110 protein-coding genes and 3 pseudogenes (1 of these 113 only partly in view) are annotated in these 110,844 nt (G+C 63.5%); 58 read left to right on the plus strand and 55 right to left on the minus strand.

Features of this window, described 5'->3' with window-relative positions; all coding sequences use genetic code 11:
* The coding region (locus tag X744_RS1000000174810) for a hypothetical protein (protein WP_210164167.1) at positions 1 to 238 on the plus strand (238 nt) is incomplete at its 5' end.
* Here X744_RS1000000174810 and X744_RS153565 read toward each other — a convergent pair.
* Positions 232 to 675 carry an SRPBCC family protein gene (locus tag X744_RS153565; protein WP_023760001.1) on the minus strand — a complete coding sequence of 148 codons (444 nt, stop codon included), beginning with the start codon at positions 673 to 675 and terminating at the stop codon, positions 232 to 234. The genes X744_RS1000000174810 and X744_RS153565 overlap by 7 nt on opposite strands.
* Positions 676 to 928: 253 nt before the next feature.
* Here X744_RS153565 and X744_RS1000000172205 point away from each other — a divergent pair, with 253 nt between their 5' ends.
* Positions 929 to 1,072, plus strand: a complete 144-nt coding sequence (locus tag X744_RS1000000172205; RefSeq protein ID WP_023760002.1) for a hypothetical protein — start codon at positions 929 to 931, stop codon at positions 1,070 to 1,072.
* A 106-nt stretch (positions 1,073 to 1,178) separates the two neighbouring features.
* On the opposite strand, the gene X744_RS153560 is transcribed toward X744_RS1000000172205, so the two are convergent.
* On the minus strand, positions 1,179 to 3,506 hold the full coding sequence (locus X744_RS153560) for a cation:proton antiporter (RefSeq protein WP_031260412.1): 2,328 nt from the start codon (positions 3,504 to 3,506) through the stop codon (positions 1,179 to 1,181).
* Between the two features lie 88 nt (positions 3,507 to 3,594).
* On the minus strand, positions 3,595 to 4,287 hold the full coding sequence (locus X744_RS153555; RefSeq protein WP_023760004.1) for a DUF2270 domain-containing protein: 693 nt from the start codon (positions 4,285 to 4,287) through the stop codon (positions 3,595 to 3,597).
* A 437-nt stretch (positions 4,288 to 4,724) separates the two neighbouring features.
* Between X744_RS153555 and X744_RS153545 the strand changes: the two genes are divergently transcribed.
* Together X744_RS153545 and X744_RS153540 are read left to right on the plus strand one after the other, a co-directional pair.
* Entirely contained in the window at positions 4,725 to 5,240 is a 516-nt protein-coding gene (locus X744_RS153545) for an Hsp20/alpha crystallin family protein (protein WP_031260414.1), read from the plus strand.
* Between the two features lie 130 nt (positions 5,241 to 5,370).
* On the plus strand, positions 5,371 to 6,087 hold the full coding sequence (locus X744_RS153540; protein ID WP_023760007.1) for a gamma-glutamylcyclotransferase: 717 nt from the start codon (positions 5,371 to 5,373) through the stop codon (positions 6,085 to 6,087).
* On the opposite strand, the gene X744_RS153535 is transcribed toward X744_RS153540, so the two are convergent.
* The 5 genes from X744_RS153535 to X744_RS153515 all read right to left on the minus strand — a co-directional run bounded on the left by X744_RS153535 (position 6,074) and on the right by X744_RS153515 (position 12,543).
* A complete protein-coding gene (locus X744_RS153535; protein ID WP_023760008.1) occupies positions 6,074 to 8,053 on the minus strand; it encodes a glycoside hydrolase family 127 protein in 1,980 nt (659 codons plus the stop codon). The two genes, X744_RS153540 and X744_RS153535, sit on opposite strands and share 14 nt — an antisense overlap.
* A 22-nt stretch (positions 8,054 to 8,075) precedes the next feature.
* Positions 8,076 to 8,933, minus strand: coding sequence for a carbohydrate ABC transporter permease (locus X744_RS153530; protein WP_023760009.1), 858 nt, complete (start codon positions 8,931 to 8,933; stop codon positions 8,076 to 8,078).
* Positions 8,933 to 9,856, minus strand: a complete 924-nt coding sequence (locus tag X744_RS153525; protein ID WP_023760010.1) for a sugar ABC transporter permease — start codon at positions 9,854 to 9,856, stop codon at positions 8,933 to 8,935. The genes X744_RS153530 and X744_RS153525 overlap by 1 nt, the downstream gene beginning before the upstream one ends.
* 332 nt (positions 9,857 to 10,188) lie before the next feature.
* Positions 10,189 to 11,436: a sugar ABC transporter substrate-binding protein gene (locus tag X744_RS153520; protein WP_023760011.1), complete on the minus strand. Its 1,248-nt coding sequence runs from the start codon at positions 11,434 to 11,436 to the stop codon at positions 10,189 to 10,191.
* Positions 11,437 to 11,499: 63 nt separating this feature from the next.
* Entirely contained in the window at positions 11,500 to 12,543 is a 1,044-nt protein-coding gene (locus tag X744_RS153515; protein ID WP_023760012.1) for a LacI family DNA-binding transcriptional regulator, read from the minus strand.
* A gap of 433 nt (positions 12,544 to 12,976) precedes the next feature.
* Here X744_RS153515 and X744_RS1000000172210 point away from each other — a divergent pair, with 433 nt between their 5' ends.
* Both X744_RS1000000172210 and X744_RS153510 read left to right on the plus strand, forming a co-directional pair.
* The gene (locus X744_RS1000000172210; RefSeq protein WP_084025473.1) at positions 12,977 to 13,165 is read left to right on the plus strand and encodes a type II toxin-antitoxin system HicA family toxin; all 189 of its coding nucleotides are present in this window, start codon (positions 12,977 to 12,979) and stop codon (positions 13,163 to 13,165) included.
* A 5-nt stretch (positions 13,166 to 13,170) separates the two neighbouring features.
* Positions 13,171 to 13,572, plus strand: coding sequence for a type II toxin-antitoxin system HicB family antitoxin (locus X744_RS153510; RefSeq protein ID WP_023760013.1), 402 nt, complete (start codon positions 13,171 to 13,173; stop codon positions 13,570 to 13,572).
* Between the two features lie 205 nt (positions 13,573 to 13,777).
* Here the strand turns inward: X744_RS153510 and X744_RS153505 are convergent, their stop codons facing one another.
* Both X744_RS153505 and X744_RS153500 read right to left on the minus strand, forming a co-directional pair.
* Positions 13,778 to 14,044 carry a DUF1488 domain-containing protein gene (locus tag X744_RS153505; RefSeq protein ID WP_023760014.1) on the minus strand — a complete coding sequence of 89 codons (267 nt, stop codon included), beginning with the start codon at positions 14,042 to 14,044 and terminating at the stop codon, positions 13,778 to 13,780.
* Positions 14,041 to 14,289 carry a hypothetical protein gene (locus tag X744_RS153500; RefSeq protein WP_023760015.1) on the minus strand — a complete coding sequence of 83 codons (249 nt, stop codon included), beginning with the start codon at positions 14,287 to 14,289 and terminating at the stop codon, positions 14,041 to 14,043. The genes X744_RS153505 and X744_RS153500 overlap by 4 nt, the downstream gene beginning before the upstream one ends.
* 249 nt (positions 14,290 to 14,538) lie before the next feature.
* On the opposite strand from X744_RS153500, the gene X744_RS0137225 reads away from it, so the two are divergent.
* The 5 genes from X744_RS0137225 to X744_RS153485 all read left to right on the plus strand — a co-directional run bounded on the left by X744_RS0137225 (position 14,539) and on the right by X744_RS153485 (position 18,134).
* On the plus strand, positions 14,539 to 14,901 hold the full coding sequence (locus tag X744_RS0137225; protein ID WP_023760016.1) for a co-chaperone GroES: 363 nt from the start codon (positions 14,539 to 14,541) through the stop codon (positions 14,899 to 14,901).
* A gap of 33 nt (positions 14,902 to 14,934) precedes the next feature.
* Positions 14,935 to 16,566, plus strand: a complete 1,632-nt coding sequence (gene groL, locus X744_RS153495) for a chaperonin GroEL (RefSeq protein WP_023760017.1) — start codon at positions 14,935 to 14,937, stop codon at positions 16,564 to 16,566.
* Between the two features lie 152 nt (positions 16,567 to 16,718).
* Entirely contained in the window at positions 16,719 to 16,877 is a 159-nt protein-coding gene (locus X744_RS1000000174500) for a hypothetical protein (protein WP_023760018.1), read from the plus strand.
* Between the two features lie 263 nt (positions 16,878 to 17,140).
* Positions 17,141 to 17,455 carry a GYD domain-containing protein gene (locus X744_RS153490; RefSeq protein WP_023760019.1) on the plus strand — a complete coding sequence of 105 codons (315 nt, stop codon included), beginning with the start codon at positions 17,141 to 17,143 and terminating at the stop codon, positions 17,453 to 17,455.
* Positions 17,456 to 17,636: 181 nt separating this feature from the next.
* Positions 17,637 to 18,134 (plus strand): GAF domain-containing protein, encoded by a 498-nt coding sequence (locus tag X744_RS153485; RefSeq protein WP_023760020.1) that lies wholly within the window; start codon positions 17,637 to 17,639, stop codon positions 18,132 to 18,134.
* 154 nt (positions 18,135 to 18,288) lie between these two features.
* On the opposite strand, the gene X744_RS153480 is transcribed toward X744_RS153485, so the two are convergent.
* The 3 genes from X744_RS153480 to X744_RS153470 form a co-directional block, all read right to left on the minus strand.
* Complete coding sequence (locus X744_RS153480; protein WP_023760021.1) at positions 18,289 to 19,344, minus strand: YeiH family protein; 1,056 nt, start codon at positions 19,342 to 19,344, stop codon at positions 18,289 to 18,291.
* A 102-nt stretch (positions 19,345 to 19,446) separates the two neighbouring features.
* On the minus strand, positions 19,447 to 19,833 hold the full coding sequence (locus X744_RS153475) for an ester cyclase (protein ID WP_023760022.1): 387 nt from the start codon (positions 19,831 to 19,833) through the stop codon (positions 19,447 to 19,449).
* A gap of 160 nt (positions 19,834 to 19,993) precedes the next feature.
* Positions 19,994 to 20,986, minus strand: a complete 993-nt coding sequence (locus tag X744_RS153470) for a carbon-nitrogen hydrolase family protein (protein ID WP_031260418.1) — start codon at positions 20,984 to 20,986, stop codon at positions 19,994 to 19,996.
* Positions 20,987 to 21,627: 641 nt separating this feature from the next.
* Here X744_RS153470 and X744_RS153465 point away from each other — a divergent pair.
* The 10 genes from X744_RS153465 to X744_RS153420 all read left to right on the plus strand — a co-directional run bounded on the left by X744_RS153465 (position 21,628) and on the right by X744_RS153420 (position 28,721).
* Positions 21,628 to 22,095, plus strand: coding sequence for a GNAT family N-acetyltransferase (locus X744_RS153465; protein ID WP_023760025.1), 468 nt, complete (start codon positions 21,628 to 21,630; stop codon positions 22,093 to 22,095).
* 133 nt (positions 22,096 to 22,228) lie between these two features.
* Entirely contained in the window at positions 22,229 to 22,639 is a 411-nt protein-coding gene (locus tag X744_RS153460; RefSeq protein ID WP_023760026.1) for an MbcA/ParS/Xre antitoxin family protein, read from the plus strand.
* Positions 22,633 to 23,331, plus strand: coding sequence for an RES family NAD+ phosphorylase (locus X744_RS153455; RefSeq protein ID WP_023760027.1), 699 nt, complete (start codon positions 22,633 to 22,635; stop codon positions 23,329 to 23,331). Before X744_RS153460 ends, X744_RS153455 begins: the two co-directional genes overlap by 7 nt.
* Positions 23,332 to 23,405: 74 nt before the next feature.
* Positions 23,406 to 23,738, plus strand: coding sequence for a helix-turn-helix domain-containing protein (locus X744_RS153450; protein ID WP_023760028.1), 333 nt, complete (start codon positions 23,406 to 23,408; stop codon positions 23,736 to 23,738).
* 13 nt (positions 23,739 to 23,751) lie between these two features.
* Entirely contained in the window at positions 23,752 to 24,483 is a 732-nt protein-coding gene (locus X744_RS153445; RefSeq protein WP_050589544.1) for an MIP/aquaporin family protein, read from the plus strand.
* Positions 24,480 to 24,902 carry an arsenate reductase (glutaredoxin) gene (gene arsC / locus X744_RS153440; protein ID WP_023760030.1) on the plus strand — a complete coding sequence of 141 codons (423 nt, stop codon included), beginning with the start codon at positions 24,480 to 24,482 and terminating at the stop codon, positions 24,900 to 24,902. Before X744_RS153445 ends, arsC begins: the two co-directional genes overlap by 4 nt.
* 63 nt (positions 24,903 to 24,965) lie before the next feature.
* Entirely contained in the window at positions 24,966 to 25,286 is a 321-nt protein-coding gene (locus X744_RS153435) for a metalloregulator ArsR/SmtB family transcription factor (RefSeq protein ID WP_023760031.1), read from the plus strand.
* A gap of 1,546 nt (positions 25,287 to 26,832) precedes the next feature.
* A complete protein-coding gene (gene arsK, locus X744_RS153430; RefSeq protein ID WP_023760034.1) occupies positions 26,833 to 28,074 on the plus strand; it encodes an arsenite efflux MFS transporter ArsK in 1,242 nt (413 codons plus the stop codon).
* Between the two features lie 112 nt (positions 28,075 to 28,186).
* Positions 28,187 to 28,432, plus strand: a complete 246-nt coding sequence (locus X744_RS153425; RefSeq protein ID WP_031260421.1) for a type II toxin-antitoxin system ParD family antitoxin — start codon at positions 28,187 to 28,189, stop codon at positions 28,430 to 28,432.
* On the plus strand, positions 28,422 to 28,721 hold the full coding sequence (locus X744_RS153420) for a type II toxin-antitoxin system RelE/ParE family toxin (protein ID WP_023760036.1): 300 nt from the start codon (positions 28,422 to 28,424) through the stop codon (positions 28,719 to 28,721). Before X744_RS153425 ends, X744_RS153420 begins: the two co-directional genes overlap by 11 nt.
* A gap of 59 nt (positions 28,722 to 28,780) precedes the next feature.
* Here X744_RS153420 and X744_RS153415 read toward each other — a convergent pair whose 3' ends face one another.
* The 6 genes from X744_RS153415 to X744_RS153390 all read right to left on the minus strand — a co-directional run bounded on the left by X744_RS153415 (position 28,781) and on the right by X744_RS153390 (position 34,758).
* Positions 28,781 to 29,524: an amino acid ABC transporter ATP-binding protein gene (locus X744_RS153415; RefSeq protein WP_023760037.1), complete on the minus strand. Its 744-nt coding sequence runs from the start codon at positions 29,522 to 29,524 to the stop codon at positions 28,781 to 28,783.
* A gap of 798 nt (positions 29,525 to 30,322) precedes the next feature.
* Positions 30,323 to 30,994, minus strand: a complete 672-nt coding sequence (locus tag X744_RS153410; protein ID WP_023760040.1) for an amino acid ABC transporter permease — start codon at positions 30,992 to 30,994, stop codon at positions 30,323 to 30,325.
* A gap of 174 nt (positions 30,995 to 31,168) precedes the next feature.
* Entirely contained in the window at positions 31,169 to 31,957 is a 789-nt protein-coding gene (locus tag X744_RS153405; RefSeq protein WP_023760041.1) for an ABC transporter substrate-binding protein, read from the minus strand.
* 104 nt (positions 31,958 to 32,061) lie between these two features.
* Complete coding sequence (locus X744_RS153400; RefSeq protein ID WP_023760042.1) at positions 32,062 to 33,225, minus strand: saccharopine dehydrogenase family protein; 1,164 nt, start codon at positions 33,223 to 33,225, stop codon at positions 32,062 to 32,064.
* A complete protein-coding gene (locus X744_RS153395; RefSeq protein ID WP_023760043.1) occupies positions 33,222 to 33,722 on the minus strand; it encodes an Lrp/AsnC family transcriptional regulator in 501 nt (166 codons plus the stop codon). The genes X744_RS153400 and X744_RS153395 overlap by 4 nt, the downstream gene beginning before the upstream one ends.
* Before the next feature lie 160 nt (positions 33,723 to 33,882).
* On the minus strand, positions 33,883 to 34,758 hold the full coding sequence (locus tag X744_RS153390) for a LysR substrate-binding domain-containing protein (RefSeq protein ID WP_023760044.1): 876 nt from the start codon (positions 34,756 to 34,758) through the stop codon (positions 33,883 to 33,885).
* Positions 34,759 to 35,003: 245 nt separating this feature from the next.
* On the opposite strand from X744_RS153390, the gene X744_RS153385 reads away from it, so the two are divergent.
* Positions 35,004 to 35,753, plus strand: coding sequence for a sulfite exporter TauE/SafE family protein (locus tag X744_RS153385; protein WP_023760046.1), 750 nt, complete (start codon positions 35,004 to 35,006; stop codon positions 35,751 to 35,753).
* Between the two features lie 24 nt (positions 35,754 to 35,777).
* Here the strand turns inward: X744_RS153385 and X744_RS153380 are convergent, their stop codons facing one another.
* The 3 genes from X744_RS153380 to X744_RS153370 form a co-directional block, all read right to left on the minus strand.
* Complete coding sequence (locus X744_RS153380) at positions 35,778 to 36,272, minus strand: GNAT family N-acetyltransferase (RefSeq protein WP_031260423.1); 495 nt, start codon at positions 36,270 to 36,272, stop codon at positions 35,778 to 35,780.
* Positions 36,269 to 36,559 carry a DUF1778 domain-containing protein gene (locus X744_RS153375; RefSeq protein WP_023760048.1) on the minus strand — a complete coding sequence of 97 codons (291 nt, stop codon included), beginning with the start codon at positions 36,557 to 36,559 and terminating at the stop codon, positions 36,269 to 36,271. Before X744_RS153375 ends, X744_RS153380 begins: the two co-directional genes overlap by 4 nt.
* A gap of 80 nt (positions 36,560 to 36,639) precedes the next feature.
* Positions 36,640 to 37,089, minus strand: a complete 450-nt coding sequence (locus tag X744_RS153370) for a universal stress protein (RefSeq protein ID WP_023760049.1) — start codon at positions 37,087 to 37,089, stop codon at positions 36,640 to 36,642.
* A gap of 205 nt (positions 37,090 to 37,294) precedes the next feature.
* Between X744_RS153370 and X744_RS153365 the strand changes: the two genes are divergently transcribed.
* Positions 37,295 to 37,876, plus strand: a complete 582-nt coding sequence (locus X744_RS153365) for a histidine phosphatase family protein (RefSeq protein ID WP_023760050.1) — start codon at positions 37,295 to 37,297, stop codon at positions 37,874 to 37,876.
* Between the two features lie 12 nt (positions 37,877 to 37,888).
* On the opposite strand, the gene X744_RS153360 is transcribed toward X744_RS153365, so the two are convergent.
* From X744_RS153360 to X744_RS153350, 3 genes are all read right to left on the minus strand, one after another.
* Positions 37,889 to 38,290, minus strand: a complete 402-nt coding sequence (locus tag X744_RS153360) for a VOC family protein (RefSeq protein WP_023760051.1) — start codon at positions 38,288 to 38,290, stop codon at positions 37,889 to 37,891.
* A gap of 122 nt (positions 38,291 to 38,412) precedes the next feature.
* Entirely contained in the window at positions 38,413 to 39,165 is a 753-nt protein-coding gene (locus X744_RS153355; protein WP_031260426.1) for a pseudouridine synthase, read from the minus strand.
* Positions 39,166 to 39,293: 128 nt separating this feature from the next.
* Positions 39,294 to 40,139: a helix-turn-helix transcriptional regulator gene (locus tag X744_RS153350; protein ID WP_023760053.1), complete on the minus strand. Its 846-nt coding sequence runs from the start codon at positions 40,137 to 40,139 to the stop codon at positions 39,294 to 39,296.
* A 90-nt stretch (positions 40,140 to 40,229) separates the two neighbouring features.
* Here X744_RS153350 and X744_RS153345 point away from each other — a divergent pair, with 90 nt between their 5' ends.
* A complete protein-coding gene (locus tag X744_RS153345) occupies positions 40,230 to 41,120 on the plus strand; it encodes an SDR family oxidoreductase (RefSeq protein ID WP_023760054.1) in 891 nt (296 codons plus the stop codon).
* Positions 41,121 to 41,207: 87 nt separating this feature from the next.
* Here the strand turns inward: X744_RS153345 and X744_RS153340 are convergent, their stop codons facing one another.
* On the minus strand, positions 41,208 to 41,903 hold the full coding sequence (locus X744_RS153340; RefSeq protein WP_023760055.1) for a RibD family protein: 696 nt from the start codon (positions 41,901 to 41,903) through the stop codon (positions 41,208 to 41,210).
* A gap of 506 nt (positions 41,904 to 42,409) precedes the next feature.
* Between X744_RS153340 and X744_RS153335 the strand changes: the two genes are divergently transcribed.
* From X744_RS153335 to X744_RS01000000169845, 3 genes and pseudogenes are all read left to right on the plus strand, one after another.
* Positions 42,410 to 43,357 carry a substrate-binding domain-containing protein gene (locus X744_RS153335; protein WP_023760056.1) on the plus strand — a complete coding sequence of 316 codons (948 nt, stop codon included), beginning with the start codon at positions 42,410 to 42,412 and terminating at the stop codon, positions 43,355 to 43,357.
* A 118-nt stretch (positions 43,358 to 43,475) separates the two neighbouring features.
* Positions 43,476 to 45,041: a sugar ABC transporter ATP-binding protein gene (locus tag X744_RS153330; protein ID WP_023760057.1), complete on the plus strand. Its 1,566-nt coding sequence runs from the start codon at positions 43,476 to 43,478 to the stop codon at positions 45,039 to 45,041.
* Positions 45,038 to 45,956, plus strand: a pseudogene (locus X744_RS01000000169845) (ABC transporter permease). Before X744_RS153330 ends, X744_RS01000000169845 begins: the two are co-directional and overlap by 4 nt.
* A 61-nt stretch (positions 45,957 to 46,017) precedes the next feature.
* Here X744_RS01000000169845 and X744_RS153325 read toward each other — a convergent pair.
* A complete protein-coding gene (locus tag X744_RS153325; protein ID WP_023760059.1) occupies positions 46,018 to 46,392 on the minus strand; it encodes a hypothetical protein in 375 nt (124 codons plus the stop codon).
* Between the two features lie 187 nt (positions 46,393 to 46,579).
* Between X744_RS153325 and X744_RS153320 the strand changes: the two genes are divergently transcribed.
* Complete coding sequence (locus X744_RS153320) at positions 46,580 to 46,882, plus strand: hypothetical protein (RefSeq protein WP_031260430.1); 303 nt, start codon at positions 46,580 to 46,582, stop codon at positions 46,880 to 46,882.
* 11 nt (positions 46,883 to 46,893) lie between these two features.
* Here X744_RS153320 and X744_RS153315 read toward each other — a convergent pair whose 3' ends face one another.
* The 3 genes from X744_RS153315 to X744_RS153305 all read right to left on the minus strand — a co-directional run bounded on the left by X744_RS153315 (position 46,894) and on the right by X744_RS153305 (position 48,295).
* Positions 46,894 to 47,154, minus strand: a complete 261-nt coding sequence (locus X744_RS153315; RefSeq protein ID WP_245266679.1) for a type II toxin-antitoxin system RelE/ParE family toxin — start codon at positions 47,152 to 47,154, stop codon at positions 46,894 to 46,896.
* A gap of 47 nt (positions 47,155 to 47,201) precedes the next feature.
* Positions 47,202 to 47,492, minus strand: a complete 291-nt coding sequence (locus X744_RS153310) for a type II toxin-antitoxin system ParD family antitoxin (RefSeq protein ID WP_023760062.1) — start codon at positions 47,490 to 47,492, stop codon at positions 47,202 to 47,204.
* A 98-nt stretch (positions 47,493 to 47,590) separates the two neighbouring features.
* On the minus strand, positions 47,591 to 48,295 hold the full coding sequence (locus X744_RS153305; RefSeq protein WP_023760063.1) for a helix-turn-helix transcriptional regulator: 705 nt from the start codon (positions 48,293 to 48,295) through the stop codon (positions 47,591 to 47,593).
* A 604-nt stretch (positions 48,296 to 48,899) separates the two neighbouring features.
* Here X744_RS153305 and X744_RS153295 point away from each other — a divergent pair.
* Positions 48,900 to 49,607: a GcrA cell cycle regulator gene (locus X744_RS153295; RefSeq protein ID WP_023760065.1), complete on the plus strand. Its 708-nt coding sequence runs from the start codon at positions 48,900 to 48,902 to the stop codon at positions 49,605 to 49,607.
* Between the two features lie 171 nt (positions 49,608 to 49,778).
* Here the strand turns inward: X744_RS153295 and X744_RS153290 are convergent, their stop codons facing one another.
* On the minus strand, positions 49,779 to 50,087 hold the full coding sequence (locus X744_RS153290; protein WP_023760066.1) for a DUF982 domain-containing protein: 309 nt from the start codon (positions 50,085 to 50,087) through the stop codon (positions 49,779 to 49,781).
* Between the two features lie 108 nt (positions 50,088 to 50,195).
* A complete protein-coding gene (locus X744_RS153285; RefSeq protein WP_031260436.1) occupies positions 50,196 to 50,477 on the minus strand; it encodes a DUF982 domain-containing protein in 282 nt (93 codons plus the stop codon).
* Positions 50,478 to 50,741: 264 nt separating this feature from the next.
* Between X744_RS153285 and X744_RS153280 the strand changes: the two genes are divergently transcribed.
* Positions 50,742 to 51,344, plus strand: a complete 603-nt coding sequence (locus X744_RS153280) for a DUF6456 domain-containing protein (protein WP_023760068.1) — start codon at positions 50,742 to 50,744, stop codon at positions 51,342 to 51,344.
* 54 nt (positions 51,345 to 51,398) lie between these two features.
* Here the strand turns inward: X744_RS153280 and X744_RS153275 are convergent, their stop codons facing one another.
* The 3 genes from X744_RS153275 to X744_RS153265 all read right to left on the minus strand — a co-directional run bounded on the left by X744_RS153275 (position 51,399) and on the right by X744_RS153265 (position 54,890).
* A complete protein-coding gene (locus X744_RS153275) occupies positions 51,399 to 51,731 on the minus strand; it encodes a hypothetical protein (RefSeq protein ID WP_023760069.1) in 333 nt (110 codons plus the stop codon).
* A gap of 74 nt (positions 51,732 to 51,805) precedes the next feature.
* On the minus strand, positions 51,806 to 53,788 hold the full coding sequence (locus X744_RS153270; protein ID WP_031260438.1) for an acyltransferase family protein: 1,983 nt from the start codon (positions 53,786 to 53,788) through the stop codon (positions 51,806 to 51,808).
* Between the two features lie 361 nt (positions 53,789 to 54,149).
* On the minus strand, positions 54,150 to 54,890 hold the full coding sequence (locus X744_RS153265; RefSeq protein ID WP_023760072.1) for a Crp/Fnr family transcriptional regulator: 741 nt from the start codon (positions 54,888 to 54,890) through the stop codon (positions 54,150 to 54,152).
* A gap of 320 nt (positions 54,891 to 55,210) precedes the next feature.
* Between X744_RS153265 and X744_RS153260 the strand changes: the two genes are divergently transcribed.
* Positions 55,211 to 55,534 (plus strand): hypothetical protein, encoded by a 324-nt coding sequence (locus X744_RS153260; RefSeq protein WP_198032235.1) that lies wholly within the window; start codon positions 55,211 to 55,213, stop codon positions 55,532 to 55,534.
* Between the two features lie 111 nt (positions 55,535 to 55,645).
* Here the strand turns inward: X744_RS153260 and X744_RS13960 are convergent, their stop codons facing one another.
* The 3 genes from X744_RS13960 to X744_RS153250 all read right to left on the minus strand — a co-directional run bounded on the left by X744_RS13960 (position 55,646) and on the right by X744_RS153250 (position 58,130).
* Positions 55,646 to 55,849 (minus strand): hypothetical protein, encoded by a 204-nt coding sequence (locus tag X744_RS13960; RefSeq protein ID WP_023760074.1) that lies wholly within the window; start codon positions 55,847 to 55,849, stop codon positions 55,646 to 55,648.
* A gap of 123 nt (positions 55,850 to 55,972) precedes the next feature.
* Positions 55,973 to 56,644 (minus strand): Crp/Fnr family transcriptional regulator, encoded by a 672-nt coding sequence (locus X744_RS153255; RefSeq protein WP_023760075.1) that lies wholly within the window; start codon positions 56,642 to 56,644, stop codon positions 55,973 to 55,975.
* A 454-nt stretch (positions 56,645 to 57,098) separates the two neighbouring features.
* Positions 57,099 to 58,130 (minus strand): hydroxyacid dehydrogenase, encoded by a 1,032-nt coding sequence (locus X744_RS153250; RefSeq protein WP_023760076.1) that lies wholly within the window; start codon positions 58,128 to 58,130, stop codon positions 57,099 to 57,101.
* A 147-nt stretch (positions 58,131 to 58,277) separates the two neighbouring features.
* Between X744_RS153250 and X744_RS153245 the strand changes: the two genes are divergently transcribed.
* Complete coding sequence (locus X744_RS153245; protein WP_023760077.1) at positions 58,278 to 59,327, plus strand: LacI family DNA-binding transcriptional regulator; 1,050 nt, start codon at positions 58,278 to 58,280, stop codon at positions 59,325 to 59,327.
* A gap of 94 nt (positions 59,328 to 59,421) precedes the next feature.
* Positions 59,422 to 59,631: a hypothetical protein gene (locus tag X744_RS153240; protein ID WP_023760078.1), complete on the plus strand. Its 210-nt coding sequence runs from the start codon at positions 59,422 to 59,424 to the stop codon at positions 59,629 to 59,631.
* Positions 59,632 to 59,681: 50 nt separating this feature from the next.
* Here X744_RS153240 and X744_RS153235 read toward each other — a convergent pair whose 3' ends face one another.
* Positions 59,682 to 60,908: an NAD(P)/FAD-dependent oxidoreductase gene (locus X744_RS153235; protein ID WP_023760079.1), complete on the minus strand. Its 1,227-nt coding sequence runs from the start codon at positions 60,906 to 60,908 to the stop codon at positions 59,682 to 59,684.
* 116 nt (positions 60,909 to 61,024) lie between these two features.
* Positions 61,025 to 62,521, minus strand: coding sequence for a hypothetical protein (locus tag X744_RS153230; protein ID WP_023760080.1), 1,497 nt, complete (start codon positions 62,519 to 62,521; stop codon positions 61,025 to 61,027).
* Positions 62,522 to 62,748: 227 nt separating this feature from the next.
* Between X744_RS153230 and X744_RS153225 the strand changes: the two genes are divergently transcribed.
* Both X744_RS153225 and X744_RS153220 read left to right on the plus strand, forming a co-directional pair.
* Positions 62,749 to 64,842, plus strand: a complete 2,094-nt coding sequence (locus tag X744_RS153225) for an exopolysaccharide transport family protein (protein WP_031260448.1) — start codon at positions 62,749 to 62,751, stop codon at positions 64,840 to 64,842.
* A 1-nt stretch (position 64,843) separates the two neighbouring features.
* Positions 64,844 to 66,199 carry a VpsF family polysaccharide biosynthesis protein gene (locus tag X744_RS153220; protein ID WP_023760082.1) on the plus strand — a complete coding sequence of 452 codons (1,356 nt, stop codon included), beginning with the start codon at positions 64,844 to 64,846 and terminating at the stop codon, positions 66,197 to 66,199.
* Here the strand turns inward: X744_RS153220 and X744_RS153215 are convergent.
* Together X744_RS153215 and X744_RS153210 are read right to left on the minus strand one after the other, a co-directional pair.
* Positions 66,162 to 67,424, minus strand: coding sequence for a cellulase family glycosylhydrolase (locus X744_RS153215; RefSeq protein WP_023760083.1), 1,263 nt, complete (start codon positions 67,422 to 67,424; stop codon positions 66,162 to 66,164). The genes X744_RS153220 and X744_RS153215 overlap by 38 nt on opposite strands.
* Entirely contained in the window at positions 67,421 to 68,590 is a 1,170-nt protein-coding gene (locus tag X744_RS153210) for a DUF1972 domain-containing protein (protein ID WP_031260451.1), read from the minus strand. The genes X744_RS153215 and X744_RS153210 overlap by 4 nt, the downstream gene beginning before the upstream one ends.
* 315 nt (positions 68,591 to 68,905) lie before the next feature.
* On the opposite strand from X744_RS153210, the gene X744_RS153205 reads away from it, so the two are divergent.
* From X744_RS153205 to X744_RS153160, 11 genes are all read left to right on the plus strand, one after another.
* Positions 68,906 to 70,075, plus strand: coding sequence for a glycosyltransferase (locus X744_RS153205; RefSeq protein WP_023760085.1), 1,170 nt, complete (start codon positions 68,906 to 68,908; stop codon positions 70,073 to 70,075).
* The gene (locus tag X744_RS153200; RefSeq protein ID WP_031260453.1) at positions 70,072 to 71,379 is read left to right on the plus strand and encodes a hypothetical protein; all 1,308 of its coding nucleotides are present in this window, start codon (positions 70,072 to 70,074) and stop codon (positions 71,377 to 71,379) included. The genes X744_RS153205 and X744_RS153200 overlap by 4 nt, the downstream gene beginning before the upstream one ends.
* 8 nt (positions 71,380 to 71,387) lie before the next feature.
* Positions 71,388 to 72,605, plus strand: coding sequence for a GNAT family N-acetyltransferase (locus tag X744_RS153195; protein ID WP_023760087.1), 1,218 nt, complete (start codon positions 71,388 to 71,390; stop codon positions 72,603 to 72,605).
* 104 nt (positions 72,606 to 72,709) lie between these two features.
* Entirely contained in the window at positions 72,710 to 73,024 is a 315-nt protein-coding gene (locus tag X744_RS153190) for a hypothetical protein (RefSeq protein WP_023760088.1), read from the plus strand.
* 117 nt (positions 73,025 to 73,141) lie between these two features.
* Entirely contained in the window at positions 73,142 to 73,366 is a 225-nt protein-coding gene (locus tag X744_RS0137260; protein ID WP_031260456.1) for a hypothetical protein, read from the plus strand.
* Positions 73,367 to 73,478: 112 nt separating this feature from the next.
* Entirely contained in the window at positions 73,479 to 75,959 is a 2,481-nt protein-coding gene (gene ligD, locus X744_RS153185) for a DNA ligase D (RefSeq protein ID WP_023760090.1), read from the plus strand.
* Between the two features lie 439 nt (positions 75,960 to 76,398).
* Positions 76,399 to 77,304: a Ku protein gene (locus tag X744_RS153180; protein ID WP_031260458.1), complete on the plus strand. Its 906-nt coding sequence runs from the start codon at positions 76,399 to 76,401 to the stop codon at positions 77,302 to 77,304.
* A complete protein-coding gene (locus X744_RS153175) occupies positions 77,301 to 78,422 on the plus strand; it encodes a tetratricopeptide repeat protein (RefSeq protein ID WP_023760092.1) in 1,122 nt (373 codons plus the stop codon). The genes X744_RS153180 and X744_RS153175 overlap by 4 nt, the downstream gene beginning before the upstream one ends.
* A 182-nt stretch (positions 78,423 to 78,604) precedes the next feature.
* Entirely contained in the window at positions 78,605 to 79,249 is a 645-nt protein-coding gene (locus tag X744_RS153170; protein ID WP_023760093.1) for an alpha/beta fold hydrolase, read from the plus strand.
* Positions 79,250 to 79,255: 6 nt separating this feature from the next.
* Positions 79,256 to 80,026 (plus strand): exodeoxyribonuclease III, encoded by a 771-nt coding sequence (locus tag X744_RS153165; protein ID WP_023760094.1) that lies wholly within the window; start codon positions 79,256 to 79,258, stop codon positions 80,024 to 80,026.
* A gap of 1,372 nt (positions 80,027 to 81,398) precedes the next feature.
* Positions 81,399 to 81,701, plus strand: a complete 303-nt coding sequence (locus X744_RS153160) for a DUF1236 domain-containing protein (RefSeq protein ID WP_031260460.1) — start codon at positions 81,399 to 81,401, stop codon at positions 81,699 to 81,701.
* A gap of 195 nt (positions 81,702 to 81,896) precedes the next feature.
* Here X744_RS153160 and yghU read toward each other — a convergent pair whose 3' ends face one another.
* A complete protein-coding gene (gene yghU / locus X744_RS153155) occupies positions 81,897 to 82,763 on the minus strand; it encodes a glutathione-dependent disulfide-bond oxidoreductase (protein WP_023760097.1) in 867 nt (288 codons plus the stop codon).
* Between the two features lie 227 nt (positions 82,764 to 82,990).
* Between yghU and X744_RS153150 the strand changes: the two genes are divergently transcribed.
* Together X744_RS153150 and X744_RS153145 are read left to right on the plus strand one after the other, a co-directional pair.
* Positions 82,991 to 83,896 carry a S1C family serine protease gene (locus X744_RS153150; RefSeq protein ID WP_023760098.1) on the plus strand — a complete coding sequence of 302 codons (906 nt, stop codon included), beginning with the start codon at positions 82,991 to 82,993 and terminating at the stop codon, positions 83,894 to 83,896.
* Positions 83,897 to 84,085: 189 nt separating this feature from the next.
* A complete protein-coding gene (locus tag X744_RS153145; RefSeq protein ID WP_023760099.1) occupies positions 84,086 to 84,682 on the plus strand; it encodes a YdeI/OmpD-associated family protein in 597 nt (198 codons plus the stop codon).
* 5 nt (positions 84,683 to 84,687) lie between these two features.
* Here X744_RS153145 and X744_RS1000000176265 read toward each other — a convergent pair.
* A pseudogene (locus tag X744_RS1000000176265) lies at positions 84,688 to 84,786 on the minus strand (glutathione S-transferase family protein); the annotation flags it as partial.
* Positions 84,787 to 85,008: 222 nt separating this feature from the next.
* On the opposite strand from X744_RS1000000176265, the gene X744_RS153140 reads away from it, so the two are divergent.
* Together X744_RS153140 and X744_RS153135 are read left to right on the plus strand one after the other, a co-directional pair.
* Entirely contained in the window at positions 85,009 to 86,631 is a 1,623-nt protein-coding gene (locus X744_RS153140) for an ABC-F family ATP-binding cassette domain-containing protein (protein ID WP_023760100.1), read from the plus strand.
* A 69-nt stretch (positions 86,632 to 86,700) separates the two neighbouring features.
* On the plus strand, positions 86,701 to 87,057 hold the full coding sequence (locus X744_RS153135) for a hypothetical protein (protein ID WP_031260462.1): 357 nt from the start codon (positions 86,701 to 86,703) through the stop codon (positions 87,055 to 87,057).
* A gap of 54 nt (positions 87,058 to 87,111) precedes the next feature.
* Here the strand turns inward: X744_RS153135 and X744_RS0137265 are convergent, their stop codons facing one another.
* From X744_RS0137265 to X744_RS153115, 7 genes and pseudogenes are all read right to left on the minus strand, one after another.
* A complete protein-coding gene (locus X744_RS0137265; protein WP_031260464.1) occupies positions 87,112 to 87,357 on the minus strand; it encodes a MoaD/ThiS family protein in 246 nt (81 codons plus the stop codon).
* Positions 87,357 to 89,628: pseudogene (locus X744_RS13830) on the minus strand (xanthine dehydrogenase family protein molybdopterin-binding subunit). Before X744_RS13830 ends, X744_RS0137265 begins: the two are co-directional and overlap by 1 nt.
* A 2-nt stretch (positions 89,629 to 89,630) precedes the next feature.
* Positions 89,631 to 90,107 carry a (2Fe-2S)-binding protein gene (locus X744_RS153130; RefSeq protein ID WP_031260466.1) on the minus strand — a complete coding sequence of 159 codons (477 nt, stop codon included), beginning with the start codon at positions 90,105 to 90,107 and terminating at the stop codon, positions 89,631 to 89,633.
* Positions 90,107 to 90,967, minus strand: a complete 861-nt coding sequence (locus tag X744_RS153125) for a xanthine dehydrogenase family protein subunit M (protein WP_023760104.1) — start codon at positions 90,965 to 90,967, stop codon at positions 90,107 to 90,109. Before X744_RS153125 ends, X744_RS153130 begins: the two co-directional genes overlap by 1 nt.
* A 386-nt stretch (positions 90,968 to 91,353) precedes the next feature.
* Positions 91,354 to 92,025 carry a hypothetical protein gene (locus X744_RS0137270; RefSeq protein ID WP_245266681.1) on the minus strand — a complete coding sequence of 224 codons (672 nt, stop codon included), beginning with the start codon at positions 92,023 to 92,025 and terminating at the stop codon, positions 91,354 to 91,356.
* A 253-nt stretch (positions 92,026 to 92,278) separates the two neighbouring features.
* Complete coding sequence (locus X744_RS153120; RefSeq protein WP_245266683.1) at positions 92,279 to 94,828, minus strand: EAL domain-containing protein; 2,550 nt, start codon at positions 94,826 to 94,828, stop codon at positions 92,279 to 92,281.
* A 237-nt stretch (positions 94,829 to 95,065) separates the two neighbouring features.
* Positions 95,066 to 95,764 carry a response regulator transcription factor gene (locus X744_RS153115; protein ID WP_023760107.1) on the minus strand — a complete coding sequence of 233 codons (699 nt, stop codon included), beginning with the start codon at positions 95,762 to 95,764 and terminating at the stop codon, positions 95,066 to 95,068.
* A gap of 3,658 nt (positions 95,765 to 99,422) precedes the next feature.
* On the opposite strand from X744_RS153115, the gene X744_RS153105 reads away from it, so the two are divergent.
* Both X744_RS153105 and X744_RS153100 read left to right on the plus strand, forming a co-directional pair.
* Positions 99,423 to 101,228: a type I secretion system permease/ATPase gene (locus X744_RS153105; protein ID WP_050589546.1), complete on the plus strand. Its 1,806-nt coding sequence runs from the start codon at positions 99,423 to 99,425 to the stop codon at positions 101,226 to 101,228.
* A gap of 11 nt (positions 101,229 to 101,239) precedes the next feature.
* Positions 101,240 to 102,535, plus strand: coding sequence for an HlyD family type I secretion periplasmic adaptor subunit (locus X744_RS153100; RefSeq protein WP_050589545.1), 1,296 nt, complete (start codon positions 101,240 to 101,242; stop codon positions 102,533 to 102,535).
* Between the two features lie 37 nt (positions 102,536 to 102,572).
* Here X744_RS153100 and X744_RS153095 read toward each other — a convergent pair whose 3' ends face one another.
* Entirely contained in the window at positions 102,573 to 103,466 is an 894-nt protein-coding gene (locus X744_RS153095) for a LysR family transcriptional regulator (RefSeq protein ID WP_023760111.1), read from the minus strand.
* A 103-nt stretch (positions 103,467 to 103,569) separates the two neighbouring features.
* Between X744_RS153095 and X744_RS153090 the strand changes: the two genes are divergently transcribed.
* Together X744_RS153090 and X744_RS153085 are read left to right on the plus strand one after the other, a co-directional pair.
* On the plus strand, positions 103,570 to 104,310 hold the full coding sequence (locus tag X744_RS153090) for an SDR family oxidoreductase (protein ID WP_023760112.1): 741 nt from the start codon (positions 103,570 to 103,572) through the stop codon (positions 104,308 to 104,310).
* Between the two features lie 69 nt (positions 104,311 to 104,379).
* Positions 104,380 to 104,592 carry a 4-oxalocrotonate tautomerase family protein gene (locus X744_RS153085; RefSeq protein ID WP_023760113.1) on the plus strand — a complete coding sequence of 71 codons (213 nt, stop codon included), beginning with the start codon at positions 104,380 to 104,382 and terminating at the stop codon, positions 104,590 to 104,592.
* Between the two features lie 273 nt (positions 104,593 to 104,865).
* Here the strand turns inward: X744_RS153085 and X744_RS153080 are convergent, their stop codons facing one another.
* Positions 104,866 to 105,777 (minus strand): transcriptional regulator GcvA, encoded by a 912-nt coding sequence (locus X744_RS153080; RefSeq protein WP_023760114.1) that lies wholly within the window; start codon positions 105,775 to 105,777, stop codon positions 104,866 to 104,868.
* A 216-nt stretch (positions 105,778 to 105,993) separates the two neighbouring features.
* Here X744_RS153080 and X744_RS153075 point away from each other — a divergent pair, with 216 nt between their 5' ends.
* Both X744_RS153075 and X744_RS153070 read left to right on the plus strand, forming a co-directional pair.
* The gene (locus X744_RS153075; RefSeq protein ID WP_023760116.1) at positions 105,994 to 106,176 is read left to right on the plus strand and encodes a DUF1127 domain-containing protein; all 183 of its coding nucleotides are present in this window, start codon (positions 105,994 to 105,996) and stop codon (positions 106,174 to 106,176) included.
* Positions 106,173 to 107,075, plus strand: a complete 903-nt coding sequence (locus X744_RS153070) for an NmrA family NAD(P)-binding protein (RefSeq protein WP_023760117.1) — start codon at positions 106,173 to 106,175, stop codon at positions 107,073 to 107,075. The genes X744_RS153075 and X744_RS153070 overlap by 4 nt, the downstream gene beginning before the upstream one ends.
* 32 nt (positions 107,076 to 107,107) lie before the next feature.
* Here X744_RS153070 and X744_RS153065 read toward each other — a convergent pair whose 3' ends face one another.
* Positions 107,108 to 108,016, minus strand: a complete 909-nt coding sequence (locus X744_RS153065; RefSeq protein ID WP_245266685.1) for a hypothetical protein — start codon at positions 108,014 to 108,016, stop codon at positions 107,108 to 107,110.
* A gap of 316 nt (positions 108,017 to 108,332) precedes the next feature.
* Between X744_RS153065 and X744_RS153060 the strand changes: the two genes are divergently transcribed.
* Positions 108,333 to 108,614, plus strand: a complete 282-nt coding sequence (locus X744_RS153060) for a hypothetical protein (protein WP_023760119.1) — start codon at positions 108,333 to 108,335, stop codon at positions 108,612 to 108,614.
* A 616-nt stretch (positions 108,615 to 109,230) separates the two neighbouring features.
* Positions 109,231 to 110,340, plus strand: a complete 1,110-nt coding sequence (locus X744_RS153055; protein WP_023760120.1) for a KamA family radical SAM protein — start codon at positions 109,231 to 109,233, stop codon at positions 110,338 to 110,340.
* Between the two features lie 2 nt (positions 110,341 to 110,342).
* Here X744_RS153055 and X744_RS153050 read toward each other — a convergent pair whose 3' ends face one another.
* Positions 110,343 to 110,844, minus strand: the 3' portion of a protein-coding gene (locus tag X744_RS153050) for a 4'-phosphopantetheinyl transferase superfamily protein (protein WP_050589547.1). 104 nt of this gene lie beyond the right edge of the window; the window shows 502 of its 606 coding nt (coding positions 105-606); its start codon lies off the right edge, out of view; the stop codon is at positions 110,343 to 110,345.

Raw genomic sequence — 110,844 nt, forward strand, 5'->3', positions numbered from 1 at the left:
TGGCCGCTTTCGCCTCAGCGCGACGACCGTTCTCTCTCCAAAACTTTTTGCAGAACCTTCAGGACACTATCGTTTTGGCCTCAGCCGAAGAGGCAAGGATTACAGCGCAAAGCACGGCCAGGAAACGTCGCATGCAAACCTCCCTTTGGGTGGAAAAGGTCCACATGCGCCGTCTCTGGTCAAGCTCTCCGTGCCGCTTTTTGTGCGACACCCAAAGCTGGCGGCCGCAGCCTACTGATTGATCTCGGGTTCGACGAGCTTTGCCAGGTTCCTGAGCGATTCCTGCCAGCCGAGATAGCAGGCCTCGACCGGAATCGCATCCGGAATGCCGGCCTGGGTGATGTCGATCTCGGTGCCGACCGACACTTTTTTCAAGATTACGGTCACCTGGATCTCGCCGGGCAGGTTGGGGTCGTCGAATCGGTCGGTATAGCGCAGGCGTTCTCCTGGAACGAGTTCGAGATACTCGCCGCCGAAGGAATGGCTGCCGCCGGTCGTGAAGTTGCGGAAGGCCATCTTGAACGTCCCGCCGACCTTCGCCTCAAGGTGATCGACCGTGCAGGTGAAGCCGTTCGGCGGAAGCCATTTCGCCAGCGCATCCGCCTCGGTGAAGGCGCGATAGACCTTCTGCGGGCTGGTCGTCAGAACGCGGTGCAGACGTACGGTGCCGGGCATATTCCAGATCCTTTCGTGATTGTTTGTTCAATGGCCAAAGGACGAACGAGAGGCGGCCAGTCCGACATAGCTCCCGGATTTCTTTTTTAAAGGCCTCGCTGCCTGTTCGACTGCGCACGCATGGCGTGCGCTTGTTCAACCCTGCGCCCCCCCGGCCAATGGTCGGCTATTCGATCTAATTTCTTTGCAAACCGTTAATGCGGCCATGCTGTTAATAAGCATTTGCTAATCAAGCGATCCGCCTGGAGTAGCCATGACCAAGAATCTCGGCAACGCGCGTTATATGCCGCCAAAGGACGCCAGGATCTCCGTGTTCAGCAAGGCCGCACCGGCACTGTTCCCGCTGGTCGTGGCGGCGCTGGGCTACATGATCGGCAAGCACTTCTTCGGCTTCTAGGCTCGAATGCCGTCTTCCGGCGGAGTGTAGNCGGCGCTGGGCTACATGATCGGCAAGCACTTCTTCGGCTTCTAGGCTCGAATGCCGTCTTCCGGCGGAGTGTAGATCAAGCGCCAACCTCGGTAACCTCCTTTCTGGCCTCCGCGGAGCGGATGCGTTCGCTGGCCAGAAGCACCACCGGGCAGGTGACGGCGGCAAGCACCGCCGTCGCGGTATCGCCGAAGAACAGCTCTTCGCCCGGCCTTTGCGTTACACCCATCACCACCAGGGCAGCCCCCTTGGCGACCTCCCTGGCGATCGCCTTGTCAGGGGCGCGGGTGCGGATTGCGGTGTCGACCTGTACGCCATACCGAACGGCCAGATCGGCAATATCCTTCAGCATGGCTTCTTCGCGCCGGTGCGAGACGGACGTGATCCTCCCGCCTTGCCGCGCCGCCTTCGAGACGTAGAGAACCTTCACGCGCGCCCGATTCGGGCGTGCCAGCGCCAGGGCCAGATCGGCGGCGCGGCGCGACACTTCGGTGCCGTTGACGGGAACCAGTATGGTGGTTCCGGTCCGCAATACCGGCATCTTGCCGGTGGATCCGGCGCCTTTCAGCACCAGGCATAGCGGGCCGTCGAACCCTTCGGTGATGTCGTTCAGCGCCGGTGTGAACGACCCCTTCACCGTGAAAGCGTCTTCCAGGCCGAGCAGCAGCAGGCCGTAGCCTTTGCGGGCCTCCTCGGCGATCGTCGCGGCTGTCGCCCCGGATTCAGTGCGGGTGGTCAGATGGACTTTCGCGACCAAGGTGTCCTCGGCCTTGCTGACGGCCTTTGCGCTCTTCCGCGCACCCTTCTTCACTTCCTTGACTGACTGTTCCGGGCCCTTGTCGCGGGTCGGGCCGGCGAGCTTGCCATCCTTGAGATGGAGCAAAGTGGTCGGCATGCCGCTGCCGCCGCCAACCAGTCCGGCGAGGTAGGCGGTGAACTTGCCGATCGGGCTGTCGTCGACCAGCAGCAGCAACCGCTCAAGCTTCGAGATGAAGCCGCGCTCGTCGAGCAATTCGCGGTCGACGCGCTGCTTCTCGACATCGTCGACAGGCAAGCGGCCGAGCGCCCAGCGCAACATTGGTGGCATGGCGAGCGTGGTGAGGGCGGCCATGGTGACGATCATGGTGAAGAGGTTGTGGGAGAGGATGTTCATCGACAGGCCGATGCTGGCGACGATAACCTCGGTCGAGCCGCGTGCGTTCATGGCGCTGCCGACGGCGATTGCCTCCTTCAGCGACATGCCGGCAATCCTGCCGCCGAGGAAGGCGCCGCCGAACTTGCCGATACTGGCAATGACCAGCAGCGCCAGCGTCAGCAGCGCCAGCGTCGGGTCGGCAAGCACGGTGAGGTCGGCTGACAGGCCGGCCATGCCGAAGAAGATTGGCATGAACAGCGCTGTGATGACGCCGCGCAATTGGCCCTCGATGTGGGCGGACAGGATCGGCGATTCGCCAACAAGGATGCCCGCGACGAAGGCACCGAGGACGGTGTGCACACCGATCAGATTGGTGATCAGCGCCATCACGCCCATGATGAGGAGGATGACGGTGATGACGGCGTATTCGCTGCGGAAAGAGTCGTTGCTCCAGCGGATCAGCATGAACACCAGCCGGCGGCCTATGGTGAAGGAGAACACCATGAACAGCGCCACCTCGGCGACCGTGGTGAGCAGCGGCAGCAGCTGCAGGCTGCCGTTGGTGGCGATGCCGAAGGTGACGGCGATGATGAGCCAGCCGATCGTATCCTCGATGATCGCCGATGAGATGATGACCTGGCCGAGATTGCGGCGCATGAAGTTCATTTCGCGCACCACCATGGCGACGATCTTGACTGAGGAGATCGATAGCGCCGTGCCCAGGAACAGCCCGGCGACGACGCGCTGCGTCGGGTTGGGCAGCAATGTGTCGGGCAGGAACTGCGCCAGTGCGAAACCGCAGACGAAGGGCACGATGACGCCGGTGATCGAGATCGAAAAGCAGGCCGCGCCCACCCGACGCACGAGGCGCAGGTCTGTCTCCATGCCGGTCAAGAGCAGAAGCAGCAGAATGCCGAGCTGCGAGACCGCGTCGATCATGCTTTTCTGCGCCGGATCGGTCGAGAAGATCAGGTGCTGCGCGTCGGGCCACAGCCAGCCGAACAATGAGGGCCCGAGCAGGATGCCGCCGATGAGCTGGCCCATGACCGCCGGCTGACCGTGGCGCTGGAAGATCTCTCCGACACCCCGGCCGACCAGAAGCAGCAAGACGATCTCGGCGACGAACACCCCCTCCGCCGAGCCACCCATGCCCGAAGCGTGGCCTGCCGGCTGCGCGGCGAAGGTCGTGCCTGCCGACGCCAAACCGAATACGGCCAGCAAAAGGGCCGGCGCAATGCTGCGTGACGTCGTTGCCGATCGACAGGTCATGAATTCCCTCAAAACGCCTCGGCAGACTGACCATCACAACGCGCAGGCCATCATTTGCGTTGCAGCCGCGTGTCGCCAGACATCGACGTCAAACATGGACGTCGCCGAAGGAAAGTTCGCCGTCGTCGCCGGCCACGAAAAAGACGATGGCGAACAGCCCGGCATAGAATGCCGCCACAACGACCACGATCGCCACACCGGGAATGGGGCCAAGGGCGGCGCTGTCGACGGCCTCGCGAAGCGAACCGACAAACCCGGTCCTGAGGCCCACGGCCTGAAGACTGGGGGTCGATATCTTGACCATCCAGGCCAGCAGTAGGATCAGGAACAGGTAGATGTAGTTTCGCCGCAGGCGGCGCGCCAGCGCAGCGCGCTGCGACAGCAGAAACTTCGGCGCGCGCAGGCCTTCGCCGACGATGAGCAGCCAATCAGAGGCAAAGTCGGGTTGCGGGGAGAAGATCTGCGCGAAATAGTGACGCTCGAACTGGCGCACGCGAGCCCGATAGAAATCGAAGAAGCGATAGCGGCGCGCCTCGATCCACAGCAGCAGGAGGATCAGCAGCATGGCGAACAGCAGCACGCCGTGATGCGCACTGGCCGTGGACAGCGACACCGAAAGCAGCGCCGCCACCACCGTGATCGCCCAGTTCGTCGTCCGGTCGAGCCGATCTCGCCACCCCGCCATGCGCGCGATCTCAGCGCGATGAAAATGCGATAGCGTGTTGACCCGTTCGGCCGATGTAAGCACCGGCCCGATGGGCTTCGCCGACGCATCGTTCATAACGCCCTCCAACTGAGTAAAACGCCTCAGACTTGGTCTCGTTCCGCGGTGTCCGGATTTCGCACCGGCCGGCGGCCTCCGCCGTGACCGCCACGCGCGCCGGCGCCACCGCAGTTCTACGATCACATTGCATTATCGGATCTTGACCCCACCGCGGCAAACCCCAAATCAATCATACCGGTGCCGACGCGGGCGCCGGCTTCATGGCGGCGCCGCGGAGAGTGGTGGTTTTGTGGCCGTCAAACTCGGGCACCAGGTAGCCGGAGGCGATGAAGGCCCGCGAGACCTGGTCCAGGGTGTTTCCCAGGTGGAGCGGATCGGAACAGAAGGGAGCGAAAAACAGAAAGCGCAAATGGGGTGTGGGTCGGACGGCACATTGTCCCCCGGAGCATGGCATGTAAACGAACAAAAACCAGGATCAAGAAAGGAGCAATGCAATGACCATTCGTGATCTAATGCCATGGAGCCGCGACGCCAACCAGGCTTCTACCCTGTTTCGCGACCGCGACCAGGACCCGTTCATGAGCCTGCATCGCGAGATGAGCCGCCTTGTCGACGACATGTTTCGCGGCTTCGGCTCACGGCTTCCGTCCATGTTGTCTTCGGCCGGCGGTAGCTGGCCCAGCGTGGAAATCTCCGAAACGGACAAGGAGATCCGTGTGACGGCCGAGATACCCGGCATGGAGGATAAGGACATCGAGGTGTTGCTCGATGACGGCGTCCTGACGTTGCGCGGTGAAAAACAGGCCGAAACCGACGACAAGGAACGTCAGTTCTCCGAGCGGTTCTACGGCCGCTTCGAACGTCGCATTCCGATCGGTTTCGAAGTCGAAGAGGACAAGGTAGCGGCCGATTTCCGCAATGGCGTGCTGTTCGTCACTTTGCCGAAGTCCGAGAAGGCGCAGAGCAGGACAAAGCGCATTCCCATCGGCGGCAAGAGCACCAAACACTAGAATAGACCAGCAGCCGGGCGAGCAAATCGCGCACGCCCGGCATCAGTCACCGGATTTCGCGCCGGTCACATGGACCTTGAGTATCCCTCTGCCTTGGGCAAACATGGCGGAGAGGGCCGGGGGCGCGAAAATGAACAAGCCGATTTCTGCCGTATCGCCGCGCAAGGCGCCGATGGCGCTGACCGAGGAGCTCGTCGCCCGCACCATGCGCGCGGTCGAGGATGCCGGGCCGACGCCGGGCATGGTCTACATGACCGACGCCGACTATGCGCGCGTCCGCGACGAGGTGCTGGCTTCGGCCCCGGTGGGGCCCACAAGGCTGTTCGCCTATGGTTCACTGTTGTGGAATCCGGTTGGCGAATTGCGTGGCGGCGAAAGGGCGGTGGCAACGGGCTGGCATCGGTCCTTCTGTTTCACCGTCAAGCGTTTTCGCGGCACGGTCGAGCGGCCCGGCCTGATGATGGCGCTCGATCGTGGCGGCCAGTGCCAGGGCATGGTGTTCGAGATCGCCGAACCGGTGGCGGCCAATCTCGAAGCGCTGCTGCGCCGCGAGATGACCGTTCTGCCCGCCGTCAACGTGCCGCGCTGGCTGCGGGTCAGGACAGGTGACGGCCTATGCCGCGCGCTTGGCTTCGTCGTCGATCCCGCCAATCCGCGTTATGCCGGCAAGCTCGACAAGCAGGTGATCGCGGCAACGCTGGCCACGGCCGTCGGTCATTGGGGCTCGGGCGCTGAATATCTGTTCGCGACCATCCGTCACCTCGAAACCTGCGGTATCCGCGACCGTAATCTTTGGCGATTGCAGGAACTGGTGGCCGAGGAGATAGGCCGCTTCACCCATCTCTGAGCCAAACCAGCATTTCGCCAGGCTCGCGGTTGTCCCAGGCGAAGTAGGGAATGGCGGTCAGGCGCGTCTCTGTCGTGGCCGGCGGTTCGGGCCTGTAGAGCCCGCTTTGCCATCCGTCTGCGGCATCGGCAAGTGCTGTAGCCGACAGCGTCACCACGCCGCCGAGAAGCTCGGGCCGGTGCTGCGCTTCGAGGCTGGCCGTCCTTGGCAGCGTCAGCCGATGCAGCTGGCTGTCATTGTCGGTCGCCTCGACGCAGTAGATCAGCGGCCCGCGCGACAGCGCGACGCGGCCGGCATCCTGGCGCACCTGCGGGTTGGCGTAAAGCCGCTCGATCGGCATTTCGAGATCGAGCCGCACCTGGTCGCCCTTCTTCCATGTCCGCCGGATCGCCGCGTAGCCGTCGCTGGTGACATCCGCCAACTTGACCGCCTCACCATTGACCTTGAGCGCAGCGTCGGTGCTCCACGCCGGGATGCGCAGGTGCAATGTGAACGCAACCGGCGCCTGCGGCTCGATCGTGATCTCGACGGCACCGTCCCAGGGATAGCGGCTTGCCTGCGTCAGGCTCACCGGCACGCCTGATATATCGAAGCGGGCGGTCGAGTCGCCATAGAGATGGACGGCCAGCGCGTCGTCGGCCAGGCTGTAGAAATAGCTGCCGATCGAGGCGACCATGCGCCCGATATTGGGCGGGCAGCAGGGGCAGCGGTGCCATTTCCACCTATTGTGCTTGCCTCGGCTTTCCAGCGGGTTTTCATAGAAGAACAGCGAGCCGTCGAGCGACAGGCCCGAGATCGAGCCATTGTAGAGGGCGCGTTCCATCATGTCGGCATAGCGGGCATTCGGCCCCATGCCGAGCATGCGGTTCGCCCAGAACACCAGTCCGACCGCGGCACAGGTCTCGGCATAGGCGCTTTCGTTGGGCAGATCGTAGTCGCTGGTGAAACCTTCATTGTGAGCCGACGGCCCGAGCCCGCCGGTGATGTAGAGGCTCTTGGTGGTGAGATCGTCCCACAGATGGTCGAGTGCCACTCGCAAGCTGTCGTCGCCATATTCGGTGGCGATGTCGGCCATGCCCGAATAGAGGTACATCGCCCTGACCGCATGGCCGACCACCTTGTCCTGCTCGCGCACTGGAATGTGCGACTGGCTGTATTCATAGGTCTTGAAATGGTAGGCCTTCGGGTCGGCGCCGCGGGCGCGGGCCTCCTCGTCGAAATAATGCGGCTGCTGGCCGCGCTGGTCGATGAAGTATTTGGCGAGATCCATGTATTTTCGCTCGCCGGTCACCCGCGCCAGCTTGACCAGCGCCAGCTCGATCTCCTCGTGGCCGCAATAGCCCTTCTTCTTGCCGGGTTCGGGGCCGAGCACCGACGCGATATGGTCGGCATAGCGGCACATGATGTCGAGCAGCTTGCGTTTTCCCGTCGCCTGGTAATAGGCGACCGCACCCTCGATGAGGTGGCCGGCGCAATAGAGTTCATGGCAGTCGCGCAGATTGGTCCAGCGCTTGCCGGGCTGGATGCGCTGGTACCAGCTCGAGAGATAGCCGTCCTCCTGCTGCAGTTTGCCGTACATGTCGATGACGGCATCGATCTTCTTCTCCAGTTCTGGATTCTTGCGCCGGTAGAGCGAATAGGCCGCGGTCTCGATCGTCTTGCCGAGATCGGAATCCCAGAACATCTGCGTGGTCACCGTCGACCCGGTGAATTCCGCGCCCTGGCGGTCGGCTTCGTCGGGCGAGGGCGAGTGGAAAGGAATGACGACGCCGGGCGAGGGCCGGTCCGGGTCGATCTGCTCCAGCATGCGGGCCTCGACGCAGCGGTCGTAGAGGATATCGGCGGTGCGTGTGGCTACCGCGTCGGCGCGGTCGCCCCAGAAGCCGTGCACGTCGACCTGCGGCACCGGCAGCGGGCGGAAGGCGAGCTTTGGTTTTCCGGTTTTTGCGGATGGCGATGCGGTCATGTACTCACTCCATTCGGTCTGTCTATTTGATGGCCCCGGCCATCAGGCCGCGGATGTAGAAGCGCTGCAGGACCAGGAACAGGATGAGGCAAGGCACCATCATGACTGTGACGCCCGCCTGCACCGCACCCCAGTCGATGGCGCCGAAGCGGCCCGACTGCAGTGCGGTCATCATCACCGGCAGCGTGAACTTGGACTGGTCGGTCATCAGCACGAGGGCTGCGAGGAATTCGTTCCAGGCGCCGAGGAAGGCAAATAGCGCGATGGTGACGACGCCCGGCCAGACCAGCGGCAGCATCACCTTCAAAAGCATGGTGAGATTGCCGGCACCGTCCATGCGGGCGGCTTCCTCGATCTCGCGCGGCACCGCGTCGAATGCATTGCGCATCATGAAGATGGAGAACGGCAGCTGCAGCGTCACATAGACGCCGACCAGGCCGGTCAGCGTGTTGTGCAGGCCAAGCTTGGTCAGCACCAGGAAGATGGGCGTCAGGATCGACTGGAACGGGATCATGATCGTCGATAGGATGAGGATGAAGAACAGGTCCTTGAACGGAAACCGGAATCGCGAAAAACCGTAACCGGCCAGCACGCTGACGGCGACAGATAGCAGCACGGTCATCACCGAGACGTAGATGCTGTTTTGCGCCGAGACCCAGAGCCCGTCGCCGAAGCTGTTGAGCGTGGCATAGTTCTCCAGCGAAAAGCCTGATGTCGGCCAGGGCGGCAGCGGCGGCAGGCGTGCCTCGGCCGCTGGCTTGAACGCCGACAGCACCGCCCACACGATCGGCGCCGCAAACAGCACCGAGGCGATGATGCCGGTCGAATGCTCGCCGATGCTAGCGAGGAGCCGGCGGTTGGGGGAAGCGGCCTGCGCCATCAGTCGAGCCCCTCCGGCTTGCGCAGCAGCCACAGCTGGACGAGGCTGAGCGCCACCAGGACGACGAGCAGGACCATCGAGAGCGCGGCCCCGTAACCGAGCTTGAACGAGACGAAAGACTGGTTGAAGATCCAGTAGACGGCCGTCAGCGTCTGGTTGCGCGGACCGCCACGCAGGATGATGTAGAACTGGTCGAAAGCGAGGATCGAGCCGGCGACCGACAGGATCAGCGCGAGCGCCAGTGTGCGGCGCATCAGCGGCAGGGTGATCGCGCGGAACCTGGCGAACGGCCCGGCGCCGTCAATGACTGCGGCCTCCTGCAGGTCCTGCGGGATCGACTGCAGGCCGGCCATCAGGATGATCATGGTGAAGCCGGCGACCTTCCAGACGACCATGGCGATGATCGACCAGAAGGCCGGCTGGAAGGTGGCCAGCAGGTTGAATTTCTTGTCGATCAGGCCGAGATCGTAGGCGGCCGGGCTGAACAGGCCGGAATCGACATTCAAGAGCCATGACCAGAGCAGGCTGGCCGAGGCGAAACCGACCACCGCCGGCATGAAGAACATGGTCCGGTAGAGATTGGTCAGGGGCCGTGGGCGTTCGACGAACAGCGCCAGCGGGAACGCCACCACGAAGATCGCGATGGTGACGATCACGGTGTAGTAGGCGGTGAAGCGCAGCGCGTTCCAGAACCTTGTGTCGCGCAGGATAGCGACATAGTTGCCGAGGCCGACATAGCTGTGCTCGCCCATCAAGGGCCAGTTGTGCAGCGACATCCATGCCGTCATGCCGAGCGGGATGAGAAAGAAGACGACGACCAGCGCGATGGCCGGCGCTACATAGAGCAGGCCGATCCATTGCCGTCCGGCGCCGACGAGTCTTCGGGCGCGGGGCGGCGCGGTGATGGTTGCGAGGGAGGTCATGGCTGCTCTGCTCTTGCTTTCCGTTCCCCTTGTGAGGAGGGAATTCCAGCTTGGGTTCCTCGCCCCCGCCAGAGGCGGGGGAGAGGTGGCCGCGAAGCGGCCGGAGAGGGGGCCTTCGTAGGGCGCAGTCCCCCTCTCTGTCTCGGCTTCGCCGAGCCACCTCTCCCCCACTCACGTGGGGGTGAGGAACCCAAGCTGGATAGGCCGAGCGGATGTCTCAAAGCTTCCATGTCGAATAGCCTGCATTGACGGATGCGATGTCATCCTCCCCTCAAGGGGGAGCTGGGGCGGCCACCCGCCCAGGGAGACGAGCGGGCGGCCGGCAGACGCCGCTATTTCTGCGGCGCCTGGTCGATGATCGACTGCATCGTCTCCTGCGCATTGGCGATCGCGCCGTCGACGTCGTCGCCGAAGAAGACCTCGTTGATCATCTGCGTCCACGGCCCGTTGGCGGAGTTGATCAGGTCGTTGAACACCACCGAATAGGGCGTGCGGCCCTTGGCCATGGCCTCGGCGGCGATCTGGTAGCGCGGATCGAGATCCTTCAGCGCTTCCTTGGCGATGTCGCCGCGCACCGGCAGGCTGCCGTATTTGGCGAGGATGGTCTGGCCCTCGAGCGAATAGGCGAAATCGAGGAATTCCTTCACCACGGGCAGTTTCGTGGTGCCCTTGGTGACGACGAAATTGTCGCCGCCGGCAAAGGACGACCAGCCGCTATCCTTGCCCGGCAGGAAGGTGACGCCGTAGTCGATATCGGGATACTGGGTGTTGAGCGCGCCGATGGCGAAGGCGCCGGAGGGTGAGATACCGATATTGCCGGCGGCGAAGGCGGCGAAGAAGTTGGCGCCGGTGTCGGTCTGCGCGCCTGCCGGCACCAGGTCCTTCTTGACCATCGAGCGGTAGAGATCGATGGCGCCGCGCAATTGCGGGCTATCCAGCGTCGCCTTGGACCCGTCCTCCGAGAGGATGTCGCCGCCAGACGCCCAGATCAGCGGCGTGAAGGTGAAGATGTTGCAGCCGCCGCAATTGCCCGAGAAGTAAAAGCCCTTGATGTTGCCGCCGAGTGCGTTGACCTTCTCGGCGTCGGCCGCGATCTCGGCCCAGTTGGTCGGCCCCTTCTCAGGGTCGAGGCCGGCCTGCTTGAACAGCTTCTTGTTCCAGATCAGCACCGAGGCGTCGGCGGAGAACGGCAGGCCGTAAATGTGGTCCTTGTAGGTGCCGGTCTTCACATGCGCCGGCGACAGGCTGGCGAAATAGGGCAGCGACTTGGCCCAGTCGGTGATATCCTCCAACTGGCCGGCAGCGGCGAAGGACGGCGTGTAGATCAGGTCGAGCGACAGCGCGTCGGGCGCCGTGCCGCCGGCGGCCGCTGCACCATATTTCGGGATGATCTCGGCATTGGGGATGATGTCCAGCTTGACCTGGTTGGTGTGCGCCTTGTTGTAGGCGTCGACGATCCTCGGCATGAAATTCGAGCCGTCGGCGCGCACCCAGATGTTGGCCGTCTCGGCGGCGGCAGTGCCGAGACCGCTACCCAGAACGGCAGCAGCCAGGGCCAGTTTGGCAATCAGGTTCCTCATGTTCTCCTCCTCCAGGTTTGACCGCGCTCCGCGGCTTGGCGCCGATTGCGCGGCGCTTGGTTTTCAGCCATCCAGCGGATGGCCGCATGACTGCCGCACCACCAGCCGGCACGGCAGTTTTCGAATGCCCGGCGCGGCGGGCTTGCCGCCGACCAGCGAAAGCAGGGTCAGCCCGGCCTCGCGCCCGAGTGCGACCAGGTTCATGTCGATGGAGGTCAGCGGCGGGCGCGTTGCCTCGGCCACGATCTCCCAATTGTCGAAACCGATGACGCCGACATCGCGCGGAACGTTCAGGCCGCGCTCGCGCAAGGCATCGATAACGCCGCGCGCGATCTGGTCGTTGCCGCAGAAGACGGCGTCCGGCCTCTCGCTCTTGCCGTCGAATAGCTGCGCCACCGCCGCGTGGCCCCAGGCTTCCGACCAGGAGCCGAGCAGCGGCTCGGTGACCGGCAGGCCGTTTTCGATCAGCACGTCGCGGTAAGCCTGGGCGCGGGCGTGCACCACGGCAAAGCTCGCTGGGCCGGTGACATGGGCGATGCGCTTCCAGCCCAGCCGGCAAAGGTGCTCGACAGCAAGCCGGGCGCCGTCGGAATCGTCCGAAACGAAGGCGATGGCGTCGGGATCGGGCTGCGTGAAGGCATAGATCACCGGGACGCGCAGATTGCTGAGGTCGACGGGCAGATGGCGGTCGATGCGCTTGCCGGTGGCGATGATGCCGTCGACGCGCTTGTCGAGCATGGCATCGACATGCATCTGACCCAGCCGCGGATCCTCCTCGACATTGCACAGGAACACCGACACGCCATTGTCGACCAGCGCGTCCGAGATGCCCGACATCAGCGGCAGCGAGAAGCGGCCATAGGTATCATTGGTGAGCAGGCCGACAGTGAAGCTGCGCCGCCGGAGCAGGCTCTGCGCCAGGCTGTTGGGCCGGAAGCCGAGGCGCCGCGCCGTCTCGCGGATGCGTTCGCGCGTTTCGCCGGTCATTCGCCCCTGGTTGTTGAGCGCCTTCGAGGCGGTAGCGACGCTGACACCGGCCTGCGCGGCCACGTCACGCAAGGTGACTGGCTTGGAAAAGACCGGAACAGGCAGATCGTCCGATGGCATCGCGCCGAGAATCCTTAGCTGGGAAAAGGTTTTCTCTTACTGGTCCGAGCGAGGCCCGGCACATGGCCAAGCCCGATCGGAAATGTTTGGAAAAACCTTTTCTCAAACCAAGGCTAAGCCAGATCTGATGGTCGTTCAAGCGGAAAAATGGTTCTGGACAGGGCAATGACTTCAGGTTTGGAATGGTCGAGGAGATGGATCTCGGCTGATCGGCCGGAACCGGCTGCCGTCAGGCCGCACCATTGAGTCCGCGACCTCATCGCCTGAGTTGCCGTTGAGCGCGAGCCAGATGATCCAGGGAATTGAACCACGATGGAACCGGCACTGCTTTCGACAACAGCGTTCGCCAAGCGACCGCCGCGGTCATACAGGCTGATTCGGCCTGGACCAGTTTTCATTGACATCGCGAGGATAAGTGTGTATTCATACACACATGAAGAGCGCCGATATGATTGCAAGATTGGTTGGCGATGGATGGTTCGAAGTTGCTCGAAAAGGCAGTCATGCTCAGTTCAAGCATAACGACAAACCGGGACGGGTCACTGTTCCGCACCCCAAGCGAGACATACCCATCGGCACCCTGCGCAGTATCGAAAAGCAGTCCGGATTGAGACTGAGGTGAGAGACATGAAGCAGTATATTGGGCTTATCCATAAGGATGGCGAAAGCGACTTCGGCGTGTCTTTTCCTGATTTTCCTGGCGTGATTACGGCAGGAAAGGACTTGGATGACGCGCGAGTTATGGCCGAAGAGGCCCTTGCCTTTCATGTGGAAGGGCTTGTCGAAGATGGGGAGGCTATTCCAGAACCCTCGTCTCTAACCGAGGTTATGGCGTCGTCTGTCAACCGCGATGGTGTCGCCATTCTAGTTGGCCTGAAAACCGAAGCAAAAAAGGCGGTGCGGGTAAACGTCACTCTACCAGATGACGTTCTTCAGCGAATAGATGCCTTCGCCGAGGCTCATGGTTACACCCGTTCTGGATTTCTCGCCAAAGCGGCAGTGAAGGTAATGGAACTCGAGGCTACCTAACCCACCTTTCGTGACGAAAGGTGGGCGGAACGAGGCCAGCAGCGCTTTCACTTGGAAGCGTCTTGGCCTCGACGATCATGACCCTGCGTTGCGTGACCATCGATACCCAAGACTGCGGTGTGGAGCCGTGAGCGCCACGGACCCGGCGTTAGGACGCGCGGAGGGCAGGGCGCAGGCCCTGATCGCCGTCGCCGCCATTCGGTCCTCAGCCGAAATCGGCTGCCGTCAGCACATACATGCTCCTGTGGGTGCGGTCGTAAGCCCTCGACGCCACTTCGCGGATGGCGCTGCCCTCGGTGTCGAATGTGGCGAGGTAACCGGCCTCATTGGCTGCGGCTGCTGGCTGCATCTTCGCCATCGCGTCGGCGGCGACCGAAAAGGAGATCTGGAACATGCCATCATAGCCGACGAAACGGATGCGCTGGCCGGCCTCGTCATAGCTGCGGCTACGGTTGGGGAAGGTGAGACTCATGTCTTGGCCTCCGTGGCTTTCTTGGTCACCCGCTTCTTCTTCGGCGTAGGATTGAGAGCCTCGGCGACGCGGTCAGCCTCTTCCTTGGCCAGCCGCAGTTCCCTGAGCCTTGCCGTCTTGATCTCCCGGGCCCTCGCTTCGGACATATATTCGGCGGTTGCCTTGTTTTTCTCCGCTGTCTTCTTCTGCTTGTCGACAAAGCGGGCTTCAGCTTTTTCCATGATCGTCTGATTGCCTTCGGCCATCGAAGAAATCTCCCTTGTACCTGAAATCGTGAAAGTGAACTCGTCCGACAAATAGGCACTCGATCGGCAAAATTCAATCTTTTGAATTATTTGACGATCTGCGGATATCACGAAACCGGCCGCCGAAATAATACTTTTGAATATTTAATTCGGGCGCGAATAATTTTTGGCACTCCTATCTATCGAGTGCCAATGCGTCTATAGAAAGGGGGCGTGGCCGCCTGTGCCGGCCCCAGAAAGAATGTTCCCATGAAATTTCGGCCACTCCACGACCGCGTCGTCATTCGTCGCGCCGAAGGCGATATCAAATCCAAGGGCGGTATCATCATCCCGGACAATGCCAAGGAAAAGCCCGCGGAAGGCGAAGTCATCGCCGTTGGGCCTGGCGCCCGTGACGAAAACGGCGCGCTTGTTCCACTCGAAGTCAAGGCAGGCGACTTCATCCTGTTCGGCAAATGGTCGGGCACCGAGGTCAAGATCGATGGCGAGGACCTTCTGATCATGAAGGAAGCTGACATCATGGGCGTCATCGACAAGAGCGAGACTGGCGTGATCGACAAGAGCGAGACGGGCGTCATCGACAAGAGCGCGGCCGCCAAGAAAGCTGCCTGATCTCATTTTCTCCGACCAAACTGGATAAAAATCATGTCTGCCAAGGAAATCAAATTCTCCACCGATGCGCGCGACCGCATGCTGCGCGGCGTCGAGATCCTCAACAATGCTGTGAAGGTCACGCTCGGTCCCAAGGGCCGCAACGTCATCCTCGACAAGGCCTATGGCGCTCCGCGCATCACCAAGGACGGCGTCACCGTCGCCAAGGAAATCGAGCTTGCCGACAAGTTCGAGAACATGGGCGCGCAGATGGTGCGCGAAGTCGCCTCGAAGACCAACGATCTGGCCGGTGACGGCACCACCACCGCTACGGTGCTGGCCGCCTCGATCCTGCGCGAAGGCGCCAAGCTGGTCGCCGCCGGCATGAACCCGATGGATCTCAAGCGCGGCATCGACCAGGCAGTTTCCGCCGTGGTCAAGGAAATCCAGGCCCGCGCCAAGAAGGTCAAGTCGTCGGCCGAAATCGCCCAGGTCGGCACCATCGCCGCCAATGGCGATGCCAGCGTCGGCGAGATGATCGCCAAGGCGATGGACAAGGTCGGCAATGACGGCGTCATCACCGTCGAGGAGGCCAAGACCGCCGACACCGAGCTCGACGTCGTCGAAGGCATGCAGTTCGACCGCGGTTACCTCTCGCCCTACTTCGTCACCAATGCCGACAAGATGCGAGCCGAGCTGGAAGACCCCTACATCCTCATCCACGAGAAGAAGCTCGGCAATCTGCAGGCGATGCTGCCGATCCTCGAAGCGGTGGTGCAAAGCGGCAAACCGCTGCTGATCATCTCCGAGGACGTCGAAGGCGAGGCACTCGCCACGCTTGTCGTCAACAAATTGCGCGGTGGCCTGAAGGTCGCGGCCGTCAAGGCGCCGGGTTTCGGCGACCGCCGCAAGGCGATGCTGGAAGACATCGCCGTGCTGACATCGGGCCAGATGATCTCCGAGGATCTCGGCATCAAGCTCGAAAACGTCACTGTCGAGATGCTGGGCCGTGCCAAGCGCGTGCTGATCGAGAAGGACACCACCACGATCATCGACGGCGCCGGCACCAAGGCGACCATCCAGGCGCGCGTCGCCCAGATCAAGGGCCAGATCGAGGAGACGACCTCCGACTACGATAAGGAAAAGCTGCAGGAGCGGCTGGCCAAACTCTCCGGCGGTGTTGCCGTCATCCGCGTCGGCGGCGCCACCGAGTCGGAAGTCAAGGAAAAGAAGGACCGCATCGACGATGCTCTGAACGCAACGCGCGCCGCGGTTGAAGAAGGCATCGTGCCCGGCGGAGGCGTGGCACTCCTGCGTGCCAGGTCGGCACTGGCCGGCTTGAATGGCGCCAATGCCGATGTCACCGCGGGCATCTCGATCGTGCTTCGGGCGCTCGAAGCGCCGATCCGCCAGATCGCCGAGAATTCCGGCGTCGAAGGCTCGATCGTCGTCGGCAAGCTGATCGACAGCAAGGACCACAATCAGGGCTTCGACGCCCAGAACGAGGTCTATGTCGACATGATCAAGGCGGGCATCGTCGACCCGGCGAAAGTGGTGCGCACCGCGCTGCAGGATGCCGGCTCGATCGCAGCCCTTCTGATCACCGCCGAAGCGATGATCACCGACATTCCGGCCAAGGATGCCGCACCTGCGGGTGGCGGTGGCGGCGGCATGGGCGGCTACTAAGATTCGGCCGGCCTGCGAAAGGTGATTTCATAAAAGCCACCTTTCAGACCTGTCCTGAATTCAGCCACCCCGGCTCTTCAATGGAGCCTGGATAACTACCGCCGGGGGTATTTTCTCCCGGCGTGCAGGCCTCTAGCCCAGGAGACGGATCCATGATCACGTTCGTGCGGAAGCCAGAGACGGTCGTGACGACCGAAAAAACCGAGGAAAGCCGCTTCGACCGCATCCGCAGGATTGCCGCCGACAAGCACAAGAAATCCGATTTCAACACGCCGAAGCCATCAAAGAGCGAACCCAAACGCCCGATGTGAATCTGCGGCGCCGCCGCCACTTTTCGGCCCGAGCTCGATGCCATTGGCCGAGCCGAGATCCAGCCAGATCACTTCCGCAATCCGGTGGCTGCTAACGGCCTGTCTGGTATTGTCATTATATTAGCCAAGGCGCATATTTCTCAGGCAGCGGGCCCTCGGCCGCCAACGCGTCCAAGGGCGCCTGCGATTGTTACCGAAAAATCACTCCGTGCCGCTCGAATTATGGAGCAGCCACGAGACAGTGACATTTGGAGGAAATACCCATGAAAGTGACTATTTTGGCAAACTATGCGCCTCATGCCGCCAAAGGATTGATGCAAGGCTCGGACAGGCAAGCTGCGGTCAAGGCGCTTTTTGAAAGCGTTGGCGGCAAGATGACCAGCATGATGTTCACGCGCGGCATCTATGACGTCGTCGTCAATGGCGAGGTGCCGGACCAGTCAGCGGGGATTGGCATGTCCCTTGCGGTGCGAGCGAGCGGCTCGCTGACCGAGATGGTTGTTCTGGAAGAACTCGACATGAAGGCAGTGCTCGCAGCCGCCAAAAAGGCAGCCGGCGCGTACAAACCCGCCGGCTGATGGACTTGCCTTCTTGATCAAGGCAGCACGGTTCGATGGACGTGCCGTGCTGCCGAGTGTCGGACAGGCATCTTCTTCCGACTTTCGCTGCGACTGGAGTTCAAGCTAGTATCGTCCGGTGGTCGTTTGGTGCAGAGAGCTTGCGGAAACGCAACCGCGATTCTGACTACGGAGACAAGCCATGCTTGCGGCCAAAGCCATCGACACCTCAGACAAGGCCGCGTTCTATCGCGACCTCGCCACGCAACTGAAGGCGCTGCTCGACGGCGAGCGCGATTCGATCGCCAACGCCGCCAACACCGCGGCGCTGATCTTCCAGATGGTGCCGGATCTCAACTGGGCGGGGTTCTATTTCCTGCAATCGGACGAGGAAATGGTGCTCGGGCCGTTCCAGGGCAAGCCGGCTTGCGTGCGCATCGCCGTCGGCAAGGGTGTGTGCGGAACGGCGGTCGAACTCGGCACCTCGATGCTGATCACGGACGTGCATGATTTCCCAGGCCACATCGCCTGCGACGCCGATTCGCGTTCAGAACTGGTGGTGCTGCTGGAGGACGATGAGGGCGTCTTCGGCGTGCTCGACCTCGACAGCCCGCTGCCGGCCCGCTTCGACAAGGCCGACCAGGCCGGCATAGAGACGCTGGCGGCGATCTACGCCGCGGCGAGTTCGTTCGAGGATTAGGGCATGCTGATATTCAGGTGAGGCCGGGCTGCGAACGGCGGCTTCCTGCGCTTCCGGTGCTCACGTACTTAAGTACGCTCCGCTCCGGTTCTCGGAAGCCATCGTTCTCGCTCCGGCCTGACCTGAATCTCAACATGCCCTGGCCGGGTCTGGACTAGGCGAACTTCACCAGCATCAGGCTGAAGCAGCCGATGAACAGGAAGGCCGAGAAGGCGAGCGCCAGCGGGCGCAGGCCGCGCGAGCGCAGCTGCGAAATGTCTGCCTGCAGGCCCATGGCGGCCAGCCCCATGGTCAGCATGATGGTGGTGGCGAGCGCCATTGCCGACTTCATCTCGGCCGGCACGGTGACCAAGCTGTTCAGCGCGACGACGGCGACAAAGGCGGCGACGAACCAAGGCATGGGCGGCTGTGCGGCCGACTGACCGCTGCTTTTGCGGCGGGCCATCAGGCCGAGCGTGATGACCATCGGCGCCAGCATGGCGACGCGGGTCAGCTTGGCGACGGTGGCGATCTCGCCGGACTGGGTGCCGTTCTGGAAGCCGGCGCCGATGACTTGCGCCACCTCATGGATCGAAGCGCCGGCCCACAGGCCGAAAGCGTGCTGGTCGAGGCCGAGCATAGGCGCCATGAGCGGGAAGCCGAGCATGGCGACGGTGCCGAACAACGTGATCGAGGCGACGGCGTAGGTGACGTCCTCGTCGCGCGCATCGGTGACGATGTTGGTGGCGACGATGGCCGAGGCGCCGCAGACCGAAGTGCCGGCGGCGATCAGCTGCGCCAGCTTGGCGTCGACGCCGATCAGCCGGCCGAGCGTGATGGTGAAGACGAAGGTGGCGCCGAGCGTAGCCGCCACGATCCCGACACCGCTGGCGCCGATCGACACCATCTGGCCAAGCGTCAGCTGAAAGCCGAGCAGCACGATGGCAAAGCGCAGCAGCCGGCGCTGCGAAAACGCGATGCCGGCCTTGGCGTGGGCGGGCGTGCCGAGCACGTTGGAATAGATCATGCCGGCGACGACGGCGGTTATCATCGGGCTGAACAAAGCGAAGCCGGAGACATTGCGGGCCGAGAAGGCGACCCCGGTGATCATCGCGACCAAGACGATGCCTGGCACGATGCCGCTCCATTTGAGAGATTTTTGTCCCCGGGGAAGATCGGCAGAAATCAGGCTTTTCGGAATATCGTTCGCAATGTGGGTAAAGGAAGACAATGCAATGCTCCGGGCTGGTATCGCCGAGGAATGCCATTCCAGAACCAATCTTTCCAACGAATTATTTTCGTTAGAACGATCGATTTTTACGAACGATTGAGACTAAAGCTGCGCTTCGATGGCCGCCTTGTCGATCACCGACCAGACGTGCCTGATCCTGTCGTCGAGAAATTCGTAGAAGACGTTCTCGCTGAAGGAGACCTTCCTGCCGTTGACGGGCAGGCCGAGGAAGTCTCCGATCGGCGTGCAGTTGAATTGGAGCCGGCTGGCTATGAAGGGCGTATCCGAAATCAGCAGCTGGATGTCGAAATAGAGGTCCGGAATCTCGGATAAATCCCGCTCCAGCTTTTTGCGGTAACCCGCCAGCCCGACCCGGTCGCCATTATAGTGCACCTCGTCATGGACGAACCGATGCAGGTTGCGCCAATCCTGATTGTTGAGGCAAGCGATGTAGCCTCGATAGATATCGGCAAGATCGGTATCGGTCACAGCGATTGCTCCGGTGCTGGTGCCAGGTCTCGAACCTTCGGTTCGCGCGAACAGGAAGATAGAACGACCGAGGATTCAATCCAGATGGATTGCGCTCTATCGGCAGCAACCACAGGGGGCGGCCGGCAGTCGCCAGCCGCCCCCTGTGCGTGACGCCTTCCTAGAACACGCCGCGATCGTTGCTCCGCTGGTCGTCTTCCACCAGGTGCGGTTGGTAGATTCCCGTCCGCGCCGTTCGCCGCCAGGGCCGGGCCGGGTCTCCCGGATTGTTGTCGATATTGACGACGGCAATCGCGGGGGTTCCATCGGCAGGGCATTGCGCGGCCCAGCGGCCACCGGGCGCAACGATTCCCGAAGGCGCGGTCAGGCTGTGTTGCGCGGGGATGGAGAAACTCGCCCAGTAATTGTTGCTTGCCGCGTGTCCCTGCATCTCGACGGCGAAAACTGGGCCATCGGCGGCAGTGATTGTCGAGAACAGGACGCAGTCGACGTCGAGCCTCTCATAGTCGATGAAAATCTCGGAAAAGTGCGCTTCCATGCCGAGCGTGCAGCCGAAGCGGAGCCCGTCGACCTCGAATGTCACCGGCATCGAGCCCGGCGTGTACATGAAGGAGATCTTGGTGTTCGACAGCATGCGCTCGTCATAGCGCGTCACCAGCTTGCCGCGATCGGAGACGACATAGAGGCTGTTGTGCGGCCGGCGCGGCTGGCTGAGCCGATGCACCGAACCGAAGACCGTCCACAGGCCAAGCTCGCGCGCAAGCATCCGCGTCGCCTCCAGTTCGTCGCGCAGGACCGCCCATTCGAACCGGCTCCAATCGGCCGGCCCGATTGTTTCGCGACCGCTGGCCGACATGATGCGCTTGTTGGGGGAGCAGGTCGCGCCTTCGGGAAAGTGCAGCAGTCTTGCGCCTGCTTGCCGCGCCTCTCGCATCAAGCATCGCATCTCCAACCCGCTGTCGCGCAGCGCGCCGATGTCGCGAGGGTCGTCATGGACGGTGCTTTGCGCGACTGCCAATCGCATCGATCTGGTTTCGGGCGCCGGATCGTCCGGCGGGCGGCGGTAAAAATGCCTGAGAGCGGCTGTGTAGGACTCACCTGTCTTGGCAGCGCGAGCCCGCACACGACGTTTGAAATTTGCGTTTTGGGTCATTGTCATGGCCTTTCACGTTCCGGATGAAGTTCCCCAGCAACCACACTCGAAACGATCGGACCAAGACAGCGGCCTGAGACTGGAAAGCCCCTTTGCCTCCGTTCAAGACCGTGCTGGGGACGATCCCTGGAGGTTCGGCGCAGGCCACGCCGTGGAGAATGATGCCGATGCCGTCCTGCTTCGTCAATCAGGCAGGCAACAGATTCTGCCCGTCGAGCTCATCTTGTCCTTGTAGCGCAAGGTATTGACCAGGTGCGAGAAGGCTGGCGTGGCTTGCCGGCGGCGGGGTAGTAGTGTGGTAGCCGGGGATGGGCACCAGTTGGCGAGCGCCCGCACCAGCCTGCTGTCCGCCGCATGGGCCGTCACCTGATCCTGCGGCGGTAGGCAAGACCGAGGCCCGCCTCATGACATGAGACTTTACCGATTGAGCAGCCGTCTTGACAGCGCCACGCTTCATGCCCCGGCGTGACGGCATGTTCGTCTTTTCGCCCATCAACACCAAGCGACGCCGCCCCTGCGCAGTGCGGAGCGGCAAGCTGATTGCGCGACGACGAAGGCCGGTACGATAGCCCGGTTCGTTCGTTTCCAGCCCCGTTCGCCTCAAGCAGGCCGACGGGGTTTTCATATTCTGGAGCATTTTCATGACCATCGTCTCTTCCATCCGGCTTCGGCCGGCCGTGCCGGCGGACGCCGCCGCGATCAGGGATATCGTTCGGGCCGCCTATGCCAAATGGGTGCCGGTGATCGGCCGCGAGCCGCTGCCGATGCGCACCGACTACGACAAGGCCGTTGCCGAGCATTCGTTCGATCTTGCCGTCGAGGGTGGCCGTATCGTCGGGATAATCGAAACCATCCTGGCCGACGATCATCTCTGGATCGAGAACGTCTGCGTCGCACCGGATGCGCAGGACAGGGGGATCGGCCGGTTGTTGCTGGAGCGGGTCGAGCAAAAGGCGATCGAAGCGGGTCGCCTCGAGCTTCGCCTGCTGACCAATGGCGCCTTCGAGGCCAATGTGTCGCTCTACAGGAGGCACGGCTATGTCGTGGACCGGGAAGAGCCGTTCATGAATGGCGTGACGGTCTATATGAGCAAGAGACTGACGGGCTGATATGGGCGGCCGGGTAACATCCTGGGCCGTTGCGCCTTTTCGGTACGAAGTGGCGGAATAGATCCGGCCCGACGAGCGCCGTCTTGCCAATTGGCAGATGTGTGCTATATATCTGCCAATAGCGAGGAGCAAAATGCAGCTTCAGTCCATAGTCACCACACCGGCCGCAGCGGGAAGTGTCATATCAGACGACGAGGCGGGCGCGCTCGCGCGCACCACGGTCAATTTGTTCAAGGCCTGGAATCTGACCGACCTGGAGGCCTGCATCCTGCTCGGTGGCATATCGGCGCGCACTTGGGCACGTTGGAAGGAAGGCGGCATCGGCAGGATCGACCGTGACCTGCGCACCCGCATGGCGCATCTGATGGGCATCCACAAGGGCCTGCGCTACCTGTTCACGGAGCCGGCACGCGGCTATGCCTGGATCCGCAAGCCCAATGCCGCCTTCGGCGGCCAGTCGGCTCTCGACCTTATGCTGCGTGGCGAAATTTCCGATCTTGCCGCGATGCGCGAATGGCTCGACGCGGAGCGTGGTGCATGGTGAGTGGACTTGCGGTCCGTCGCCGTGTCCACTGGCGGCAGACCTTCCGCATCATCCGCTCCATCCATCCGCCGACCGACCTCTTCGAGGACATTGCCGATCCGCGCGACTGGGAGGCGCTGGCCTCGGTCGAGGCGAAGACCAACCCGCGCATAAGGTTCGAGATCGGCGATCTCGGCAAGGTGGCTGCCGCAAGGCGGGTTTCCGGACCCGGCTCCAGCTTCGTGATGGCGCCCTTCGTGCACTGCTCGACGCTGCGGCCGGGGCGCTTCTCGGATGGCAGCTATGGCATCTACTATGCCGGCGACAGCGAGGAGGTGGCGCTGGCCGAGACCGTCCACCACCACCAGAAATTCATGCGCGCCACCAACGAGGATCCGGGCTGGACTGCGGATTTCCGCGTGCTGATCGGCAGCGTCGACCGCGATCTCGATGACGTCAACGCGGTGCCCGGCGTGCTCGACCCGGACGACTATTCCGCCTCGCAGGCGGAAGGGCGTGCGCTGCGGGCGGCAGGCAGCGACGGGCTGGTGTGGAACAGCGTGCGCATGCCGGGCGGCGGCTGCATCGGCATCTTCTGGCCAGACGTCATCACCATTCCGGTGCAGGGCCGACATTACAGCTATCACTGGGACGGTGCCCGCGTGGACTTCGTGCGCCAGCACGATACAGGAAAGGTGCTGGCGGTCACCTGACGGCGTGCAAACACGCTTTACAGATCGCGGCGAACCCGATATCCGGAAGTCCATAAATCCAAGGATTCGGATATATGGATAAGAAAGGCACTTTGAACGCGCTGGCCGCACTTGGCCAGGAGACGCGGCTGGATGTCTTCCGGCTGCTCGTGCCCGCCGGGCCGCAAGGCATTCCGGCGGGCGAGATCGCGGCAAGGCTGGACACGGTCCAGAACACCATGTCGGCGCACCTGAAGGTGCTCGCCCATGCCGGGCTGATCCGTCCCGAACGCAACGGCCGGATCGTGCGCTACGTCGCCGACATGACCGGCTTGCGCGACCTTCTGGCCTATCTGATGGAAGATTGCTGCAACGGCGCGCCGGAACTCTGTCGACCTGTCATCAATGCCGTGACCTGTGACTGCTAGGGGGCAACCACCGATGAGCGATCCAGAAGCGCGTGGACGAGTTCGGCCGCAACCTGCCGAAGGTGACTTGCCACGCCGCATCGTCGCGGAAGCCTTGGGAACCGCGCTGCTCGTCGCGACTGTGGTCGGCTCCGGCATCATGGCCGCCCGGCTGACCCACGACGTCGCCGTTTCACTGCTGGGCAACACCTTGCCGACGGGAGCGATCCTCGTCGTGCTGATCACGATACTGGGACCGATCTCGGGGGCGCACTTCAATCCCGTCGTCACGCTGGTATTCGCGCTTCGCCGCGAGATCGAGGCGAACGCAGCGCTTGCCTATATCATCGCCCAGGTCGCGGGCGGCATCGCCGGGACGTTTCTGGCCCACGCCATGTTCGAACTGCCGATCCTGCAGGCCTCGGCTACGGTGCGGACCGGAACCGGGCAATGGCTCGCGGAGGCAGTCGCCGCCTTCGGCCTTGTCTTCACCATCCTGGCAGGCCTGCGCTTCCGCTCCGACGCGATCCCCTGGCTGGTCGGGCTCTACATAACGGCTGCCTACTGGTTCACCGCTTCGACCTCCTTCGCCAACCCGGCCGTCGCTATCGCCCGCGCTTTTTCCGATACTTTTTCTGGCATCCGTCCGGTCGACCTACCAGGCTTCATAGCCGCCGAATTGCTGGGGGCGCTGCTGGCCATGACCCTGGCGGGCTGGCTGCTCGCCGAACCGAAACCGATCAAACAGATGAAGGCCGCGCAATGACCGTCACCATCTATCACAATCCCGATTGCGGGACGTCGCGCAACACGCTGGCCATCATCCGGCAGTCGGGCGAGAAGCCGGAGGTGATCGACTATCTGAAGACGCCGCCGTCGCGTGAAAGGCTGGTCGAAATGATCGCCGCGATGGGCATGACAGTGCGCGACCTGCTGCGCGAGAAAGACACGCCCTATGCCGAACTCGGCCTTGCCGACCCGAAATGGACCGACGAGGAGATCCTCGATCTCATGCTCGAGCATCCGATCCTGATCAACCGGCCGATCGTGGTCAGCCCGCTCGGCGTCGTCCTGGCGCGGCCGTCGGAAAAGGTGCTGGACATCCTGCCCAACCCGGAGATCGGCGCGTTCACCAAGGAGGACGGCGAGGTGGTCATCGACGCCTTGGGCAAGCGTGTCGTCTGACGTTATTTCCATATTTTTCGAAATTTGATTGACGTCGCGAAAAGTGTCGCATAGCTTATTTCCATGAAACTCGAAAAAGCAGCCGCGCAGCTCGAAGCGCTCGGCAACCCGACGCGGCTTCAGCTCTATCGCATCCTGATGCGCGCCGGAGAGGAGGGGCTTGCCGTCGGCGCCGTCCAGGGCAAGCTCGACATTCCGTCCTCGACGCTGTCGCACCACCTCAAGCGGCTGGTCGACACAGGCCTTGTCACGCAGGAGCGGCAGGCGACGACGCTGATCTGCCGCGCCAACTATCCCGGCATGAACGCACTGATCGGCTATCTCGCCGACGAGTGCTGCGCCGACGCCACCTGCGCGCCTGCCGCCAGCAAAGCGCCGGCCTGATTTTTTTGGACGTATAATTCGAAGATACCGGAAGGATCGAACCGATGGACATGATGGCAGATCTTCCCGTCGCGGTGATCGGCGCCGGCCCGGTCGGCCTCGCTGCCGCGGCGCACCTGGTCGAGCGCGGCATCCGCCCGCTGATCCTGGAGCTCGGCGAGAGTGTCGGTGCTGCACTGCTCGAATGGGGTCACGTGCGGGTTTTTTCGCCGTGGAAATACAACATCGACGCGGCGGCGCGGGCGCTGCTCGACCGCTCCGGCTGGACGGCGCCGGACAGCCAAGGCCTGCCGACCGGCGGCGAGATCGTGCGCGATTATCTGGCGCCGCTTGGCCGGCTTCCCGCGATCGCCGCCAATCTGAAGCTCGGCGCCGAGGTCACCGCGATCACCCGCCAGGGACATGACAAGGTCGCCAATGAAGGCCGCAAGCAAGCTCCCTTCGTCATCCGCTACCGCGATGCCCGCGGCGAGCACCGCGCCCACGCGCGCGCCGTCATCGACGCGTCCGGAACCTGGTGGCGGCCGAACCCGATCGGTGTCGACGGGCTGCCGGTTCCCGGCGAGGGCGAGGCTCGCGGGCGCATCGCCTATGGCATTCCCGACGTGGTCGGCAAAGTGAGGAGCAGCTATGCGGGCAAGCGCGTCCTCGTCATCGGTGGCGGGCACTCGGCCATCAACGTCGCCCTGGCGCTGATGGAGTTGCAGGACGCTGCACCCGGCACCGAGATTTTCTGGGCGCTGCGCCACGCCAGCGTCGAAAGATTGCTCGGCGGCGGGCTGAACGACCAGTTGCCGGAACGCGGCGCACTCGGTCTGGCCGCCAAGCAGGCGATGGCGGATGGCCGGCTGAACATGCTGGCGCCTTTCGCCGTCAACCGCATCGAGGTGCAAGGCGAGGGGCTCGTCATCGACGCCAGCCTGGCCGGCAAGCCGTTCAATCTGGCAGTCGACCGCATCATCGTCACCACCGGCTTCCGGCCCGATCTGTCGTTCCTTAGTGAGATTCGAATCGCACTCGATCCCGCCGTCGAGGCGCCGCCGGCGCTGGCGCCGCTGATCGATCCGAATTTCCACTCATGCGGCACGGTTCCCGCGCATGGCATCAGGGAACTCGCGCATCCCGAACAGATCGGAAGAGCACACGTCTGAACTNCACTCATGCGGCACGGTTCCCGCGCATGGCATCAGGGAACTCGCGCATCCCGAACCGGGCTTCACCATCGTCGGCTCGAAATCCTATGGCCGCGCGCCGACCTTCCTGATGGCGACCGGCTACGAACAGGTCCGCTCGGTGGTCGCCGATATTGCCGGCGACTATGCCGCGGCTCGCGAGGTGCGGCTGGTGCTGCCGGAAACCGGCGTGTGCAGCGCCGTCGGCGTCGTGACGGTGTCGGAGAGTGCTGGCTGCTGCGGCGGACCCGCGCCCGCCAATGTCGATGCCTGCTGCGTCAGGGATGCGGACGCCAAGGCAAACGGCGCGTCGGGCTGCGGCTGTGCAACCACGCCGGCCGGCATCGAGGCGCGAGAGACGATGGCAGCCAGCGATGCCTGACCGATCTGTCCTGCGCAAGGCGATCTGGGCGCTCGGGCTGACCCAGATCATCGGTTACGGCACGCTCTACTACAGCTTCTCGATCCTGGCGCCGGCAATCGCCAGCGAGTTCAGCCTCAGCGAAGGCTGGGTGTTCGGCGCGCTATCCGCCTCGTTGTTCGCCGGCAGCCTGTTCGCGCCGACGGCCGGGCGCTGGGCCGACCGCTTCGGCGCTGGGCGCATCATGACCATGGGCTCGGTCGCGGCAGCCTTGGCGCTGGCGCTGTGCGCCGTCTCGCCCGGCCGCGTGAGTTTCGTTCTGGCGCTGCTGGCGATGGAGCTGGCCTCCAGCTTCGTCCTCTATAGCGCCGCCTTCGTGGCGATCGTGCAGATCGGGGTTCCGAGTCCGCAACGCAGCATAACCCACCTCACGCTGATCGCCGGGTTCGCTTCGACGCTGTTCTGGCCGCTGACCTCGGCGCTGCATGCGCAACTGACCTGGCGCGAGGTCTATCTTTTGTTCGCGGCACTCAATCTCGGGCTCTGCCTGCCGATCCACGCCTGGCTGATGCGCCTGTCGCGCCATCACGCGACGGCCGCGAGCCAAGAGCGCGGGCCGACCCCGGAAGCGGGCGCGCCGCTCGATTCGCGGCGCGGCCGGGCTGCGTTTCTGTTGATGCTGGCGGGCTTCGCGACCGAAGGGTTCGTGCTGTCGGCGATCCTGATCCACATGGTGCCGCTGACAGCGGCTCTTGGGCTCGGCACCGCCGGCCTCTTCGTCTCGACCCTGTTCGGCCCGTCACAGGTCGCCAGCCGGCTGATCAACATGCTGTTTGGCGGGCGATTGCCGCAAACGCACCTTGCCGTCATCGCAGCTTCGCTGCTCACGGCCGGGCTGTGCGCGTTGCTGTTGACCACACCGTGGCTGCCCGGCGCCTTCCTGTTCGTGTTCCTGTTTGGCCTCGGGTCCGGCCTCACCAGCATCGTCGGCGGCACCTTGCCGCTCGAACTCTTCGGCCGCGAGGGCTATGGCGCGCGGCTCGGATGGGCGAGCGCCGCCCGTCAGTTCACCTCGTCCTTCGCGCCGTTCGCGCTCGCCTTCATGATGGCGCGGACTTCGGTCGCCAATTCGCTGTGGGTGCTGGTGGCCGTCGCCGCGAGCGGCGTCATCGCCTTCCTTGCCATCGCGCTGCTGAGGCGGCGTGGCGGCCGGGTTGCGTTTGTGATGGGCGGGAGTCCGGAAGAGGCGGCTTGAATCACGACATGCGCGATGGCAGGGCGACTTGGCATCTTGCCCCTGAGGTCACAATTGTGGACATATACCAATTTTTGGTATATGTTGACATCGCAACCTTAGGATGGAGCTCATGCCCCGAAATACCTCTGTTTCCCTTGGCGACCATTTCGCTGGCTTCATCGATACGCAGGTTCAGACAGGCCGTTACGGTTCGGCAAGTGATGTCGTGCGTGCAGGGCTGCGGTTGCTCGAGGAGCATGAGGCCAAGGTCCGTGCTTTGCAAAACGCGCTCATCGCTGGCGAGGAATCTGGCGCGCCCGTTGCCTTCGATAGCACTGCGTTCCTGAGCAAGATGCGCGCCAAGCATGCCAAATGAGTGCCGCCAATATCGACTCTCACCTCTCGCCGAAACTGATCTGGAAGATATCTGGCTCTACACGTTCAAGCACTGGTCGCTTGAACAAGCGGATCGGTATCACCACGATTTGATCGGCGCTATCGAGGCCTTGGCCAGCGGGCTCAAAACCGGCCGCCGCACCGAAGTGCGCGAGTACTATTTCAAGTATCCCGTCGGGCAACACTTCGTTTTCTTCCGTCAATCCGAAACGACCTTAGATGTCATCCGCATCCTACATCAACGAATGGACATTGAACGACACCTATGACGGGTGAAGTGTGCTCGCTGCCAAGGAACGCGTAAATTGACCGGCGTGTCAGTGCGCCGTTAGTGCCTGAGAATTTTGCCGAGGAAAGCCCGGCTGCGGTCGGTCTTGGGGTGGGAGAAGAATTCGTCGGGCGTGCCGCTTTCGACTATGGCGCCGGCGTCCATGAAAACCACGCGCTGGGCGACCTTGCGGGCAAAGCCCATTTCGTGCGTCACCACCATCATCGTCATGCCTTCCTCGGCGACCGCCACCATGACGTCGAGCACTTCCGAAATCATCTCGGGGTCGAGCGCCGAGGTCGGCTCGTCGAACAGCATGATCTTGGGCCGCATGCCGAGGCAACGCGCGATCGCCACGCGCTGCTGCTGGCCGCCGGAGAGCTGCGCGGGATAGGCATTGACCTTGTCGGCCAACCCGACCTTGGCCAGCAATTCGCGCCCGGCCTTTTCGGCCTCGGCGCGCGGGATCTTGCGGACATGGATGGGGGCGAGCGTCACGTTTTCGAGCGCGGTCTTGTGCGGGTAGAGGTTGAACGACTGGAAGACGAAGCCGATCTCGGTGCGTAGCTGCGTCATGTTGGTGGCGGGGTCACCGAGACGCTGGCCGTCGACGGTGAGGTCGCCGTCCTTGATCGCCTCCAGGCCGTTGACGCAGCGGATCAGCGTGCTCTTGCCGGAGCCGCTCGGGCCACAGACGACGACCACTTCGCGCGGCTCGACGCTGAGCGTGATATCCCTGAGCACGTTGAGCGAGCCGAACCATTTGTTGACGCCGCGAAAGTCGATCATGCCCGTTTTGGTCATATCTTTTGGGCCCTTCGGGTTCGATGTCACAGCTGCACCTCGCCATGCGCCGCACCCATGCGGCGCTCGAGCCGGCGGGCGAGCATGATCAGGGGATAGCAGACGATGAAATAGCCGACGCCGACGAGGAAGAAGACCAGAAGGCCGTTCGGCACACGCTGCACCACCAACCAGCCGACGCGGGTGAGATCGGTCAGTCCGATGGCGGAGACGACGGAAGAATCCTTGATCAACAGCACATACTGCCCGACCAGCGGAGGGAGCACGATGCGCATCGCCTGCGGCAGCACCACCTGGCGCATGCGCTGCCAGCGCGACAGGCCGGACGCGAGTGCCGCCTCGACCTGGCCTGTCGGCACCGAGCGGATGCCGGCGGCGACGATCTCGCAGATGAAGCATGCGGCCAGATTGGTCAGCGCGATGATGCCGGCAGTGAAGGCGTCGAGTTCGATGCCCAACTCCGGCAGGATAAAGAAGATCAGGAAGATCAGATCGGAAGAGCACACGTCTGAACTCNCGCGATGATGCCGGCAGTGAAGGCGTCGAGTTCGATGCCCAACTCCGGCAGGATAAAGAAGATCAGGAAGATCTGCACCAGGAAGGGCGTGCCGCGGATCAGGTCGACCCAGGCGCCGATGATGGCTGATATCAGCCGATTGCCACCGGTGCGCAGGAGGCCGAGACCGAAGCCGAGCGAGGTGCCGAGCACCAGGCTGATCAGCGACAGCACCACGGTCATGCCGAGGCCGCGCAGGGCCAGCGGATAGGAGCCGGCGAGGCTTTGCAGCTGTTGCCAGATCATGTGCGGGCCCCGGCTGCGCCGAGCCAGCGGCTGGACAGGCCAGCCAGTCCCTTCAGTCCGTAATAGAGCAGCAGATAGAAGGCGGCGATGGTGAGGAAGCCTTCGGCTGGCATGAAGCGGTCGGAGGCGAGCAACTGGCCGGCGCGCGTCAGTTCGGAAACCGAGATCAGCGACAGCAGTGCGGAATCCTTGACCAGCACGATCGCCTGGCCGAGCAGCGGCGGGATAGTCACCTTGAAGGCTTGCGGCAGGACGACAAGGCGCATGCGCTGGACATAGGTCATGCCAGAGGCGACGCTGGCTTCGACCTGGCCGCGCGGGATCGACAGGATGCCGGCGCGAATGATTTCAGCGATATAGGCGCCGCTGTTGAGCGATAGCGCGAGGATGCCGACGACCAGCTCCGGCAGGACGAAGCCGAGCCTGGGCAAGCCGAAATAGAGGAAATAAAGCTGCGCCAGCAGGGGCGTGGCGCGCACGGCGTCGATATAGGCCTTGGCCGGTGTGCGGAATAGCCAGCCGCGCTGCAGGTTCGCCGCGCACAGCACTATGCCGACGACGAGCGCACCGACAAAGGACAGCGCCGACAGCCAGACGGTCGTGATCAGGCCCTGCCCGAACAGGGGCAGATATTCGACGATTGTGCGGAAACTGAAATTCTCGAGCATGGGCGCGTGGCGGTGAAGAGGGAAGGGTGATTAGCGAATAGCGAGTAGCGAATAGCGAATAGCGAGTAGCGAGTAGCGAGTAGGGAAGTAGGGAGCAGCAAAGCGTGGCCGGAACAGCCGTTCACCACTCGCTACTCGCTACTCGCTACTCCCTATTCGCTACTCCCTAATTCCTCAGTGGTCTTTCTTCCAGGCGTCGGAATTGACCCAGTAGTCGAGGTTCTTCTGCAGGCGGCCGTCTATGCTGACCTGGTTGAGGAACAGGTTCATCCAGACCAGCAGGTCCGGCTCGTCATAGCGGGTGGCGAAGGCAAGCGGTTCCTTCGACAAAAGGTCCGGCATGATGGTGAAGGAGCCGGCCGGATACGCCGTCGACTGACCCTTGACCGCCGAGACGTCGTTGACGCCGCAATCGGCCTGGCCGTTGTTGACGGCATCGAGCAGCAGTGGACCACCGCCCTTGTAGCTCTTGACGTCGGCATCGGGGAACGCGGTCTTGGCTTCCTTCTCGCCGGTGGCGCCCAGCAGCACGGCGATCTTGGTGCCCTTGGCCTTGCAATCCTCGGTCGTCTTGAACTTGCCGTCGGCCTTGGTGAAGACGGTGCTGCCCGTGTACATGTAAGGCGTGGTGAAGGCGACCTTCATGCCGCGCGCCAATGTCGGCGTCATGTCGGCGACCAGCAGATCGGCCTTGCCCGAGAGCAGCGCCGGGATCAGGCCGTCCCAGTCGAAGTCGAGGAAGGTGATTTTCACGCCCATTTCCTTGGCCATCAGTTCGGCCAGTTCAACCGAACTGCCGGTGCGTTCGCCATTGGCGCCGACCAGCGAGAAGGGGGGACCCTGGGTCTGCACGGCGACGCGAAGTTCGCCGCGCTTGGTGATGTCGTCCAGTGTTCCGGCCGTGGCCGCAGTGGCGAGCCCGGCGAACGCAAGTCCGGCGATGAAAAGTCTGGCAATCTTCATTTCGGTAGTCCTCCCTGTTGTCGTTGGTATCTGCCCGCGGATTTCCTCGGGCCCTTTTTTGAGCGGCGGCACCGTTGCCGGCGGCAGCCACCGTTCGAAAATCCTCAGCCCCAGGCCACCGTTTCGGTGACATTGATGCCGCGTCTGGCTAGCGAGTCGAAGAAGGGCTCGTCAGGCACATCGAGCAGCGGGTTGAGCAGGCCGGGCTTGGTGATGTCGTCGCGTGCCAGCATCTGCGCCACGATGCTGGCGGGGTAGCCGACGCCGAGGCTCATGCCGAACAGGCCGGAGACGAGGTCCCGCTCGATGATCAGGTCCGATGTCACCGTCTTGGCGCGGCCGCCTTCGAGGCCGGAAAAGACATTGCGCATCACGCAAAGATCCTTTTCGCCGGGGCCATATTGCAATTGGGGCCCGAGCAGCCGGCCGAGGAATTCGCGCGGGCTGTTGGAGGTGCCGGGCACCTTGTCTTCGGAGAGGAAGCCGAGCTCCTTCAGCGGCGCCCAGAAGGCCGACCATCCCGGCCAACGCAGCGTGTAGCGGCCGGAGCGGCACAGCCCCTTGGCGGCGTCCAGCATCTCGACATAACGCAGCGCATCGCCATTGGGGAAGGCTTCGAGCTTGCCCAAGCCTGCGACCTCGATCTCATGGATGAAAGGGTTGGCGTGCTGCTGACCGGCTGGCACAGCGACGCGTTTTCCGTCCTCGATCATCACGCTGTCGCGGTTCTGGCTGACCAGGACCATGTCGAAATTCCAGCTCACCTTGTAGCAAAGCGGCTTGGCCATCGCCTTCGGCTCGGGGATGCCGCCGCAGTAGGAATCGATTGCCGTGATGGAGTCGAACTGCTTTGCGGCACGGGCGTAGAGCACGAGGTCGATGCCGGGGTCGAGCCCGCATTCGGTCATGATCGGAACGCCGGCCTGTTCGGCCGCCGGCGCCAGGTCGGCGATCGACTTGGCGTAATTGGTGGTGACCAGCGGCGTCCGCGTGGCGATGGCGGCCTGCACCGCCTCGCGCATCAGCGGCTGCGGCAACAGATCTATGACGGCGTCGACATCATCGAGCACTTTGGCCAGCGCCGGGCCGATGGCGCCATCGGGCACGACGAAGCGCACGCGAGCAAGGTCGGTCAGGCCGGCAATCCGGGCAGGACCGTCCGCTGCGGTGTCGACGCAGACAATTTCCTCAACGCCGTCGCTGACGACGAGGTCGGCGATGGCCGCGCGGCCTTGCAGGCCGAGGCCACCGAGAACCGCGATCTTCATGCCGGCTCCTTGCGGTCGTCCGACCAGCAGCCTTCGGGCAGGCTGACCCATTTGTTGCAGGACGCCATGACGACGAAGGTCTCGCTGCGCACCACTTCGCCCGGCTCGCCGGCGCCCGGGATCAACTCGCTGGTGACGCGGTAGAGATCGGCGACATCACCGGCCACCGTCACGTCGACGATGATGTCGAAGCGCCCGGTTACCACCGAAGCCGAGTTGACGAAGGGCAGTTCGGAAATGCGCTGCGCCAGCTCGCGGGCCCGGCCGCGCCCTTGGGCGTTGATGCCGACGATCGCCGAGATCAGCTCGGGCCGCTCGGTCAGGTTCAGCAGCCCGACGATCTTGAGCAGGTTGCGGTCGAGCAGGTTGCGCAGCCGCGAGCGCACCGTCGGAACCGAAACCGCCAAGATCTCGGCGATGCGGTTGATGCCCGGTTGGGCGTCCTGCGACAGCTGTTTGACCAGCCGCCGATCGGTCAGATCGAGATGTTCCCGCAAAGTCCCCGTCTTTCACAAAAGGAAAAAACTTCGGCAATTTCTTTGCCAATGTGCAAACAAGCTATGTCACGGATTTTTGAAATGCAAGGCGTTGTTTTCGCATTGACGGGGACAATGGTCGCCGGCGCGGATGCAGCCGCTTGCTGTTCGGCTGTGGAATTCAGACCAGCGCGGCGGCCAGCAACTTTGCCTGCGGCGTCAAATCGTCGAAGCGGCGGGCGCAGAGGTTGAGCTGGCGCGTCGCCCAGTCATCGGCCAGCCGCAGGCTACGCACTGAGCGTGCCGAGCGGCGCGCCACACTTTCCGGCACGACGGCGAGGCCGCCGCCTTGTGCGACCAGCCGGCAGACATTGTCGAGGCCAGGCACGCGGATGCGAAAATTCAGATGGCCGCCAAGGCGGGCGGCCTGGCGACTGATGTGCTCCTGCAGCGCATGGCCGGTGCTGAGGCCAACGAAGGGTTCGCCGATCACGTCGCTGAGACTGGCTGTACGCAAGCCTGGAAGGCCGGGCCAGTTTCGCGCGGCGATCACCACCAGCCGGTCGGTGAAGAACGGTTTCTGCTCGAGATGCGACAGGCCGGCCCAGGTCGCGGCGATGCCGAGATCGGCAGCGCCGCTGGCCATGGCTTCCGCGATCTCATGGCTCGGCCGCTCGTCTAGATCGATGTCGATCCGGGGTTGCGCGACCAGGAAGGCCGGCAGGATGCCGCGCAGCAGCTCGCCGGTGGCGGCGGTGTTGGCCATCAACCGGACACGGGCGCGCAAACCGCTGGCATAGGCGGCGAGATCGCCGGCCAACGCCTCGATCTGGTTCTGCACGGCCCTTGCGTGATGCAGCAACGCCTGTCCGGCCGCCGTCGGCACCACGCCTCGCCGGCGGCGCTCCAAGAGCGGCGCGCCGAGCCGCTCCTCCATGCCCTTGATGCGGGCACTGGCCGAGGCAAGGGCCAGTCCAGCAAGCTCGGCGCCGTGGGTGATGCTGCCGCGCTCGGCCACCAGCAGGAACAGCCTGAGATCGACCAGATCGAAGCGCATTCTCTTGCTCCCTGCACACAGCCCGGCGGCCTGGGGGAAGGCGGTCGGCTTTGCCCCAGCCTTCGGTCTGGCCGAAGGCTGGCAGNGCTGGCCTTGCCATGGCGCGAGCGGAGCCAGGCCTGCGGGAATGTGCAGCGACGGTCGCTTCCGTCAGCCGCGATGCTGCGCCGACAAAGGCTGCCAGCGCGGATGCCGACGCAACCGACATGCTGCTGCATGACTGATCCGGCGGCGAAAGTGCGATCATGCTGAGCGCTGGCATTATCGCCTGGATCGGCGCTGTCTTCCTCACTGCGGGCTTCGTCAAGGGCGTCGTCGGCATGGGGCTGCCGACCGTGGCGATGGGACTGCTGGCGGTGACGATGCGGCCGCCACAGGCAGCCGCTTTGCTGTTGATTCCGTCGCTGGTCACCAATCTCTGGCAATTGCTGACCGGGCCATCCTTCGGCGGCCTGTGCAAGCGGTTGTGGCCGATGATGGCCGGAATCGTACTCGGCACCGTAGCCGGCGCCGGTCTGCTGACCGGCGCACATACGGGCGTGGCCTCGGCGGGGCTGGGCGCGGCGCTGGTGCTCTATGCCCTTGTCGGTCTCGCCAAGGCAGGCTTCATCACGCTGGCGCGCCAGGAAGTGTGGGCGTCGCCGCTGGTCGGCGTGGCGACCGGGTTGGTCACCGGCGCCACCGGCGTCTTCGTCATTCCGGCGGTGCCCTATCTGCAATCGCTGCGGCTGGAGAAAGAAGACCTGATCCAGGCGCTTGGCCTTTCCTTCACCGTGTCGACGGCAGCGCTCGCTATCGGGCTGTTCAGGACCGGTGCTCTCGCGTCGCAGACGGCGCAAATGGCGGGGTCGGTCCTGGCCCTGGCGCCGGCTCTCGCCGGCATGTTCGCCGGCCTGGCGCTACGCCAGAAGATGAGCGTCGAGACCTTCCGCAAAGTGTTCTTCGCCGGGCTGCTGGCGCTGGGGGTGTATCTTGTGGGCGAGGCCCTGCGCTAGCGCAGGCTTTGCAGCCCGCAATCGTCAGCTGAGACTCTGGTTGAGATCGGCGAGCGTCACCATCAGCGTCAATGGCTCGACCGGAGAAGGCTCGAATCCGACAGCCAGATAGAAGGCTCGGGCGTCCTCGGATATCGCATGGACCAGTAAGCCTCGGATTCCCAGTATGTCAGCAGCCTGGAGTATTCGCAGACCAGCATCCCTCATCAGCGCACGACCGATGCCTCGCCCATGATGTGCCTGGTCGACCGCTAACCTGCCCAGCACCGCAACCGGGATCGGATCGGGCATATTGCGCCGGAAGCGACCAGGAGCTTCGACCATCTTCACGCCGCCGCTGGCAATGGCGTAGTAGCCAACGACACGGTTACCGTCGCAGGTCACATAGGTACGGGATGCACCGCCCGCCTGATTGGTCAGGGCACGTTTTTTCAACCAATCGTCGAGTGAGGGTATGCCCGATAAAAATTCGCTGAGTTCGTGATGGTCGGCGAGCGGAACTGGAGCCGACAGCCTCACGAAGCGTCCCACGGAGTCTTTGCCGTCATGGTGCGGCGCAATCGATCGTTCTGTTGCGGCGGCGCGTCGAGACGTGCCAGAAAAGCAGCGTAGACATCCGGCTCGACGGTAAACACGAGACGGTTGAGCAACGCGTCCTCAGCGGCGCGTTGCGACGCTTCAAGCATGAAGTCGGTGCGATTCTTGCCGAGCAGTTCCGCTGCACGGTCAATCAGATTGCGAACTTCCGGCTTGACGCGGATGTTGAGCGGAACACTCTTCGGGAGCGGATGATGTGATGTTGGCATAAATAGCTCCCTTCTTCATCAGACCATAGCAGACTGTAATGACATTGTCATTACGGTCTGCCGGAGATTTGCGGAGGCGCTTACCGCACCACCAGCACCGGGATTTCGGTGTAGGACAGCACTTCCGCCGTCTGGCTTCCCAGAAGCAGCTTGCCCAGTCCGCGACGCCCGTGCGAGGCCATCACGATCAAGTCGCAGCCTTGAGCCTGCGACAGCTCCAGGATTGCCTCGGCCGGTCTTTTGTCCTCGACATGGACGACCTCCGCGGAGACGCCGGCCGCATTCGCCGATGCCTTGCACTTGTCGAGAACCTTCTTGCCATATTTGCGCGCTTCTTCCTGGTAGGCGGCCAGTTCATCGCCAGCGGCAAAGCCCGCCATGGCGCCGCCCCAGGCGAAGATCGGGAATTGTTCGGAGACGGTGATGAAAGTGACGGCGGCACCAATGCCGCTGGCCAGCGCCAGACCGTGGGCAACGCCCCTGTCGGCCAGTTCCGATCCGTCCGTGGCAATGAGCAGATGTTTGTACATGATGATCTCGACCTATTGTGCAAGGGCCGCTGCCCTTGTGGTGGCGGGAGCCTTGGGAGGCTATCCTTGATATAGTCGCGCCATCGGGCTGATCACAGGGCCAACTCGATGCGGATCAGGGCCAGGCTGCACACACGTTTGCGTCAGCAGGATTCCCCTTTGCGGCATCGTTCCCTAAGGTGCGGGCGACATCGAAAGGCATCCAATGAGCAGCGCGTTTCCGCAGATACATCTGGTCCGGCATGGCCAGACGGCGTGGAGCCTTTCGGGGCAGCACACCGGCCGCACCGACATGCCGTTGACGCTGGCCGGCGAGGCCGCGGCGCGGGGTGTCGCGGACCGACTCAAAGGGCTGTCGTTCTCTGCGGTGTGGTCGAGCCCTTCGCAGCGTGCCTACAACACCAGCGTGCTGGCTGGCTTCGGTGCCGAAAGCGTCAAGAAGGACGATCTGCAGGAATGGGACTACGGCGCCTATGAGGGGCTGACGACAAGACAGATCCAGGCCGAGCGGCCCGGCTGGACCGTGTTTCGCGATGGTTGCCCGAAGGGCGAGACTGCGGCCGATGTCGGCGCGCGAGCGGACAGGATCATCGCCGAATTGCGCAAGGCCAATGCCGACATATTGGTGTTTTCCAGCGCGCATTTTTTGCGCGTGCTGGGGGCGCGCTGGCTCGGCTTGCCGCCCGAAGATGGTGCGCTGTTCGTGCTCGATACGGCCAGTATCAGCGTGCTCGGCTACGAGCATGATTTGAGCGAGCCGGTCGTGCGCAAGTGGAACCAGAAGTAGGGCGCAAGAGTCCTATCTGTCGAACTTCCTGATCGCCTCGGCGGTCACCGGCGTGAAGAAGTTCACCAGATTGCCGTCCGGGTCGCGGAACAGCATAGACCGGTTGCCCCAGGGCATGGTGGTCGGCTTCTGTACCGTGACGTCCCTTAAGGTGTCCGAGAGCCTGGCGAATTCCGCGTCGACGTCGCCGACGCGGAACTCGAGGATTGCCGTGTGGTTGTCGGCCGGGCGGGCGATGTCGCCGCCGAACAGCATCAAAGTGCGCGTGCTGCCGATCGCCAGCGTGCAGGAAGGTGTTGCGAGTTCGGCGAAGTCTTCCGTGTACATGGTCACCGGCATGCCGGTGATTTCGCCGTAGAAGCGCACGAGGCGCTGGACATCTGACGTGATGATGCGGACAGAGACGAAATTCATCGCATGGCTCCTGGATTGCTGGAGCCGCTGCCGCCCCATGGGCAGATATAGACCAAGTCTCCTGACAGCCCTCCGTCAGGAGAGCGCCGACGCGGTGCGCCGACACCGGCGACACGCCTCACTCAATCCACCAGCAGAGCCAGTTCTTCCGGTGTCAGATGCCGCGCGGTGCCCTTGGCGAGGTCGCCAAGCTGCAGGCGGCCGATGGCGATGCGGATCAGGCGCAGCACTTCGATGCCTTGCGCCGCGAGCAGGCGGCGGATGTGGCGGTTGCGGCCTTCGTCGAGCACGATCTCCAGCCAGGCTGTGCGGCCGCCGCTGCGCAAGAGGTGGATCGAGCTGGCGGTCAGGGTCTCGCCGTCGACGGTGACGCCCGCGCGGAATTTGTCCAGCATCGTCTCATCCGGCACCGTGCCGATCTGCACGTGGTAGGTCTTGGGCAAATGCGAGGCGGGGTCCATCAGCCGGTTGGCAAAGCGGGTGTCGTTGGTCATCAACAGCAGGCCTTCGCTCGCCTTGTCGAGGCGGCCGACCGGCGAGACGAAGGGCAAATCGAGCCCCTCGAGGCAGGCATAGACGGTGTCGCGCTGTTGCGGGTCGTCGCGGGTGGTGACCAGCCCGCGCGGCTTGTTGAGCATGACATAGACCTTGCGCTCGGCAACGACCTGATCACCGTCAACGACGATGCGGTCGCGGTTGAGGTCGACGCGCAGCGAGGCATTGCGCACCACCTTGCCGCCGACACGCACGCGGCCTTCCGCGATCAGCACCTCGGCCTGCGTGCGCGAGCACAGGCCAAGCTTCGACAGCGCCCGGTTCAGGCTGACGCCGGGCGCCGCCTGCCTGCCGCTTTGTCGTGTCTGCCGTGGTGTCATAGTGCCATTTGTGTTGGTGAAGCCGACAGATGCCATGGGCCGCGATGGCTTCGCAAGCCGTGCTGCTGCCTTGTATGCAGGGCATGGGGCAATGGCGGCATCCGCGCCGTCCGCCGTCGCCGCAGATATCAGCCCTGGTCCAACCCTTGCCCTGAGGGGCGCCGGGCGAGGGCGCGGATACGGTCGGCGACCGTGCTGTCGATCGGGTTGTAGACGATCATGCTCAAGTCCGGGCGTCCATCGACCGAGAATGCCGAGTATTCCAGCTCGATGTCGCCGAGCTGCGGGTGCTTCAGGCGCTTTGTCCCGTCACCGTGGCTGAGCACGTCGTTTTCCTGCCACAAGGCGGCAAACTCGGGGCTGACGCTGCAAAGTTCGTCGACCAGTTGGGCGACCTCCGACACCGCGCCGGCGCGTGCCGCATCGGCCCGGAACGCTCCCACCACGAAACGGGCGAGGCTTTCCCAATCGTGCTGCTTGGCGCGGATGACAGGGCTGCGGAACATGAAGCGCAGGATATTGCGCTGGCCGGCGGGCAGGGCGCTGTAGTCGGTCAGCACGATTTGCGCGGCGCGGTTCCAGGCAACGACGTCCCAGGTGGCGGTCTTGATCAGGGCTGGGCTGGCATCGAGTGTGTCGAGCAGTCGCTGGAGCCGCGGATTGACCCCCTCGACGCCCTTGTAGCGAACTTCGGGCGGTCGACCCAGCCCGAGCATGAAAAGATGTTCGCGCTCCGGCTCGGTCAGCATCAGCCCCTTGGCGATGCGGTTCAGCACGTCAGCCGAGGGCGCGCCGCCGCGGCCCTGTTCCAGCCAGGTGTACCAGGTCGGGCTTATGTTGGCGCGCTGGGCGACTTCTTCGCGGCGCAATCCCGGAGTCCGCCTGCGCCCCGAGAAGCCGAAGGAAGCCGGATCGAGGCGGGTGCGCCGGTCCTTGAGGAAGGCTGCCAGTGAGCCGGCTGAATTGATGGGCATCCTGTTAGGCATTATACCATGATAAGATCACTACTTTAATGGAATAATAGACCAGCAATATTACGCAGGCAACTGTGCAGGAGATTTTGCATGCGTATCTTTCTCACCGGCGCGACCGGTTTCATTGGTTCGGCGCTGGTTACCGAACTGATCAAGGCGGGCCACCAGGTGGTCGGCGTCACCCGCTCCGACGCCGGCGCCGAGGCGCTTGCCGCCGCTGGCGCCGAAGTACATCGGGGAACGCTTGAAGAGCCCGACGGCCTGCGCGATGGCGCGGCCAGGGCGGAAGCCGTGATCCACACTGCGTTCGACCATGACTTCTCTCGATTTGTCGAGAATTGCGAAAAGGACAAGCGTGTCATCGCGGCCCTCGGCCAGGCATTGGCGGGGTCCGAGCGGCCGCTGGTGATCACCTCCGGCGTCGGCGCGGGCAGCCCCGGCTATGGCCAACCGGCAGTCGAGGACATCTTCAACCCCAGCCATCCCAATCCGCGCATTGCGTCGGAACTGGCCGGCAATGCGTTGCTGGAGGCCGGCATCAACCTGTCGGTGGTGCGCCTGCCGCAGGTTCACAATCCGGTCAAGCAGGGGCTCATCACGCTCTTCATCGAAATCGCGCGCCAGAAAGGCGTCTCGGCCTATATCGGCGAAGGCCGCAACCGCTTCTCCGCGGGCCATCTCCTCGACGCGGCGCGCCTTTACCGGCTCGCCGTGGAAAAGCGGCAGCCGGGCGCGCGCTATCACGCGGTCGCCGAGGAGGGTGTCGAAGCGCGCGCAATCGCCGAGGCGCTTGGCCGGAGTTTGAAATTGCCGGTCGTTTCGATACCGCCGGAAAAGGCGGAGGAGCATTTCGGCAGGATGGCGATGTTCGCGCCGATGGATCTGCCGGCCTCCAGCGCGCTGACCCAGGCACGGCTGGGCTGGCATCCGACCGGCCCGACGCTGATCGCCGATCTTGATGCCATGCCATACGCCGACTGACGGCTGAAGCCTCGGCGCCAGAGTGGACAAGATGGGGCCGGTAATCTCAGTCAGATTACCGGCCCTCTTGTACGAGAGCGCATCCATTCAGGGCGCGACGGCGTAGCGCAGATGAACGAGCCCATGCGCGAGCGCTTCGCAGCTCGTCAGGGACAACTGCATCTTGCCCGCCAGGCCGCTCTCGCCGAACTCGACGAAACCCTGGTTTGCCGCCCGCCCGTCGAGCGCCGGCGCGACGAGAAGGCTCAGCTCATCGACGAGCCCTGCCGCGAGGAAAGAACCGTTGATGCCGGCGCCGCCCTCGAGCAGTAGCCTGCGTATGCCGAATTCGCGGCAGAGTACCTCGACCATCGACGCGAGATCGATGTCGGCGGTTTCCGCGACGATATAGGACACGCCGTCGGCGGCAAGTTCGGCGAGATGGCTGTCGGCAACGTCACGCCCAAGCAGCACCACGACATGATCGCCGCCGATGTCGGGTTTGGAAAAGTGAAGCCTGCCCGAGGGATCGAGCGCCACGGCATAAATGCCCGCACCGGCCTGCGCGAAATGATAGGGCCGGTCGACCTTGCCGGCATTGGCCGGCGGATGCGCGACGGCTTTGCTCATCTCGGCCATGGTGACGCGGCCGACGATCCAGGCATCGCCCGCGAGGTCATTGTGGATATGCTCATAGAGGCTGGACCATTCGGCCAGGGTGCCGTCGGGGCTCTTGGTGTAGCGGCTCGGGTGGAGGCCGCCGTCAAGGGATGCCAGCATATGGCAGATGATTTGCGGCTTCATGCAATTCTCCAAATCGTGGGCTTCGAAAATTCAGGTCTTGTTGTCGTGCATATCGTTCTCCCAAAACCGGTGCCACTTTTGACGATCTGCATTGTCCCAAAGTAGTGCCGGACCAAGGGAATGGAAGTCAGGCGCCCCGACCACGCGAGACGGCCGCACGTGTCGGAGCAGCGCTTTCGCTTCCTGGCCCAGAAAAAGAACGGACTGCAAGGCCCGGCCGACCCGAGCCGATCGCCAAAGGGCAGGAAGCCGCAATCCAAAAATCCGACAATTCCGATAAGTTGCCCGGTAGCTCCGTTATATCGATGTTGCACAAATGGTTGACCCCGGGCTAGCATCCCCGCGCAGGCGTCGATGGGAGGCTCTTTTTTACAGCGGCGGCCGGCTGGAGCGGCATGCGTTTTCGGGCGCAGGGAGGATGCTCCAACACTTTGAACCGACGCACGATACTTCCTGAAACCGATCCCGGTTTCTCGGGGTCGTGCGTCCTTGTGGAGGAGGATCTCATGAACAGACGCGAATTCCTGCTGTCGTCCGCGGCCTTTGGCGCCATGATGCTTGCCGCACCCTCGGCCTTTGCGCAGAACAAGCTCACCATCCTGGGCTCCGTGCCCAATCTCGGCTTTCCGTTCTTCGTGCACATGCTGAACGAGATCAAGGCGGAAGCCGCCGCGCAGGGCGTCAATCTGACGGAAAGCGACGGCCAGAACTCGGCCACCAAACAGACCGCCGACATCGAGGCGGCCCTGGTGCAGAAGGTCAACGCCATCGTCATCTCGCCGCTCGACGTCAACGCGCTGGCGCCGGCTATCGAGGAAGCGGTCAAGGCCGGCGTTCCCGTGGTGACGATCGACCGCCGCGTCGACGGCGTCGAGGGTATTCTGGCCCATGTCGGCGCCGACAACGTCAAGGGCGGCGAGGCCGAAGCCCAGGCGATGGTTGCGGCGTTCCCCAACGGCGCCAAGCTCTTCCATCTGCAGGGCCAGCCAGGCGCCGGCCCGGCGATCGACCGCAACAAGGGCGTGCACAATGTGCTCGATCCCCTGAAGGACAAGTACCAGATCGTCTTCGAGCAGACCGCCAACTTCGCCCGCGCCGAGGCGCTGTCGGTGACCGAAGCCGGCCTTGCCGCCAACGGCAAGCCGGACGCCATCGTCTGCGCCAATGACGACATGGCACTCGGCGCCATGGAAGCCTGTGCCGCGCGCAACTTCACCGACGTCAAGATCTACGGCTTCGACGCGCTTCCCGAAGCGCTGGTCGCGGTGCGCGACGGCAAGCTTGCCGGCACCGTCGAGCAGTTCCCCGGCGAGCAGTCGCGCACGGCGGTCCGCATCGCGGTCGCCTTTGCCAAGGACAAGACCGAGCCGAAGGAGAAGCTGGTGCTGCTCACACCGATTGTCATCGGCAAGGACAATCTCGACAAGGCGGAGCGGATTGGCGAGACGAAGTAGGGGCGATTGGTAAGCCGGCGGGACAGCACCCCCCTCTGTCCTGCCGGACATCCGGCAGGACAGAGGGGGTGCTCAAGCGCTGATGGAGCCGTGATGAACTGCATCGAGGAAGCAACCATTGTCGCCTGCTGAAGCCGCATCGCCCGAACCTATCCTGCTTGCCGTCGAGGGCATTACCAAGCATTTCTCCGGCGTCACCGCGCTCAGCGATGTCTCGCTCGACATCCGCCCTGGCGAAATCCTCGGCCTGCTTGGCGAAAACGGCGCCGGCAAGTCGACACTGCTGAAAATCCTGTCGGGCGTCATGCCGCCGTCGGGCGGCCGCATCATTTTCGACGGCGCCGACTATCAGCCATCGAGCCCCCAGGATGCCAAGCGGCTCGGCATCGTCACCATCTATCAGGAGCTCAGCCTGATCCCGACGCTGACGGTGGCGGAGAATATTTTTATCGGCCGCGCGCCAGTTGGTCCGCTCGGGCTGGTCAGCTGGCGGCGCATGGAGCAGGACTCCCGTGACATCATCGCCCGCGTCGGCCTCTCCATCGATCCGACGACGCCGGTGTCGGCTCTGTCGGTGGCCGAACAGCAGCTGGTCGAGATAGCGCGCGCGCTGTCGCTGAAAAGCCGGCTGATCATCATGGACGAACCGACCTCGGCGCTGACCGAGACCGAGGTGCAGCGGCTGCTGTCGATCATGGACCGGCTGCGCAAGGACAACGTCGCCATCATGTTCGTAACCCACCGGCTGGAGGAGGCGTCGGCCATCTGCGACCGCATGACGGTGCTGCGCGACGGCAGGCTGGCCGGGCATCTCGACCGCGAAGGCGGACCGATCGCGCTGCCCAGGATCATCGAGAAGATGGTCGGCCGGGCGGCGTCGGAACTTTATGCGCGGCCGGCGCAGCGCGCGGTTGCCGGCGATGTCGTGCTGTCGGTGCGCGGACTGCGCACCGTGCGCGATCCCGAGGCGCCGCACGCCATCGTGCTCGACGGCGTCGACATCGATCTCAAGGCCGGCGAGATCCTCGGCGTCGCCGGTCTCGTCGGCTCGGGCCGCACCGAACTGGCGCGCGCCATTTTCGGCGCCGACCGCATCGCGGCCGGCACCATCACACTCGATGGCAAGCAAATCACCCCGGCGTCACCGGCCGATGCGATTGCGCTCGGCATCGGCCTGGTGCCGGAGGACCGCAAGCACCAGGCGATCTTTGCTGCGCTCGGCATCCTGCCGAATTTCTCCGTCGCATCGCTGGGCAGCTTCAGCAACGGCTTCGGCTTCATGGCAGAGCGGCGCGAGCGCGATGCGCTTGCCGGCTTCAGGAAGATGCTGTCGATCCGCATGGCCTCGCCCGAGCAGGCTATCGAGGGCCTGTCAGGCGGCAACCAGCAGAAGGTGGTCCTGGCGCGCTGGCTGGCGCGCGATCCGAAGGTGCTGATCGTCGACGAACCGACGCGCGGCGTCGATGTCGGCGCCAAGACGGAAGTGCACCAGATCCTGGTGCAGCTTGCGGCGCGCGGCATCGCGGTGATGATGATCTCGTCCGAATTGCCCGAGGTGCTGGCCGTGTCGGACCGCATCGTCACCATGCGCCGGGGACGCATCACCGGCGAGATGCCGGGCGTCGAGGCAAACGAGGAAAGACTGATGGAACTGATGGCTCTCGACTGCAAGGAGACACCATGAGCGTGGCGGAGGAACAGCGCGGCGGCATCAATTTCGCGCGCCTGCTGATGAGCTTCGGGCCGCTGCTGTTCCTGTTGGCGCTGATCGTGGTCTTCACAATGCTGAAGCCTAGCTTCATGGACCCGATCAACCTGTTCAACATCACGCGGCAGATCTCGATCACCGGGCTGATCGCGCTCGGCATGACCTTCGTCATCCTCACCGCCGGCATCGACCTGTCGGTCGGCTCGCTGCTCGCCTTCTGCGGCATGGTCGCCGCGGTGGTCGCCAAGGGCGGCACCGCCAACACGCTGTCGCTGTCGACCTCCGGCACGCAAGGTTTTGGGTGGTTCGCCGCTCTGCTCGCCGCCGTAGTTGTGGGGGCGGCGGCCGGTGGTGTGCAGGGGCTTGTCATCACGCGGCTGAAAGTGCCGCCCTTCGTCGTCACGCTGGGCGGGCTGACGGTGTTTCGCGGGCTGACGCTGACCATCTCCAGCGGCGGCCCGATCTCGGGCTTCGACGCCTCGATGCGCTGGTTCGGCACCGGGCTGATCGGCCCCGTGCCGNAATGCCGAGGCGGCAAGGCTCTCCGGCCTGCGCGTCGACCGCATCCTGGTCTCGGTCTATGTCATCGTCGGCTTCTTCGCCGGGCTCGCCGCCTTCGTGCTGTCGGCGCGGTTGAATTCATCGGAGGCGGTGGCTGGCATCGGCTACGAGTTGACTGTCATCTCGGCCGTCGTCATCGGCGGCACCTCGCTGTTCGGCGGCATCGGCTCGGTCGGCGGTACGGTGGTCGGCGCGGCCCTGATCGGCGTGCTGCAGAACGGGCTGCAGTTCAACAACGTGTCGTCCTACACGCAAAGCATCGTCATCGGCCTGATCCTGATCCTGGCGGTGGCGTTCGACCGGTGGCTGAAGTCGCGGGTGCGAAGGTGAGGCAACGAGGAGCGCTTAGCGCCGGTCCACCCCCTCTGTCCTGCCGGACATCTCCCCCGCGCTATGCGAACCGCTTCTCAGCCTCGCATGCCCACAGAAGATGGCTGTAACGGCGGAAGTAGCGCGCCACCAGACGCTGCTGTTTGGCTCGGATGAGGTCAGGCAGGCGCTGCTCCTGGCGCCAGCGCGGCAAGTTGCGCCAGCAGGCGATGAGGCGAACGGCATCCGTGATGGCTTCTTCAGCCGACAGTGCCGGGCCGAGCGCGGCCAGGAACAAGGTCTCCGAGTATTTCAGCTCGTCGATGACAGCCTTGCGCCTGATGTGATCCTGGCGGGCGTACGCGATGCCATTGCGGCGGATCGCCTCGAAAGCTTCGAGCAGAGCTGGGCTGTCGCCGGCATAACCGCAGGCGCGGGCGAAATCGGCGGCGTCCATTGTCACTCCCAGGACTAATGTGGCGGTGGGTTCGTGGCCCGACTCACATTTGCAAAGAGACATAAGCATAACTCAAAAAATTATAGAAGAAAAACTTTTATGGCTGTTTGAAAACTGCGACTCGACTCCCGGCGCAAAACACAGGAATATGCGAACAAATCAGGAACAAAAAAGGTGAGGAGGGGCGATGGCATTGCCTGGCAGGGAACCAGTGATCGCGCATGTCGCCTCGATCTCGGTCGAGTGCGCCGATTGCGGCCGCAACAGATGGTGGCGGCCCGATCAGTTGAAGCGGTTCGGGGTGACGGGAAATACACCGCTGGCCGCATTGTCGGGCCGCATCGTCTGCTCGGCCTGCCGTGCCGACGGGCTGCCGGGGGCAACCGTCACGATCCAAGCGGCGTTCATCGACGAGCGTCAGCGGGTGCGCAGCGAAGCGCGGATGCTGAATGAGCGCGAGGTGCCGCTGGAGGGGTCGAGACGGGCTTGATGAGGTGGCCGTCAGAAGGCGTCGTCTTCGTCGGAGAGGATGACGTCTCGCCCGCCGTGAAAGATTCGAACGATCGTCACGGTCTTGTCTTTGATGGTGAATGCGATCGTCGCCCGCCTGCGATAGCCCACGGTGCGGAGGCCTGGCCTGACATCATCATGGCGCGTCCCGCGTTCGGGAAAAGTATCAAAGTCCGAACAGTAATCGATGAGGCGATCGACATAGGCTCGCGCAATTCGTTCGCCAGCCTGTGGAACCAGATAGATCAGCAAATCCAGCAGGTCTTTTTCTGCGGCCTCACTGAAGACGACCCTGTGCGTCACGCTTGGCGTGAACGCTTGCCCGCCAGTGCATCAATGCGGTTGTGAAGTCGCTTGCGTACTTCCTCGAGAGGTGAGACGAGCGAAGGATCCTTCTGAAGCGCATCCATTGTTGGCGCAACCTCTTCCCGCAGCCAGCGATCGACCGCTGCGTCGCGTGCGGCAAGCGTTCTCAAGCCATCGCGGATGACTTCGCTTTCGGTGGCGTACTCGCCGGATGAAACCTTGTCCTTCACCATCTGCGCCATCTCAAGCGGCAAGGTAATGGTCAGTGGCTGGGTGGTGCGCATTGTCATTCCCCTGGGCAAATGGGATGCGTATGACTTAATCATACGCTGTTGCGCAAGCCGCGGCCAGTGGAATGATGGCACTTGGGCGCGATGAATCCTCAATACCCCAGCAATTCCTTCAGCGGAATCACGCGCCAGACATGTTTTATGGCGTAGCGGTCGAAGGTTAGCGTCTTCGGCGGATTGTATTGCTCGACGACCAGCTCGGCTGCGGTGCGCTTGACCAGCTTCTTGATGAAGGCCTTGCCGTTGCGCTCGTTTTCTTCTGGAAACGTCTCGATCACGACGTGGTCGCCCGGCACGGCGTCGCGGCCGCCGCAATAGATCAGGTCGCCGGGCTCGTAGCGCGGCACCATGGAATCGCTCAGCACGTGCAGCGCGAATACTTTTGGCACGTTGCGGACGCCCGGCGGGCGCTGGACATAGCCCGCCGGCTCGCCGTTGAAGGTGAAATCGCCATCGTCGCCGCCGACGGCCGCGCCCAGCACCTCGATATCCATCGACCCGGCAGGCAGGGGGGCGGCATCGGTGACGATCTCGGCGTCGGCGACCGGGCCGGCATCGTCGAGGAAGACGACCTGCCCTTGGCCCAGTGCCACCGGGTCGACGCGCAGGAAGGCGGCGGTCTTCAAGAGGTTCTCGGTCTTGGGCAGGTTGCGGCCGGTTTCCCAGTTGCCGACGGCGGCGACATCGGTGTCGTTGTGCTCGGCGATGTGGCGCATGACCAGGCCGCGCTGCTTGCGCGCCTTGCGGATAGCCGCCCCGACCTTGATCGACAATTCCGTTTTAGCCATGACACCCATGTGAGCGATGAAAGCGGCTCTCGTCTATGAAAGAATGGCTTGCATTATGTTTTGAGTTATGCTTATATCTGGTGATGCAAAACCTGTCCAGCTTTCATGGCGCCGAGGCGCCTGACTCCCATGGGGCGCATCCGGCGACTGTCGCCGGCACCCTTCCGTTCCGGCCGTCCTCCTCCCCGGCCGGGGCGAAGCCCGAGGTCCGGTGCTCCAAGGCACCAGCCCCGGGTCCGGTCGGCCCGTCAACGGCGACCGGAACGGCCGGAGCCGCCGCTCCCCGCGGCTCCGGCCCCCAATTCGACCGGCATGGCGCCGGCCCGATGTCTTCGGGTCCATCTGGCCGATCCTACATCCGCACCGAAGACGGCACCGTCATCCTTTGCGACAGGGCGATCGGCAGGGCGGTTTCGGCCCCCGACAGAAAGACGGCGGAGGCCCGGCTTTCGCGCCTCGTCGAAGCGGCCGGACAGCGAACCCGGTCCGGCTGAGCCGGCGGCGCAAGCCGGGCGTCGAACCACACAACCCTGAGTGCGGCCCAATGGGCCCAAACCCTGACGCTTGCCTGGCGGCGCGTGGCCGAAGGCAGAACTTTGGATGGAGTCTGGAAATGGCAAGTTACACCGAGGCGGAATTGCAGGAGATTGCCCGCTGGCTGGAGGCCGGGCTTTCCGCTTCGAGGATCGCCGCCGCTTTCAGCGCGCTGCGCGGCAGTGCGGTATCGCGCGATGCCATTGTCGGCATCGTGCACCGCAACGCCATGCTGGGCGCGATCGGCTTTGGCAATGGCAAAGGGCTGCCGGTCGGAGCCAAGCAGGCCGTGGGCAAGCACGCTGGAAGCAAGCTGGCGAGCACAATGCCGACGCACGGCAAAGAGAGCTCCAGGCCGGTCGCCGGCACGGTCGACGCCGCGAACGCCGCCAATGGGACCGGCATGCGTAAGGCGGCCGCCACGCGCGACACTTCGCCTGGCTGGCTGCCGCCGCGCCTGGTGGTGCCCGAGGCGGATGTGCTGATCGCCGACGGCCAGACCTATCGTTTCACCGTGCCGGTGCCGCCGCCTGCACCCGTGGGCCGCCAGCCGCATGGCGTGGCGATGCGCTTCATCGACTGCCTGTTCTCCCGCTGCCGCGCGCCGCTGGACCTGACGGTGGAAGAGGATACCGACATTTCCATTGCTGAAGAGGGGGATGCGCCCGGCGACCGGCCAGGCGCCGACATGCTGTGCTGCGGCATGCGGACCAGTGCGCTGAAGAGCTACTGCACCTATCACCAGACGCGCTTCCGCCGCAGGGTTTTCGCGGTGGAGGCGGGGTGAGAGAAAGCGTCCCTTCTTCCCGTTCGCGGGGCGAAGGTGCCGGCAGGCGGATGAGGGTCAGCACTCAAGTGGAAAGCAGATATGAACTTCAAGCATCCGACCGAAGCGCCGCCCCTCATTGCCCTGCCGGGCACTTCTCCTCGTAAACGGGGAGAAAGAAGCCTCTTCGCTCTATTTCGGCGCCTGCCGGCCCTGCTTGGGCATGTGGCTTTGCATGGTTTTGGCCTCGGGCGTCATGGTCGAGCCGCCATCGGCCACCAGAATATTGGCCACCCGGGCAAAGCCGGTGAACACTTTCATGGCATCGGCTTCAGAAATCTGCGCGGCGATTGCAGCACTGCAGGCGTTAAGCGCGCTGCGGTAGACATGGCCGCGCCGCTCAAGCGGCCAGCGCTGCAGAAAATCGGCGGCTTCGCTGACGCTGTCGATCTCTTCGATATCTCCGTTCATTCGCACCTTAAGCGGCACTCCGGTCTTCATGGTACCCACGGCGTTCACCTTCGCTTTGCGCGCGGCTTCACTTACCGCTCCACTAAACGCGCCGTGCGGGCGGGCGGTTGCATCAATTCTCCGGTCAGCGCGCGCCTTTCAGGGACTGACCACCGCGTCCAGCCAGTCGCGGGCGCGGCTTTTCGGCTTGGCCACCAATATGTTCTGTTGCCTGGCTGCCTTGGTCAGAGCCTCGAAGGCGATGCGCTGGCTGCAGGTACCATCGACGGCGAGCGCAACCAGCCGGGCCGCCTCGACATAGACCGGCGAAGTCTTGTCGGGCCATTGCTGCTTGAGCGCCCCGGCTGCCTCGGCCACCGACCCGACCAGCATGGTTCTGTTGTCGCAAAAGCGCAGGGTTATCGGCACGAAAGCTGTCATCGACATGTCTCCCGTAGACGCCGCATAACGTCGAAAATTCGCGCTGGTTCCATCACACCGAATGCCGGCACAGCTGGGCAGGTGCTGCGATGAGTCGAACGTTTCTCGGATCTCGCCAATCGTCAGCGTCGTGGGAAAGGCGGCGAGGACGAAGCTGCCAGTCCCCTTCCGCGTGGGGAGAGATGGCCGGCACGCCAGAGGAGGCGCGAAGGATCGCCACCATGCCAGCTCCCGCACACCCACACCCAAGCGAGGACCCTACCCATGCCCAGGAAAACCAAACCCGCCAAACCCCAAGCGCCCAAACTGCCGAAGGGCGAGGCCGAGCAGGTGCGCATCCGGCGCGAGATCGGCCATGATTTCGCACTGAAGGACGACGCCTTCGGCCGCAAGCGGCTGACCGCCGGCACGCGGGAGGCTGCCCGCGTCTACGAGGTGTCGAACGACGGCTTCACCGCCACCGGCGGCATCGTGCGGGTGGGCACTATCGATCCGCTGCTGGGCATCACCTCGCTGTCGAGCCAGCAGCGCGAAGCCGGCCTGCGCTACCGTCAGGATTTTCGCTGCAGCCAGCAGGCCAGCGTCAAGCCGATGCGCTGGAGCGAGCGCGTCGACGGCGGCCGCCACGGCGGCGGAATCGTCGATAGCGTGCTGGACGCAGGCCGCGCCCACGCCGCCGCTACCAGGGCGCTGGGCCATTGGGAAGTGGCCGCCGTGGTGCGACGAGTCTGCTGCGCGGGCGGGTCGATCAAGGGCGTGGCCGAGCAGACGGGGGAGGATAGGGATGTGGTGACAAAGATGTTGAAGGTGGGGCTGGATTTACTGGCGGTGCATTATGGAATGATGATCGGGAGGCGGATGGGCTGAGAGACGGCGCACTGATCCGGCCGGCAATGCCGGTCGGATCTGTCAACATCAGGGTTATCGGCAGATGCGAATCTCTTCGATGATCCTGTGATGGTGGCGCCAGTGCCTCACCACTTCGATGTGGCAACGGTGGAAATAACGGTGGTGCCGGTGGAAATAAAGCGGCCTGTAGCCGTTGTCGTAGTCGTCATAGGGGCTGTAGACGTAGCGCGGGCTGTAGACGTAGCGGCCGCCATAGGCCCCATAACCATCGTAATAGTCGTTGCCGTAATAGTCGTTGTAGCCGGCGCCAATGCCGATAAAGACATGACTGCGGGCATCAGCGGGGGCGATCATCGCCGCCGCGGAAGCAATGGCGATAACCGAAACAAGCAGGAGCTTCTTCATAGCTGCCTCCTCTTCAAGGTTGACCTAATATAACCCCCGAGACGCGGCAGCGTTCCATGGATTCGTCTCACCCCCTAGAACAGCGCCCCCTCCAACGGCCCTTCCAGCGTCTCGGCAAACGCCGTTGCCAGGTGATGCCTGTCACGAAAGGCGAGTTGGCCTGATATGACGACATGGCAGGCGGTCGGGTCGCAGAAGCGGTCGGTGAGGTCGATGTAGCGTGTGTCGGGCACGCTGTACACCACGGCGCGCTCGGCGGCCGCGGTGCTGTCGTTGGCGGCCTCTGTCCTGGGCGTGTCGCAGTGCGGCGATGGTGCTTCGCGCCACCATAAAGCGCGCGCCACGCAGGAGTCGGCGAAGCTGGCGTTGATCGGCGTGTCGCGAATGACAGCCGTCTCGACCCCTGCCTGGCTGAACGCCTGTAAGGTCGAGCGCAGGCCGGCCTGCCAGCGCGCGATTTCGGCCGCGCGGCCGGCGGCGGGCATGTCGCGGATCAAATTGCCGATCGAGAATTCGGAGATCACGACCAGGCGCGGCTTGCGGCGGATGATGTCCGATATAGCCTGCTCGCGCCAAGCGTCGCATTCGGTGTAGTCGCGCTTCAGCACGGCATTGAAGGTGGAGAGCCGCGAGGCGCGGCACGAGGATTTGAGATAGGTGATCACTTTGGTGTCGTTGCGCTTCGCCGCTTCGACCAGAGGCGTCGACCAGTGATCGGCATGCGAATCGCCGAACAGCACGATGGTGTGGGCGGCGTTCGCCGCGCCGAACACGCAAGGTTTTGGCGTCACCGTGTGGAAGTCCAGCAGGCAGCTCTTGTCGGTGGCGCGCACGATGGAAGGTTTTTCGGCGGCCTGCTCGATGCCGCGCTGCGCAGTGTCGATGTTGCGCGCGGCCAGATGCGCATTGGCATAGGCGACCGCCACGCCGGCACCGGTCAGGGCAGCGGCCGGGATCAGCGCCCGGGCGCCCGCCGCCAGCCAAGCGCCACGCCGGGCCGGGTTCTCGATCAGGTGATAGGTGAACACCGACAGCGACAGCGCCAGCACGCCGCAGCCCAGTCGCTGCGGGACGGACAGGTCCGGGACCAGCATCCCGGCATAGACGATGACCGGCCAGTGCCAGAGATAGAGTGAATAGGAGAGCGTGCCGATCCATTGCAAAGGCGGCAGCGACAGAGCGGTGGCCGGTGCAAAAGCCTGCCAGCCGGTGCGCTGTTGGGCCGGCCTGCCGGTCTGTTCCGCGCTGGCGCCGCTCAGCAGCACCAGCACGGTGCCGGCAACCGGCAGCAGGGCACGCCAGCCGGGGAAGGGCAGGTTCTCGCTCAACAAGAGATAGGCCGCCGCGATCAGCGCCAGGCCGAGCCAGCCCAATGCCGAGAGCAGCCCTGGACGCCACCGAAGGAAAGCCACTGGGGCCAGCGTCGCCAGGCCGCCGGCGGCGAACTCCCAGGCGCGCAACGGCGAGAAATAGAAGGCCCAGGCAGGTGCTGCGCTGGTCAGCCACAAGCAGGCGGCCAAGGAGGCGAGGCTGGCGACGCCGATTACGGCGGCAGCCGTTCGCCGGCCAGGACGCAGCCAGGCGGCCAGCAGAAGCAGTGCCGGCCAGGCCAGGTAGAACTGCTCCTCCACCGACAGCGACCAGAAGTGAATGAACGGATTGCTGGCGGCATCGGCGGCGAAATAATCGAACGACCAGCGCAGCAGCCACAAATTGATGGTGTAGGCGGAGGCAAACATTGCGCCGCGCGAGTAGAGCGTCTGCTCTTGCGGCGCCAGGATGAAGTAGCCGGCGGCAAGCGTGGCCAGGATGACGAACAGGGCTGCCGGCAGGAGCCGCCGCGCGCGCCTGGCATAGAAGCGCCAGAGGTCGAGCCGGCCGCTCTCGGCGATCTCCCGCATGAGGTGGGTTGATATCAGCCAGCCGGAAATCACGAAGAAGATATCGACGCCGGCAAAGCCGCCGGGCAGCGCGGTGAGGCCGAAATGATAGGCGACGACGCCGCCGACGGCGAGCGCGCGCAATCCTTGTATGTCCGGCCGGAACGCTGCCGCCACGATAAATCCTTCGTGCAAGCCCAGCCCCGAGTCCTTGGCAGTGTCGGTCGGTCGGGCTGATATCGCAATGCAACAAATCTAACGCAGCGCAACATGGTGAAAAGAGGGGTGCTGATCCTGAGGACATCCAGCAGCATGGAGACTGGCTGATGTTCCAGGCGGCGTTCTCGACAAGCACTTCATCTTCGAGCATCCGGGCACAGAGACGACGTCGAAGGGCTTTGGCAGCAGATCAGCATGCCATCTTACCCGTCGCTGCGGCTGGTCATCCAGGTGACGGACGATATCGACCGCGGCACCAGTAGCGCGGCGCCTATCGAGAGACTGCAGGCGCCAAAGTCCGACAACGAAGCTTGATATGTCAAGCTGCGCCGGTCTCGCCGATCAGCCTGACATATTCGGCCTCGGGGTCGCCGTAACTGCCATTGGCGAGCTCGATCAGCCCGGCGCGGTCGCGAATGATGATCTCGCCCCGGCGCGCCCGGATCAGCGCGCGACCTTCGAGCAGCTGGAGGGCGACGGTTACGCCTGGCCGCCTGACGCCAAGCATGATGGCCAGGAATTCGTGCGTGATAACAAGGTGTTCGCCGCGAACCCGGTCATCGCACATGAGCAGCCACCGCGCCAGCCGCTCCTCCAGCTTCAGCCGTGCATTGACGAGCGCCGTGCAGCCGGTCTGGGTTTGGAGCGTGTTGACGAAGCGTAGCAGGAACATGCGCAAGGTCGCACTTGCCGTCAATGCCGCATTGAAAGGGCCGGCTTCGATGCGGATCGCTTCTCCTTCGAGCTGCACGAAGCAGGCATGCGCGGAGCGGTCATCGCCCATCACCAGTGAAGTGCCTGTCATGCCTTCGAAGCCGATGAAGCCCACTTCGGCCTCCTGGCCGCTCGTCGTCCTGGCGACCACCGAGCCAATGCCCTGTTCGATGAAGTAGACGGCCTCGATCGGAACGTTGGGAGTCGCCAGCATCTTGCGCAAAGGCAAATCGCAGCGCTGCATATGCGGCTGGAGCAGCGCGAGGTCATCCGCGCTCATCCGCCTCAACAGCTCATTTCGGTATTGCTGGTTCTTGCCGAGGTCCGGCCTATCGGAATTAGTCATGGCGCAGCCCAATGCAGGGCAAGAGCCATCCGATCTCGCAACCTTCCGCGCCTGTAAAAACGTGCGGACGATCGCGTACTGGCTCTGGACAAAAAAGGCTACGAATTCGGTGCACGGCGCCCCCTAACGCCGCTCGCATACGAAAAGATCGACCCAAACGTTAGTGTCGGAAACGTACCAAGCGCCGCTTGGTACGAAACCGACATATTGGCGGACAGCGCGGATCACGGGCAGGCCGATAAAAATCGTCGGCTAACGACAAAGGCGCCCCTGGCGAACCCTCAGAAGTCGGTCTACGACACAGTCTTCCGGCCGAAGAATTGTACGATCCATACAGTGACCACGCCAATATTGACTCTCCCCGCAGCCAAATTAACTTTTTGACCCACAACGTCTGGCGGTGGGGTGCTGCCCGGAGCGGGGTTCTCATGTCGAGCCTTAACAAGCGCCATTCCTGCTTTCATCCTTCCGACCTGCAGCTGTGCCAACGCGTCTTCGATCAGGTCTGCTTCGAACGCAAACTTGACCGGATGTCACTGGAGCCGGACGTGCAGGAGCTGGCAGCCACGGTTTTTGTTCTTTTCGAGAATGGCTGCAGGATTGAAACCGAATTGCTCGACAGTTTCAGGCGAACACGCCAATGACCCGCGCCGATGACCAGGGTCACGTCCTCGATGCCCGGATTTGAAAGCGAGCCTTACGACACCGCGATCTTTGCAAAGGGCAGCGTGTTCGAAACAGCGTCGAGCACAAGCTCACCTCGCATCGATAGCTTTGCTTGTCGCCTTTCGGATGCCCGGCTTGCGCTTTGCCGCCCCGGTCAAAGCCTGCGACGAAAGCCGCAGTTCTCGCAGCCGGGCCGTCTTTGCCTGACGCGCCTGGCGTTCGATGGCGATGATCGATTGCGCCTCGCGGGTTGCACGTTCAATCCGTTCTTTGTCCTGAGGCAGTCGGGTCAAGGAAGCTCTCCTCCTTCGGTGGCACTCAAAATGCGGGCCGAGAGGAAATGTTCCAGCGACAAGTCGCTTAGTAAGAAAAAAATATCATTGCGCGATCAAGGGCAACAGGCTCTGTCTCGATCTTCAATCCTCCGAACCTCCCAAAAGCCTGACATATTCAGCTTCTGGCTCGCCATATCCGCCACTGGCCAGCGCGATCAGTCCAGGACGGTCCAGTATGACGACCTCTCCCCGGCGCGACCGGATCAGAGCAAGACCTTCCAATTCTTGGAGGGCGATGGTCACGCCTGGCCGCCTTACGCCCAGCATCGTGGCGAGGAATTCGTGGGTGATGGAAAACTGCCCTCCCACCACGCGGTCATCGCACATCAGCAACCACCGAGCCAGGCGACCCGTCAACTTCAGCCGCGCATTGACAAGCGCAGTACATCCGGTTTGGATCTGTAAGCAATTTACGTACCGCAACAGGAACAGTCGCAACGTGGGACTGGTCGTTAAAGCCGCATTGAAGCTGCCTGCGTCGATGCGCATTGCTTCGCCTTCGAGTTGCATGAAGCAGGCTTGCGGTGCGCGGTCGTCGGCCATCACCAGGGAATATCCAGCCATCCCCTCATAGCCGATGAAACCGATCTCGGCCTCGTATCCTGTGGACGTGCGCGCGATAACCGACGCAATTCCGCGCTCGATGAAATAAACGGCTTCAATAGGCACGTCGGGCACCACGAGAGACATTCTCAGCGGCAGGACTACCCGGCGCAAACTCGGCTCAAGCAGCGCAAGGTCTTCGGCGGTCATCCTCCGCAACAGTTCATTTCGGAATCTTGAGGAGATCTCGCTAACCAGCGCCTGGCCGGTGGCAGTTGTTTTTGGAAGTTCGTAGTTCAATGTGCAGCTCCCGCAGGGGCGGGAGCGCGATCGACACTCTCAAGCGCCAGTGCCCGTTTAGTAGCTGGCGACAACACCATTGTACGCTTTCGACAATGGGTTAGCGAGTCATTAGAAACGCTGCATGTATTCTCAGGAGGGGTGGGCGACGATTGGCGGAGGGATCCGCCACATTTGCTCAAGGGACGCGCAATGCTCCAGCGCCATCTGAACCAGCTGTCTCGACAGAGGTTCCGCGAGCTGTCCGCTTGCGTCGGCCATTGTTAGGGGCGCCTGGAATTCGATTGGAGGAGTTCCTGAGCGATGGCAGGCGATCCGGTTGCCGAACGCTAACGCGGCCGACCGGAAAGTGACTGAATCCCTTTCAATTCCTGTCGGCCGGCTTGGAGCGCATGCGCGAAACCGTCTCACGCTCGGCGCGCTTGGAGCGCAGCGGCGGCAGGCCGCGGTCGATCAGGTCCATGTCCTCCAGCACCATGTCGCCCATGCGCTTGAAGGCGATGTCGAGCGCGCCGGCGCGGTGGGCCGAGCGCAGGAAGCCGGGCAGGGCGCGCACCGGATGGTCCAGCGCCAGCGGCTCTTCTGGGAAGACGTCGCTGGCGGCGACAATATGGCCGCTCCTCACCGCCGCTATCAGCGCCGGAAATTCCACCACGCCGGCGCGGCTGAGCAGGATGAAGGCGGCGCCCTTGCGCATGCTGGCAAAGGCCTCGGCGCCCAAAAAGCCCTGGTTCTCGCTGGTCACCGACGCCACGACGAAGACGAAGTCGCTGGTCGACAGCACGTCGTCGAGCGAGGCCGGCTCGACGCCATTGTCGATCAGGATCGAGGGTGGCAGCCAGGGATCGAAGACTTTGGTGCGGGTGCGGAAGCCCGACAGCAGCCGGTTCAGCGCGCGGCCGAGATCGCCGAATCCAATGATGCCGACATCGGCGCCCGACAACAGCCGCGCCGTCAGGTTGCCGTCGCCACCCCAAAGTTCCCGACCCTGGCGGAAGGCGAGGTCGGCATCGACGATGTTGCGGGCGAGGTTGAGCGCCATGGCAAGGCCAAGCTCGGCCACGGGCTCGGCGAACACAAGGCCAGTGGTGACAACATGGATACCGCGTTGGAACAGCGTCTCGTAGGGCATGTTGTTGATCAAATTGGTCTCGACATTGAAGACGCAGCGCAGCGCCTTCATCTGTTCCAGCGTCTTCGGCGAGATCGGCGGCTGGCCGATGATGTAGCGGGCCTCGCCGAGCACATTGGCTGGCAGCTTCGCGACGCCTTCAGCCGTCGTTTCGACGATGCGGTAGCGCCTCTTCAAGCGCGCGAGTTGCGGCTGCGTGAAGATGAGTTCGAGCGTTCGTGGTTCCGGCGCGCTGATGACCAGCGGCAAGGTATTGTTTGACATGACGATTCCTCCCGGCGATGATCTGGATCGCGCCTCTCTCGGGGGGAGTGTTACCTTGGATTAAACGATTTACAACCACGAAAAATCGATTTACTCCTATTGCAGCGGGCGAGAAATGCGTTTGCCCCCGCCTCGGGAAAAGAACCAATGGCGCATAGGCAGGCCCAGCAGCGGCGTCCGTCGATCCACGACGTGGCAAGCCGCGCCGGCGTGTCGGCCGCCACCGTCTCCAAGGTCATGGCCGGCGTCACCACGGTGAAGCCAGAGAATGCGCAGCGCGTCATCGATGCCGTCGAGCTGTTGGGCTACCGCATCGATCCGCTTGCCTCCGACCTGCGCCGGGCCAAGCGCCGCATCATTGGCGCGATCATGCCAGAGTTCGAAAGCGAGTTCTTCGGCCAGATGGTCACGCAGCTCGAGAGCTTCGCCGAGCAGCGCGGCTATACGCTGGTGGCGGCATCGAGCCGCGAATCCGAGGCGCGCGAAACCGAGATCCTGGCCCGCATGCATGACTGGCGGGTGGCCGGCGTGGTGCTGGCGCCGGTGCGCAACGAACATGGTCCGGCTGCCGCATTCATGAAGGCCAACGGCATGACCGGCGTGCTGATCGACCGCGTGCTGTCCGACGACGCCTTTGACACCGTGTCGGCCGACAGTGCGTCCGCTAGCGCTGAGGTCGCGCGCGAGCTGATCGGCAAGGACCATCGCCACATCCTGGTCGTCGGTCTGAGCGAACAGGCGGCGACGGGGCGCGCCCGCCTAGAGGGCTTTCGCGCCGCTGCACGGGCACTGGCGCCGGATGTTCGCATCGACGTCGTGCTTGCCGAAGCCGATGTCGAAACACTGCGGGCGCAATTGCGCGACTATTTTGCAAAAGGCGAACGGCCGACGGCGGTCTATTCGCTGTTCCTCAAGGGCACGCTGGTGGCGCTGTCCGAATTTCGCCGCCGCGGCTGGCACTGCCCCGACGACATTTCGCTGGTCGGCTTCGACGACGCCGAATGGATGCAGGTGACATGGCCGGCTATCGCCGCCGTGGTGCAGCCGGTGCGCCAGATCGCCGGCCACGCCATGGAGGCGCTGTTTGCCAGGATCGCGGGCGGGGAGGAGCCGCCGATCGCGCGGCTCGAACCTTGCAAGGTCTTGATGCGGGAATCCGTTGGCTCGCCAAGCTTGTCACAGCCAAAACCGACCTGAGCGGGGCCGCGCGGCCGGGTTTCGATGTCGGGAACGGACTTCAGTCTTGTTCGTTGAAGTGGCAATTCGAGTCAGCAGAACGAAGGAGAGAGCCATGGTCAGCGAAGCCGACCGCGATCCACTGCATCATACCCAGAAGATGCAGGCACGCCTGCAGGACACCATAGATCACCTTCGCGAGGACATCGGCAAGGTCGACGAGCCCAAATTCAAGGCGATGTTCGAAACCGCGGCAGAAGTCCTCGGCGGCCTGAAAAAGGCCTTCAGTGACTACGAACAAAAGAATGAGGCCGCCTGGCGCTGACTAACCGCTGGATGCTGTCGAGCTGTTTCAGCCTGGCGCTCACGGGTACTCTAGATGTTGTCGAGCGGAGGCAGGACGTCCAATCTAGGCTCCTCCGGAATAGCCTCAAGTGCCCGCTTCGGCGATAAATGTCTGATCTTGCGGCCAACTATCATCAGTCGGCGGGCAGTGTTGTTGCGCAGCCGGCGGATACGCCATCCCAATCCGGCCTCGGTGGAGATTGCCTTGGCGTAGAGGCTGGAGCGCATGGCGGTCGCGTCGGCGGCTATCTTGATCGGGTCGTCGTAGAACGTACAGATCTTGTCGACGCCCATGCCGGGCGTTTCCAGCCAAGCGGGGATGTGGGTCGACAGGCGATCGACATCGGTAGCCACCCGGCGGATGCCGTCACCTTGCGCCGGGCATGTGGTGGAGAACGCGTCGCCGATGAAGACGACGCCACTCCGGCGGTGGCCACTGGTGGTCGTCAGGCTGACCTGTCTCAATTCGACCGGGCTGGCGAGGGCGAAGTTGCCGCATTGCGCTGATATCTCGGGCATCAATTGCAGAAGCATTTGTTGCGGATCCGCGCGAAACGCTTGCGTCCACGCCTCGGCAACGGTCCGGTAGACAAACATGTTTGCCCGCATCCGGTTGCCGATCCGGAAGACGGTAAGAAAGGCAATGCGATGCCCAATGCGCCTGGGATAGAAGGTGAGGGAACGAGAACCGAATTCCTGCGGAGAGATCGCCAGATCGAATCCGATCGATAGCGAATGCGCCTTCGAATTCTCAACGCGCTCCACCCCGATGGCGCGGCGCACCGCTTCGCTGTAACCGGTGGCAACAACCAGCAGCCTGGCGTCGATGACGGTGCCGTTGGTGAGCACAAGGCGCTGCCGGTCCGGCCCAGTCGAGACCTCGGCGACCTTGCCCACAGTGAGCGGCACTTCAGGCGGCAGGGCCTCGCGCAGGCCGTTTACCAGTGGGCCGTAGGAGAACCCGAATTCCGAGTCCTGCTTGCGATTGAAGAACTGTCCGAGCCGGAAGACATGGATGTCGGTCGTCGGAGTGACAAGGGGCCTGATGACGGGACCGAGGCCGATCTTGTCGAATAATTGCATCTGTACCAAGCGGGTTTTCTCGGCCCGGAACTCGTCGTGATGGACGCGGTGCGGATCGATCAACGCCACCTTGCGCCCGGCCTTGCCCAGCACGGTTGCCAAAGTGGCGCCGGCCAGCCCGGCGCCAACGATCGCCACTTCGACTTCGGTTTGGCCAGCCTCTGCGGTACTCATTTCGCTGCCCTTTCCGGTAGCAACTTCAAGATTACAATACGTTAGAAAGATATCTTCCGGACCCGAATCAACCTCAAGCAACCGAAGCGCGTGTCTGGTAGTAACCAATGTTTAGGTTAATAGCGGACCCGTCGTTTCCAGCGTGGTGCGATCGCCGAACCATCGATGAATTCAAACCCGCCCGCCTCGTTGAGTGTGTGAAGTTTGCGCCCACTCCATAGCGCACCTGGATTTAAGATGGTTTCAACGACCTGCTCCATGCCGATCAAATCAAGGTGAGAAACGCGTGCGATGCCGAGAGCCGCGCCATAGCTCCTGCGGCAGTCCTGAACCGGGCGCAGCAGGTCGTTGCCCCGCTTGACCATGCGGCCGGCCGGCCGCGCCGAGGCGATGTCGATCAGCACGGGATTGTTCGGATGCGGCGTCCAGGGACCGCGAAAATCCGGCGCCGACCATAGATGCAGCGCGTCGGAGAAGGCGCCCCCGCTATCCCTGACGGTGGCGAACATCCACCAGGCGCCGCCATGCTCGACCAGGGTGGCGTCGCTGGCGACGACACCCGATAGAAGCGTCGCCTCCTTGACCCATCCGCCGGGAAAGGCGGTGGCCCGGTAAAGATCGACCGTGCCGTTGGCGCAGCTTTCCGGGATCATCCAGACCTCGCCGTCACGTTCGAAGACGAAGGGGTAGGAGAGATGGTAGGGCAGGTCGAGCACCGGTTCAGGGTGTCCGATCGGGCCGGCCGGACCGAAGGGCACGGCGGAGATGATGGCGCGGCCCAGCCGGTGGATATAGTCCTCGACGAACAGGGTCAGCTTGCCTTTGTAGAGGATCGGGAACGGGTCGGCATAGAAGCGGCTGCCGTCGTCCGGCAGCTCTCGCCAGCCCGATGCCGGATGCGCGCGCAGATCGAACAGATCGCGGCCGTTGGTTTGCCGCCAGCCGACCTTCCAGTGCGGCGCGTTGTAGCAAAGGTGGTAGATCTTCTGGACGATGCGCCGCGCCAGCGCCTTGCCGGCTCTTACGCCAAGCTTGCCGGCCGAGGGCATTGGCGGGGGATTGGGTTGCGCCGGCTCGGGCAGATCAGGCACGGATTTTGCCGTGCCTGTCATTGCAGCGACGATCAGGCTGACGGTGCGCGCCAGCATGTCCTGGAAGGAAGCGAGCGCGATGCCGCCATATTCGGTTCCCAGGCGCCCGGCGGCAATTGCAACGCCGTTCTCTTCGATACGGGCAAGCGGCGTGCGGCCGGCGAGGATCAAGGCCAGCAAAGCCGCTTCGCCGCTGGCGCGATCATAGGTGACGCGCCAGACCCGCACGCCATCCAACTCGACATCGCCGCAGAGGTCGACAACCAGATCGGGCGAAGCGGGCGCCTGCGTCCGGTAGGGAGCGAGTGCCGAAAACGGCACACGCTTCGCCAGCCCATCATGGGACAGCCCGTGTATCGCCGTTTCGAGTTGAAACAGCGCCGCGGCGCTGCGCGGGATGCCGCCGCCCGCAGGCTTGGCGTCGACGGACAGTTCGACATCGTCAAGCGCTGCGAGGCGTTCCAGCAATGCGATGTGAAAGGCGCGGACGCAGTCGCCGTCCAGGCGCAGGCTTACCTGCATGTTGGTGGCCCGACAAGGTTGCCGATCCGATCAAACTGTAGCCCCATCCAGTACATCTCCGCTCGCCGCGTAGCCAACACCCAGGTATGTATATTTTTAAGCAAACCGCGTGCCAAAATTCACATGACCTCTCAACATAATTAACAATCTTTTAACAGTTGGAGGAATAGCTAGCTTAGCGCCGCAATCTGAGCTTGCGGACTGATAGAGTATTGTCGGAGGCAGCCATGCAATCATCCCTGCCCATGGTTCCTCAGCAAAGCTCTCCGGATGCGGGACGGTCCGCGGGATCTTATGCGGCTTCGACTGTCGAACTCGGCGATCTGAAGCGCATCCTGGTGCGCCGCCGGTTCTGGATTTTCGGCACCGTCGCGCTGCTGACGCTGGTAGCTCTGCTCTACGGCCTTCTCACGCCAGCGCTTTATAGCTCGGCGGCGGAAATCCTCATCGATCCGCAGGACCTGCAGGTCATCACCAACGACGTCAATCCGAGCCGCATCTCACCCGACGGAGGCATCACGCAGGTCGAGAGCCAGGTCAGCGTGGTCCAGTCGACAGGCGTGCTGATGCGGGCGATCGCGGCGACGAACCTGACGCAGGATCCCGAATTCAACGGGCAGGGCTTGCTGTCGGGCCTGCTCGGTTCGGGATCGGCCGAAGGCGACAGGTCGGCGCAGACGCTCGACGCGCTACGCCGACGCCTGGCGGTGAAGCGGGCCGACAAGGTGCTGGTCCTCGACGTCATCGTCACCGCCAAGAGCGCCGACAAGGCCGCCCTTCTGGCCAATGCCATCGCCCAGGCCTATCTGGTCGACAAGGCCAGCGCGCGAGCGCAAATGGCCAAGGACGCTTCCGTGTCCATCACCGCGCGGCTGGACGAGCAGCGCAAACGCGTCCAGCAAGCCGAAAACGCCGTCGAGGCCTACAAGTCGGCCAACAATATGGTGATGGCGGCAGGCAATCTGGTCAGCGACCAGGAGCTGACCGAGATCAACACGCAGCTTTCGGCGGCGCAGAGCCGCACGGCGGCGCTGAAGGCGCAGGTCGACCAGATGCGCCGCAAGAGCGGTACGGCGGACGCAACCTCGGAAGCGATGCGCTCGGCGGTGATCTCGAGCCTGCGGGCGCAAGAGGCGACGTTGGTCGACCAGGTCTCGCAGCTCGGCACCGAACTGGGGCCGCGTCATCCCTCGCTGATCGCAGCCCAGCAGCAGCTGCGCGACACGCGCCAGCTCATTGCGCGCGAACTCGGCCGCATCGCCACCGCCACAGAGACCGACTACGAACGGGCGCTGGCCAACCAGCAGGCGCTGGAAGCCAAGGTCGCCGGTATGAAGAGCAAGTCGCTCGACACCGACCAGGCCTCCGTGCGGCTGCGCGAACTGCAGCGCGATCTCGAGGCGGTGCGGTCCGTCTATGCGAACTATCTCCAGCGCGCGCAGGAGACACGCGAGCAGATCAATGTCGACAGCACAAATGCGCGCATCATCTCCAATGCCATCCCGGCCCTGAAGAAGAGCTGGCCGCCTTTCTCGCTGCTGTTGTTCGGCGCGATCTTCGGCGGCCTAGGGCTCGGCACCGGTCTGGCGCTGATCGCCGAATATGCCTCTCCGACGGTGCTTTCCAGCGCCCAGATGCAGTCGGCCATCGAGGCGCCGGTGCTGGGCGTGGTGCCGGCAAAGTCAGGCCGTCGCAGGTGGCCGTTCGGCGGGAGTGCGGCCGTCTCCAGCCAGAAGACCGATGCCGTCGTCGGCCTCGCGCTGAGACGCATGTTCAGTTCGGGCCAGCGGCCGCCGGACTGGCCGCTGGTACCATCCATCCTGGTGACATCGTCGCCGGGCGAAGGCGCCCAGCGCAGCCGGGTGGCGCGATTGCTGGCCAATGTCGCGGCATCCAGGGGCAGCCGCGTGCTGTTCATCGATGCCAATGGCAGCGGCGGCCAGAAGGATCCGCAGCCGGGAGTCCTCGACGTTCTGCGCGGCGAGTATGCGTTCGAGGCCGTCAGTCACTACGCGGCCGGCAGCAACGTTGCGGTGCTCGGCAGGGGCCGTTCAAAGGCGGCCTTCCAGGAAGCGCATGGCATCTACTACGCGCAGCAAATGCTGGCCCACGCCAGCCGCAGCTTTGAGCTCGTCGTCATCGACGGCGGCGCGCTGGCCGACAATCTCAATGCCTCGCCGCTGGTTGCCATGGTCGACGAGATCGTGCTCGTCGCCACTCTGAACGCCACGCCGATGCGCGACGTTACCGCGACGTCGCAGGCCGTTTCCGTCATGGGGCGGTTGCCAACGGCCGCCTTGCTGGTCGACGAGGCGGCCTGACATGGCCACCCCTTGGGCCACCCCTTGGGCCACCAGTTGGAGCGGAAGCGCTTCGAACCATGGTGCTGCAGCGCGACGCGCCGGCACATCGGTCGATGCGCTGACGCGCTTCGGGCTGATCGCAGCGGTGGCGGTGCTGTTTGGCGTCTCGGGCGGCATGCTGTGGCTGGTGGGCTACAATTACGACGGCCTGTTCGGCAACCCGGCGACCAAGATCCACCCGTCCACCTATCTCATCGTGCTCTTGCTTGCCTGGCGCTCCTGCACATCAGGCAATCCGGTCGGCTATATCGTCCATATCGCCGACAGGCGGCCGGCCAGCGCGCTGATGGCCGCCATCTCGATCCTGCTGCTGTTCGTCGTCATCGCCAGGCAGCGTCCTGGCATGGCCGGCATGATCGATACGTTCGTGGCCGCGGCACTTCTGGTGCTGATACTCAGCGAGGACGACGAACGAACATTCGCCGGGCTGCAGACCGTCATTCACGTGGTCATGACGGCGAATGCGTTGCTTGCCCTTTTCGAGTTCGCGACCAAGACGCTGCTTTTCCCCTATCGCCTCGACGGCGTGGCGTTTACCACCGATCTGCGCTCGAGCGCGCTGCAGGGTCATCCGCTTGCCAATGCCATGGTGACAGCGATCTACGTGCTTGCGCTGCTCTCCGGCGCCAGATCCCTATCTATGCCTGTGCGGATAGGGTTGATCGGCCTCCAATGCGCGGCACTCGTCGCCTTCGGAGGCCGCACGGCTATGGTGACGACGATCGTGCTCGGCGGCTTCTATCTGTTTTTTCAGGGCATCACCAAATTGCGCCGGGGCCGCGTCAACCTGCTGGGTGCAGCACTGGGCTTCATGCTTGCCGCGCTGTTGCCGGTCGTCATCGTCGTGGCGGCATATTATGGCTTTTTCGACGCGCTGCTGGAGCGCTTCGTGTCGGACAGCGGCAGCGCCAATGCCCGCGTCGAGATGTTCGAGCTCTTCAAGTATCTGGAATGGCGCGACCTGATCGTTGGGCCGGATGTCGAACTGGTCGACAGCCTGCGCCGCATCAACGGTCTCGAACAGGGCATCGAGAACCCGATCATCCGCACGATCGTCTACCAGGGCGCCTTCTTCACCCTTTTGCTGACGTTTGGCTTCGTGCTGTTCTTGTTTGAGGTGGCGCGGCGCTGCCATCCCGGCATCTGGCTGCCGATGCTGGGCTGGATCATCCTGATCAACACCTCGGAAAGCGTCGCCTCGAAGACGACGCTGCTGACGAAGTTCGTGGTGCTGGCTTTGGTGCTGTACCGGCCGGCAAAGGCGATGGTGAGACCGGTCAGTCCGCCGGCATGGCCAGGCCAAGCGCCGCGATGATATCAGGGTCCAGCGCCCGCGTGGTGTCATCCATCATCCCCATGCCGTCGAAGAGATCCCAGAACGCCCAGCCAAAACCGAACGCCTCGGCGCTCTGCCTGACGTCGGCGATGTAGCGTGCCCGGTCCGGATTGGGTGCGGCGACATAGCGGGCGTCGGTGCGCAGCGCGCCGAACTCGCCCATGACGATGCGTTCCGGCGCTAGACCGTGGCCGTCGGCCCAGGCGCGAACCTCGCCAAGATATTTGTCGACGAACCAGCGGTCGGGACGGGCGTCGAAATAGACTTTCAGTACCCGCTCGGTTTCGGCATAGGCGGCCTGCTTGGCGTCTTCAGGGGTTTCGGTGTCCTGCGCCATGCGCGCCCTGACGGACACCAGCGTCTGTTCCAACGAGCCGGCGGATGCCGGCCATGGCACATTGTTGAGCGACCGGTAGACGGGTTCGCGCATCCACGGCGCGCCTTGATGGCTGAACAGATAGGGCTCGTAGAAGTGGAAGGTGAACAGGATCGGCTCGAACCGTGACAGCGGCGCCGGATCGAGAGCGGTCAGTCCGCTCACCATCGAGCCGCAACCGCCGGTGACGACCAGCGGCAGGGTCGCTGCCGAAGACCTTGCCGCGGTCAGAAGAGCGAGTTGGATCTGCGACCAGACGTTCGACGCGCAGGCCTGCGTCGGCTCGTTGACCGGCTCGAGCGCTATCCTGCCGGGTTGGAGCCGCTCGAGCCTGCCAGCAAGCTCGCTCACCAGCCCGCGATAGAGATCGAAGGCGGGTGCCGCGGTGCTGGAGATCATGCGGTCGGGGTTCCAGTAATGGGTGGCGCCATTGGCCTGGACGTTGACGATGATGCCGAGATCGGCATCGAGCGTGGCGGTGACGGCCGCGTCGAGCATGTCCAGCAACTGACCGCGCGTGGCGGTGTCGGCGGCCAGGAAGGGACCGGGATCGACCGGCAAACGGATGAAATCGAGCCCGGTCCTGCGCAGCCGACCAAGGTCGTCTGGGGTCGGCACCGGCCGCTGCGACTGGAAGGGCGGCCAGTCATAGTCGGTCCGCGGTGCGGGAAATTCGCGCGTCAGGGAGAACCACGGCCAGGCGTTGACGCCGCGCCGGAACTGCGGCGCGTCGGCGGCGCGAGCGGTAGGTAGGATCGGGAGCGAGCCAAGGGCGGCCGCCGTGGACAGCGCCGTCCGCAGCACCCGCCGGCGCGACCAGCCTGTCATGCGGTGCCGGCTGATGCGCGATTGGTCGCGATGGCGTCTGGGGCCGTGACACCGAGAAGCCGATAGGCTTCATTTTCATAAGCAGTCAGGACATCGTCCCAGCGGAAGGCTTCGCGGGCGCGCGCCCTCGCTGCATTGCCGCAGTTGCGGACCAGATCGTCATCGTCCAGCGCCTGCTGCATCCGTTCGGCGCAACTGTCCTTGTCGGTGAAGTAGATTGCCGCGGCACCCGCGGTCCACCTGTTATACGGATTGTCGTGCGCGATCACCATGTTGCCTGCAGCCAGCGCCTCGACCAGCGACGGGTTGGTGCCGCCTACCGTGTGGCCGTGCAGATAGGCGCGTGCGTGGTACCTCAGCGCCTTGACGGTCGCTTGGTCGTAAATGGCGCCCGGCAGAACCACCGAGCCGTTCGCCGCCTTGCGGATGGCGACATGATAGGGGATGTCGTCGGACAGCGTTCCCAGCACCACCAGCTTCATGTCGCGCTTGGCGGAGCAAAAGGCTCCGACGATCGGCAGTATGTTGTTGTCTGGCTCGATGCGCGCGATCGAGACCAGATAGCGCCCGGGCTCCAGGCCGAGCGCACGGACCGGCGCTTCCGGTGCCGATGTTACCGGATCGGCGCCATAGGCGATGGTGGCGATGGCACTGCGTGGCCGGCGCGTCGCCAAGTGATCGGCGATGGCGGGATGATCGGCCACCAGCCGATGCGAGGCCCAAGCGCCGATCCACTCGTTGAGCCAGAACCAGGCGCGTGCCGCCATGCCCCATTTGGGGCGCCGCCACTCGATGCCGTCCATATTGGTGAAGATCTTGCGCCGCTTCAGCCTGAGCCAGGTCAGGAACATTGCGCCATTGTAGCCGAGTACGAGGCAGACGCCCTGCCGCCCGGCGGCGTCGCGGACGCATTGCCAGTCGAATTCCAAGGTCGCACGCGGCCCTTTGGAGGCAACCTGGATGTGGATGAGCTCGATGCCGCGCCAGGTTTCGCTGCGCACCCGCTGGTCGATCCGCTCGACCTCGTCCTGGCAATAGACGGCGACCTTCCAGCCTCGCGCGACAAGAAACAGTGCCAGTCTTTCGGCAAAGGTTTCAAAGCCGCCATGGGCCGCGGGTATGCCGCGGGTCCCCAGGATCAGAATAGCAGGCGTCTCTGGTTTCATGGCCGGCGGCACTTTCAGGTCGTCTTCTATACACTGGTAATTGCTGAATTTTTTGGAAACAGACGGCAACTTCCCTGCCGTGTCCCTGTTTCAGCATTCTTGGGGAACGATCATCGCGCGGGGTTGTAAAAAAAACGTGTTGAACCCGGTCGTTTCATTCTCGGTCAACCCTTCTGTGCGTAACTGTATCGAAACGAAGCAGTGCCAGGGTCGTGCAGCCGGTAGTCGGCCTACTCAGCCCGGCATGATTCTTGCGGCAATGCCTCTGCACATTATCGCCAGCGCGATGGTTGTAGCACCTGGCGGGAAACAAAGATGCGGATTGCCTGCGTTCATCAGGGCTATGAACTCTATGGTTCGGACCGCAGCTTCGCGGAGAGCGTTGCTGCGTTGCGCGCAGCGTTTCCGTCGGCCGACATCGAGGTGGTTCTGCCGCGCGGTGGGCCGATCGTGCAGATTTTGGAAGCCCATGCCAGCCGGATCGTCTTCGAACCGCTCTGGGTGCTGAGGCGCCAGGCCATTGCGCGCCTTGCGACGGTAGAGATGGCGCGATTGCCGGTTGCCGTGTTCAGGGCGTGGCGGCGTCTCAGGGATTGCGACCTGGTTTACGTCAACACCTCGATCGTAGCCGACTATGCGTTGGCCGCGCGCCTTCTCCCTCGCAAGGCCGTCCTGCATATCCATGAAATCCCCGAAGGCGCAATGCGCAGGATACTCGTCGGCCTGATGCACTGGAGCCATGCGGATCTGATCTTCAATTCGCGCGCAACGCGCGCCGCGTTCGGCAAACCCAAGGCCGCGCGAACGCACGTCATCTACAACGGTGTTGCCGGGCCGGCGGCGGTCGAACCGACGACCTATGATGGCAAGCGCCCGTTGCGCGTGCTGCTGCTCGGCCGCATCAACAGGATCAAGGGGCAGGAGGTGCTGCTGGAGGCGATTGCCTCGATGCCGCCGGCGCTGCAGGCGAGGATCGAAGTGCGGCTGGTCGGCGGAGCCTTTGAAAGCACCGAGCGCGAGCGCGCGTTGGCCGAACTGGTAGAGACCATGGATCTCACCGGGCGCGTCAGCGTCTTGCCTTTCGTGCCTGACCCTTCGGAGCACTACCGTTGGGCCGATATCGTCACCGTGCCGTCGCGGCGTCCGGAATCGCTGGGGCGCGTCGCCATCGAGGCGATGGCCTATGGCCGCCCGCCGCTGGTATCGGCGATCGGCGGGCTGGTAGAAGTGGTCAGCGACGGCGAGACCGGCTGGCACGTTCCGCCCGGCGACGCAGGAGCTCTTGCGGTGAAACTGCAGGAGATCATCCTGCGGCCGCAGGCCTGGCGTAGGTTTGTCGCCGCCGGGCGCGCGCGCTACGAGACGATCTTCAGCGAGCCGGTCGCCGCGGCCGCGATCGCCGCGATCGCCGCCGACAAGCTGAGAACGACCATGGCGAGGCTGGACCGGGCGCGGGCAGCCCGCGAAGCGGAGACGAGGCCGTGACGGTTGCGTTCCCGAGCCATCTGGTTCGACGGCTCGTGCTGATGATCGGCGGCGAGGCGATGCAGAGCGGCTTTCATTTTGCCCTCAACATCGCGCTCTTGCACTTGCTATCGGCGCAGGGCTACGGCCTCTTCGCCATTGCCATGGTGATGGGCGGCGTCGGCTTGTCCTACATCAGGTCGCTCACCGCCGTTCCCGCCAGCATCTGGATGAGCAAAAGCACGAACAGCGCCGGCGTCGACGCCCATGACGTGGCCTTCGGAACGGCGGCGCTGATCGTGGCGTTGCTGATGGCCGTCGGCACGGCAATCTTGATGCATCTGCTCGGCGATCCAAGCGGAATTGCCGCAGGCTGCTTCGTCGGCGCGTGGTCGCTGCGCAGCCATATGCGCACGGCATTCTTCGCGCGTCGCCAGCAGGTGGTCGTTTCCATCAGCGATGCGGCTTTTACGATGGTCGGCACCTTCCTGACCGGGCTGACGATCTGGCTGGCCCAAGAGCCGCTGCAGATGGTGTTCTATGCACTTGCCGTGGCAAATGTGTTCGGCATTTTCGTCCTGGTTCGGCTGGCTCGGCGCACACTTCGCGTCAGCTTCCGTATGCCGACGCGGCGACGTTATATCAGGCTCTGGCACCAGCTGCGCTGGTCGGCATTCAGCGCGACCACAACCAACATCCAGGGTCAATGTCTGGCGCTGCTGGTTGCGGGCATTGCCGGGCCTGCCGCCTACGCACCGCTGGCGGCGGTCCTGGTGCTGTTTGCGCCGCTGCGCATCATCAGTCTTGCTTTCGTAAACATGACGCAGCCAGAACTGGCGAGGCTGATGCGGAACCACGAAACAGGCCGTGTTTGGGCGCAGGCAAAGATCTGGGCGATCGTCATGGGGCTAGGCGGCCTGGTTTATGGGTGCGCGATCATGTTCGTCCTGCCGACGATAAAATCCCAGGCCCTCCAGGATGCCTCGGTCGGCTTCATCGGGTTTTTCGTGATCGCGAATTTTGTCCCGATCATGCTCTACATCATGCCCCGCATCGTGCTTGAGATACTCGGCGATTTCCGGATCGTTGCGTTCACCACGATGGGCGGTGCGGTCGTCGGGCTAGTACTGATCGCGATCCTGCTGGCGATTGCGTCTCCGCCATGGGCGTTGGTGGGTTCAGCCGTCTCCGAGACCTTCGTGCTCGCGGCATCATGGTATTTTGCGCATCACCGCATATGGAATCTCGAGCATCCAGATGAGGCGCGTTACAGCCGATTGGGTTCGTGGCGGCGGGCAGTCCCGTTCGCAACGGCAAAACGATAGGAGAAGATATGGCAGGCCAGGCAGCGCAAAGTGCTGCGGCGACCGGCTTGTCCGAAGGGCAGGCTTCCAGTCCCGTAACCGTCGCCAACGATGCCTACTCGGCGCGGCTGCACACCAGCCTCGAAGCGGTCAAACCACTCTGGCTTCAATGCCAGGCAGATGGTGTTTGCACCGCCCATCAGCATTACGCGTGGGTCGAGGAGGTCGCCAAGCGGCTGATGCCCGCAGGCGCCGAACTGCTGGTCGTCGAGGTGGCTGACGCCGGAACTGGCGACCTTAAAATGCTCATGCCGCTGATGCGGAGTTCGAGGTTCGGACATCGGGTGATAGAATGGCTGAGCTGCGATGTCTGCGACTATTCAGCGCCGCTTTTGGCGGACGCGAGCCCGTGGACCACCCGGGGTGCCGAGGCGGCATGGGCGGCGGTGCGGTCCGTCCTGCCGCCCGCGGATCGGATCCATATCAGGGGAATTCCGCGCCAGTTGTACGGCGTGGCCAATCCATTGGCGATGCTGGCGGCCTCTCGCGATTCCAACCAGATCACATCCGGCCTCGTCCTGGACGGCGATCCGGAAACCCTGATCAAGCGCAATGGCAGGCCGTCCTTTGTCAAAACCTTCAACAAGGATTGGCGCCGGCTTGAGCGGCACGGCCAGACGGATCTGGTCGAGGCCGACACGCCGGCCCTGGTGTCGACTATCTTCGAGACGCTTGTCGAGATGCGGCTCAAGCGCTTTCGCCGATTGGGGCGTTTCGACCTGCTGGCGCAGCCGGCGGTTGTCGATTTCTATCGAGATGCCGCTCTTCAGGGCCTGTCAGACGGATCGGTGCGGGTCTTCGGATTGCGTACCGGTGAGGATTGGGTCGCCGCGCAGTACGCGCTGGTCCGACAAGGCACCTTGCATACGCTCGTGATCGGGATAGACCAAGACCTGGTGGGCAACGTCTCGGCCGGCGTTTTGATCATGGGTCGTTTGATGGTATGGGCGCGCCAGAAGGGCTTCGACTATTTCGACCTTTCGGTGGGTGGACAGTCCTACAAGGAACAGTTCGGCGCCGAGGGTTCCGTTCTGGCCGAGATCGACGAAACGCCGACTTTGCTCGGCAAGAGCGTGGCAGCCGTCGCTTCGCTTCGCGGACGGGCCGAGCGCACGGTGCGATCCAATCCGCGGCTGTTCACGACCGTTCAAAGCCTGGTGCGCGGCCTGCGCCGATTGAAGTCCTGAGGGCGGCTATCCTGCATGACCCCGGCGATGGCCGCTGGCGTGGCTGGCAAGCTTCGGGAGATTGGATCGTTGCGCTGATCGAGGCGAAAGAGGCCGAAAAGCCGGTGGTTCGTGGCCTGGTGCAAAAAGGTGAGTTGAAGCGGATGCGGATCGATAACATTGAGATTTATTCAGACGCAACAAATGCAGCAGTGATGCGGCATCCAGGGCGAGCCTTCCCCGGCGTTTTGATTCAGGGCGACACCCTACATTCGCTCGCGAAACAAGCAGACCTCATTTGCGCGGGAATTGGCATCGGCTCTGACGCATTCGAGGAAGCAGACGATCTCCGCGGAACACTTTGGGCTTTGGTCAATCATTACAAGGCGACTCTAGTCGCGCATTCGATGGACCTGCCATTCTCCTCAATTTCAAACTGACCAACTACCCGCCAACGCCTGAAATTGACAGGACTGCGCGTCTCCGTCATCCTTGAGCCCAGTCGCCAGGCCGCGGAAGCGGCCGCGTTAAGTGTCAGGGCGACCGAGGGCAGCGTCATGTTCAGTCCCGTCATCGGCCAGAACTCGAAGCGCGCAGCAGTTCGCAAGGCGCTCGATCGCCACAAGGTCTACATCACCGCGCAGAGCTTCTCCGCCGGCACCTACCAGGCCCGCGTTCTGGTCGACGGCGAGGCTTATTGGGTCGATGAATTCCGGTTGAGCCAGCTGCAGCAGGGGCTGTCACCGGCGGAACTGGAACTTGTACCGGCCACCGACGATTGAGAGCGTGACTTCCATCCGTTCGCACCGAGCCGGGAAATCCGAAATGCTGGTGGGACAGCACCCCCCTCTGTCCTGCCGGACATCTCCCCCGCAAGGGGGGAGATCGGCAGCTTTGCCGTCCCCCAAGCTCAAAACCTACCGCGCCAAGCGCGAATTCTCGAAGACGCCGGAACCTGCCGGTGGGCTCATTGCCAGCGAAGGCAACCGCTTCGTCGTCCACAAGCATCACGCCACCGCAGATCACTACGATCTGCGCCTGCAGGTCGGCGATGTGCTGAAGAGCTGGGCGGTGCCGCGCGGGCCTTCGCTCAATCCGGCCGACAAGCGCCTGGCGGTCGAGACCGAGGATCATCCGCTCGAATATATCGACTTCGAGGGTGTCATCCCCGAGGGTGAGTATGGCGGCGGGCCGATGATCGTCTGGGACACCGGCACCTGGGCGCCGATGGACGACGTCGAAAAGAGTTTCAAGACCGGTGCCTTCAAGTTCCGGCTGGCCGGCGAGAAGCTCAATGGCGGCTGGATGCTGACCCGGCTGAAGCCGAAGCCAGGCGAGGACCCCAGCAAGAAAAACTGGCTGCTGTTCAAGGAGCGTGATCTCGCTTCCGACACCGCGCTCGACATTCTCACAGCGCGGCCCGAAAGCGTCAAATCCGGGAAACGCATCGAGGAGCTCGTGGCGCCAGCGAAACCGGCCGCCAAACCCGCACCCAAGCAGGGTTCGCTGAAGCCTGGCATGCTGCCGGGCGCGTTCAAGGCCCCGGCACTTAGCCGCATCGAACCGCAACTGGCGACGCAGGTGCCAAAACCACCAGATGGCGAGGGCACCAAAGAGGCCTGGCTGCACGAGATCAAATTCGACGGCTACCGCACCATGGCGCATGTCACTGAGGGTGTGGTCAGGCTGATCACCCGTGGCGGCATCGACTGGACGAAACGCTATGGCGACTTGGCCAGTGCCTTCGCCAAGCTGCCATGCCGCGACGCCATCATCGACGGCGAGATCGTCGTGCTCGACGCCAAGGGCATCAGCCGCTTCGCGCTGCTGCAGGACGCGCTGGCCGAGGGCGCCGGCAGCAAGCTGCACTTCTACGCCTTCGACTTTCTCCATCTCGACGGCTGGGACCTTACCAAGGCGCCGCTGATCCGGCGCAAGGCACTGTTGGCGCAATTGCTGTCCGGCCTCGGCGCCAATTCCGCCATCCAGTTCTCCGACCATGTCGAGGGCTCCGGGCAGGGGCTCTACGACCAGGCGTCGGAACTCGGGCTGGAGGGCATCGTCTCCAAGCGCGCCAGCGCAACCTATCAGAGCGGCCGCACCAAGAGCTGGACCAAGACCAAGGCGCTGCAAAGCGATGACTTCGTCATTGCCGGCTACACCACATCGGATGCGGCCGAAGGTCTTGCAGCCCTCGGCCTGGCCGAATTCGAGGACGGTGAATTGCACTATCGCGGCAAGGTCGGCACCGGCTTCGATGCCGGCACCGCCGCTGAATTGCTCGCCAGGCTGGAGCCGCTCACGGCAGGAGCGAGGGCGCCGGAGGGGGCGCCGCGCGAAATCATGCGCGAGATGAACTGGGTGAAGCCGCTGCTCTCGGCCCGCATCCACTACGCCAACCGCACTTCGGACAATGCGTTGCGCCACGCGGTTTTTCGGGGCTTGCGCGATGTCGGCCTGTCGACGCCGGTGTCGTCAACACGCAAGCGATTGATCTCGGAAGCTGATCTCGCCACCATCTGGGTGACCAACCCGACGCGGCGGCTGTTCGGCAAGACCGGCCCGACAAAGCTCGACATCGCCGTCTATTACGCGCTGGTCGGCGACTTCATGCTGCCGCACATTCTCGGGCGGCCGGTGTCGCTGGTGCGCTGCCCGACCGGCCTGCCGAAGGACTGTTTCTTCCAGCGTCATGCCTTTACCGGCATGCCGCCCTCGGTGGTGACGTTCGAGGCGACCAACTCCGAGGGCGAGACCAAATCCTACCTCTCGGTCGAAGGCGCAAAAGGCTATCTGGCGCTGGCGCAGTTCGGCGTCGTCGAATTCCACACCTGGGGCACCCACCGCACCAGCCTCGACAGGCCCGACCAGATCGTTTTCGACCTCGATCCCGGCGAGGGGATTTCGTGGCGCGAGGTGATCGAGGCCGCCGTGCACATCAAAGGCGAGCTGGAGGGGCTGGGGCTGGTGCCCTTCGCCAAGACCTCCGGCGGCAGCGGCATCCACATCACCGTGCCGGTGACGGGCAAGCAGAACTGGAAGAAGCTGCACCAGGCGACCAGCGCCATAGCCACGCATCTGGCCGCCACCGCGCCCGACACCTTCACCACCACCATGGGCAAGGACAACCGCAAAAAGCGCATCTTCATCGACTATCACCGCAACGCGCGCGGCCACACCTCGGCGGCGCCCTATTCGCTGCGCGCCCGCACCAATCTGCCGGCCTCGACACCGGTGAGCTGGAGCGACCTCGAATCCATCGATGCGCCGCAGGACCTGAATTATTCCTCGCTGCCGGGACTGCTGGCGACGTCGGGGGATCCATGGGCGGAGATTGACGAGTTCGCGCGGGATTTGCCTACCTTGAAGAACTAAGTTCCTCGCCCCCATGAAATGGGGGAGAGGTGTCCGCGAAGCGGACGGAGAGGGGGCGGCGCCAGCGGTTGAAGATGGCTTCTCTGATCCAGCTTGGGATAGGGTTGCGCCATTCCCCCTCTCCGTCTCGGCTTCGCCGAGCCACCTCTCCCCCATTTCATGGGGGCGAGGAACCCAGGTCCGGCGAAGCCGAGCCCAGAGTCCATCGACGCTTCCGACAATTTGAATTATTCTCCACTCACGACCACAAAGACGTACCGGAACATTTCGTCAGGAATTTCCCTGTATCGTGCGGGGTCGGTGTAGGATTTCCGCAGCCTCGTTCGTCCTTCGGACGAAAAGCGCTGCAGAGAGTATGATCCCGAAAAGTGGGAACCGGTTTTCGGATAAGATCATGCTCAAGCTAAAAAGTCAGTGCATGACCGCGTAGGAGTGTTTCATGGCGCCCAGGGCAAGTTGGAAAGGTTACCTCAAACTCAGTCTGGTCAGCTGTCCGGTGCGACTATACCCCGCCACCAGTGCCAGCGAACGCATCTCGTTCAACCAGCTGCACAAGACGACCCATAACCGCATCAATATGAAGCCGGTCGACCCCGAACTCGGGCTCGTCGAGCGTTCTGACCTGGTCAAGGGTTACGAATACGAGGACAAGCAGTACATCATCATCGATGATGCCGACCTCGACGCGGTGCGCATCGAATCCAACCACACGATGAACATCGAGGCTTTCGTCGACGAGGGCGAGGTCGACGTCATCTATCAGGACGCGCCGTACTATCTGGCGCCCGATGGCGCGATGGCGGAAGAGACCTTCGCCGTGCTGCGCGAAGCCATGCGCAAATCCGGCAAGCTGGCGATCGCCCGCCTTGTGCTGTCCAGCAGGGAACGCGTGGTGACGATCGGCGCGCGCGAGAACGGCATGTTCGTGTGCACGTTGAGGAACCCGAACGAAGTGCGTGGCACGGCTGAATATTTTGGCAATATCCCGGCCGGCAAGCCCGATCCGGAAATGCTGCAGCTCGCCGAAGCCCTGATCAAGCAGAAGGAAACCACCTTCGATCCGAAGAACTACGAGGACCGCTATGAGATCGCCCTGATGGCGATGATCCGCGAGAAGCTGAAGGGCCACAAGCCGATCATCGCGGCGGCACCCGAGCGCGGCAATGTCATCAATCTGATGGATGCGCTGAAGGCGAGCCTTTCGCAATCGAAGCCGCCGGCCAAGTCGAAGAGCAAGGCCGACGAGGTTGCCAAGCCCGCCGCCAGGAAGGCGGCAGCGGGCGGCGCTGCTGAAAATCCGCTGAAGGCCAATCTGCTGAAGGCGGTCGGCAAGAGCAGGAAATGACGGCACCGGCCGTCCCGAGGGCCGTCTTCGGCACTGTCGGCGCGCTGGCGGCGTTTCCGCTCAGGCTGGCCGCGCGCGAAGTGGAACGCCAGCACGGCCAGTTGCGGCGTGGTATTACCCGGCGCACGACCCATGTCGTGTTCGGCCGCACGCTGCTCCCCAAGGCTGGATTGACGAAGAACGGCGACTCCGAGATCGAGCGCCGCGTCGCCGCCGAGCGCACAGCCGGGCGCGTACTCCTCAGCGAGAACGGTTTCCTGCGGCTACTCGGGCTGATGAAGGCGCCGGAAGCATCTTCGCTGTCGCGTCAATCGCTGATCGAGCAATCGCGGCTATCGGGCGCCGACCTCGACCTGCTCAGCCTGTTCGATGCGTTCGAGCATGACGCAGAACCGTACTCCTTCCGCGACCTGATCCTGGCGCGCAAATATGCCGGGCTCATCGCCGGTGGTGCGACATGGGGCGCGATCGCGCGCTCCGTCCATCGTTCCGGCCCGGTCGCTTCGCTCACCGCCAAGTCGCTCAATGTCGGCTCGCAGCACGGGCGCGCGGATGCGATCTACCTTGAGGACGGCCAGAGCGAACTCGACGGGCAGTTGCTGTTCGATCTCGGGACGGCCGGGGCGGAGGGCGACGACACGCTGGAAGAGCTGTTCGCCGAGGCCGAAGCGGCGGAGGAGGGGGGCGACCATGACGGGGCGGCCGCACTCTACCAGCGCTGCCTGACCATCGATCCGAGTGACGCGATTGCAGCCTTCAACCGCGCCAACTGCCTGCGCGCCGGCGGCCACGCGGCGGACGCCGCACACGATTATGCCCGGGCGATAAAGCTTGATCCGGCTTTCGTCGAGGCGTGGTTCAACCTCGCCGGACTGATGAGCGAGCAAGGCCGCGAGGCTTCGGCGCGAAGGCATTTGCAGAAGGCAATCGCACTGGACAAGACCTATGCCGATCCGGTGTTCAACCTGGCGAGGCTGGAATTCGACGCCGGCAATTTGCTGGAGGCGCGTAGGCTGTGGGTGCGATATCTCGACCTCGATGCAGATTCGGAATGGGCTGGGGTGGCGGCCAAAGGCGTGCAGTTCGTGGATATGCAGCTGGCGCGGACGGCGGGGTGAGTGGAATTTATGCTGGCGCTTGAACACCCCCCTCTGGCCTGCCGGCCATCTCCCCCGGGGGAGATGGCCGGCAGGCCAGAGGGGGGTGTTCAAGCGCCAGCATAAANATCTCCCCCGGGGGAGATGGCCGGCAGGCCAGAGGGGGGTGCGAAGGAATTCGGCCTTTGTCGGAAGGCTGCCTCATGACCACCTTCCTCTTCGACGGCCACGACACCGCCTCCATCACCATCCTGCTCGCGCATGGCGCGGGCGCGTCGATGGATTCGCCGTCGATGACCGCCACCGCCAAAGCGCTGGCTGCAGTCGGCTTCCAGGTTGCGCGCTTCGAGTTTCACTATATGGCCGCGCGCCGCTATGGGCATCGCAAACCACCGCCGCGAGCCGAGACGGTGAACCCGGAATATATCAAGGCGATCGCCGACCTCAGGGCCAAGGGCGTGGCCGGCCCGCTGATCATCGGCGGCAAGTCGATGGGTGGGCGCGTCGCCTCGATGGTCGCGGACGAGATGCTTGCAAAGGGTGAGATCTCGGGCCTGCTGTGTCTCGGCTATCCCTTCCACCCGCCTGGTAAGCCAACGCAGCTGCGAACAAAACACCTCGCCGATCTGAAGACGCCAACGCTGATCTTCCAGGGCACGCGCGACGAATTCGGCACGAAGGATGAGGTTGCGACTTATGCGCTCTCCGACAGCATCGAGGTTGTCTGGCTGGAGGACGGCGACCACGACCTCAAGCCGCGAAAGAGCATCTCGGGCTTCTCCGCCGCCGATCATTTGAAAACGCTGGCGGAGACGGTGAAGGCGTGGTCGGGCCGGATCGTTGCCTGACCTTCGATGAAGATAGCCTCGTTCAACGTCAACAACATCAACAGCCGACTCGAGAACCTACTGGCGTGGCTGGCTGCCGCAAAACCCGATGTCGTCTGCCTGCAGGAGCTGAAGGCGCGCGACACCCAGTTTCCGCGCTCTGCTCTTGCCGCGGCCGGCTATGGCGCGGTGTGGAAGGGCGAGGCGACCTGGAACGGCGTCGCGATCCTGGCGCGGGGGTCGGAACCGGTGCTGACTCGCGATGTCCTGCCCGGTGATGATGCCGACAGACAGAGCCGCTACATCGAGGCGGCGGTGAATGGCATCATCATCGCTTGCCTCTATGCGCCGAACGGCAATCCGCAGCCCGGCCCGAAATTCGCCTACAAGCTGGCCTGGCACGCGCGACTGGAGGCGCATGCCGAACAGTTGCTCGACACCGGCCTGCCAGTGGTGCTGGCTGGCGACTACAACATCGTGCCCGAGCCGCGCGACATCTACGCCACCCACTCCTATGACGACAACGCGCTGGTGCAGCCGGAGAGCCGGGCTTCGTTCGCCGCGTTGCTCGAGCAGGGCTGGACGGACGCCCTGCGCAAGAAACACCCGAAGGAGACGCTCTACACCTTCTGGGACTATCGCCGGAACCGCTGGCCGCGCGATGCGGGCTTGAGGCTTGACCACATCCTGCTGTCGAAGAAACTGGCGCGGCGCCTGACGGCTGCCGGCATCGACCGCGACGTGCGCGGTGAGGATGGCGCCAGCGACCACGCGCCGGTGTGGGTGGAATTGAAGTAGGCGATTGGGTCCAAGCCTGTTGCGGCGGTGTCCCTCTTACCGGGGGCCGGCGTCCAATCTGGTGACGACGAAGGCGTTGGCCGGCGGCTGAGGCGGCAACGAATGTCTCGTGAGACCTGTCGCGCAACTGTGTTGCCCCGGCACCGCCGGCGCAAGACTTCGCGGATCGGACGAGAGCGCCAAGCGCCTGCCGTGGTCGACGCGGACGGGGGGGCGCATTGTTGGGATGCTGGGGCGCCCGCGTCAACCAGGGCGGCTCGTACCGCCGCATTAGCAGCATTGCATATTGCACGGCGGCCGAAACTTCCGCGAAAGCGGAATAGGCGGAGCTAAAGCGCGGATTCAGTGCCCAAATCCAGGCGCGCCTGAAGAACAGTCCGGCGTCGAGGCAGCGCGGTTGCGAGGGACGGGAAGGTGCTCGCGCTGCTTTGTGCCGCCTGGAGGAAAAATGACAAGCAGAAGAAAAAGTGGCCCGGCGGCCAGGTGCAAAGGGAGGCACGCCGGGCCCAGCCGACTTCTGGCGGTCGCCGGCCGACCTCTATATTCGCTGTCTCTAATATTAATGCAAGCCATGTCAGACCGGTGGAAAAGGCGGTCGAGCGTCAGAAGTCAATTGCACCGGCTGCGATCGACATCAGTGTGACGATCAGTGCGCTCCAGGCCGCCATTGCCAAGGTTCTTCCTGGGATGCGCCCTGGGTGTGCAAGCGGCGCCCGATGTTCCCTTGTCCGGGCTTGAAACGGTCACATCAGGCTTCTGCGTTTTCCTGTAGGACGAAGGTCTTGGCTGCCGGACGCAAAGGTCCAAGGGGGCCTGTTCGGTTCCGGCAATGTGCATTGGACGTTCTATTATTTTAGTCAAAACTGATATGATGGCTGGGCTAAAAACTTAGCCGGACAAGGGTCTTTCGCCAATAATTCGGGCATGGAAAGTGTGGTTTTGGCAAGATGCCTCTCATGAGGCTGGAAGACGCCTTGAGCTATCTCCGAGGCATCGGGATGCGCTTGTGGAGCCGACCGATCGGCTGAGTGGCGGCGCCGCCCAATCCGCTGCTCGATGGTCGGCCATCGGCCTGCGGTGCCTCATCTTCGATGCTCCGTTCACCGCGCATTCCACCTTGAAATGACTGGAGGCGAAACTCGGGGATGCCGACAAACAACAAGCTGATTCGCATTAATATCCGCCTCGGATACGCAATTTATCCACCAAGATTGAGAGCTATTCTGAGCCAATTACGAGCATCGTTCCAACAGCCATTGAATATTCTGGCCAACGTCATGATGCCTTCAATTCTGGAATTTGGAATGGAACCCCTGGCCCGCGGTGGAGTTTCCATCCAGGGCGGAGTTTCAGTTACCAATAGGAGATGGTCATGAGACTTTATCTTTCGAGCGCAGCGGCCGCAGTCGTCCTGATGGGCGGCATCGGTGCGGCGCTGGCGGAAAATGTCGTCATCGTCCAGCCGCAGCAGGAGACGGTCGTTCGCGAATACATCAAGAGGGAGCCGCTTGCGTCGGTGAACCTTCTGGGCGTCGAGCTCAAGCTCGGCTCGTCGGTGCCGGACACGGTCGAACTGCGTGAGGTACCCGACGTCAGATATCGCGTCGCCGTGATCAACCACCAGACGGTTCTGGTCGATCCCGAGACACGTCAAATCGTCGAGGTCCTGCGCTGAATGATGGTGCCGACAAAAGGTTGTCCGAGTCGCCTTGCCTTGGGAAAAGTCCGCCGCGACCTGGCAGTCGTGGCGGGCTCTGTTTCTGAGACCGGCCTTGCCTGACGGCCAATCTGTCCAGAGGTGGGGTGAAGCCGCCATCCTCCCCCATTGGGTCCCATTGGGGGAGAGAGATCGGCCCGTTGTCAGCCCAGCTTATTCCGCCGCCAGCCTGTCCTGCGTCTTCGTCTCGAAGTCGCTGGCGTCGTGGCGCTCGTGCAACTGCAGGGCCGGCTCGCCGAAGGCGCGGTTGACCATGCGGCCGCGCTTGACCGCCGGGCGTGTGTCGATCGCCTGGGCCCAGCGCTGCACATGCTTGTACTCGTGCACGGACAGGAACTCGGCGGAATCGTTGTACATGCGGCCAAGCGCCAACCCGCCATACCAGGGCCACACCGCCATGTCGGCGATAGAGTAGTCCTTGCCGCCGAGATATTCCGTCTCTGCCAGCCGGCGGTCGAGCACATCCATCTGGCGCTTCACCTCCATCGAGAAGCGGTCGATGGCGTATTCGAACTTTTCCGGTGCATAGGCATAGAAATGGCCGAAGCCGCCGCCCAGATACGGCGCCGAGCCCATCTGCCAGAACAGCCAGGACAGCACCTCGGCGCGGGCCGGCTGCTCGCTGGGAAGGAATTCGCCGAATTTTTCGGCGAGATAGACCAGGATCGAACCGGATTCGAAGACGCGCACCGGCGTCTTGCCGCTGCGGTCCATCAAGGCGGGAATCTTGGAGTTGGGGTTGATCTCGACGAAGCCGCTGCCGAACTGGTCGCCGTCGTTGATCCTGATCAGCCAGGCGTCATATTCAGCGCCCTTGTGGCCGCGCGCCAGAAGCTCCTCCAGCATGACCGTCACCTTGACGCCGTTCGGCGTCGCCAGCGAATAGAGCTGCAGCGGATGCCTGCCGACGGGCAGTTCCTTGTCATGCGTGGGGCCGGCGATCGGCCGGTTGATGCTGGCAAAGGCGCCGCCGCTGGGCTTGTTCCAGGTCCATACTTTCGGCGGGGTGTATTCGGTCATCTCGTGGCCTCGTGTTCGGGTGGCGTGTGGAAAGATTGCAGGTCCATGTAAAGCTAGGGCCGCGGATGGGGAAGTTCAACTTGCGTTGAACTATTGTTTTATGACGCCGCACCGAGCTTCTCCTGCATAAGGGATGAGGTCAGCACTACACCCCTTGCACCGTCTCCGGTGCGGCATAGGTATAGGGAATAACGCCACGCCAGAGCATTGCATCGCAGGACAAAAGCATGACCATCAATCCCAATCCGCGCTCGGTCGTTACCCTGCGGGCCACCGTTCCCGAAGACGCCTTTACGGCCGGGGCCCTCGGCACGCTCAGGGAAGGCAGCGGCGTCGTCATTCGCAATGACGGGCTCGTGTTGACCATCGGCTATCTCATCACCGAGGCGGAGGAAGTCTGGCTGACCACCCATGACGGCCGCGTCGTTCCCGCGCATGCGCTGGCCTATGACCAGGAATCGGGGTTCGGCCTGGTGCAGGCACTGGCACCACTCAGCCTGCCGGCGGTGGCGCTGGGCGATGCCGGCAAGGCGAAGGTCGGAGACGCCGTCGTGCTGACGGACGGCATCGGTCAGTCGGTGCAGGCAAGGATCGTCACTAAGCAGGAATTCGCCGGCTATTGGGAGTATCTGCTTGACGAGGCGATCTTTATTGCGCCGGCGCACCCGTCCTGGGGAGGGGCAGGGCTGTTCGGCTCCGACGGTTCGCTGCTCGGCATCGGTTCGCTGCGCCTGCAGATGAGCCGCAACGGCGAGGTCGCCGACATCAACATGGTCGTGCCGATCGATCTGTTGCCGCCGATTCTCGACGATCTGCTGACGCGCGGCCAGGTGGCCAAGCCGCCGCGCCCGTGGCTCGGCGCGTTGTCGGCCGAAAGCGACGGCAGAGTGGTGGTGATGAGCGTGACCGAAGGCGGACCGGCGGCCAAGGCCGGCCTGCGCGAGGGCGACATCATCTCCGACATTCGCGACGGCGCGGTCGACGGGCTGGCCGATTTCTACCGCAAACTGTGGGAGAGCGGCTCGGCGGGCGCCGAGATCCCGATGCGGGTGCTGCGTGACGGCCGCGAAACCTGGCTGCGCGTCAAGTCGGCAGACCGCGGCAGTTTTCTGAAAAAGCCGCAGTTGCAGTAGGCGCTTCGCAAAGATGTTCAGGGACAGAGGGGGACGCGAAGGAACGCCGTACGCGCCCCGACAAGTTTGCTGACGGAAACTGACAGCAATTCATGCCACGATGCTGGCCAATGACGATAGGCGCGATGCTGGAGGCCGGACCACAGTGAAAGCGATGGCGCGGACGGCACCGAACGGGCAGGCTGGCTGATGGCGCCGGTGAAGGTCGATCCCGACAAGGTCCGGGAGTTTCCGGATCCGGAAAGCTTCTACGCCTGGCTCGACAAGCATCATGGCACGGAAACCGAAGTGTGGATCAAGATGCACAAGGTGGGATCGGGATTGAAGTCGATCACGCCCAAGGAAGCCATCGACGTCGTTTTGTGCTTCGGCTGGATCGACGCGGTGCGCAAGGGGCTGGACGAGAAGAGCTTCCTGCAGCGCTACACGCCGCGCGGCAAGAAGAGCATCTGGAGCAAGATCAACATCGACAATGTCGCGCGGCTGGTCGCGGAGGGCCGCATGACCGAGCATGGGCTGAGGCAGGTCGAGGCGGCCAAGGCCGACGGGCGCTGGGCGCGCGCCTATGGCAGCGGCAAGCAGATGAAAATCCCCGATGACCTGCAAGCGGCGATCGACGCCGAGCCGGCAGCCAAGGAGATGCTTGAGAAACTCAGCGCGCAGAACCGCTTCGCGCTCGCCTTCCGCACCCACAACATGAAGACCGAGGCCGGCCGCAAGAAGAAGATCGAGACGTTTGTGGCAATGCTGAAGCGCGGCGAGACGATCTATCCGCAGCGGAAGTGAGCCCCTCAGGCGCCCGAGTGCGGATCGATGCCGTATGGATGCACGGGATAGCCAGGACCGATGGCGTCGCGCACGCGGCGGGTCCATGCGACGAAGGCCGGATAGTATCACCAAGTTCGTTAGTATCGCGATAGGTGTAAACGCTTCGGCGTAGATCGATGGATTGAGACGCCGGCGGGACAGCGCCCCCCTCTGGCCTGCCGGCCATCTCCCCCACGAGGGGGGAGATCGGCTGTATGCGGCGCTTGCGCCTCTTCCTCTGACGCTCGCCATCGCGTATGGCCCCGGGGAAAATCCTCCCAAGTTCCAATTCTCCCGGAAACCGCATGATCAGACTTGAAAGCATCAGCAAGCAGAACGGCCGTCAGCTCGTCTTCATCGAGGCGTCGGCGGCCCTGCAGAAGGGCGAGAAGGTCGGCCTGGTCGGCCCCAACGGCGCCGGCAAGACGACGCTGTTTCGCATGATTACCGGGCAGGAGCAGCCCGACGAGGGGCAGGTGCAGGTCGATCGAGGCGTCACCATCGGCTATTTCAGCCAGGATGTCGGCGACATGGAAGGCCACAGCGCTGTGGCCGAAGTGATGAACGGGGCAGGGCCGGTGAGCGAAGTCGCGGCAGAAATGGCCGCGCTCGAGGCCGCCATGGCCGATCCCGACCAGGCCGACCAGATGGACGAGATCATCGAAAAATATGGAGAGGCACAGCACCGCTTCGAGGAACTCGACGGCTATGCGCTGGACGGCCGCGCGCGGGAAGTGCTCGATGGTCTCGGCTTTTCCCAGGAGATGATGGACGGCGATGTCGGCAAGCTGTCTGGCGGCTGGAAGATGCGCGTGGCGCTGGCCCGCATTCTTCTGATGCGCCCCGACGCGATGCTGCTCGACGAGCCGAGCAACCATCTCGACCTGGAAAGCCTGATCTGGCTGGAATCCTTCCTGAAGAACTATGACGGCGCGCTCTTGATGACCTCGCACGACCGCGAGTTCATGAACCGCATCGTCAACAAGGTGGTGGAGATCGATGGCGGCTCGCTGACCGCCTATTCGGGAAACTACGAATTCTATCAGCAGCAGCGGGCCATCGCCGACAAGCAGCAGCAGGCACAGTTCGAGCGCCAGCAGGCGATGCTGGCCAAGGAGATCGCCTTCATCGAGCGCTTCAAGGCGCGCGCCTCGCATGCCGCGCAGGTGCAGAGCCGGGTGAAGAAGCTGGACAAGATCGACCGCGTCGAGCCGCCCAAGCGCCGCCAGACCGTGTCCTTCGATTTTCTGCCGGCGCCGCGCTGCGGCGAGGACGTGGTCACGCTGAAGAACGTCCATAAGGGTTATGGCACCCGCTCCATCTATGAGGGGCTCGACTTTCAGGTCCGCCGCCGCGAGCGCTGGTGCATCATGGGCGTCAATGGCGCCGGCAAGTCGACGCTGCTGAAACTGGTCGCCGGTGCTTCCGAGCCCGACAACGGCACGGTCGCGCGGGGGCCCAGTGTAAAAATGGGCTATTTCGCCCAGCATGCGATGGAAGTGCTGGAAGGCGAGCGCACCGTGTTCCAGACGCTGGAGGACGCGTTCCCCCAAGCCGGCCAGGCGCCGCTTCGGGCGCTCGCCGGCTGTTTCGGCTTTCCCGGCGACGAGATCGAGAAGAAGTGCCGCGTGCTGTCAGGCGGCGAAAAGGCGCGGCTGGTGATGGCGCTGATGCTGTTCGATCCGCCCAACCTTCTGGTGCTGGACGAGCCGACCAACCATCTCGACATCGCCACCAAGGAGATGCTGATCACCGCGCTGTCGCAGTATGAAGGCACCATGCTGTTCGTCTCGCACGACCGGCATTTTCTGGCAGCCCTTTCCAACCGCGTGCTGGAGCTGACGCCTGAAGGCATCCACACCTATGGCGGCGGCTATACGGAATATGTCGAGAGGACGGGGCAGGAGGCTCCTGGGCTGCGAGGCTAGGGCGACAGCGGCTATTTGTGGAAAGAAGGGCTCTGTGTACTCTTCACGATGCTTGGGAAAGGCTCCGGAATGAGAATTGCAATGTCCGTCGCATTGGCCGTGACCATGGCGGGGTGCGCGACCTCTCCGGTCGACTATGGCGCGTCGCTTTCGCAGCAAGACCAGAAATGGGCATCGCCCGAATGCCAGCAAGCCCGCCTGGCGGCGTCGGACTACGAGGTTCGCGAGAAAGAGCATCCGGGATGGGGCTTCGGCGTTTTGCTGGGCCCGTATTCAATGGGGCTCGTTGCAGCCATCAAGGAGCACGAGCAAAAGCAACGAAGACTGTTCGCCCGCGAGGTGCACCTGCAATGCTCAAGCCTCCCGCTGCCGAAGGAGTTGCAGGGCGATCTTAGCCCCGCGAGTGCTCAGACAAAATATCCGTAGCCACGACCGACAGGCCAGGTCCTGGTCGTCGACGACAGCGAGGCGATTGTCCGATTATCCCCCGGCAAGACGCGGCAGCAGGAAAATTTCGGAGCCTTTTGGCAATTCCTTCGACCACGTATCGCGATAGATCGTACCGTCGATGGCGACGGCGATGCCTTTGTCGATCAAGGGCTCGATGCCGGGATACTGTTCAGCCAGCTTCCTGAACAGCTCCCTTATGTCCTTGGCCTCGATCTCGACCTTGCTCTTGCCTCCGGCGATAGCACCTAGCGATCCCCAGAGCGTCACTTCGACCATCAGCCTGCCCGTTCCTCCAGCGCCGCCAGAATGCGCGGCGGCGACATCGGGATATGCGTCATCCGCACCCCGACCGCATTCGACACCGCATTGGCGATCGCAGCCAGGGGCGGCACGATCGATGTCTCGCCGACACCGCGCACCCCGTAAGGGTGGTTGGGGTTGGGGATTTCGAGGATTTGCGTGTCGATCATTGGCAGGTCCGAGCAGACCGGGATGCGATAGTCGAGGAAGCCGGGATTCTGGAGCCGCCCGTCCTTGCCGTAGATATACTCCTCGTTGAGCGCCCAGCCGATGCCTTGCGCGGCACCGCCCTGATACTGTCCCTCGACATAGGTCGGGTGCACCGCCTTGCCGGCATCTTGCACGACCGTGTAGCGCAGAACCCGTGTGGCGCCGGTCTCTGGATCGACCTCGATATCGCAGATATNCGCAGATATGGGTGGCGAAGGAAACGCCCGCGCCATCGGCGACGAGCTCGCTGTGGCCGGCGATCGGTCCGCCGGTCTTGCCCGACTCGACCGCGATCTCCTTCAGCGACAGCTTGCCGAGATTGCCATGCTTCTCGCCCTTGGCAACCGCGTGGCCCTTTTCCCAGACCACGTCGTCGACGGAAATGTCCCACATCTGCGCGGCGCGTTCCCGCAGGATCTTGATTGCATTGCGGGCGGCCGAAATCGTCGCCATGGACGACGAGAAGGTGCCCCGGCTGCCATCGGTCATGTCGTTATAACCGAGGCTGGACGTATCGGCGACGATCGCCTTGACTTGACTATAGTCGATGCCGAGCTCTTCCGCCGCGACCAGCGACAGCGACGCACGGGAACCACCCACATCGACCGTTCCGACGGCGAGCGATACCGAGCCGTCCATGCCGATGTTGAGGTCCGTGCAGGTCTGGCCGCCGAAGTTGAACCAGAAGCCGCAAGCCATGCCGCGGCCCTGGTTCCTGCCCAGCGGCGCCTTCATGTGCGGGTGGCTCTTCACCGCCTCGAGCGTCGGGCCGATGCCGATCGGGCCGTAGACCGGGCCGTAGGACGACCTCGTGCCTTCCTGTGCGGCGTTCCTGATCCGGAACTCGACCGGGTCCATGCCGACCTCCTTGGCCAGCTCGTCGATCGCGCTTTCCACCGCAAACGCCGCCATGGGCGCCGACGGCGCGCGATAGGCTGCGGTCTTTGGCCGGTTGACCAGCACCTCGTAGCCGACCGTGTTGACGTTCTCGAGCTTGTAGCAGGCAAACGCGGTCATGGCACCGATCTCGGCCCACATGCCCGAATAGGGGCCGCAGGAATAGCGCAGTGTCGCCTCGGCGGCAGTGATCGTGCCATCCTTGCGGGCGCCGATCTTGACGTCGATCGAGGTGGCGCTGGTCGGACCCGAGGCGCGGAACACCTCGTCGCGGGTCATCACCAGCTTGACCGGGCGGCCGGCCTTGCGCGACAGCGCCAAGGCGACCGGCTCGGCCCAGACATGGGTCTTGCCGCCGAAGCCGCCGCCGATCTCCGAGGAGGTGACGCGCAGCTTGGAAGCTTCCATGCCAAGGAGCTGCGCGCAGTGCTGGCGGTAGACGAAATGGCCTTGCGTGCAAACCCAAAGATCTGCAGTGCCGTCGGAGCTGACGCTCGCCACACAGGCATGCGGCTCGATATAGCCCTGGTGCGTCTGCTCGGTCTTGAACGAGCGCTCGACGATGAAATCGGCGTGGCCGAACCCTTGATGGACATCGCCGTGGCCAAACTGGCTTCGCTTGGCGACGTTGGACGGCTTTACCGGCTTTTCCTCCAGGCCCTCGGTGAAGATGGCGTCGTTGATGAGGGGAGCGGAGTGCTTCATTGCCTCGTCGACATCGGTTACATGCGGCAGAATCTCGTAGTCGACCTCGATCAGCTTCAGCGCCTGCCTGGCCGTGCGGGCATCCACGGCTGCGACCGCGGCCACCGCATGGCCGTCATAGAGCGCCTTCTTGCGCGCCATGCAGTTGTCGAGGATGTCGTACATGGCGGCATCGCCATTGGTGAGGTCGGGCAGGTCGGCCGCGGTGATCACCGCTTTCACGCCGGGAAGCTTCTCTGCCTTGGACGTGTCGATCTTCCTGATCGTGGCGTGCGCATGCGGGCTCCTCAGGACACGCCCGACCAACTGGCCGGCCATGTTGAAGTCCGCACCGTAGCGGGCGCGACCCGTCACCTTGTCGACGCCGTCGGGACGGATGGGGCGTGTACCGACAGAGGTAAAATTGCGACCGGAGTAACGCGGATCGAAATTCATGGTCAGGCTCCCTTCATCACGCTGGCGGCGTCCTGGACGGCGCGCACGATCTTGTCGTAGCCGGTGCAGCGGCACAGGTTCCCGGCGAGGCCGAAGCGGATTTCCTCCTCGGTCGGGTCGGGGTTCTTGGCCAGAAGGTCCTTCGCCGCAATCAGGAAGCCCGGCGTGCAGATGCCGCATTGCAGCGCCGCGTGCTCGAGGAACTTCTGCTGCAGCGGATGCAGTTTGTCGCCATGCGCCATCCCCTCGATGGTCTCGACGCGCCGGCCTTCAGCCTCCGCGCCGAGCACCAGGCATGAACACACCAGCCTGTTGTCAAGGATGATGCTGCAGGCGCCGCAGTCGCCGGTGCCGCAGCCTTCCTTGGCGCCCGTCAGCCCCAGGCGATCGCGCAGGACGTCGAGCAGCGTCTCGTCCGGCTGGCAAAGGTACTCGACGCTGTCGCCGTTGATCGTCGTTGAAACCGCAACTCCAGCCATCATTTGCCTCCTGCGCGTACGTAGGCGGTCGTGGCGGCCCGCTTGGCCAGCACGCCCGCAACTTTTCTTCTGAATTCGATGGTGCCGCGCTTGTCGTCGATCGGACGGCAGGCGCCCGAGCAGACCTTGGCGAGCCGCTCCAGCGTCGCTTCGTCCAGCTTGGAGCCGATGAGGACCTCTGCGGCCTCTTCGACCAGAAGCACCGTCGCCGCCACGGCGCCCAGCGCAACGCGAGCCGATTTGACGACACCGTGCTCATCGAGCGTCAAATTCACGCCGGCGCTGACCACCGCGATATCCATCTCGGTGCGTGGAATGAAACGCAGATACGCATCGCCCGAATGCGGCGCGCGTTTGTCGAGCAGGATCGCCTCGATGATCTCGCCTTTGGCCAGGGAGGTCTTGCCCGGCGCGGTCGGCACGCTCTGCACGGGAATCGTGCGCCTGCCCGCCGGCCCGACGACCGATGCCCTGGCGCCTGCCGCAACTAGCGCCGGCACGCTGTCGGCAGCCGGCGAGGCGTTGCAGAGATTGCCAGTGATCGTGCAGCGTCCCTGTACCTGTTTCGAGCCGATCAGCTTGGCCGCTTCGACGACGCCGGGCCACGCCTTCTTCAGGGCAGCGCTCTCTCCCAGGACGGCGCAGGGGACCGCGGCACCGATGCTGAAGCCTTCAGCCGTTTCGCGGATCTCGCTCAGGCCGTCGATCGCCTTGATGTCGACGATCAGGTCGGGTTCGACAAAACCGCCCTTCATCCTGACCAGGAGGTCGCTGCCTCCCGCGAGGATGGCGGCCGTGCCTGCCGAACCGGCCAATTGGCCAACGGCATCTTCGATTGAAAGCGGACGTATGTAGCGCATCGTCTCCCCTTGGTTATCGCAATCTCAGCGACCGTTATAAACGGTCTCCTCATAATGGCTATCCGGCTCCTCATCTGCGGCGATTGGGCCAGAGGGCGCAAATAGACCGAACTGGCATGCGGCCTGGGTGGCCGGAACCGGCTTTGAGGTGATTTTCGGGAAACTTCGGCTATGGATCAAGTGCGCTCTTTGGACCCGGAACGGCCTTAATCAGCCGGTCGATGCGGCAGTGTTAACCGCCAATTGCGCGTCAAAGGCACGTCTGTAGGTCGGACGATCGGTTTAACCTGCGCAGTCCCGTCAGAGGGTCGCCGGCGCTGAATGTGCCATCGTCGGCACCGCACGGAATTTCGAAGTTCGAACTGGCTGAATGCGTCCTTTGGATTCTAGCGCAGCAGCCCTTCCGCTTCGAACGTGTCCCAGCCTTCCAGCTTTGGCCGTGAAGCATCATCCTTTCCCGAGTTTCTGGTACCGCGGGCCTTGCCCTTCCGTTTTCCTGCTCGCGTCAGAGCGGCCTTGCCGGCCCCGCGCCGCCTGTTCTCGGAGGCTTCTCGCGCATCGTCCTCCCTCCAGGCCGCCGCCAGGTCACGATCGAGAATGTCCTCGATGTGCCGTAAATCGAAGACATGGAAGGTGACGGCGTTGGATCGCCCGCGCATCTTGACGGTGCGCGTGCCGACGCTTTTCAGGCGGCCATCCCTAAGCCACTTGTGACGTTCGCGGGAGGAGATTGTGAGAATGTCTTCAGCCTCCCGCGGAAGCACGGGCAGTGCTTCTATCCCTTCCAGGGTCCTGGAGATGATTGCCGAGGCGGCATCGAACGCATCCGTGTCGGTTTGCACCATACGCAACACAATGCGGCCCGTCTCAGCCTTGACAAACGTCCTCACCACCCACGGCAGACGGGCTCGAGTTTCACGTTCGATCCCTTTCAAGCGTAGGGATGAGCCAAGCGTTGCCGATGGCGGCAGCGTCCACTCGGCAACCAATGACGGGCCGGTACCTCGCTCGGATGTCCGATCAGGGGCGGTGAAGATTGCCGTGACGATGCCAGTCATCAACCTTCGAAAGGAACCGTGCTGCTTGTCTGCAGAGTCCATGTCTCATTTTCGCTCACCAAGGGTTCGTGGAACGACTGTTCGCACAGAAAACAACCGAAATCATGGTCAACAGTTCCCTGAGATCGCGGAGTCGAAGGCCGGTTCGGTTTCGTCGGCAGATTCAACCGCTGTACGGGTTCGATCGCGAGGCGGCTTGGACAGCGTTGTCGAGGATGCGCCATCGCTGACCCATGCCACCGGGTAGTGGCCGTCACCCTGCGGCCAGCCATTTGCGAGACTGGGCGAAGGTCTTGAACGCCTTGGCCTCCATCGGGCGGCCGAAAAAATAGCCCTGCAGGATATCGCAGCCGAGCTCTTTCAGGATGCGCGCGTGCTCCATCGTCTCGACGCCTTCGGCAACCACTTCGATGCCGAGCGATTTGCCGATCTCGATGATCGACGCCACCAGGTGACGCTGCGCCGTCGAGCCGGTGATGGGTGTGATCAACTGGCGATCGACCTTGAGGCGGCGCGGCTGCAACTTGAGCAGCGATACGATCGAGGCATGGCCGGTGCCGAAATCGTCGATCTCGATGTCGATGCCGAGATCCTTGATGTGTTCGATGTTCCAGGTGACCAGATCATCGTTCTCGTCGAGGAAGATGGATTCCACCAGCTCGAACGATACGGTTCCCGGCTTGATGGCGAGCGTGCGCAGGCCCTCGATCAGGTCCTTGTCCTCCAGGCGCGTGGCCGAGACGTTGACCGACACACGCGGGATATTGAGATGGCCGCGCGACCAACGCTCGAAATTCTCCAGTGCGTGCTTGAGGACGATGCGGTCGATCAGCGCCACGACATTGAGCTCTTCAGCCACCTTCAGATAGGCGTCGGGGGCCAGGATGCCGCGTTGCGGATGTTTCCAGCGCGACAACGCCTCGACGCCGACGATCTCGAGCGACTTGGCATCGAACTGCGGCTGGTAGTAGGCGATGAATTCGTTCCGCTCCAGTCCGCTCAGGATCTCATCGGCGGTCTGCTTGGTCCGCACGATCTCGCTCTGCAGTTCCTCATTGAAGAATTCGTGGCGGTTGCGCCCACGGCTTTTCGCCCGGTAAAGCGCGAGATCGGCGTTGACGAGCAACTGCTTCGTGTCGACGCCGCTGTCGGCGGCAATGCCGATGCTGACCCCGAAGCGGCAAGGATGGCCCTGATAATCGACGGGCTGGCGCATCTCCTCGATGATGCGGTCGGCGAGCGCCGAGAGCTCGTCGTCGTCGCGCTCATAGGTCACGACGACGAACTCGTCGCCGCCGATGCGCGCAACGAAATCGCCGGAGCCGGCATTTGCCTTGATGACCTTCGAGGCCTGCACCAGCATGGCATCGCCGGCTGCGTGGCCGAGCGTGTCGTTGATCTGCTTGAAGCGGTCGAGGTCCAGATGCAGCATCGCTGTGCGGCGGTCGGATTCGCCGGTATCGGCCAGCATCTCGTCGAGATAGCGGCGATTGGGTAGGCCGGTGAGCGAATCGTGCAGCGCCACATGCTCGATGCGCGCCTTGGCCAGCTCCAGCTCGTCGTTCTTGGATTCCGACAGCTGGCGCTCGCGGATGAGGGTCTCGGTGAGCAGCACGTCGCTGGTCACGTCCCATTCGGCGCCGATCATCTTGGGCGTGCCGCCAATGCCTTGGGAGTAGCTTGCGCGCGTGCGCACATGGCGGACGGTGCCATCGGGGCGCAGCAGCCGGTATTGCGAGGAGTAGAGGCCTTTTTTCGCCGCAGCTGAATCGAAATCGCGCTTTGCCCGCTCGATATCTTCGGGATGGATGGCCTGTGCCCAGTCTGTATAGCCGCGCGACCCTCCGTCGGCGGACTTGCCATAGATCTCGTTCACACGATCGTCCCACACCAGCTCGTTGGTGGTGAGGTCGTGCTCCCACACGCCGATGCCCGAGGCTTCCAGCGCCAGTTCCAGGCGACCGGACAGGCGCCTCAGCTCGGCGTCGTTTTTCTGCCTTTCGCCGAACAGCCGTCCGGCAATGAGGATCGGCAACACCACCAGCGCGCCGGCGAGCAACATCAGCGATCGCAAGGTCCACTCGTTCTTCGGAGCTGCCGGCCAGCCACCCTTTGGGATGGCCGAAATTCGCCAGGAACCTGAAGGCAGTTGCACATCGGCGGACACGGGGTTGCCGGCGACGACATTGTCGCCGCCGAAGAATCGCTCGCCGCCGCCGCCCAGTGCATCCTTGCCGATGAGTGCGATGTCGATGTCGAGATCCGCGTCAGTCAGTCCGCTCGCAGCGTAGAGCCGGTCGACATCGACCACTGCCGACACGATGCCCCAGAAGCGGGTGCCGCCGCCCGCAGTCGGCACGAAGACCGGGATGCGGCCGATGAAGGCGTTCCCGCCCTGCGCAAGTCTGACCGGGCCGGCGAGCACCAGCACGCGCTGGTCGCGCGCCCGCAGCGCCGCCATGCGTTGCGCCTCGTTCTTGCGGTAATCGAGCCCGATAGCCTTCTCGTTGCCTTCCATAGGATACATCAGCGAGATGACGAGGTCGGGCGCGCCGGCGATGTTGTGCAACTGCGATTTCTGCTCGAACAGGTTGCGCGCGAGCGAGGCAAATCTCTGCTGGCCCATATAGGGCTCCGTAACGATGGTCGAGACGAGCCCCTGAACAAGCTGAAGATTGCCGTTTATGTTGCCTTCGAGCTTGGCGCGGATGATGCTGACCTTGGCCAATACATCAGCGCGCGCCAGCTGATCGGAAACCCTTCTGTTCTGCTGGTCGGCAACGACGGCGCAGACCAGGAGCACGACAAAAGCGATCGCCGCCGGCAGGTTGGCGGACGAAAAAATGGCCCGTCTTACGTGGCCTAGACTGAATGCCGTTGTGGCCAATTCGACCCGAACACCCTTCCTGAACAACAGCCCCCGAACTGATCCTAGTAGCAAACGCTTAAATTTGCCCTTCCAGGCTGGCGGCAAATTTCAGCATCAACAGCCTGCGCCGGCATTGGGTCGCTGGCTGAACCTGTGCTTATGGTGGCGCGATTACATGTCGTCGCTGGCGGGGCTTTCGAGACTGGATTGGTCGCGAAAGCCGCTCGCAACAGCCAGTCCGATCTGGTCGGCGGCCAGCTGCAAAAGCTGCACGCGTGAGGCAACCTCCAATTTGCGATAGATGTTGTTCATATGGATTTTCAGTGTGCCTTTGGAGATACCGATATCGATCGCGATGCGTTCGTACGGCTTGTCCGCGGCAACCAGTCGGGTGATCTCCATCTCCCGCCTGGTCAGCCGCGACGACAGTTTCTGCCATTTGACCCGACGGAATGCTTCGTTGTGCAGGGCCTCGCCGACAATCTCGGCCGGCAGCCAGCGGCCGCCCGCGGCGACCTCGTGGATACATCTGAGCAGCGCCTCGACGGCGGTCTCCTTGAACACGATTCCGGCAACGCCAACCGCAACCGCGTCGTAGAGCTGCGCTTGCGAGGCACCGACCGTCAAAAGCACGCAAAGCGTGGCAAGGCCCTGCCTGCCGATTTCGGCGGCGATATCGAGACCGCTCAGTCCCGGCATGCTGATGTCGAGCACGGCGACATCAGGCACGTCGCGCCGGATCATGGCCATGGCGACGGTGCCGTCCTGCGCCGAACCGACCACCCGGAAACCGGGATCGCGGGCAATCAGGTCGGTCAGGCCGTGCAGCAGCAGCGGGTGGTCGTCCGCGATGAAAACCGTGGTGACCATGTTCAGCTCGCCAGCAGCCGGCCTTTGGTGTCACGGCCCCATGGTGCAACGCTGCCACCGATGGATGGCGGCCAAAGCGCTTGTTCGGTCATGCTTCTTCCCCCTTTGCGTGTCTTTACGACTCGCGAGTGACTGCTTCTTGACGAAAGCGAGCACCGACACGGCCCGCATCCCCCAAAGCGTGAGGCCATGCTGACAGAAGCGGCGCGACTGTGCAAAACATTAGCAACTGCTTAGTTAATTCTGACGCGGCACTTTCAGCAAGACGTGCAACGGCGGACTGAAAGAAGACGCTACTCCGGGATGCCGATGTTGGTCTTCATCTTAAAAAGACCCATCGGCATCATCAGGAAATTTTTGTAATTCCTATTGTGAAACCCAAATATGGAAAATAATTCAACCGGAATCGCGACGTTATTGTTGGCATCTCGACGAACTTTTCCGTAATTAACTTTACCCTCTGCCCTATAACCGGGGTTATATAGACGAACGCATTGCGACCTGCGAGATATGGTTTAGGGAATATTAACGTCCAGGTGATCGCTAGGATCGTTTGGGGGTTTTGGGGTTTTGGGGTGAGTGTAGCTGTCAGTCCGACGGTGGGCCAGTTCCGCCATACGGGAATAGCTGTGTCCGGTGAGCGGGAGGCGGTCTCCCCGCCGGCCGTTTCGCTGTTAAAATCTCCATTCAAAGCCGCTTTTGTCACGAACGACTACTCGCCGGCGAGGGTCGCGTTCCGCGGTCAGCAGGACGCCCGGCGACGCAAGAGGTTTGGGTAGTCGGCCGCCTTGCGCGGCCAGCAAGGGAACGCGCCTGACGGCGCAGGGGAGTTGAGAACATGACCGACATTGTGATTGATCTGTCCGGCGGAACCACCTCCGCGACATTGACCGACGGCACCATTTTTACGGCCGCACCACAAGGTGATGCCGGTACAGGCAACTATGACACGTTCCTTGTGCTTGGCGCACAGGACACGGAAAGTGGCTTCAACACCGATGGCTCTCCGCTGCCGCTGGATGACAAGCAGCAGGAGCATACGAACGCACTTCTGCTGAGCAGCATGCAGGTGGTGACCGTAGGCGGCCACGATTATTACGTGTTCAAGCTCGACGCCAACGAGCCGAACAGCGCGACGGGGTCGCTACTGTCCCTTGACTCGTTGAAGATCTATTCGGCGACGGATCCAAATATCACCGACCTATCGGTGCTTCAGAGCCAGCCGCCGCTCTATGACATGGACGGGAACGGCAATGTGACCGTTCAGTTGAATGCCGGCAAGGACGCGCCGGCAGGCAGCGGACAGGGTGATCTGTTCGTCTATATCCCAACCAGTTTCTTCACCGGCGCCGATAACTACATCTATCTGTATTCGGCCTTCGGCACTCCCAGTGGTTCGGACGGTGGTTTTGAGGAGTGGGGGGTTATCACCGGCGACAACCAGGCGCCAACGATTGCTATCGAAAAAACGGCCGATCCGACCTCGATCAATGAGGGTGTGGCCACCCAGATCACCTACACCTATGCGGTGACGAACACGAGCCTGGCCGGACCGGCCGACCCGCTGACGCTGACTTCGCTGGTCGACGACAATGCCACGCCGGGAAATCCGGGCGACGACATCGACCTGCTCAACGGCTTCGTAACCGGCAGCACGCACGGCACGCACTATGTGTCCGGCGACACCGACGGCGACTATCGGGTCGACAGCGACGAAATCTGGACATTCAACGCGACGGTCAGCATCGACGCGCACAATGCCGGCAGCATTGTCAACACGGTCGTGGTGCATGGCCATGACGACGACAGCCTCACCGACGTGACCGCCACCGACACCGCGATCGTGACGNGCAGCATTGTCAACACGGTCGTGGTGCATGGCCATGACGACGACAGCCTCACCGACGTGACCGCCACTGACACGGCGACGGTGACAGTGAAAGATGTGGCGCCGTCGATCGCTATCGAAAAGACGGCCGACCCGATCTCGATCAACGAGGGCTCTGCCGCCGACGTCACCTACACCTATGAAGTGACGAACACGAGTGCGGCCGGTGCCGTCGATCCGCTGACATTGACCGCGCTGGTCGATGACAACGCCACGCCCGGCGATACCAGCGACGACATCGATCTGTTGGATGGCTTCGTGCAGGGCAGCGAGTACGGCACGTACTATGAATCCGGCGATACCGACGGCGACTTTCTCGTCGACAGCGACGAGAAATGGGTTTTCAAAGCAACAGTCGGAATTGCCGCGCACAATGCCGGCAGCATCGTCAATACGGTCGTGGTGCATGGCCATGACGACGACAGCCTCACCGACGTGACCGCCACCGACACCGCGATCGTGACGGTGAAAGATGTCGCGCCGTCGATCGCCATAGATAAGACCGTCGATGCCAATCATGATGGCATCTTCAATTCTTCCGAGACCGTTCAGTCAGGGGCGCAGAACGCCACTTATCATTACGCAATCACCAACACGAGCCCGGCCGGTGCTCTCGATCCGTTGACGCTGACCTCGCTCGTCGATGACAACGGCACGGCGAATACCGGCGACGACATCGATCTGCTCAATGGCTTCGTGGCCAACAGCTCGCACGGCACCCACTATGTATCCGGCGATACTAATGGCGACTATCTAGTCGACACCGGCGAGACCTGGCTCTTCACCGCGACCAGCGCCTTCAACCTGCTTCCAAATGCGGATTTTAGGACCAACACCGTCGAAGTCGCCGCTCATGACGATGACAGTCTGAACGAGGTCACAGCCCAGGATACCGCAACCGTATCGTCGTTCGCCGGCCCCGGGGTGCGCACGCCAGGGTTTTGGAGCAATCTCGGCAAGTCGTTCTGGGACGGGATTGACGGCGTCGGCAAAACCGGTCCGAACTTTGCCGACCACGAACTTCGGTATCAGGTCGATTCCAACAATGATGGAAACAAGAATGGCTCCGACAAGTCAGGCCTTCTGATCGGTGATTACGACAAGAACGGACTGACTGGTGCCGGGGAAGACACTTTCTTCATCTCCTATGCCGACGCCCTCAAGGTGATCGATGCATCCTCCAAGGATTTGCAAGATACGCGCTTTGTTCTTGCCCGCGACGCGGTGGCCACCTGGCTCAACTTCCTTGCCGGGAATCCTATCGGCGACGCTTCTAACGATCCCAACAGCCCTCAAAAATATCTCGACCAGGCGATCGACTGGCTGCAGGTGACGAATGGCGGGAACTCTTCCTCTCACTTCGAGGATTGGGGCAGCGGAAGCGCGGTGAAGGCGAGCAGCGCGGCCTGGAACGTCGGGCTGGATGCTGAATCCATCACCAACGGATCCGAACTTGCTGGGAACCTCATCCACCAGGAACTCGATTTCTACAACAACACCGGCATGACGTTCGAAGGGGCGATATTGCACATCTACGCCAATGATGGCGGCTGACGCCAGGAAGCGCTCGGCATGACACTGCTGATCAGATTTCTCAGGCTCATCCTCGGCACCGGCGTGTTTGTGCTCGTATTTGGCGGGGTGGAGCTGACACAGCCGGAAACCAGCACACGCTGGGCGGTTCTTGGGGGAACGCTCGGCGTGCTGCTTTTGCTCCATGTATGGAGCTCTCCTCGGCGCGGGACCGCTGACGATCCGCACCCGGCTCGAATGTCCGACGGCAAGCCACAGTCGGGGAGGGCAAAGCGGCAAGGCGCGCGACCCTCCGAGCTCGCGGCCGCATTGGCCGCGTGCCGTTCAGCCTTCGCGTCGGTCGCCCTGTTTAGCGGCGTGCTCAATGTGCTGATGCTCGCCGGCTCGCTCTACATGCTCGAGGTCTACGATCGCGTGCTGCCGAGCCGCAGCGTGCCGACGCTCATCGGCCTCAGCGTGCTCGTCGCCATCCTTTATGCCGGCCAGGGCGTGCTCGATTTCATCCGCGGCCGCATCCTGGTGCGCATAGGCGGGGCTCTCGACGAAGCGCTCGGCGCCCGTGTCTATTCCAGCGTCCTCAAGCTGCCGCTCAAGGTCGGGCGCAACGGCGACAGCATGCAGCCGGTGCGCGACCTCGACAGCGTGCGCGCCTTCCTGTCGGGCACCGGCCCGACCGCGCTGTTCGACCTGCCGTGGCTGCCGCTCTATCTGGCCATCATCTTCATGTTCCATGTGCTTCTCGGGCTGACCGCCCTGGTCGGGGCGATCGTGCTGGTGCTGTTGACCGTCTATGCCGAGCGGCTGACGCGCAAGCCGGTCACCTCCGGCACCCAGGCCGGCATCGTCCGCAACGGCCTGACCACGACCGGCAACCGCAACGCCGAAGTCATCGCGGCTCTTGGCATGGGCGGCAGGATGGCCAAGCGATGGGAAGAGGCCAACCGCGACTATCTCGCCGAGCAGCGCAGCGTCAGCGATATCGCCGGCGGCTTCGGCGCCGTATCCAAGGTGCTGCGCATGCTGCTGCAATCGGCCATGCTCGGCGTCGGCGCCTGGCTGGTGATCGAGCAGCAGGCGACCGCAGGCATCATCATCACCGCGTCGATTCTCAGTGGCCGAGCGCTGGCCCCCGTCGATCTGGTTATAGCCAACTGGAAGGGTTTCCTGACAGCCCGGCAAGGCTGGCAGCGGCTGACCAAGGTTCTCACCGTGGTACCCGCCGACGCCGAGCCGATGGCGATGCCGGCGCCGAGCCGCCACATTTTCATGCAGGGTGTCAGCATCGCGGCCCCCGGCACCCAGCGGCTCCTGGTGCAGGACGCCAGCTTTGCGCTTGAAGCGGGACATGCCGTCGGCATCATCGGCCAGAGCGGTTCGGGCAAGTCGACGCTGGTCAGGGCGCTCGTCGGTGCCTGGCTGCCCGCCGCCGGCAGGGTCCGGCTCGACGGCGCCGATCTCGACCAGTGGTCGCCGGAGGATCGCGGCCGCTTTGTCGGTTATCTGCCGCAGGACGTCGAGCTGTTTGCCGGCACGGTCGCCGAAAACATCGCCCGTTTCGAGCCCGACGCCGATCCCGCATTGGTCATTGCCGCCGCCAAGACGGCCGGCGCGCATGATCTCATCGTCGGCTTCCGCGACGGCTACGAGACACAGATCGGCGAACTCGGCGAGGCCGTTTCGGCCGGCCAGCGCCAGCGCATCGCGCTGGCCCGCGCGCTCTATCGCGATCCGTTCCTGGTGGTGCTCGACGAACCCAATTCCAACCTCGACGCCGAAGGCGAACAGGCGCTGTTCCAGGCGATCGTTTCGGTGCGTCAACGCGGCGGCATCGTCGCGCTCGTGGCGCATCGGCCAAGCGCGCTCGGGACGGTGGATTTCATCCTTGCCATGAATCAGGGCCGCGTCCAGGCGTTCGGCCTCAAGGACGAGGTTTTGGCCAAGCTGTTTCCACGGCCGCAACCCGCGGTGGCCGCCATGCCGAGGCTCAGGCTCGCCACTGAAGAGCCGGCGCCGCCGCTTGGCGCGGCGGCGGCAGGCGAGTGAGGGGAGGAACGATGCTCAGCCCCTCCCAGCACTCCATTCGGCGCTACATGCGTTTTGGCCTCATCGCGGTCGCGCTGCTGGTCGGCGGCGTCGGCGGTTGGGCTTCGCTGACGCGGATTTCGGGAGCGGTCATCGCGTCGGGGGTCCTCGTCGTCGATTCCCACGTCAAGGACGTGCAGCATTCGACAGGCGGCATCGTTGGCGAGATCGCCGCGCATGACGGCGACCGCGTCAAGCGCGGCGCGCTGCTTGTGCGCCTCGATCCCACCATGCCGGCGGCCAATCTCGCCGTTGTCACCAAGGCGCTTGATCAGTTGTCGGCGCGCGAGGCGCGCCTCGAAGCCGAACGCAAGGGCGCCGACACTATCGCCTTTCCGCAGGATCTTCTCAATCGCGGCAATGATCCGGTAATCGCCGAGATCATTGCCGGCGAGGAACAGGTCTTCGAGACGCGGCGGGCGGCCCGTTCCGGCCAGAAGAGCCAGCTGCAGGAGCGGGTCCTCCAATTGCAGAAGGAGATTGGTGGGGACACCGCCCAGGCGGATGCCAAATCGCAAGAAATCGCGCTCGTCGAGGAGGAACTGGCCAGCATACGCGCGCTGTGGAAAAAGCGGCTGATTTCGATCGATCGCCTGACCGCCATGGAGCGCGAGTCGGCACGGCTCGACGGCGAGCGCGGCCAATTGACGGCCGCCCTGGCGCAAGCCCAGGGCAAGATCGCCGAGATCAATCTGCAGATCATCCAGATCGATCTCGAGCTCAGCACCGACGTCAACAAGGATTTGCGCGAGATTGACGGCAAGGTCGGCGAACTGACGGAGCGCAAGATCGCCGCCGAGGACCAGCTCAGGCGCATCGACATCCGCGCGCCGCAGGACGGCGTCGTGCAGCAGTCCATCGCCCATACGATCGGCGGCGTCATTACCCCTGGGCAGACGATCATGCAGATCGTGCCCGACAGCGACAGCTTGACTGTCGAAGCCAAGATAGCGCCGAGCGACATCGACCAGCTCTGGGTCGGCCAGCCGGCGGCGCTGCGCTTCTCGGCCTTCAACCAGCGCACCACGCCGCAAATCAACGGCACGGTCGAACGGACCTCGCCGGATACGACCACCGACCAGCGCAGCGGCATCAGCTACTACACCGTTCGCATCGCGACCACGAGCTCCGAAGTCGCGCGGCTCGGCGAGGTCAAGCTCGTCCCCGGCATGCCGGTCGAATCCTTCATCAAGACTGCGGACCGGACCGTGATCTCCTACCTCGTCAAGCCGCTGCAGGACCAGATCAGCCGCGCCTTCAGGGAATGAGCGGACGCTCGGCAACGCCAACCCTTTGATCTTACCCCTACAGATCCGCTTCGGCGAAGATGCGCGAGGCCCAGTCGAGGAAGACGCGAAGGCGTGGCGAGAGTTGCCTGTTCTGTGGGTAAAGCGCCGACAGCGGCGTCGGCGAAGGCGGGTAGTCGGCCAGCACCTCGACGAGCATTCCGTCGGCGAGATCCTTCTCGAAGCGATAGCGCGGCGCCTGGATGAGGCCGAACCCAAGCCGCGCCAGATCGGCGGCGGTGTCGGAATTATTGGCGGCGACGCGGCCCGGCATCCGAACCTCAAGGGTCTTGCCGCCGACGGTGAATTCGAACGGAAGGGTCTCTCCGGTGCGCGACGAGATGAAGCCCACCGCCTGGTGACCGTCGAGCGCGTCGGGGGAGGCGGGTGTGCCGTGGCGTTCGAGATAGGCGGGGCTGGCGCAGGTGATCTCGCGTATGACAGCCAGGCGCCGCATGATCATGCCGCTGTCTGGCGGCTCGCCGACGCGGATCACGCAATCCACCCCCTCGCGCACGAGATCGACCAGCCGGTCGCTCTGGCCGATCTGCAGGTCGATCCTGACATAGCGGGCAAGGAACTCCGGCAGGCGCGGCAACAGGAATGTGCGGGTGAGCAGTGTGCTGGCGTCGATGCGCAGCAGCCCGAAGGGCTCGGCATTGCGGAAGGCGGCCTCGGCATCCTCGATCTCGGCCAGGATCGACAGGCAGCGCCGATAGTAGGCCTCGCCATCCTGCGTGGCGTTCACCTGCCGCGTCGTTCGCTCCAGCAGGCGTGCGCCGAGATGCTCTTCCAGCCGCCTGATCGCTTCCGTCGCGGTTGAACGCGGCAGGCCGAGATCGGCCGCGGCAGCGGTGAAGCTGCGCCGCTCCAGAACGCGAATGAAGAGCCGCATCGTGTCCAGCCGATCCATGGCTTTTGTTCGCAGTTTCCGAATAGTGATGTCAATAGGCGGGTGATTATCCGGAAGTTGGCGTGGCCTATGTCTGTGTCACCAACAACGCGGAGACACTTCCATGGCATCTGATCAACCCAGAACGGCGATCGTGACGGGCGGCTCCAAGGGCATCGGTGCCGCGATCGCACAGCGGCTCGCCCGCGACGGCATCGCCGTCGTCATCAACTATTCACGGGGCCGCGCGGAGGCTGAAGAGCTTGTCCGCACCATCAAGGCTGGCGACGGCAAGGCGATTGCCGTACAGGCCGATATCGCCGATCCGAACGGCATCGCGGCGCTGTTCGACGCCGGCGAGAAGGCGTTCGGCGGCATCGACATCCTCGTCAACAATGCCGGCATCATGAAGACGTCGCCGATCGCGCAGACCGACGATGCTTCGTTCGACACGCAGATCGCGATCAATCTCGGCGGCGTGTTTCGCGGCATGCGGGAAGGCGCGCGCCGGCTTCGCGACGGCGGCCGAATCGTCAATTTCTCAAGCAGCGTCGTCGGCCTCTACCAGCCGGGCTACGGCGTCTACGCCGCCACCAAGGCGGGCGTCGAGGCAATGACCCACATCCTGGCCAAGGAACTTGGCGCGCGTCGTGTCACGGTCAACGCGGTGGCGCCCGGACCGATCGAAACCGCCCTGTTCACGGACGGCAAGAGCAAGGCGCAGATAGAGGCCATCGGCAAGATGATCCCGCTCGGCCGGCTTGGCCAGCCCGACGACATTGCCGGGCTGGTCTCGTTCCTGGCCGGGCCGGACAGCGGCTGGGTCAACGGGCAAATCATCCGCGCCAATGGCGGCGTGGTCTGAGGCGGCAATCAGCCGGCTTGGCTCTATCCACAGCTTGAGTCCACCCTCGAAAGACCAAGGAAAACGATCATGCCATTCGCCAACTTCAAGATGCCGCAAGCGGCCCTTTCCAAGGCGCAGAAGGAAGACCTCGTCCATCGAACCACCCAGATGTTCGTCGACATTTTCGGCGAGGGCGTTCGCCCCTACACGATGGTGCTGGTGGAGGAGGTCGCCGACGGCGGCTATGGCCGGGCCGACGAAGTGTTCGTCGTGCCGGACGCCTATCGCGCCAAGGAGTAGCGCGGGGGCAAGCGACGGCTTCAATTCTCGCAAAACTGGGACGAGGAACCAGGTTCTTCAAGATCTGCGCCAGCACCCCCACCCGGACCTTCGGTCCGACCTCCACACAAGGGGGAGGTGGGGAGCCCAGCTTTTCCGCATCGTCGTAAGGCGCTGACCCACTGGCGTATACGCGCTTCCTCACCCTCCCCCTTGTGGGGAGGGTCGCTGCGAAGCAGCGGGGTGGGGGTCGGCGCGGCGCTGCTTGGGTCTCGCAGGCGCAAGCCTTCTGCCTCAATCGCTTTTGGTCATCCCGATCCAGTCGGCTGCCACTTCGGCGAACAGCCAGTCGCGAAACGCTCTGATCTTCTTCTGGCGCAGCGTGCCGTCAGGATAGACGACGTAATAGCGTGAGGCGGATTTCAGCGCGAGGTCGAAAGGCCGGACCAGCCGCCCCGCCGCCAGATCGGCCGAGACCAGCGCGCTTCGGCCGAGCAGCACGCCTTCACCGTGCACCGCGGCCTCGACGGCGAAGGTGGCGGAATCGAAGCGCACGCCGCGCTTGGGGTCGACATCGCCAACGCCGGCATGTTCGAGCCATGTCGCCCAGTCGATGCGAAAAGCGTCATGAATCAATTTGTGATGCCTGAGATCCCCGGGCAGGCGCAGCGGATGTTCACCTTGCAGCAGTTCCGGGCTGCAGACCGGGAAGACCTCTTCGTCGGCGAGAAATTCCGCGGTCACTCCGGTATAGCCGCCCTTGCCATAGCGGATGGCGATGTCGATGCCGTCGCTGACGAAATCGGAAAGCACGCCAGACGTGGAGAGCCGCACGTCGATGTCGGCATTGGCGCGGTGGAAGCGATGCAGCCTCGGCACCAGCCAGCGGCCCGCAAAACCGTCCGATGTGCTGACGTTCAGGATGCCCGCGGTGCGGTCGGGCGTGGCGGCGATGGTGGCGGCAGCGATCTGGTCCAGCGCTTTCCTGACTTCCAATGCGTAGGCCGCGCCGACAGGGGTCAGGCGCACGGACCGCGTCCCCCGATCGAAAAGCTGGATGCCCAGCCGGTCCTCGATGTTGCGGATGGCGCGGCTGACCGCGCCGTGGGTCACGTTGAGCTCGCCCGCCGCCTTCGAGAAACTCAGATGCCTCGCGGCGGCCTCGAAGGCTGGCAAGGCGGTGAGGGGCGGCAGTCTGCGCGGCATGATCCACCTGTGAGCGTTGCTCACAAATCCTGCACAAAGAGTCGTTTGTCGTCCAGCCCGGAAATGTCCAATCTATCGACGTAGCAGCGCATCCAGATCGGGTTTTCCATCTCGCCGCTGCGCTGAACGACCAGAAACAATGTGAGCGATCGTCATGCTCGTCCCCCGCGGACGGCGCCGGCACGCTTGGGCCCAGGCAAACACAGGAGACGGACAATGAACCCGACCTTCAACTCCATCAGCGCCGCGATGAGCGGTCTTGCCATCAGAATCTCGGCGGCCGTCGAGCGCCGCGGTTCGCTGCGCCGGGTGGCGCGCTTCTCGGACCATCGCCTGCGTGACATCGGTTTCGAGCGCGACTGGGACGGTTCCATCCTGCGCAATGGGAGGGCGATATGACCAGCACCCTTATCATCGGCGCGACGGGGCTTCTCGGCAGCGAGATGGCGAAGGCCAGTGCGCGCAATGGCGATCGCCTTCATGTCCTGGTCCGGCCTTCGACGGCGCGCAATGAAGAGCGGCTGCGCCCGCTCCGCGACCTCGGCGCCACGGTCCATGTCGGCGACCTCGACGACCATGGCAGCCTTGTCCGGGCCGCCGGCAAGGTGGATCGCGTCATCTCCTCGGTGCATGTGGATTCGGCCAGCGAGATGACGCTGGTGCGCGCGCTTAGGGATGCCGGCGTGTCCCGCTATGTGCCTTCCGCCGGCTTCGGCCTCGACTTTGCCGCCGCCGCCCCGGGTTCGATCCCGCCACTCGACCTCAAGCGGGACGTCTTCTCGGCGATCAAGGAGGCCGATCTGCCCTATACGGTGATCTACACCAACGGCTTCTTTTCGACCTGGGTGGCAACGCTGGGCGACTTGATGCGCTTCGGCTCGTCGCCTTTGCCTCCCGAAAAGGTGACGCTTTATGGCAACGGCAATGTGCCGGCGACATTCGTCAGCGAGAAGGACATTGCCGCCGTCACCTTGCGCGCGTTGAACGACCCCGGTGCCATCCGCAGCGAAATCCGGATCGCCCAGAACAAGATCACCCAGAACGAGATGATCGATCTGTGGCGCCGCGTGAGTGGACGGTCGCCGCGCATCTTGCAGCAGAGCGCCGACGAACTGGAGGCGATGATCGCGGTAGCTCCCGGCCTCGGCTTGCTGCGGGCGTTCTGGATACGCGGCGAGACAGCGCTTGAAACGGCCACGCCGGAAGCCGGGGCGCTCTATCCGGAGCTGACTTTCGAGACGATCGAGAGCGCGTATGTGGCGATGGCGGGCGCAAAGGGCCAACAGCGGCAGGGCTGAGCAGGCTCGGCGCCGACGCGCCGGGAAGTGGCCTACTTGCCGGCCATGTGATCGGCAAACTCCTGTGCCTGGGCGAGAAGTGCGGGGAAGACCGGCTCGCTCGGCAGGTGCTCGCCCAGGCAGGCGCGATAGTCGGCGTCCCCCTTTTCCCAGGCGACATTGGCGGCATCGTACGCCGTTTCGTCCTTGAGGTCCGAGGCCTGGTAAGCCTCCTGGAATTTCTGGGCGGCGGCGTCCGCCGACGTCCACACGGCGTCGCAGGCCGCGATCTTGGGTATAGGCGCTGCCGCGGGCGCCGAGGCGATCATGACGCTATTGCCCTTGACGAGCGTGACGATGACCTGCTGGTCGGGGTTCGGTCCTATGTCCTGCGCCCAGCCGCCGAGCCGCGCGAAGGCGATGTCTGCGCCTTCTGGCTTCTTCAGGGACAAGTCGAGAGTCCCCGTGAACACAGCGTCGCTGTTGATCGCCTGGGTGTAGAAAGCATCGAGCTTCAGCGCCGCATCGATGCTGGCGGGCAGTCTGAAGCTTTCGTCCAACTCGGCCGCCCTGGACTGGAGCCAGCGCTCGAGCAGCCCCCGCGTCGTTGCCACGAGGCTCGGGCCGTCATCGCTTTTGGCGTATCGCAAACCATCGAGCATGCCGAATCCGATATCGGCATCGCTCAGGCTTCCGAGATTGATCGTGCCGTTTGCCGGGAAATCGGCAACCGCCAAGGGGCCGAGGATGGTGGACAGACGCCCTTCGAGATCGGCCAACGCCTTCGTTCCGGCGGCATCGAGCGTTTCAACGGATTCGTTCGCGCTTGCCAGTGCCGCGATGGTGGAAATCGCCTTGTCACGTGCGGCGATATAGTCGTCCTCCGGCGAGGCCGCGAGAACCGTGCCGGTTGCGAGCGCAAAGATGATAGTCCAGACCAGCCGCATGACATAACCCCCCATAGGCGATCCACAGGCCGGGAGCCATCGAGCAGCTTTGCGGCAATTGCGCGGCAGCGACCGTGGAAGCCAAACATCCTGGTCCATCGGGGAGGCAATCGGCCCATTAACCATCGATTAACTATCAGGTCGCCTTTGAATCAAATTTGGCGGATACTGTTTTTTGGGCCGAACGAGGCTGCTCGAGGGACCTGGAAAGACAGCAATCATCAGCGTAGCGTGCCGCTTTCGGCCGCGCGGGGTACTCAAAAAAGAAGCGACGGACCACCGTCGCCTTGCGGGGAGGCGTCAGCATCATTTTTGGATGAGGAGCGCCAGAATGAAGATCGAAGACGCAGTGATGGCGGTGACAGCCGAGGCCAACGCGCTGCTATCTTGCCTCGGCCAGCCCGTCGTCGCCTACCACGTCACGGCAATCATGCGAGAGGCAGACCTGGAACACGCCAGGCAGATGCTGCTTGTCTTGATGCGGCGAAGCATCGAGGCGCTCGTCGATGACGGCCTCGAGACTATGGCGGCCGAACATTTTGTTTCACAGTTCCATGGTCGCGTTGGTTTGACCTGGAGGCTGCTCCACGCTTCGGATGGCGTGGCGCATTGAAGGGATGGCTTGAGGACCGATCAGGATGGTGGCACCTCCCTTGTCGGCCGAATATGCTGGAACAAGAGACTGCCGTGCCCGCGCCGTCAAGATTCTGGTGCTCGACCGATCCAGAGCCACCCGTGCCCCTGCAGCGCCGGTGTTGTTCGGCCCATGGCAGTCCTCCTCCCGAGGCGCCGCATCTCCCCTTGCGGCGCTATCGCCTGTGAGCTTGCCTGAAATTGCAGGCGTGGTCGATGCGGCGAAAGTTGGGGATGGGTAGGTTGGCGCTTGAACACCCCCCCTCTGCCCTGCCGGGCATCTCCCCCGCAAGGAGGGAGATCGGCGCTTCAATCACGGCGCTTGTCTTGCGACGTTGACGGTTGGCGAAAGCGATGGTGGCATCCAATCTCCCCCCTTGCGGGGGAGATGTCCGGCAGGACAGAGGGGGGTGTGAAGGATCGNCGAAAGCCGAGGCGACATCCGATCTCCCCCCTTGCGGGGGAGATGATGTCCGGCAGGACAGAGGGGGGTGTGAAGGATCGCGGCGCTGACAATCTGCGGCAAAGCATGTGGTTGACCTCACCAGCCATCCGCCCGATAGGTCCGCTCCAAGCATACCACCCGAGAAACCCCGATGCCGTCAGACACTAAACTCCACCCCGCGCCCGCCGCCGCCGACGCCGCCTGGCAGGCGGACGTCCGCGCCGGTGTCCGCCACGTCCGCGATCTCGCCTCCCTGCCGCTGTCGTCGGCCGAGCGTGCGGCGGCTCAAGCGGCTGCGGCGAACCACAAGGTGCGCGTTCCCAAAGCCTATCTCGACCTGATCGACTGGAACGATCCCGCCGATCCGATCCGGGCGCAGGTCATCCCCTCGCCCGACGAATTGATGGAGCAGGACGGCGAGCTCGACGATCCGATCGCCGACCATGAATTCAGCCCGGTGCCGCGGCTGACGCATCGCCATGCCGATCGGGTGCTGTTGTTCCCGACCTATCAATGCGCGGTCTATTGCCGGTTCTGCTTCCGCAAGGAATCGCTGACCGCGATCGGCAGGGGTTATACGCGCGAGGCGTTGGAGCCGGCGCTGGCCTATATATCAGACCATCCCGAAATCCGCGAGGTGATCCTGACTGGCGGCGATCCGCTCTCGCTGCCGGACAAGGCGCTGGCCGAAATCTTCGCGCGCATCGAGGCGATCCCGCATGTGCGGCTGTTGCGCATCCACACGCGCGTGCCGGTGGCACTGCCATCGCGCATCACGCCGGGGCTGGTTGCCGCCCTGCAGGGCCGGCTGATGGTCACAATCGTCACCCATTTCAACCACGCGCGTGAGATCACGCCCGCGACCGAGACAGCCTGCCGGACGATGCGCCACGCGGGTTTCGTGCTGCTCAACCAGAGCGTTCTGCTCAAGGGCGTCAACGACACGATCGAGGTGCTGGAAGAGCTCTGCCGCGAGCTGATGTATCGGCTCGGCGTCAAACCCTATTACCTGCACCACGGCGACCTCGCGCGCGGCATGGCGCACAGGCGCACGATGATTGCGCAGGGCCAGGCGCTGGCCGCGGCATTGCGCGCGCGGCTGTCGGGCATCTGCAACCCCGTCTATGTGCTCGACCTGCCGGAAGGCGGCGGCAAGGTGCCGATCGGGCCTTGTTATGTCGAGGGGCGGGACGGGGAGAGCTGGCGGTTGCGTGGGCTCGATGGCGAGGTGAGGGGGTACACGGAGGTGGTTGGCGAGTAGCGCTAACGCGTCTCGACAAACGCCAGCACGACCACGCGCGGGGCAACGCAGTATGCGAGGCTGACCTTGCGGCCCGTCTTCGTCGTCGCTTGGCCTGCGTTGAGATCCACAGTGATATCCTCATAGCCCAGCACCTCGCGATCGAGGGGATAGACGGCCTTGTAGACGGCTTCCTTGGCGCAAAAGAGGATGCGACCGGCAAGATGCCGGTCCGCTGCGTCCGTCCTATCGGCAGGGATTGTAACAAGTGCGAAGATCTCGTCCGGGAGCGGTTGCGCGGGCTCGACGTCGATGCCCAGCGAGGCGATATGGCCAATGGGCGCAACCGCCGCCACGGCCATGTCGTCGTCATGGGCCAGCGAGCCGGTGATCCCGTCGGGCCAGACCGGCGCGCCGGTTGGCGCGCGCGGGATGGCGACGCCGTTCATGCCAAGCTCCGCCAGCAGTCCGTGCGCAATCCAGCGCGCCGCACCGCTGGCCCGCCGCATGGCCGGCTGGCGCGCC

The sequence above is a fragment of the Mesorhizobium sp. LNHC252B00 genome (genome assembly GCF_000502955.1).
Lineage (GTDB): Bacteria > Pseudomonadota > Alphaproteobacteria > Rhizobiales > Rhizobiaceae > Mesorhizobium.

What these genes read in the sequence shown, in the direction of transcription:
- X744_RS153325 (WP_023760059.1), bottom strand. Translation starts at nt 46,392, where the DNA reads ATGGACGCCGCCGATTTCGCCCGCGCCTGCGGTTATGCCGGCGACAGC.
- X744_RS153095 (WP_023760111.1), bottom strand. Translation starts at nt 103,466, where the DNA reads ATGGATCGGCTGGACACGATGCGGCTCTTCATTCGCGTTCTGGAGCGG.
- X744_RS153535 (WP_023760008.1), bottom strand. Translation starts at nt 8,053, where the DNA reads ATGACCGCATCGCCATCCGCAAAAACCGGAAAACCAAAGCTCGCCTTC.
- X744_RS153305 (WP_023760063.1), bottom strand. Translation starts at nt 48,295, where the DNA reads ATGGGTGTCATGGCTAAAACGGAATTGTCGATCAAGGTCGGGGCGGCT.
- X744_RS153275 (WP_023760069.1), bottom strand. Translation starts at nt 51,731, where the DNA reads ATGAAGAAGCTCCTGCTTGTTTCGGTTATCGCCATTGCTTCCGCGGCG.
- X744_RS153520 (WP_023760011.1), bottom strand. Translation starts at nt 11,436, where the DNA reads ATGAGGAACCTGATTGCCAAACTGGCCCTGGCTGCTGCCGTTCTGGGT.
- X744_RS153410 (WP_023760040.1), bottom strand. Translation starts at nt 30,994, where the DNA reads ATGCTCGAGAATTTCAGTTTCCGCACAATCGTCGAATATCTGCCCCTG.
- X744_RS153235 (WP_023760079.1), bottom strand. Translation starts at nt 60,908, where the DNA reads ATGAGTACCGCAGAGGCTGGCCAAACCGAAGTCGAAGTGGCGATCGTT.
- X744_RS153350 (WP_023760053.1), bottom strand. Translation starts at nt 40,139, where the DNA reads ATGCCCATCAATTCAGCCGGCTCACTGGCAGCCTTCCTCAAGGACCGG.
- X744_RS153265 (WP_023760072.1), bottom strand. Translation starts at nt 54,890, where the DNA reads ATGACTAATTCCGATAGGCCGGACCTCGGCAAGAACCAGCAATACCGA.
- X744_RS153225 (WP_031260448.1), top strand. Translation starts at nt 62,749, where the DNA reads ATGCAATCATCCCTGCCCATGGTTCCTCAGCAAAGCTCTCCGGATGCG.
- X744_RS153085 (WP_023760113.1), top strand. Translation starts at nt 104,380, where the DNA reads ATGCCATTCGCCAACTTCAAGATGCCGCAAGCGGCCCTTTCCAAGGCG.
- X744_RS153220 (WP_023760082.1), top strand. Translation starts at nt 64,844, where the DNA reads ATGGCCACCCCTTGGGCCACCCCTTGGGCCACCAGTTGGAGCGGAAGC.
- X744_RS153080 (WP_023760114.1), bottom strand. Translation starts at nt 105,777, where the DNA reads ATGCCGCGCAGACTGCCGCCCCTCACCGCCTTGCCAGCCTTCGAGGCC.
- X744_RS153405 (WP_023760041.1), bottom strand. Translation starts at nt 31,957, where the DNA reads ATGAAGATTGCCAGACTTTTCATCGCCGGACTTGCGTTCGCCGGGCTC.
- X744_RS153540 (WP_023760007.1), top strand. Translation starts at nt 5,371, where the DNA reads ATGAACAAGCCGATTTCTGCCGTATCGCCGCGCAAGGCGCCGATGGCG.
- X744_RS153170 (WP_023760093.1), top strand. Translation starts at nt 78,605, where the DNA reads ATGACCACCTTCCTCTTCGACGGCCACGACACCGCCTCCATCACCATC.
- X744_RS153450 (WP_023760028.1), top strand. Translation starts at nt 23,406, where the DNA reads ATGGATAAGAAAGGCACTTTGAACGCGCTGGCCGCACTTGGCCAGGAG.
- X744_RS153530 (WP_023760009.1), bottom strand. Translation starts at nt 8,933, where the DNA reads ATGGCGCAGGCCGCTTCCCCCAACCGCCGGCTCCTCGCTAGCATCGGC.
- X744_RS153455 (WP_023760027.1), top strand. Translation starts at nt 22,633, where the DNA reads ATGGTGAGTGGACTTGCGGTCCGTCGCCGTGTCCACTGGCGGCAGACC.
- X744_RS153390 (WP_023760044.1), bottom strand. Translation starts at nt 34,758, where the DNA reads ATGCGCTTCGATCTGGTCGATCTCAGGCTGTTCCTGCTGGTGGCCGAG.
- yghU (WP_023760097.1), bottom strand. Translation starts at nt 82,763, where the DNA reads ATGACCGAATACACCCCGCCGAAAGTATGGACCTGGAACAAGCCCAGC.
- X744_RS153515 (WP_023760012.1), bottom strand. Translation starts at nt 12,543, where the DNA reads ATGCCATCGGACGATCTGCCTGTTCCGGTCTTTTCCAAGCCAGTCACC.
- X744_RS153375 (WP_023760048.1), bottom strand. Translation starts at nt 36,559, where the DNA reads ATGCCAACATCACATCATCCGCTCCCGAAGAGTGTTCCGCTCAACATC.
- X744_RS153230 (WP_023760080.1), bottom strand. Translation starts at nt 62,521, where the DNA reads ATGCAGGTAAGCCTGCGCCTGGACGGCGACTGCGTCCGCGCCTTTCAC.
- X744_RS153240 (WP_023760078.1), top strand. Translation starts at nt 59,422, where the DNA reads ATGGTCAGCGAAGCCGACCGCGATCCACTGCATCATACCCAGAAGATG.
- X744_RS153420 (WP_023760036.1), top strand. Translation starts at nt 28,422, where the DNA reads ATGCCAAATGAGTGCCGCCAATATCGACTCTCACCTCTCGCCGAAACT.
- X744_RS153055 (WP_023760120.1), top strand. Translation starts at nt 109,231, where the DNA reads ATGCCGTCAGACACTAAACTCCACCCCGCGCCCGCCGCCGCCGACGCC.
- X744_RS153340 (WP_023760055.1), bottom strand. Translation starts at nt 41,903, where the DNA reads ATGAAGCCGCAAATCATCTGCCATATGCTGGCATCCCTTGACGGCGGC.
- X744_RS153335 (WP_023760056.1), top strand. Translation starts at nt 42,410, where the DNA reads ATGAACAGACGCGAATTCCTGCTGTCGTCCGCGGCCTTTGGCGCCATG.
- X744_RS153435 (WP_023760031.1), top strand. Translation starts at nt 24,966, where the DNA reads ATGAAACTCGAAAAAGCAGCCGCGCAGCTCGAAGCGCTCGGCAACCCG.
- X744_RS153255 (WP_023760075.1), bottom strand. Translation starts at nt 56,644, where the DNA reads ATGACCGCCGAAGACCTTGCGCTGCTTGAGCCGAGTTTGCGCCGGGTA.
- X744_RS153280 (WP_023760068.1), top strand. Translation starts at nt 50,742, where the DNA reads ATGCCCAGGAAAACCAAACCCGCCAAACCCCAAGCGCCCAAACTGCCG.
- X744_RS1000000172210 (WP_084025473.1), top strand. Translation starts at nt 12,977, where the DNA reads ATGAAGAGCGCCGATATGATTGCAAGATTGGTTGGCGATGGATGGTTC.
- X744_RS153460 (WP_023760026.1), top strand. Translation starts at nt 22,229, where the DNA reads ATGCAGCTTCAGTCCATAGTCACCACACCGGCCGCAGCGGGAAGTGTC.
- X744_RS153345 (WP_023760054.1), top strand. Translation starts at nt 40,230, where the DNA reads ATGCGTATCTTTCTCACCGGCGCGACCGGTTTCATTGGTTCGGCGCTG.
- arsC (WP_023760030.1), top strand. Translation starts at nt 24,480, where the DNA reads ATGACCGTCACCATCTATCACAATCCCGATTGCGGGACGTCGCGCAAC.
- X744_RS153490 (WP_023760019.1), top strand. Translation starts at nt 17,141, where the DNA reads ATGAAAGTGACTATTTTGGCAAACTATGCGCCTCATGCCGCCAAAGGA.
- X744_RS153365 (WP_023760050.1), top strand. Translation starts at nt 37,295, where the DNA reads ATGAGCAGCGCGTTTCCGCAGATACATCTGGTCCGGCATGGCCAGACG.
- X744_RS153135 (WP_031260462.1), top strand. Translation starts at nt 86,701, where the DNA reads ATGAGAATTGCAATGTCCGTCGCATTGGCCGTGACCATGGCGGGGTGC.
- X744_RS1000000174500 (WP_023760018.1), top strand. Translation starts at nt 16,719, where the DNA reads ATGATCACGTTCGTGCGGAAGCCAGAGACGGTCGTGACGACCGAAAAA.
- X744_RS153290 (WP_023760066.1), bottom strand. Translation starts at nt 50,087, where the DNA reads ATGAAGACCGGAGTGCCGCTTAAGGTGCGAATGAACGGAGATATCGAA.
- X744_RS153150 (WP_023760098.1), top strand. Translation starts at nt 82,991, where the DNA reads ATGACCATCAATCCCAATCCGCGCTCGGTCGTTACCCTGCGGGCCACC.
- X744_RS153070 (WP_023760117.1), top strand. Translation starts at nt 106,173, where the DNA reads ATGACCAGCACCCTTATCATCGGCGCGACGGGGCTTCTCGGCAGCGAG.
- X744_RS153090 (WP_023760112.1), top strand. Translation starts at nt 103,570, where the DNA reads ATGGCATCTGATCAACCCAGAACGGCGATCGTGACGGGCGGCTCCAAG.
- X744_RS153565 (WP_023760001.1), bottom strand. Translation starts at nt 675, where the DNA reads ATGCCCGGCACCGTACGTCTGCACCGCGTTCTGACGACCAGCCCGCAG.
- X744_RS153215 (WP_023760083.1), bottom strand. Translation starts at nt 67,424, where the DNA reads ATGACAGGCTGGTCGCGCCGGCGGGTGCTGCGGACGGCGCTGTCCACG.
- X744_RS153505 (WP_023760014.1), bottom strand. Translation starts at nt 14,044, where the DNA reads ATGAGTCTCACCTTCCCCAACCGTAGCCGCAGCTATGACGAGGCCGGC.
- X744_RS153205 (WP_023760085.1), top strand. Translation starts at nt 68,906, where the DNA reads ATGCGGATTGCCTGCGTTCATCAGGGCTATGAACTCTATGGTTCGGAC.
- X744_RS153465 (WP_023760025.1), top strand. Translation starts at nt 21,628, where the DNA reads ATGACCATCGTCTCTTCCATCCGGCTTCGGCCGGCCGTGCCGGCGGAC.
- X744_RS0137270 (WP_245266681.1), bottom strand. Translation starts at nt 92,025, where the DNA reads ATGACTGGCATCGTCACGGCAATCTTCACCGCCCCTGATCGGACATCC.
- X744_RS153130 (WP_031260466.1), bottom strand. Translation starts at nt 90,107, where the DNA reads ATGGCTGGAGTTGCGGTTTCAACGACGATCAACGGCGACAGCGTCGAG.
- X744_RS153245 (WP_023760077.1), top strand. Translation starts at nt 58,278, where the DNA reads ATGGCGCATAGGCAGGCCCAGCAGCGGCGTCCGTCGATCCACGACGTG.
- X744_RS153100 (WP_050589545.1), top strand. Translation starts at nt 101,240, where the DNA reads ATGCTCAGCCCCTCCCAGCACTCCATTCGGCGCTACATGCGTTTTGGC.
- X744_RS153425 (WP_031260421.1), top strand. Translation starts at nt 28,187, where the DNA reads ATGCCCCGAAATACCTCTGTTTCCCTTGGCGACCATTTCGCTGGCTTC.
- X744_RS153105 (WP_050589546.1), top strand. Translation starts at nt 99,423, where the DNA reads ATGTCCGACGGCAAGCCACAGTCGGGGAGGGCAAAGCGGCAAGGCGCG.
- X744_RS153510 (WP_023760013.1), top strand. Translation starts at nt 13,171, where the DNA reads ATGAAGCAGTATATTGGGCTTATCCATAAGGATGGCGAAAGCGACTTC.
- X744_RS153250 (WP_023760076.1), bottom strand. Translation starts at nt 58,130, where the DNA reads ATGTCAAACAATACCTTGCCGCTGGTCATCAGCGCGCCGGAACCACGA.
- X744_RS153355 (WP_031260426.1), bottom strand. Translation starts at nt 39,165, where the DNA reads ATGACACCACGGCAGACACGACAAAGCGGCAGGCAGGCGGCGCCCGGC.
- X744_RS0137260 (WP_031260456.1), top strand. Translation starts at nt 73,142, where the DNA reads ATGTTCAGTCCCGTCATCGGCCAGAACTCGAAGCGCGCAGCAGTTCGC.
- X744_RS153160 (WP_031260460.1), top strand. Translation starts at nt 81,399, where the DNA reads ATGAGACTTTATCTTTCGAGCGCAGCGGCCGCAGTCGTCCTGATGGGC.
- X744_RS153400 (WP_023760042.1), bottom strand. Translation starts at nt 33,225, where the DNA reads ATGAAGATCGCGGTTCTCGGTGGCCTCGGCCTGCAAGGCCGCGCGGCC.
- X744_RS0137225 (WP_023760016.1), top strand. Translation starts at nt 14,539, where the DNA reads ATGAAATTTCGGCCACTCCACGACCGCGTCGTCATTCGTCGCGCCGAA.
- X744_RS153145 (WP_023760099.1), top strand. Translation starts at nt 84,086, where the DNA reads ATGGCGCCGGTGAAGGTCGATCCCGACAAGGTCCGGGAGTTTCCGGAT.
- X744_RS153485 (WP_023760020.1), top strand. Translation starts at nt 17,637, where the DNA reads ATGCTTGCGGCCAAAGCCATCGACACCTCAGACAAGGCCGCGTTCTAT.
- X744_RS153310 (WP_023760062.1), bottom strand. Translation starts at nt 47,492, where the DNA reads ATGCGCACCACCCAGCCACTGACCATTACCTTGCCGCTTGAGATGGCG.
- groL (WP_023760017.1), top strand. Translation starts at nt 14,935, where the DNA reads ATGTCTGCCAAGGAAATCAAATTCTCCACCGATGCGCGCGACCGCATG.
- X744_RS153470 (WP_031260418.1), bottom strand. Translation starts at nt 20,986, where the DNA reads ATGACCCAAAACGCAAATTTCAAACGTCGTGTGCGGGCTCGCGCTGCC.
- X744_RS153285 (WP_031260436.1), bottom strand. Translation starts at nt 50,477, where the DNA reads ATGACAGCTTTCGTGCCGATAACCCTGCGCTTTTGCGACAACAGAACC.
- X744_RS153065 (WP_245266685.1), bottom strand. Translation starts at nt 108,016, where the DNA reads ATGGGGGGTTATGTCATGCGGCTGGTCTGGACTATCATCTTTGCGCTC.
- X744_RS153415 (WP_023760037.1), bottom strand. Translation starts at nt 29,524, where the DNA reads ATGACCAAAACGGGCATGATCGACTTTCGCGGCGTCAACAAATGGTTC.
- X744_RS153175 (WP_023760092.1), top strand. Translation starts at nt 77,301, where the DNA reads ATGACGGCACCGGCCGTCCCGAGGGCCGTCTTCGGCACTGTCGGCGCG.
- X744_RS153140 (WP_023760100.1), top strand. Translation starts at nt 85,009, where the DNA reads ATGATCAGACTTGAAAGCATCAGCAAGCAGAACGGCCGTCAGCTCGTC.
- X744_RS153075 (WP_023760116.1), top strand. Translation starts at nt 105,994, where the DNA reads ATGAACCCGACCTTCAACTCCATCAGCGCCGCGATGAGCGGTCTTGCC.
- arsK (WP_023760034.1), top strand. Translation starts at nt 26,833, where the DNA reads ATGCCTGACCGATCTGTCCTGCGCAAGGCGATCTGGGCGCTCGGGCTG.
- X744_RS153115 (WP_023760107.1), bottom strand. Translation starts at nt 95,764, where the DNA reads ATGGTCACCACGGTTTTCATCGCGGACGACCACCCGCTGCTGCTGCAC.
- X744_RS153525 (WP_023760010.1), bottom strand. Translation starts at nt 9,856, where the DNA reads ATGACCTCCCTCGCAACCATCACCGCGCCGCCCCGCGCCCGAAGACTC.
- X744_RS153180 (WP_031260458.1), top strand. Translation starts at nt 76,399, where the DNA reads ATGGCGCCCAGGGCAAGTTGGAAAGGTTACCTCAAACTCAGTCTGGTC.
- X744_RS153295 (WP_023760065.1), top strand. Translation starts at nt 48,900, where the DNA reads ATGGCAAGTTACACCGAGGCGGAATTGCAGGAGATTGCCCGCTGGCTG.
- X744_RS153385 (WP_023760046.1), top strand. Translation starts at nt 35,004, where the DNA reads ATGCTGAGCGCTGGCATTATCGCCTGGATCGGCGCTGTCTTCCTCACT.
- X744_RS153370 (WP_023760049.1), bottom strand. Translation starts at nt 37,089, where the DNA reads ATGTACAAACATCTGCTCATTGCCACGGACGGATCGGAACTGGCCGAC.
- X744_RS153555 (WP_023760004.1), bottom strand. Translation starts at nt 4,287, where the DNA reads ATGAACGATGCGTCGGCGAAGCCCATCGGGCCGGTGCTTACATCGGCC.
- X744_RS153500 (WP_023760015.1), bottom strand. Translation starts at nt 14,289, where the DNA reads ATGGCCGAAGGCAATCAGACGATCATGGAAAAAGCTGAAGCCCGCTTT.
- X744_RS153210 (WP_031260451.1), bottom strand. Translation starts at nt 68,590, where the DNA reads ATGAAACCAGAGACGCCTGCTATTCTGATCCTGGGGACCCGCGGCATA.
- X744_RS0137265 (WP_031260464.1), bottom strand. Translation starts at nt 87,357, where the DNA reads ATGGTCGAAGTGACGCTCTGGGGATCGCTAGGTGCTATCGCCGGAGGC.
- X744_RS153445 (WP_050589544.1), top strand. Translation starts at nt 23,752, where the DNA reads ATGAGCGATCCAGAAGCGCGTGGACGAGTTCGGCCGCAACCTGCCGAA.
- X744_RS1000000172205 (WP_023760002.1), top strand. Translation starts at nt 929, where the DNA reads ATGACCAAGAATCTCGGCAACGCGCGTTATATGCCGCCAAAGGACGCC.
- X744_RS153195 (WP_023760087.1), top strand. Translation starts at nt 71,388, where the DNA reads ATGGCAGGCCAGGCAGCGCAAAGTGCTGCGGCGACCGGCTTGTCCGAA.
- X744_RS153360 (WP_023760051.1), bottom strand. Translation starts at nt 38,290, where the DNA reads ATGAATTTCGTCTCTGTCCGCATCATCACGTCAGATGTCCAGCGCCTC.
- X744_RS153165 (WP_023760094.1), top strand. Translation starts at nt 79,256, where the DNA reads ATGAAGATAGCCTCGTTCAACGTCAACAACATCAACAGCCGACTCGAG.
- X744_RS153125 (WP_023760104.1), bottom strand. Translation starts at nt 90,967, where the DNA reads ATGCGCTACATACGTCCGCTTTCAATCGAAGATGCCGTTGGCCAATTG.
- X744_RS153320 (WP_031260430.1), top strand. Translation starts at nt 46,580, where the DNA reads ATGGCATTGCCTGGCAGGGAACCAGTGATCGCGCATGTCGCCTCGATC.
- X744_RS153560 (WP_031260412.1), bottom strand. Translation starts at nt 3,506, where the DNA reads ATGACCTGTCGATCGGCAACGACGTCACGCAGCATTGCGCCGGCCCTT.
- X744_RS153060 (WP_023760119.1), top strand. Translation starts at nt 108,333, where the DNA reads ATGAAGATCGAAGACGCAGTGATGGCGGTGACAGCCGAGGCCAACGCG.
- X744_RS153545 (WP_031260414.1), top strand. Translation starts at nt 4,725, where the DNA reads ATGACCATTCGTGATCTAATGCCATGGAGCCGCGACGCCAACCAGGCT.